This window comes from uncultured Psychrosphaera sp. (assembly GCF_947500655.1).
Classification (GTDB): Bacteria; Pseudomonadota; Gammaproteobacteria; order Enterobacterales; family Alteromonadaceae; genus Psychrosphaera.
This window is the reverse complement of sequence record NZ_CANMSK010000008.1, coordinates 57672-162944: the sequence shown is the minus strand read 5'-3', so window position 1 is coordinate 162944 and position 105273 is coordinate 57672. Positions and strand designations below refer to the sequence as shown.

Sequence of the window (105273 nt, the reverse complement as noted above, 5' to 3'; positions counted from 1 at the left end):
AACTATTATGGCTTTTGCTTTCAGCTAACCCACGATTAATTGGAGATCAGCACTTTCGTGGGGAGTCATTATGTCTAGGTGCAAATGGAATATGCAGTTGTAATTATCACTCTATTTTTAATCATCATGGTATTCGTGAAAAATGATGATAAAAAAAGAGTAGCTGAAATTGATAAAATCTTTAAGGGTAGAGAAGTATTACTACCTGATGAGTTTTATGAAAAATATTATAATGACAAAAGTATACCTAAATACATTGTGCTTGAGAGTCTAAAGTTATTGGCAGACGAATTAGATGCAGATCTGTCTCGATTAGTACCAGAGGATGATTTTTCTAAAAATTTAAGGTACTTGTTTGAATTTGATTCAATGGCTGATGTGGCTATTATCGAAGCTATGGAAAGTATATTTTCTATAAAAATTTCAGATAATGAAGCTGAGAATATTAAAACTATTAATGATTTGGTGCTTTTTGTAAGCAATAGAGTTAATTGCACCTAACAAGAGAATAAATAGTGATTCACTTTAGTTTGTCATTTTTAGTTGCAAACACCGCAATAAAACTGCCAAACTAGCTCACACATTATTCAGGCGTTAGCGGTACTCAGGAGGTTAGATGAAATCTGAAGTTTTAGAAGTATTTAATCCCGTAAGTACAACTGAAGTTATAAACCTCAATTTTGATGTCGAGCTTTTAGAAGTCACAATATCAGTTGATGGTGAGAATATTGATGTTATTTTCGAAGAACCTGCTGGTTTTAGAGTTTTAGATGAAGGTGACTTATTAGAATTTTGGCCTGATTGCTCTATGAGTGTTGGCTGGCTACATGAAATAACATCTGGTGGTTGGTTCGATTTAGAAAAAAATCGTAGTGGTTTTTTATCATCTGATAGCTCAGATATTATTGAATATCTTATAGTGGGGGTTAATTACTGTGTAAGTATACTTGCATGGGAAAAGCCAAGAGTGCAGCAAAGTACGCGCTAACAAGAGAATGAATAGTGATTCACTTTAGTTTGTCATTTTTAGTTGCAAACACCGCAATAAAACTGCCAAACTAGTTCACACATTATTCAGGCGTTAGGTATACATGAGTAATCACGAACCATTCTATGCGGCAAAATGTGTTTTTCGTCATCACCAACATGAACCAATTGGCGGTAAAAAATACATTTATGAAGATCGTATCATCCTAATTCATGCACAAAGCATGGAGGATGCGATTGAAAAAGCGGAGGTGGAAGCAAATGAATATGCTGCTTCGGGTACTGAATATCTAGAATACATAAATGTATTTCATCTTTTTGATTACATACTACATCATGGCTCTGAGGTATATTCCGAAATACGAAGTAGTAACCTTGAACCAGAAGAGTATATTGATCACTTTCATGACTCAGGTTCTGAACATTGTGGCAAGTATACCTAACAAGAGAATGAATAGTGATTCACTTTAGTTTGTCATTTTTAGTTGCAAACGACGCAATAAAACTGCCAAACTAGTTAACACATTATTCAGGCGTTAGCTTTACAGGGAAGATATGAGTTATTTTCAGGTTTTGTTAGAGGGTGAGAATTTTTTTGTAGAGTTCGAAGGCAAAGAAGAACTACTTGGCTTTGTTACAACTCGATGGGTCAAAGCAAACGATGAAGAAGAAGCAGAGTTAAAGGCTGTAGAATTAATCAAAAATGACACCCACATTCAAAATTTACTTAGGACTCCAGAAAGTGAATCGCTTTCTCCAATGATCTATTTAAGTGAAATGTGCAAAGTTAATTGGTTTAGTTATATTAGGCGTAAACCTGGTGCAGGTTACTCGTTTTACTCAATGAAGCAAGAGTAAAGCTAACAAGCGCCTAAACTCCGACAATGTTAAGTTGTTATGGTTTTGGCAAACACCGCAAAAAGCCACGCCAACACATTGCGTGTTAGGCGGGCGTTATGCATACAAGGAAGTTTCAGTGAAATTCTCAGCCGTATTATTAATTTCTGCCTTCTTGCTAAATGGTTGTATTTCTTCGTCATACTTAGCTAGCGTTGGTGCCAAAGCAACTCATGGCTCAGTCACTTTAGATAAAAATGATGATTTAGAAATCCCATTAATAGACTCTGAACGAAACGTTGGAAGTTGGGCGTTAATGCATGGGTTAATCTTTCCTTATATGAATTTATACCCTGACAAAGAAGGGAATAAAGTTGCAGATATTAACTTTAACTATCAAGACATCACTTGGACAAATCCGAACAAGACTAAAGGCAATATTCAACTTGACATCAAAGGTGAAAAATTGGAGTTTATCGTTACAAAGGAAGGCGAGAAACTAACCCTAATACATGAGTATAGGGATTGGTATGGCTATCCTATGCAAGGCCTGCTCGTTGTCACTATTCCTATAGACATTGTAATTGGTACAATTGGAGGTGTAGCGATGTTGATTGCTGCACCATTTATAGTGGACTAATATGCATAACAAGCGCATTAAGTCAGACGGCTCAATTTGTCCGATTTTTTTGCAAAGATAAACGACGCAAAAAAGCGTCCAATTAATTGACCCGCTTCTTATGCGGGCGTTACTGAACGTCCCATTCCACAAGTTTTTACTATCAATTCTAGCTTGTACGAACGACCGCAAATGGCGGCGTTCAACATCCCTAACTCGTTTCTGTCCAGAAGTGAGTTTGACCTAGCGTCCTTTCCTCGCTCTTAGCTGACTATCAGATGGAATCTAAACCTACTTATCGAAACTTTCAGACAGATACGAGCTACTAGATGTTAGGAATACCAACACCAGATACAAAAAATCTCGCGCTATGATCAATACATGATCAGAGCAACGAGATTTTTAACTATCTAGCAGTTTCCAGCTAAAAGCTTAAGCTTCTACACCTTGGCTTGCTAAGTACTCTTCGTAAGTACCTTTAAAGTCGATAATTTTATCTTTTTTGATCTCAATAACACGAGTGGCCAATGACGATACAAACTGACGGTCGTGGCTGACAAACATCAAAGTTCCGTCGTATTGTTCCAGTGCCATATTTAACGACTCGATAGATTCCATATCCATGTGGTTGGTTGGTTCATCCATCAATAAAATGTTTGGCAATGCCATCATCATTTTACCAAACAACATACGACCTTGTTCACCACCGGATAATACTTTAACTGACTTTTTAATATCGTCAGAAGAGAACAACATACGACCTAAGAAACCACGGATTGATTGCTCATCATCAGTTTCACGGCGCCATTGGCTCATCCAGTCGAATAAGTTCATGTCAGTTTCAAAGTCAGAAGCGTGATCCTGTGCATAATAGGCAATCTTGCCACCTTCCGACCATTTAACATCGCCAGAATCTGGGGTTAAATCGCCTTGTAAACAACGTAAAAATGTTGTTTTACCTGCACCATTTTCACCAATAATCGCAATACGCTCACCAACTTCAACCATAAAATCAAAGTCTTTAAATAATGGACCTTCATCAAATCCTTTAGATAAACCTTCTACGATTAATGACTGACGATATAGTTTTTTCTCTTGTTCAAAACGAATAAATGGATTTACACGGCTTGATGCTTTTACATCATCAAGTTTGATTTTTTCCATTTGTTTCTGACGAGAGGTAGCTTGACGTGCTTTTGAAGCATTCGCAGAGAAACGAGCAACAAACTGTTTAAGTTCATCAATCTGTCCTTGTTTCTTGGCATTGTCAGACAACATACGAGAACGCGCTTGTGTTGACGCCAACATATATTCGTCATAGTTACCTGGATAAACTCGAAGCTCACCATAATCAACGTCGGCCATGTGTGTACAAATACTGTTTAAGAAGTGACGGTCATGGGAAATAATTATCATGGTTGAATTACGTTGGTTTAAAACATCTTCTAACCAACGGATAGTGTCTATGTCCAAGTTATTGGTAGGTTCGTCCAGTAACAAGTAATCAGGATCTGAAAATAGTGCTTGTGCTAACAAGACTCTTAATTTCCAACCGGGAGCGATTTCACTCATTAACCCGTAATGCTGTTCGCTAGGAATACCCAAACCAAGTAATAATTCACCTGCATTTGAGTCTGCTTCATATCCGCCCATTTCAGCAAATTCAGTTTCTAAATCTGCTACTTTCATGCCGTCTTCTTCAGACATTTCAGCCATACTATAAATACGGTCACGTTCTTCTTTAACGGCCCATAATTCAGCATGTCCCATGATCACAGTATCAATAACAGAAAACTGTTCAAAACCAAATTGATCCTGTTTCAAAATACCTAAACGCTCACCGGGACCGTAACTTACGTTACCCGCAGATGGAGTTAGTTCACCGGTTAAGATTTTCATAAAAGTAGACTTACCGCAGCCATTGGCGCCGATAAGACCGTAACGATTTCCGTTACCAAATTTTACAGAAATGTTTTCGAATAATGGCTTAGCGCCAAATTGCATTGTGATGTTAGCAGTTGTGATCACTGAAATTGGTATCCCATTTTTTTTGTCAATAAAAAGACAAAATTGGTGTCAAAAAATTGGTCGGCATTTAACCAGAAAAACAACTATTTTACCAGTTATATCGTTTAAAAATGGGACGAACGGTTAATTAAATCGATATATTTAACTAAGGTTAAGGTAGCAAAGTTCAATTAGTGCATTGAGATTCATACTCTAACCAATGAATTGCATTACCAACTAATACGATAGAACCTGAAACTACAAATGACGCTGCTGGGATGAAAGAAAGTAATGCCACACAACCTAAACTAGCAGGGCCACGGCCAGCGTTTCCACAAGATACTCGCATTTGCGCATCCGACAGTTCTAAGGTTAATTTTTTTGTATGCATTTCATGGCCACATTTAGCAGCCATACCTTGATAATGAGCTTCTTTAGGGTAAAAAACGCAACCTGATAAAAAGACGAGAAGCGTACATAAAAAGACTATTTTCATTTCGTTCCTCGTTTACATAGTTAGGGGTTGTTTAAGTAAGTAGCTGTTACATAAACTAACTTACAGGCTCTTCTTCGGAGGTAATGCAGAGTTCGCAAATATTAATCCAGCCATAATAGACATAAATATAACTACAGCCTGTTGTCCCGCATGTTCTGCATAAGCAAAACCTTCACCGGCAATATAAGTATTTAAGCTAATAAATGTTTTACTACCAGGGACCAACACAATCAATCCTTGCATCGTCACGATTGCAGCAGGCGCCTTAGCGAAACGAGTAAATAAATTACCGTAAACACCAACAACAAATGCACCAACAAATGCACCTAAGCCATAATCAAAATAAGTTGAACCTAAACTACTTGCTGCATAAGCAATAAAGGCAATTAGCATAGACCAGAACATGTGCTTTCTTCTGGTTCTAAAAGCAATCATTAGTGATATAGATAAGGTTGCAACTGCCAGCCAAACTGTCCATTGAGGTAAAGGTGGTAAAGCAATATATTCTGAATGACCAAAGACGGCAAAACCAACCTCCATGCCCAAGAACGCACCAAAATACAATTTAAACAACATCATAAATGCATCCATGATCTTCACTGTACCAGAAACTAAATGCCGCGCAGATAGTTCTGCTAGACCAATAACCAGTGCTAAACCAGGGATGAATACAATGATGGAAGATAAAATGACCAAACGTATACTAATGGATGCATCAAAATATACAGCAATACCACAGGCACAAAAAGCCGATACCATAGCAACCAAAGGCTCTAACATATTGGTGACGCCTTTTGAGCGCTGCCCCCACAATACAAATATGTAAACGACTAATCCTAATAAACTAGCCCAAAGTACATCGTTTAAACTACTTCTCATTAGCGTAGCAAAAGCACCACCAGCTAAAATATAAGAAACTCCAGTAGCAAAACGACCATAACGACTCGGCATATTCTCAATTTCATCCAGCCGGTCAAGTGCTTCATCTATGGTTAATACATTTGAAATAACATCACTAACGACTTCGTCGGTACGAGATAACGACCCCATATCCAAGTCACCAGGCTCAACTCGTGCAGCGTGGGTATATTCGTCTTCATGGCCTTCTGTCCATAAAACAAACGTCATAGCGGTTGGAGAAATAATAAATGAAGAACGCAATTCTATTGCATCCGCCAGCTCCATTAAATGGGTTTCTAATCGATATGCTGGTGTGCCATATTTGTGCAACATTTTCCCTAAACGAAGAATAAACTTTCGTTTCTGTTTAAATGTTTCATTATGCTCTGCCGCTATATTTTCCAATCTACATTTTCTCTTGTTTGGTTATTTCTATTAATTTAAAAGCCACTTTGTATCATACATTTAGTATTATGTTAGTCAAAGTATCCCCAAGGTGCACTTGGCTGTTTTATCGGTTTTGTAAGATCAAAATCTACCCTAAACTCACGTCCTTCACGAGTTAAGCGATAGCTAAATTTCTCTGGGTAAATAAACATTTGCCAAGTGTTGGTTATCGACTGTGGTATACCCGCATTTACAAATAACTCTTTAGAATATTGATCCGCTGGAAATGATTGAACTTGGTTATAACCAGCACCAATTGTATGGCCTCCGTACATGGTTGAGTCATCCATAGAACCATCTTTATGGCGGTGGTCGTGTTTTAATGACAAACCAGAACCGGTCTTTTTTATAATCCATGTACGGGACGCATCATCACCTACATAAAATGGTATTTGTAACTCAGTATCACTGCATTTACGTACAAACATAACTAAAGGTTTATTAGTAAAAGCATCACCCGGTGCATTATCTACAGTTACTTTGCCAGAGTAAGCTTTTCCACAATGCGCTTTAATAGCATCAAAAAATGCATTATGTGATGGAATAGATACTAAAGGCGCAGGCTGAAAATTACTTTTACCTTTGGCATTATTCGTATCAGCTGCCACTGCAACTTGAGTCAATAAAATAAAACTACCAAGAACACATGAAAGTAACCCCAAAATGTTGCGGTTAGTCTTTTTTGCTGTATTTACTTTATATAACTTCATGCTCACTTCCTTTTATTTATTAACTTCTGATTTTATTCACTTCAAAGCGTACCTGCTCTGGAGTATCAACACTTAGGTTAACAGACTCAACTTTATCGCAAGTCATTCCCATACCAGTGAAAAATGATTGCGGCTCTGTGAATGTTAACCTCACGTTTGCATCACCACGTCCAATTTTTAATTGGTCTTGATCTTGATCCAAACTTTTCTCTGATTCACCTTGTTCGCTCTCGATTGTTTGTAACGAAGCTATCTTGTTTACATCAACAACTAAGAGCGCCCATAACGAGTCATTAATCACTAAGTGTTCATCCATCAAATACAAAGAATGGTGCCTGCTCGCTCTGTGGTTAGCAACTATCATAGTGATTGAATAACTGACAAAGGTAGCGATAACGATGGCTAGAGTTTGGCTAAAATCAAACAACAACCAATAACAAAGGTACGCTCCTCCAACTAATGCCAAAATAGCTAAAACCAAATGTATTCTATGTGCCGATAACAGTTTTATATTGGCAATGTTTTTTACATGATTGCGGCTAAAATATTTAATGGCGTAATACCAACTTGTTGGCTCATAAGCAAAAGCCAATGCTAATGCTCTTTCTTTTTCTAATTTGCTTTTCTCTTTGCTTGATAAGCCGGAATTAGCTAGTTTTTCTGCATATTTGATACATGCATGTATACGAGGATCACCAGATAAGGAACGAGCATTCCATAACGATTTAACAATTGTGTACATTAAAAACAATTCAATAATCAGCAAGACTGCCATTATTGGGTATCTTAAATACATAATAAATTCAAAGTACTGAGCTATTTGTTCAGGATATTGATAACGCGCAACAAGAGAGCTTAATGATAAAATCATGATGATTTTCCAAACTGGCTGCTCACCTGCTTTGATCACAAAAAACCAATAACATACGGGGACAAATACAAAAAATAAGCCAGTTGACGTGAATAGCTTTAACCAAAGAACATTGCCTAATACAAACCAAGGACTTTGATTATCTAGCCAAGAAATAGCGTCTGGCACAGTATCTGGCATAATAAAACTTGCAAGCCAATAAGAGGTTATGGCTACAACTAAAAATAGTAATCTAAACTTTGCTGGTTTTCTCACTGCTAATCTTCCTTGTTTTCAAGTTCTGTATCTTTTTGTTTTATGTCTACTTTTTCAGCCACAAGCTCTAGACGGTCGTATTCAACATCCGCATGTGACGCTTCTAACTGCGGCATAGATTTAGTCACGCGGTTAGACAAGTGTGAGAAACGTTCCACTTTACCCGCCAAACCTTGTTTACCAGCTAAGCCTTTTACCGTGTCATTGTATTGATTACTTACCGTCGCTAAGGTTTTACCTAGTTTTTGCAAACGTTCAGCCACGATGCAAACTTGGTTATAAATATCGCCGGCTTTTTCACTAATTTCTTTGGCTTCTGAATTACCTTGTTCAATGCGCCATAAATTCGCAACGGTTTTTAGAATAGGCATTAAAGTTGTGTGCGACACTAAAATCACATTACGGTCGTAACCATAATTAAACAGATCTTTTTTGTGTTTTAACGCTTCAATATAAGCAGGTTCAATTGGCATAAACATCAACACAAAGCTTGGGCTCTTCATGCCGACTAAGTTGCTGTAATCTTTTTTACTTAAGTCATCAATGTGATTTTTTACCGCAGTAACATGTTCATCTAGCGCTAACGCCACTTCGGTTTCAGTTTCTGCACCTATGGCTTTGTCATACGCAACTAGCGAGACTTTACTGTCGATAATGATGTGTTTGTCATCAGGTAACTTAATGATGAAGTCAGGCAAACGTCGATTGCCTTCTGTGTCCATAAACTTTTCTTGCGCGTCGTAATGATCGCCTTTTACTAATCCTGCTAATTGTAAGGTTCTTTCTAATTGAACTTCGCCCCAATTACCTGCGGTTTTCTTGTCGCCTTTAAGTGCGGTTGCTAAGTTGTTCGCTTCGCCACTCATTTGTACGCCAACGTCCAATACTTTTTTAAGTTCAGCTGCTAAACCCGCTTGACCTTTTACCGATTCTGAATGGACTTCGTTAACGCGCTTTTGGAAGCCTTCCACTTGTTCTTTAAACGGTCTTAAAATTGAATCCAATTCGCTTTTGTTAGACTGACTAAATGACTTACCTTTCTCTTCCAAAATAGTATTGGCTAAGTTAGAAAATTCAGTTTTCAATTGTTCTCTTTGTTGATCAACATCTAGTTTTTGTTGTTCAAAATGCAGTTGTTTTTCGGTTAACGAGGTTTTTAATTCGGTGAGCTCATTGCTAATGTCGTTATGCGCAGACTGCACTCTTTGTACATTGGCGGTTTGATTTTCTAACTGTTGTTTTAATTCTACTATTTGGCTGTCGCGTTCGCCTAGCCTGGTTTCAATACCTTGAATGTCGGCTTGATATTTGGCGATTTGTTGATTGGCAAGTTGCGCTTGAGTTTGAAAGTTAACAGCACTTTCTTTGGCTTCATACAAAGCACCTTGCAGCTCAGTAATTTGGCTTTGGGCGTTGCTATTAACTAGCTCAGCTTGATTGAGGTTATTTTGAGCTTGGCTCAGCTGTGATCGACTGCTAAACAATAAAAATACAAACAGGATCAATAATACAAAGACAACAATAAGACTTATTGCTAACACAGCTGGGGAGGTGATTAATTCATTCAAAACAAGCTTCACTTAATTCAATAACTTAGAATTAGTATTGTGCCTATTAGGTAACCAAAAGGGAATTAAATCACTCGAGAAAAACGCTGTTTGTTTAATTGTTTTTGTAAATACACGTCAAACGTCATACAAATATTGCGGATCAACAATTTAGCAATTGGTTTTACCCTTATTACCTCTTCATTAACGTCAATTAATTTGTCTTTTACAAAGACCGTCAAACTCGATATTTCATAAGCAAAGTATTCATCAAAGTCGATATTAAATTTTTGATTAATACTGGCTTTGTTTAATTTAAAGTTACACATTAATTGTTTGATCACTTCTGCTCTTATCACGTCGTCCTGAGTCAGTTGCAGCCCTTTTTCTATTGCGTGTGAATTGGCGTCGATGGCCTGATAATAATCATTTAAACTTTTATAATTTTGACTAAACGAACGTCCCACGGCGCTTATAGAAGAAACACCCAAGCCCAAAAGATCACAATCGCCTTGAGTAGTGTAACCTTGGAAATTACGATGCAAATGACCTTGCTGTTGCGCCATGGCTAACTCGTCATTTGGCTTAGCAAAATGATCCATACCAATAGCAATATAATCTTTGGCTCTTAATGTCTCTATGGCTCTTAACATCAAGGCTAACTTGTCACTCCCACTTGGCAGCCATTCGTCTTTTATTTTTCTTTGTGCCGCAAAACGACTCGGCATATGTGCGTAACTAAACAAAGAAATTCTATCTGGATTTAATTCAATAACAGTAGCCAAAGTGTTATCAAATAGTTCTGGGCTTTGATGAGGCAAACCGTAAATAACATCTAGATTAATCGAGTTGAAATCTAACTCTCTTGCTCTTTGCATTAACTGGGCTAAAAAGTCAGTGTCTTGTACTCGGTTTATCGCTTCTTGTACTTTTAAATTAGCATCTTGAAAACCAAAACTAAGTCGATTGAATCCTAGCTGTTTTAAATGATTTAACAGGTCTAATTCTATTTCTCTTGGGTCAATTTCGATACTCATTTCAACATCTTGTTTAAACGTGAAATGTTGTTTTATAGCTGCAATAACTCGGTCAAATTGCAGTTCAGACAAGAAGCTCGGCGTACCGCCACCAAAATGAATTTGTTGGATGTTATGGGTTTTAAACAAAGGCGCACGTGAGGCTATTTCTGTGATCAGATAATCAAGATACAAGTCCGCTTTGTGTTTATGGCGAGTAACAATTTTATTACAACCACAGTAATAGCAAAGACTATGACAAAAAGGAATGTGGATATACAAAGACAGGGAATTTGAGTCAGACTCGTTAACGGCTAGCTCAAATTCATCATTACCAAACTGCTCTGAAAATTCCAGAGCCGTTGGGTATGAAGTGTATCTAGGGCCGTTAATATTGTATTTTTTTAACAACTCAGACGTTAAATCCCTAACTTCACCTAATCGCTCTGCCACAATCACACTTCCACTTTTTTATTATCAATAGCAGAAGTATAAAGAGCCTAAGATTTAGATGCTTTGATCAAGCTCAATAAAAGTAAAATAAAGCTCGAGCGACAGATAACAACAAACACCAAGTAATAATGAATAAAGCCGAACGTTTAAATACCATCAGCATTATCAAACCAGATACAGTTACACAAACATCAAAAACAGATGAAATTCCAGAGGTTAAAATAGGGTCATAAAACGCAGCAGCTAAAATCCCAACCACAGCTGCATTTATACCTGAAATTGCGTTTGCTGCGGTTTTGTTATGAGAAACCGCTTGCCATAAAGGTAATGTAGCGGCCACTAATAACAAGCCGGGTAAAAACATAAAAATTAACGCCACAGACGCATTTACATAAAGACTATGCTCTGTAGGTATTAGCGCACCAAGATAAGCTGAAAAGGCAAACATAGGTCCCGGAACCGCTTGAGCTGCGCCATAACCAGCAATAAAGGGTTCAGTATCAACTAAACCTGTAGCAACAACGGAATCTTGTAATAGAGGTAAAACAACATATCCACCGCCAAAAACTAATGCTCCGGCATTATAAAATATTTGAGCAATTTCAAATAATCCGTCATGCCTACCAGCAAACATAAACATTGCTAACAGAAAGCTAAAAATTAGAAATAGAGTTAAACCAAATTTTTTACTGTAATTTACCTTAAGCGCATTACTGCTTTTAACATCGGGTTCTTTACAGAATAAAATTCCAAAAATAGCACCTGCTAATACGGCTAACATTTGTGCCCACGCAATATTACTAAATAAAAGCGCTCCTAATATGATTACAGCCACTGCTCGTCTGGTGTTATCAGGACAAAGCTTTATAAACATGCTTAACACAGCATCGGCAACCACAACACATGCAACCAGCTTTAAACCATGGATCACCGCAATGCCAATATCGCCGGATAAGTAGGGTAAAATAGAGGCAAATGTCATTAACAAAATGGCAGACGGTAAAGTAAAAGCGACAAAAGCAGCTATAGCGCCTAGCCAACCAGCTCTTAATAAACCTAGAGAAAATCCGACTTGGCTACTTGCAGGACCTGGAAGAAATTGGCAAATAGCTAATAGCTGTGCGTATTGATTTTCACTTACCCATTGGCGGCGTTCAACTAGCTCTTTTCTAAAATAACTAAGGTGAGCAACTGGCCCACCAAAAGATGTTGAGCCTAGTTTTAAAAAGATTTTAAAAACATCAAATACACTAGATTTTGTTTTATTTTTTATATTAACTTCTGACATTGAACACTCTAATGTGTCTTGTTTACTATTAAATAATCTTAAGTATACGACCATCAATATGCTTAATACATTACAAAATTATTACTTAACTATCTAAAACCACCGTGAAACACTCGTAATCGTTTTATTTGAAAGCTCATGCCAAATAACCATTAGCTCCATAAAACTAAAAGTGCAGCAATGGATATTAATACTAAACCGATTATTTCGTTCTTCTTCACTGGTTGTTTTAACCAGAAAATGGATAAGATAATTGTAAATAATATCTCTATCTGCCCTACCGTTTTAACATAAGCTACGTATTGCAAAGCTGCGGCACTAAACCAACCAATTGAACCAATACAGCTGGTAAAACTAATCGCTAATGTGATTTTAGGATGCTGTTTTAATTGGGTAAAAGTTTCTGGTTCACGATAAAAAATGTAACAGCCTAATAAAACCGTTTGTATACACAATACCCATATTAAAGACCAAGCCGCACTATATGGAAAAGGAATATCCAGCTCTAAGCTGGCTTCACGCACAAATAACATAGTTAACGCAAAGCAGGTTCCTGAGGCTAAACCAATTAATACGGTTTTAATATTCAGGTTACTTCTGCTAGTAAAGCCACTTAAAATAAAAACAGCGCAAGTGCCAATCGCAATACCTAGCCAACCTAAAGCGGACAACTTGCTACCAAAAAATAATACACCCAAAACGCCGGCAGCTAAGGCTTCACTTTTGGCTAATCCTGCGCCTACGGCAAAGTTTTTTTGCTTAAATAAAATCACCATTAACGCGGTTGCAAAAATCTGCACAACAGAGGCAATGACTATGTACAACACAAAAGTATTGTTAAAGTGAGGAATGGCTTGTGGCTGATAAGAATACAGTGCAAGTAGATAAATAGCCGCTATTGGAGTAGCAAACAAAAAGCGCGCTAATGTTACACCAGAGGTATTAACATGTCTGCTCAGTTTACTTTGAAAAGCGTTACGCCACGTTTGCATAAAAGCAGCAAGTACGGTGAAAAATATCCAAGTCAAAGTGTGTTCGCTTATGTGTTTTATTTGATGTAACGGTAGGTTATCGGGTTGAGGTATTAGTGCAAGGTTTTGTTTTTTACATTTTTTAAATCTGTACTATCCTGAAGACAAAATAATCTCTTGAATATCAAACAAATGTAAATTAACAATTCAATTATCTACAGGATTGTAAAGGTAATAGATATTTACTTAGCATAGGCTGGCTGAGAGACTCTAACAAAACAAATAGTGAATAAGGATTTAACGGATGAAATTATTATTAATCAGCACATTTATTGTAAGCATTTCTGTTTTTAGTTCGGTGGTAGTTGCAGAAGATCTTTGCCCAGAAGCGCCAAAAGAATCAAACAGCTTTTATTGGTCAGAGTCTGACTTTACTGAAAAATCATCAGCTGAGAGTATGAAAGCTCTGCAATCAGCTATTGCTAATAACGGAGAAATTGGTGAGTGCCATTTACCCAATGCGCTAGCGATAGTTGAAGGTTATATCCTTAAACGACAAGCGCTTTTTGCTATATCAAATGATTCACCACCGGCTATTGTTCAATATAATACGGCAGGGTTTTGTGATTTTCTTAAATATTCTAAGCCGTGTGAATAAACCCAAAACCTAATTTTGTAATTCTTGCTTCAGCCAGTCAGTAAATACGTTAATTCTTGCTATTCTCGGTGACTCTTCATCATACAATAATGAGAACTTTAAGCCTGGTTCAATTTGAATATCAAACGGTTTCACCAGCGCTCCAGATTCTATTAAATCTTGAGCCATACAACCTGAAGTTAAAAATATGCCGTGGCCGCTTAACACGGCATTAATTCCCATTTCCCATGTAGTCACTTCCATCCATTTATGATGATCTTGATTCATAGGTATACCTGCTAAATTAAACCAATCATGCCAACTAAAGCCGTTAGGGCTGTTAAAGCCATTACTGGCTTTATTACAAGTATGATCAATTGCTTCAACTAACCAACATTTATTAATGTGTTCTGGGCTTGTTAGTCCATGTTCTTCTAGCACTTTAGGAGAACAAACAGGAAAGATAGGATCTAGGATGAGAGTTTCTTGATGCACATTATCAACCTGCTTTTCACCTTGACGAATAGCTACGTCAATTTCTGAATGCCGAACATCTTCATATTGTGCAGATGCAAGAGCCCTTACTTGAATGTCAGGATACAAGCTAGAAAATTTCCACAATCTCGGTACTAACCATCTTGAGCAAAAAGACGGAGAAGCCGTTACGGTTAACACGCCATTTTCAGGTTCAATTTGAATACGATCAAACCCTAAAGATAATTCACTAAACGCTTTTGTCACCGAGTTAGACAAGGTTTTACCTTGTTTAGTCAAACGCATGGCGCGCCCTTCTCGACTAAATAGTTTTACCTGAACATGCTCTTCAAGATTACGAACTTGTTGACTTACCGCGGCTTGTGAAATTGACAGCTCTTCAGCGGCTAAACTGTAACTTTGATGTCTGGCGGCGGCATCAAAGCAGCGCAATAAGCTAATATGTCTTAAACGTTTATCCATAAGTTTTACTTATATTAGCAGTTGATTTTGATTGTTCGTATTTCGCACTTTATTAATACAGAATCTTATTAAATTCATAATCAATGTAGGGCCGGATATACGTATGAAAAGTAATGAAGATAATATACACAAGGCTAAAGAACAATCAAACCTGAAATCTAAACTTATACAAAAATTGAATGATTGGATGACTAAAATAGGGCAAGGAATAAATGCAGAACAACAGTCATATTATAAGTAAGTGTTATTGTTTGTTGATAACAAACAAATCAAAAGTGACAAGATAAAATTATTTTTACTTATTACATTATTTTCGTATATTAAGCTGTCATGCTTATTAAGGAGTTTACAGTGGTTTCAGGTTATAAAACGAGTTCAGATTTAAAAGATATGGATTTAACGGCAATACACCGCTTTATCTCTAACTCTTACTGGGCTAAAGGTATTCCATTTAATACAATGAAAAAAGCCATAAATAACTCACTTTGTTTTGGTGTTTTTACTGAATGTGGTAGACAGGTTGCGTTTGCTCGTATGATTACTGATTCTGCAACATTCGCCTACTTAGCCGATGTTTTTGTATTAAAAGAACACCGAGGTAAAGGTTTAAGTAAGTTGATCATGCAAGACATTATTAAGCATCCTGATCTGCAAGGCATTCGACGTATGGTGCTTGCTACAAGTGATGCCCATAGCCTTTATGAGCAGTTTGGTTTTAAAGCGTTAAGCTCTCCAGAATCATTTATGGAATTACATCAACCAGATATATATAAATAACCATTATCTAGTATTGATACGTTTAATCACCCAACTCAGCAACAACAAAATCAATAAAGCTTCTTACTTTGCTAGACATGTGTTTACGACTTGGGTAAACCAAGTGTATGTCTATATCAATTTGAGGGTAATCATCAAACAGTTCTACTAACTTATTTTGTGTCAGCTCATCGGTTAAATGGAATCTTGGGATCCGAGTAACGCCTTTACCTGCGATACATAATGCAAGGTTCATTTCGCCACTGTTGGTGGTGACTTGGCTATCAACATTTATTTGAATTGGTTGAGCATTTTTGTCGATATACATCCAAAGCTTCGGTTGTTTTAAATAACCGTAACTAATGGTTTGATGATGGGTTAAGTCTGTTGGTTTCTTAGGTAAACCATTTTTTTTAACATAATTAGGTGAAGCAACCGTGATCACTTCGGACTTCATAAAGCGGCGACTTATTAAACTAGAGTCTTCTTGTTGGATTGATGCTCGTATTATGACGTCATAACCTTCAGCTACCATATCTACTTTTCTATCGTTTAAATCTAGCTCTAGTTGCACGCCTTTATGTTGGCTGGTGAACTTAGCAAGAACAGGGCGCAATTTAGATAAACCAAAGTTTACTGGGCAACTTACACGTAATAAACCTTTCGGTTTTTGTTGCTGACCTGTCATCGACTGTTCTGCTTCTACAGCGTCGCTAACAATTTGCTGGCATTGTTGATAATACATCTCGCCTTCTGGTGTAAGACTTAAAGAACGGGTGGTGCGGTTAAGTAAACGCACTCCGAGTCGCTCTTCTAATTTTGTGATCTCTTTACTGATATAAGAAGTTGAATGTCCGCTTATTTCGGCGGCTTTGGTGAAGCTGCCATTGGATACGACTTCAACAAACGCAACAATGCCTTCTAAAGACTTAAAGCTGGTAGGCATAAAAACTCCGACTGGAAAATGAGATCCGAAAATATATTTGGTGAGTGTAAATACTCAGCCAATAAATGCAATTTAATTAACGACTAAATGGAAACAATAAATCAATTTTATGTGTTTAGAGTAATAGTATTAAGTCATTAACTTGTGGATAATCAGCGGCATAAATCAGTTAGTTTGTTGTCATCAGTAGGAGTTAAATGTGAAGGTTATAAGAGCAAAAGAATTTACTGGCGACAAAGCTTGGCAGGCATTAGACATTGCCAATATGCAGGGCATAACCACACGCTTACATTGGACCGATAAACCTTATAAGTGGCATATTAACGATGGCGAAGAAGTGTTTGTTGTATTAGATGGTCAAGTAAACATGTTGTACAAACAAGAAGGCGTTGAGCATTCTGTGTTGCTGGATGTTGGCGATATTTTTTACGCCGGCATTGGCACCGAACATGTTGCGCACCCACAAGGTGCCGCCAGAATTTTAGTGATAGAAAGTGAAGGCAGTGTTTAAGTGAAAATTAATAACTCAGCAAGATTAAGTTTTAGATTAATGACTGAACAAGATGCGCCGCTTTGGTTTGAACTAGATCAAGATGTTGAAGTAATGCGTTATATAAACGGCGGTAAAAAAACATCAATGGATACTATTGTTAATACGTTTGTACCAAGGGTTAATAAATTCACCAATAAACAAAAAGGTTGGGGATTGTGGCAAGTTAATATGTTGCAAACCAATCAATATATTGGCTGGATTTTAGTACGTCCAATGGGATTTTTTAGTGACGCTCTTGAATCAAAGAGCCCAGAATTTGATAATTTAGAGCTAGGCTGGCGATTTAAACAAGACAGCTGGGGTAAAGGCTACGCCACGGAAGCTGCGTTAGCTATAAAACAAGGGCTAGTTGATAATGGTTATTCAGGTAAATTCAGCGCAATTGCCGATCCAGATAATGCAGGCTCTATTAATATAATGAAAAAAATAGGCATGCAGTTTATTGGAAAAACCTTACATAAAGACCCGCTCGGTGACAGTGAGGTTGTTTATTACCAATCTGGTAATTAGATTGTATAAAGTATGTGTGTATTAATGCACAGTGATCATGTGAAAGGCCATCCAAGATAAGCACAGTATTAACATAATATAAGCAAACGATGTGTAATAATGGGGGGAGCCTGTGTCAGACGCTTGCATTGTTCGTTGCTTCTTACTTTGAAGCTCATCTTGAATTTCACTTTGCTGTAAAGACTCTTGTTTAGCATCTAGTTTTTTACGCTTTTTGTCTAATTCACGTGCTTTGGCTTTTTGGCGTTTTTTGTATTCAGCTATGCCTTTTTCTACACCTTTAGCAATTTGCTTAGTTTGCCCTTTGCTTTGATTGGGTCTTTGAGTGGCTTTGGCTATTTCTAAAGCTTGGCTTTCGGTTTGCTCTGATACTGAATTTTTAGACATAACTAACTTTTTTAATCCAAAATAGTGTGAATAGGTTTTATGCGGCCTAAGAATACGTTAACTTAACACTTTTCGCATTATTAAAATCATTCCACTTTTCATAGAGGCTGTATGTTAGAAGACGCGCTGTATTTATTTGACCCAAATCAGGACTACTTTAGCCAATTAATGGCTGTTATTTTGATTTTATCAGGCATTGTTATATTAAGATTATTCAAATCTAAATTGCTTAATCAAACATCTGGAACATTTGTTAGTGTTTGCATCAACTCCATTTATAAGCCAGCTAAATTCTTATTATTCACCAGTGCCATTTGGTCAATTATTGCTGTTTGTGATGTAATATTTTCATTAAATTTAGGTTTGGAAGAGCATTCGGTTTTACAAATAATATTAGCCGTACATATCAGTTGGTATGGATTTAGGATAGTTAACAACTATGAAAAAATAACCTTAACGGGTGATGGTAGTGGAAAGCTAGACACAACGGCTGTGATTGGTTTAGCCAAAATTGGACGTTTACTGTTAACCTTAATCTTGGTAATTGTAGCTTTTGATCTGTTGGGTTTAGACGCAACGGGATTAATTGCAATGGGAAGTGTATCGGGTGCTGCATTAGCATTTGCTTCCAAAGATTTAGTGTCAAACTGGTTTGGCGGCATCATGTTGTATTTAGATAAACCGTTTCAAGTAGGAGACTGGATCCGTTCACCCGATAGAGATATTGAAGGCACGGTAGAATACATAGGTTGGCGTATTACTAAAATCCGTGCGTTTGATAAACGTCCTTTGTATGTACCAAATTCTGCATTTAATACTATCACGGTACAAAATCCATCACGCATGACTCACAGACGAATTGAAGAAACCATTACCGTGCGTTATGACGACATGAAGCTTGTTAATAAGATTGTTGAACAAATTACTCAATACTTAAATGAGTCTGAGCTGGTGGCACAAGATCAAACTAAAATTGTTAACTTTAATGGTTACGGTGAGTCGTCATTAAATATTTTAATTTACTGCATGACCATCACCACAGATTGGGTAACTTTCCATCAACATAAACAAAAAGTATTGTTGGATATTGGGGATATTGTATTGGGCTTAGGTGGTGATTTTGCTTACCCAACTCAAAGGTTGCAAGTAGAGCAGGCTGAGTCTTAACCTACTGAAATATATTATATTAACAAGCCAAAACATACAGTTTGTATGGTCTGGCTTATTTGTTTTTGTAGTAAAATCACTCATACCTTATTCTGTTACTTTATTTTTATTTGAAATAAAAAAGTGAAAAAACCTTTCTATTAGTTATAAGTAGCTATTATTAATAAAGGTAGAAGAATAATTATGAACAAAAAAACACTGATCACCGCCGTTATCGTTGGTATTATCGCCAGTATTGCATTTATCTTAGTTCAGCCTTTATTTGGTATGGCGACACTCACTTCAAGACATGCTGGTGCGTATATTAAGCTTGGTGAATACGGAGCAACGTCGGCACTGATCATTTCTTGGTTTGTTCATATAAGTGTTTCAGTTTTTTATGCGGTTATTTCGGCTGCTATTTTTAATATAAATCGTTCAGCTTTAGTTAATATTGGTCAAGTGCTTGTTTTAGGTTGGATAACTACATTAACAGCAACGCCAGCAAATGAGTGGGTAGTGAAATTTGTAACGAGTTTGCAACTACCTGCGTTTAGTTCTTTGTCCGCAGTAAATACAGAAGTAGGACCAAAACTGTGGTTACATATTATGTTTTTTGCTTTTATTGTTGTCGGACTTATTTTTGCTAAAAGTGATCAACAGCAAGATACTTTTATTGATTAAGTAGCTCGTAAAATAGCAGGTAGGAAATATGTAAAAGAGATATAAAAAAATGGAGTTTGTGCTTCACCTGAGAAAGTGAGCTCCATTTTTATTTCTTTTAATAGATAAACTGCTCCAAGTAAAAACTTAGAAGAAGGTGATTTTAACAGTATGTACAAAAATTGATTTAATTGTTTTTACTATTAATAAATTAAACGCTCTTACGTGCAACAACTTGCACTACGGCACTTTCGCCTTGATGATATTGTCCTTCAGAGATATGTCTTTCTACTTCTTGGCCAATTACAAATTCTAAGTCAGTAAGTTCCTCTTTTAGTTCAGCAAGAGACATTAGTAGTTCTTTATTTGGTGGGCCACCAATGCCATCCATTTCAAGCTGTTTCTCAGTGTAAGCTTCTAAAATAAAAACGCCATTATCGCTTAGCGATTTCACAGTTTGAGTATGTATCTGCTTACGTAAAAAAGATGGTACATGCGCTGCAATTGACACTATGCCATCCCAACAATTTTCCCCAAGGTCGTAGTCGTTTAAGTCGGCGACTATTGTTGAAATTTTAACACCATTTTGAGCTGCAAATTTTGTGGCTTTAACTAAACCAACGGGAGATTGATCAACTGCTGTTACGTCATAGCCTTGTTTAGCTAAAAATACCGCATTTCTACCTTCACCTTCTGCCAAACAAAGAACTTTTCCGCCTTTTGGTATCTGAGCAAACTCAGACTTTAAAAAATCATTAGGTTCAGTGCCATAAGCAAATTCTTCATTGTTGTATCTTTGATCCCACATGATTGTCTCCAATTTCAATATGTTCTGATTATGTTAATAAGATAAAAGAAAACGGCAGGCAAAGCTATTAAAGACTGGCCGTAATTGACAGATAAACATAAGCAGGATGATATTCAACTTACAAAATTGAGCGTTTTAATTTAAAGTGGATGGCTATGTTATCTAGCTGTTGTCCCGTCAGCGTTTATGTAAAAAATTATTTTAAAGGATATTCTGTTATGTCAAATGACCCAAGACAACTTGTAGGATATGGAAGTGTTCCTCCTAATCCAAAGTGGCCTAACAATGCTCGTGTTGCTTTGCAGTTTGTATTGAATTATGAAGAAGGTGGCGAAAATTGTATTTTAAATGGCGATGCTGCATCGGAAGCGTTCTTGTCTGAAATTGTAGGTGCGGATGCTCGTGAAGGTGTTCGTCATATGAGCATGGAATCTATTTATGAGTATGGTAGCCGAGCAGGTGTTTGGCGAATTCTTGATCTTTTTAAAGAAATGGATATACCTCTTACTATTTTTGCTGTGGCAATGGCATTAGAAAAAAATCCAGAAGTGACTAAAGCGTTTGTGGATGCTGAACACGAAATTTGTAGTCATGGTTATCGTTGGATTGATTATCAGTATGTTGATGAAGAAACAGAACGTGAACATATGCATAAAGCCATTTCCATCATTGAAAAGCTAACAGGAAAAAGGCCGCTAGGTTGGTACACTGGCCGCACTAGTCCAAACACTCATAGATTGGTTGCTGAAGAAGGTGGCTTTTTATATAACGCGGATGATTACAGTGATGACCTGCCTTTTTGGAAAGAAGAGGCTGGCAAACCACAACTTATGATCCCTTATACGTTAGATACTAACGATATGCGCTTTGCCGCAATGCAAGGCTTTAATACCGGCGAGCATTTCTTTCAATATTTAAAAGATGCGTTTGATACGCTTTATAGAGAAGGTGAGCATTCACCAAAAATGTTGTCCATTGGTTTACATTGTCGATTGATTGGCCGCCCTGCACGTATTGCAGGCTTACGACGCTTTTTAGAATACGTAAAACAGTTTGATGATGTTTGGTATTGCCGACGTATAGATATTGCTCATCATTGGCGTGAACATTTCCCTTATTAACTCTTTTATTAATAAGGTTTTTGTACGATGTGCTTAAGGTTAAATTAGTTAGGCCTGTTGGATTTCAAAAATGATGTCTAACTAATTTTATCCTTGATTAGGCGCCAAAATTGATAAAAAAGCATATATATTCCAATACAGCTATACATGGTTATTACACTACCTAGAAGCACCAAGCTATAACCATGACTACTTCCTTTGACTCCAGTAAATAGCTTAAACGGACTTTCAATTCCCAGGTAAACAAGATAAATACCCATTAAAATCAGCACAACTACAAATACAATAGCGCCGAGTAAACACCAAATATTGTAAACGAGTTTAGTATCTATATCTTTGTATTTTTGACTAGTAAAAGGAGGAAGATATTTAAGTAAATAAAGACATAGAGCGGATATTAATAATATGATTGCATCCATTATATTTAGAGGAATACCAGTGTAATACTGAAACACCTCAAACATGATAAATGTAGAAATTATTAAGATAACGGTTTTAACTTTGTTCCACATATTTATCAACGATGTTGGTACTGTTCTACAATGCCTTCAGTATTACAATTCCTACAGGTAAGAAGCCAACCTCTGGTAAAACTAAACCAGCTCCCACTGTAATAACTAACCTCAAGCTCACCCTTACAGAGTGGGCAGACTTCACCTTGAAATGTACTGGGTATTGCAGCTTCTGCTTTTTTAGAAAAAAGTCTAAGTATACTTAAAATGTCATCATCTACAGCGTAACTCAGATCCGTCCTTAAACTTTCACAAAAGTTGAGAAATACTAATTCATTATACTTCGCCTTTTCTGCAGGTGAACTTTTGATCAAATATTGAATTCTGTCTTCAATTTCAATAAACCGCTCAGGCCAAGCATCTCTATTTATACTTTCTTTACTCTCAATCAATTCTTCAATTGTATAGGCGGAATAATTAGGTTTATTCATTTACTGATCCACGCATACCGCATCAGACTTCTCTGTGAATGGTAATTTGAGGTGACATTTTAATGGGCCGTAGCTTTTATTTAAGTCGAACATCAAACTGTTATCTGTCCATGTAAAGTTTTCAAACCATGAATTCCCATCACTGCCAATAAGATTGATGGTATCGTTATTATATTTGACGCTGCATACATGTTTAATGGACGTTAAGCCTTTGTACAGTGCATTTTTATAACTCTCTAGAGTAAAGCAAGGATTCTCCTCTGAGTTGTTTTGTATCAGTCGATAGGTTCCTTGGCCTTTTAACGCCTTAAGGCTAACTGATTTTACTGAACGTGGAATAAGCACTTCATACTCTTTAGCTTTTTGTGCAAGTTCTTTCTGTATTTCTTCTTTTGGTTTTTCTTTCTTAGGTGGATATCTTAACCCACAACTAAGTTCCATATAGCCTTCTTTTCTTGTTTGGTATAATGAAATTTCACATTTTTGCTCAGCCCAATAAGCTGCAACAAAGAAATGAAATCTGCCGGCCAAAAAATGCATTTCAAAAGGGTATATGTTTGGATCGCCAATTAGGCTGATACTGCCATGTCCGGTATTTGGTTGAATTTCACAGAATTTAGACGTCTTGTTTTTTTCAATATCTTTAATATAAATACAGGGATCATCATTTTTTATATAAGCAATAAATTCAGGCTTTTCTCCATGTTGACTGCTGTTAGTTTGATAATATCTGTATCCACTAATGTCATCAGAAATGGCGGAAACTGGCATTAATGCGAGTAAGAGTAAAGATAGCAACTGGATATAGTCTTTCATTTTATACTTCCGTTTAATCTAATTTTTAATGCATGCTTTGAAAGACTTCTACGCTGTGTCTTACTTCACCTAGTTCAGCTAATACGTTGGCGTATAAAGTGGTGTCTAGTTTGTTTTTATTGCTGTAAATAACTTGTTCTAATGCTTGCTTAGCTAATTGATTGTCTTTTTGACCTGCGGCTAAATAAGCAAATATGGTTAACAGCACTTTATCTTCAGGGTTTTTGTTAATTTGTTTTTGCACCAAGGTAAATAGTTTGTCCATATGGACTTTTTTGTTGTTTTGATAACAACGCCTTACGTTATTTAATACCCACTGGTTACCACTGTGGGACATTGAATCACATAATAAATCTTCAATATGTTGTGACACACCTTGCGATGCTATCGCTGCAATATAAGCTTCTGATACTGAGTTTATTTGTTGGTTTTGTTTTGATAGTTGTGCCCAAACTTGTTGCAATTTATTGATAGAAAATTGGCTAATGTAACTAACAAAGGCCATATTAAATGAGTTGTATAAGTGCTGTTCCCATTCGCTTTTTAATTCTTCATTAACAAGGTTGGTAGATTGTTTTAATGCTTGTTTATGAATTTTACTTAACTGTTTATTAACCTCACTCCATGCGTGATTATTAAGTTGTATAACTAACCATAATTGTTGAAATGCAGTGGTTTGTTTTAATACCGGTAAGTCTAATTTATTTAATAGCTCCAACGCTTCAGAAAACTGCTGTTGTTGTACCAAAATTAATAAACTAGCGAACTGTTGGTTGGCATCAGTTATTTCAAAATCTGCTGCTAAGCGTTTAGTAATATAGCTACTGAATTCAGGGGTATCGGCACGAGCGGCGCAAACTAGGGCAAGCTCTGCTGCTGTTTGTTTTTTTGAGATACGTTTTACTTTTAAAAACTGCTCTGCTGCACTTTGCCATTGACCAAGAGCCATGTAATCGACACCCGTTTGGAAAAAGTTTGCGTGAACTTTTGCGTATCTATTTTGCCACCACTTCGATGGTTTTATTAAAAATAAGATTAGGTATTTTACGGTTAGCCAAACAGCAATAACAATAAGTACAGTAACTGTGATGGCAATAGCAAATTGCACTACTGAGCCTTCAAAAGTCCAGTTACCTAAAGAGATTAAAATATAACCTTGTTCATACATAAGATTTGGCGCGATAAATATCACTGCGCCAAATAAAGCTAGGACAATTAAGACTTTTATAAATTTAGTCATTGTTATTTACCTTCAACCTTATCTTTGCCTTCTTCACTGTCCTGGTCTTTTTCCCTCAATGAGATTTGTTTTTTCAGGTAGTTTGCGATCAAAGGTTGAGCATTTAATTCCTCTGGTAAAATGAGGCCAATGTCTTTTTGTTTTAATTCAGATAAGGTCACAACCATTGCCATAACTCGGGCGTCAGTGGCATCAAAATATTGTGATACCCAATCTTCAATTTTTGCCAAAGCATCGTTATATAAAGCTTGGTTTTTATCTACTGTGGCATTTTGTGCCATTAACAGTTGAGTTGTTATGTTAGCTCTGACAAACCATTTTTGATCAGCTGGTAATTGCGGTTGTACTTTTGCTTCACGGTGAGTAATGGTAATAAAGTTGCCAAAAAAGCGTCTTACGCTGATAAGTAAGTTGTCGCTCCAGTCATTAACTTCTGAGCTTACTTGCAGTTCTTTTTTTGCGTTTTTATTTGGCTCTGGAATATAAACTTGAGCAAACTTAATGCTTTTTGTTTCTTCAATTAATCCAGATAATGCCAAATAAACGCTATCAGAGTCTGGCTGTTTTATGCTGTATAAAGACGCAACATCTTCACTGAGTGCTTCTCTAATGTGAAATACGCTTGGGTCTTGCATTGCAGTTAATCTTTGGTTGGCGTCTAACAATAATTGAATTGCTGTATCCGCGTCTTGTTCTATTAATAAACGGCGCTCGGCTAAATTAATTAAGTAACCGGCTTCTGCGGCGAGCCAATAATTTGGTTGGCTCTTACCTAGTTCTTTAATACGAACCGCTAAGGTTGATAATGAGTCATTAATTTGTTTGGTATCAGCTTCAGTTTGATTAAGCTTTTTCTCACTCATTACTTCTAATTGAGTTAATTTAGTTTGCAGCTGATTTAGCATCTGTTGGGTATTAACAATAGTCTGTTGTTTCAGTTGTTCTACTTGCTCTTGGTTTTTAAGCCACAATTGTGACTGCCACCAGAAAAAGCCAACAAAAGCAGATGCAGCAATACTAAAGATAAAGGCGAATATAGCTAACCAACTTCTTGGCTTTTTAGTTTTAGGTGTATTGGTTTTAGATGTGCTGACTTTTTTCTCAGGCTCTTTGGTGCTGTTAGCAGACGAAGGTGCTTCCGCCGTTTTATTGGCTTGTACTTTTGAGCTAGATGTTTCTGGTTTTTTGGGATCAGCATTTTTGGAGCCAGTCTGTTTTTCTGTAGCGCTGGCTTTTTTAATTTGAGACTCAAGTTTAACTTCTGACTCAAGCTTAGCTAATGACTCTTTAGTCGATAAACTATCATCTTGCTTTGTTGATGTTGAGTTCTTGGCATCGAGCACTTCTTTTTCGCCTTGTGGCGTTAATTCATTTGAAGTTTTTGATGTCTTGGATTTTTTATCCTGAGCCATGCTGTTATCTCACTTAGAAATTAAATTGATCGTATTGATAATAGAGGAATTATCTGATTCTTCACAGATAAAAATATGTTCTTCTTTTATCTTATTGTCTATTAAAAACTGTTTAATCCGTTCACTTAATACTACCCACTTTATTTTATCTAATAAATACGGAATATTATTGCTGTTAATTTGCTGTGATAAATTGGCAAATATACCTTTTGCAATATCGACACTGGTTGCCAATATACAATCACATTCTAACCATGAACCAACCTGTTTACTGGAGTATTGCACCATTTCTCTTTGATATAACTCTAAAGGGAAATAGTCTTTTCCGTTATTAATTAACGCATCAGCAATGACTTCACGACCGCCTTTACCTTTTACTTGCACAAAGCTTTGATACTCTGCTAATTCATTTAAGGTAAGGAAAGACTCACTATTTGATATAGTTGGCGTGATCACCTTTATATTGTCATCTTGAATAAAGCTATGCAATTCAGATTTAGTGGACTCACCAATGGCAAAAATCCCACCTTCTGGCGAAAAGCTCTCTAGGCCATATTGTTGCAATAACTGCTGGAAACACACGGCCGTTGGTCGGCTAACAAATATCCAAGCAAATGAGCTGTCTTGTAACCATTTTTTTAACGGAATATCGCTTGGTAATGAAATCGTTTGATTAGTAACAGTTGGAAAGTGGTGGCTAATAAATTTGGGCGTTAGTAACTGTTGTAATTCCTCGCCCATAGGAGATGGGCGAGTATTTAATATAGTTAACGTCTTTTTTGGTTTAGCTTGTGACATATAGATAAACGCCTCAAAGTTTGTTGGTTAACCCTTATAAACTTCTTTTAAAATGACATCAGCACCTTGTGCTAATAACTGTTCGGCTAATGTTTTTCCTAGCTTTTCGCCGTCATTTACATGACCTGAAACTTGGTCGGTAATAATATGAGTGCCGTCTAAACTGCCTACCAAACCTTTTAATAAAACTTGGTCGCCCGTTACAGTCGCGTAAGCACCAATTGGAACTTGGCAGCCACCTTCTAAAGCTCGGTTCATCGCTCGTTCTGTTAACACTCTAATGCGAGTTTCTGTGTGTTCTAATGTGGCTAAATAGCCTTGGATTATTGGGTCGTTAGTTCTGCATTCTATTCCAACAGCACCTTGGCCGTTTGCTGGTAATAACATATCAGTGTCTAAATGTTGTTTAATACGTTCTGACATTTCTAAACGGATAAGGCCAGCAGCAGCCAAAATAATAGCGTCGTATTGACCTTCGTCTAACTTACGTAAGCGAGTATTCACATTGCCTCTAAGATCTTTTATAATAAGGTCTGGACGTAATGCTTTAATTTGGCACTGACGACGCAAGCTCGAAGTTCCAACAACTGCGCCATTTGGTAAACTAGAAAAATCTTGATAGGTGTTAGACACAAATGCATCTCTTGGGTCTTCACGTTCACAAATAGTGTGTAGCATTAAACCGTCTGGAAACTCTACCGGTACGTCTTTCATTGAGTGAACAGCTATGTCGGCGCGGTCTTCTAATATTGCCACTTCTAACTCTTTTACAAATAGGGCTTTGCCACCAATTAGCGCTAAAGGTGTATCTAGTATTTGATCACCTTTGGTGGTCATTGGCACTAATACAACGGTTAATTCTGGGTGAGCAAGTTCAAGTTTGTTTTTAACATAATAGGCTTGCCACATTGCTAAAGCACTTTCACGAGTTGCGATACGGATCACTGGTTGAGTTGAACTTGTCATAAATTGAATTAATTCTTAATAATTGGATTTGGTTAATAACGGTAAGAATAACAGTTATTTGATTGGGGCTAAAGAGGACTAAAAGGTTAGCCCTCTTTTTCTTCAGCTACAGCTCGATTTTTGAGTTAGTAGCTAAAACAACTTATTCGCCGTAATTGAAATTAGCTAAAGCGATTGCATGATTTTTTTCATCAACAACTTCAACTTGCCAGCTGCCTAAGTGCATGGTTGGATCAAGCGTTTTACTTGAATTTGTTCTCCAACGATTACCACCAATTTTTAATACTACTTCAACTTCTAATTTTCCATCTAAAAACCATCTATGCGTGATCATAGTGCCAGCTTTACCAATTACTTCAGTAAATAAATATACTTTACGGACGTCGGTAGAAACAGTGGTATTGCTTAAATCAGTCGCAGGTTCTCTTTTTACAATTGAGTCCGTAATAATAGCTCGACGAATATTGTCAGATAATACCGTTTCGCTACCAGTATCCGCGCTGTAAGCGACAGAACTAACAGCTAAAAGTAGTAAAGAAAATAAAGCGTGAGTTATGGTTTTGGTCATATTCAATAATTCCTAATTTTATATACATGATGATTCAAATGTCGTTTTAACTTTATTTAAGCATTAAATCAATTATCTTGAATTTCTAAGGTTATTTTTTCACCGGCTTGTTTAGTTGCCGCTTCGCTTAATAATGCCCAAAGCTCTGAACCGCCACGATTGTCTATCCATTTTCCATCTTCATATTCAAAATGGTGACCATTGGCTTTTGTTGCTACCCAAATTTGGTGCAAAGGAGCTTGTTTGTTAACAATGATCTTGCTGGCGTTAGGAAAAATAACTTCCACCAAACCGCCTGCACTTTCATAATCTAGGTCAAATTCCACTTCATCAATGGCATCTTGTAAGTTATTTAAAAATTCGTCGGCTAATTTGTGATATTCACTGTCGTTCATAGTAGTTCCTGCTTGCAATTACGTTATACCGTGCGATTATAGGCGGCAAATTCAATAGATTCAGTAAAAACATGCATTATTCTTCTAATAAGTTATGTAAAAGAGGTTTTGTCTTCTTAACCTTAGTGATATTTACCCTACAAATAATGGGGTGTGGCCAGCGTGGACCTTTAATTTTGCCTAAAGAAAAACCCGCAGCGGAATCAACAGAATCTGTTGAAAATAATGAATTAAAATCAACAACTGACAAAATTTAACAAATTTACCGAACAGGACAGAGCCTTGGATTATTTTAGTTACCAGAATCGCAGTTTATTTGCTGAGCAAGTGGCATGTAAAGACATAGCTGAAGCTTTTAGTACACCAACTTACGTTTATTCGCGCGCGACAATAGAACGCCATTGGCATGCTTTTAATGATGCAGCTGGCGAACATCCTCATTTAATTTGTTATGCGGTAAAAGCAAACTCGAATTTAGCAGTGTTAAATGTAATGGCGCGTCTTGGTTCTGGTTTTGATATTGTATCTGGTGGCGAATTAGCCCGAGTATTAGAGGCTGGTGGCGACCCAACTAAAATTGTATTTTCTGGTGTTGGTAAAACAGAAGCTGAAATTGAATACGCTCTTGAGATTGGTATTAAATGTTTTAATGTTGAATCAGAAGCTGAGTTATATCGTATAAATGAGGTTGCTACAGAATTGGGCAAAACTGCACCAATTTCATTTCGCGTTAACCCAAATGTAGACGCAGGAACACATCCGTATATCTCCACTGGTTTAAAAGAAAATAAATTTGGCATTAATATTGATGATGCTGTTGAGCTATTCAAATGGGCAAACCAACAAGAATACTTAAACGTTCAAGGTGTTGATTGTCATATTGGCTCACAATTGACGGATCTTTCGCCATTTTTAGATGCGTTGGAAAAAGTGATGAATTTGATTGACCAATTATCTGCAGTTGGCGTAACAATAAGTCACTTAGATCTTGGCGGTGGTTTAGGCGTAACTTATAAAGATGAAACGCCACCGCATCCGTCTGAGTACATGAAAGTATTGATGGCAAAATTAAAACACAGACCAGACTTAACCATATTATTTGAACCTGGCCGTGCGATTATGGCGAATGCTGGGATTTTGTTGACTAAGGTTGAGTTTTTAAAGAAAAACGAAGATAAGAATTTCTGTATTGTTGACGCAGCAATGAATGACAATATTAGACCTGCATTATATTCTGCTTGGCAAAATATTGTTCCAGTAGAACAAAGAGATAACGATATTTTGAGCTATGATGTAGTTGGGCCTGTATGTGAAACTGGTGACTTCTTAGGAAAAGATAGAGAATTGTCAGTGGAAGCAGGCGATTATTTAGCGGTTCGTTCAAGTGGCGCGTATGGTTTTACTATGAGTTCAAACTACAACTCAAGAGCAAGAGCAGCAGAAATTATGGTTGATGGCGACACTATGCATTTAGTCAGACAAAGAGAAACGATTGAATCTCTTTGGGCTGGTGAGTCAATTTTAAAAGATTAATTTACCTTCACTATACAAGTTTAGGGAAAATTCAGAGCAAACTTAGGAAAACCGACAAAGATGTTGTTACAGTTCACAAAAATGCATGGGTTGGGTAACGATTTCATGGTGGTTGATGGTGTTACACAGAATGTGTACTTTTCGCCAGAGCAAATAAAACAACTAGCTAACAGAAATTTTGGTATTGGCTTTGACCAACTACTCGTTGTTGAGCCCCCTTATGATCCTGATTTAGACTTTCATTACAGAATATTTAATGCCGACGGCAGTGAAGTTTCTCAATGTGGAAATGGCGCACGCTGTTTTGCTCGTTTTGTGCAATTACAAGGTTTAACCAATAAGTCGGCGATTAAAGTAAGTACTAAATCTGGCAATATGGTGTTGTATCTTGAAGGTGAAAATCAAGTCACTGTTAATATGGGACGTCCTATTTTAGAGCCGAAAAAAGTGCCATTTAATGCTCAGCAACAAGAAAAAACTTACATATTAAAGTCCGGTGAAGACAATATTATATGTGGTGTGGTTTCCATGGGAAATCCGCATTGTGTCACTGTGGTTGATGATGTATTAACCGCTCCAGTTGAAGAACTTGGTGCGCGTTTAGAGCAGCACGAACGTTTTCCAGAAAAAGCCAATATCGGCTTTATGCAAATTATTAATCGTGAGCATATTAAGTTACGAGTATTCGAACGCGGCGCAGGTGAAACATTAGCCTGTGGTAGCGGAGCTTGTGCAGCTGTTGTGGTTGGACGTTTACAGAATTTATTGGACAGTAAAGTTCAAGTCGATTTACCGGGTGGGACATTACATATTCGCTGGCATGATGAGAATTCTCCAGTTAAAATGACAGGCCCTGCAGAATACGTATTTGATGGACAGATGCATATATGACAAAACTAGTGACGCCTAATTTTGAAGACCTTGAGCTGGATGCCGAGTTAGTCAAAGACTACTTAGAGCAGACTCCTTCTTTTTTTACAGACTACCCTGAGTTAGTGACACAGTTGCGTATACCTCACGCAATACATGGCACAACGTCTTTATTGGAACGTCGTCAAGAAATTCAACGTAGTAAAATTTTACAAATGGAAGAAGAACTTAACACTTTGATGGTTAACGCCAGACAAAACGAAGTTATTTTTCGTGCTGTAAGTGATATGTATCTTGGCTTAGTCGGTTGCGATTCAGTGGCTAAACTAGAGGAAACGGTAAGTGATGTTTGTAAAGAGCAACTGTTTTTAGCCCAATTTAGATTACTACAACCAGAAGATGAAGCTTATATTCATTTACAAGCCAAACTTGATGGTAACCCAAGTTATTTGGGGCGTTTATATCCAGAAATTATGGAAACGGTATTTGACGGTTTTGCACAGTCAGTCGCGTTAGTTGAATTAAACTATATGGTCGGCGAAGAAGAAATTATCTTTGGTATTGCTGCATTTGCATCTAGCTCAATTCATCATTTCCACCCACGTATGGATACCTTGTTTATTGATCAATTAGGCCAACTGTTAAGTAAACACGTTGTACACCTTACCTGTTAGTTGCACTGTAAAATGCTGAACGATATTGAGCATTTACCAGAGTCATTAAAGCCGCAAATCATGCAGTATTTATCGTATCTAAAATATGAGCGCGGCTATGCAACATTAACGCTAAAAACCTATCAAGCCACTATTCTTCATTTATGTTATTTTTGCATTGAAGCCGACTGTACTAAATGGTCAAAAATCGATGCAAATGTGTTAAAACAGTGGTTGATAAGCTTGCGGACAAAAAAATTAAAACCTCGTTCTTTACAGTTAAAACTGTCATCAGTTAAAGGTTTGTTTAAATACTTATTACACAAAAAAGTAATTCAGCTTGATCCTACCGAATTATTAACCACGCCAAAAACTGACAAGCCATTGCCTAAAAATATGGAAGTGGATGAAGTTGCTCAGCTGCTTTCGTTTACCCCAGAGCAAACCATTGAATTTAGAGACAAAGCCATAATGGAATTGTTTTATTCAAGCGGTTTACGTTTAGCTGAATTAACCTCAATCAATCGTTTAGACATAGACTTAACTAACGCAGAACTGCGCGTTACAGGTAAAGGTAGCAAACAAAGATTGGTACCTGTTGGACGTGTGGCGGTTGAAGCCATTAATCAGTGGTTAACATGCAGAGGTGAGTTTTTTAAAAGCGAAACAGACGCCTTGTTTATCAGTAAATTAGGCAACAGAATAAGTGTTAGGCAAGTGCAACAAAGGCTAACTTACTGGGCTAAACGCCAAGGGTTAAATAACACTTTGCATCCTCATAAATTACGCCACTCATTTGCGTCTCATATGTTGCAGTCGAGCAGTGATTTAAGGGCAGTACAAGAACTACTCGGTCACGCCGATTTATCTACCACTCAAGTTTATACTCACCTAGACTTTCAGCATTTAGCTAAGGTTTACGACAGCGCTCACCCAAGAGCGAAAAAGTAATACACAGCTAGAACACTCTATTTTAGTCATGCATTCTGTCGTCGTTAAGATAGCACTTGAATTTAATAATAAAACCATCATCTCTCTATTATAAACTCAAATTTTTTCTGGAGCGCCACGATGGATAAGTTAAACGACAAATCATTACTTAAACAGCACTCGTATATTAATGGTAAATGGCATAGCGGCGATGCAAAGTTTGACGTTATTAATCCAGCGACAGATGAAGTATTAACACAAGTAACTAATGCTGGTGTTGCAGAAGCTGAATTAGCCGTTAAAGCTGCCAAAGATGCACTCAAAGCTTGGTCGGGAAAATCAGCTAATGAAAGAGCTGTGTTATTAAGAAATTGGTTTAACTTATTGATGCAACACCAAGATGACTTAGGCCGTATTTTAACGCTTGAGCAAGGTAAGCCACTGGCAGAAGCTAAAGGCGAGATTGCATATGGCGCATCATTTATTGAATGGTTTGCCGAAGAAGGAAAGCGCGTTTACGGTGATACGATTCCTGCGCCATCGTCAGACAAACGCATAATAGTGATCAAGCAACCTGTTGGCGTTGTAGCATCAATCACGCCGTGGAATTTCCCTAATGCCATGATTGCTCGTAAAGCAGCTGCTGCATTAGCCGCAGGTTGTACTTTTGTCGGTCGTCCTGCTACACAAACGCCTTTATCGGCATTAGCTATGGCTGAACTGGCAGAACGCGCTGGCATTCCAGCAGGCGTGTTTAATATTGTGATAGGTGAAGACGCTAAAGGTATTGGCAAGGTGCTTACTCAGCATCCAGATGTGGCTAAATTTACTTTTACAGGCTCTACTAATGTTGGTAAGCAGCTTATCGCCCAGGGCGCGACAAGCGTTAAAAAAGTATCGATGGAACTCGGCGGCAATGCGCCATTTATTGTATTTAACGACGCTGATATTGATGCCGCTGTTGAAGGTGCTGTTTTGTCAAAATACAGAAACGCAGGACAAACTTGTGTTTGTACTAATCGTATCTTGGTTCAACAAAGAGTAGCAAAAGAGTTTACCGAAAAATTTACCGCAGCAGTCGCTAAGTTAATGACGGGGAATGGCTTAGATGATAGTGTTTTCATCGGCCCTATGATCTCAAGTTCGGCTGTGGACAATGTAGATAAGCTAGTTCAAGACTCAATTAAAGCCGGAGCAAAGTTGGAACTAGGCGGCGCTCGCGTTCAGGTGGTTGATGGTAACTTTTATCGGCCAACTATTTTAAGCCAAGTTACTAATGACATGCCTATCGCCGCCAACGAAATATTTGGCCCAGTTTCACCCATAATTAGTTTTGAAACTGAGCAAGACGCTATCAATATAGCAAACGATACTGAATACGGATTAGCGGCGTATTTCTATGCCAGAGATATAGGTACCATATGGCGAGTCGCAGAAGGTTTGGACTACGGTATGGTTGGTATAAACGAAGGGTTAATTTCCAATGCAGCTGCACCTTTTGGTGGTGTAAAGCAATCCGGTAGTGGTCGTGAAGGTTCCAAATATGGTTTAGATGATTACTTGGAGATCAAATACCTTTGCATGGGCGGTCTTAATTAAGCTGAGGGAAAAGTAGCCAGCAGCCCAAAACTAATAAAAAATAATTCATTATCTTTAAGAACAACTGCTTGTCTAAGTTATTGTTAATTTTGATACCAAGCCAATGGCCGACAAAGGCCAGTGGGATAAACATAAGTGCCGTGAGTACAAGATCTGGCGTTAAAAAACCGAGTGAAATAAACCCGATTAATTTTACTAGGTTCATAATGGCAAAAAATATCGCCGCGGTTGCCACAAACTTGGTTGGCGCTAAGCCAATAGCGGTAAAATAAATAATAAGCGGTGGGCCACCGGCATGGACTAAAGTGCTAGAAATTCCAGATAACATAGACATAATATAAGCGCCTATTTTGTTATTAATTAAGTGCAACTGAATTTGTTTGAGCAATATGTTTTTAAGGGCAAATACAATACATATTACGGCGATAATAATACGTAAATCATCAGTTTTGATAACATCAATCAGTAAATTAGCAATGATAATACCAATCAATGCGCCTGGTATTAATGATTTTAACAGTGCTGTGTCCCACTTTTTCCAAAAGCCTTTCACTGTCATTACATCAGCTATTATTAGTAATGGCAGCATTAAACCAATTGCTTCAACGGCGCTGAATTTTAACATGAGCAAAGGCACGGCAAATACACCAAGAGCCCCGGCAAATGCGGATTTGGAAATACCAATAAGCAGTACAACAATTGCAATAATAATAGCTGCCGATATTTCCACGTTTATCCTTATAAAGTGTCAGTTGTGCTAGTTTAATACAATTGGTATAAGTTATGTTAGCTCGGTAAATTAAACCAAAGCGCTTCAAGAGCATCATTGGCTTTTACTTCGTAGCTTTGCTGTGGGTCAACGGCCAAGGCATCACCTGCGCTGAATTCTTCACCATTCACTAACAAGACACCTTTCACAATATGTAAGTATCCAATGTGTTGTTCAGTATGTAAGGTAAAAGCTTCACCAGTCTTTAAAACTAAGCGAGATATACTAGCATTTTGGTTAATACTTAAGGTATCACTTGAGCCAGTTGGTGTAACTAATGGTGTAAGCTGGCCTTGTTGAGGAATACTTTTTTGTTCGTAGCTTGGTGGAATACCCATGACATTAGGTTGTATCCAAATTTGTAAAAACTTAACGACGTCAGTATTTGAGGCGTTAAATTCTGAATGCCTAACTCCGCTACCTGCGCTCATGCGTTGCACGTCACCAGCTGGGACTGTGTATTTGTTACCTGTGCTGTCTTCATGTTTTAACGCACCTTCAATCACGTAAGAGATTATCTCCATATCTCTATGGCCGTGTGTACCAAAACCTTGAGCAGGCATAACCATGTCGTCGTTTATCACTCTTAAAACCGACACACCCATATGTTTTGGATCATGATATTCTCCAAACGAAAAACTATGTTTGCTTTTTAACCAGCCTAAATCTACTTGGCCTCTGTCTTCTGCTCTTTTAATGTATTGCATAATTAACTCCAGTAACTTATTTTATGAAGCTAGTTTAGTGTTCATGTGAGGAGATTAAAATTATAAATTATAGCCTTAATCATTCGTTTAAAAAGAATGAATGTAAGTAAGGGGTATTATTTAGACAAACTTATTAATGGTTAAACATTGTTCACGCAACTCAGCTAAAAAGCACTTGGCTGCGGGGCCTAAACGGTCGGCATCTTTAAACACTAAATATAATTGGCCGGAGCGTTTACTGTTATGGCTCAATCGTAACGGTAGTAATTGCTTGGTTTTTAATTCTTGCTCAATTGATGTTTTTGGTAGCCAAGCAAAGCCCAAGCCTTTACAGATCATATCTATTGAGGTTTGGATATGGCTCACGGTCCAGCGCTGATTTGCCCCTAACCAACCTTCGTCTTTTTTATTCCCAATGGCGGAATCTCGCACCACAATCTGACGGTGACTCTTTAAGTCCTCTAACATCAGTTCTGCATCGAGTTTATGTAGTGGATGATCCGGACTGGCAACACCAATAAATTCAATATGACAGAGGCTTTCACTTAGGCCATTTGCCAAAGGTGTAGCAGCAATCGCAATGTCGACTTTGCTACTTTCTAATAATTCAGTAGCGCCATTTAATGTGGTTTCAATCAATTCAATTTGCAGTAAAGGGTATTGGGTAGAAACATTTTCTAAAACTTTGAACAACAAATATTGTGGAAAAGTTTCGTCAACGGCTATTCTGAGGCGACTTTCAGTGCCTTGTCCTAATGTATGACCCACGGCTTCCACTTTAGCTGCTTCATCCAGCAGAAAGTTTGCCCGCCTGAGGATTAAGGTTCCTGCCTCAGTTAATACGGTTTTTCTGCCTTCAATAGAAAAGAGTTTTACCCCTAACGAACTTTCTATTTTACCAACGGCATTATGGATACTGGATTGGCTTTTAAAGATATGTTGCGATGCCTGATTAAACCCGCCAAATTCGACAACCGCTCTAAACATGCGCCATTGTTCCAAGCTTATTCTTAGCATTGATGATTCCCTTTAAGTTGTAACCTTGAATGATACATTCATTCTATTTTAAAGAATAATTTGTACGTATTTTAACGATTTTATTCTTTTATAAGGAACATTAGACTTGAATGCAAGAAATAACTAAGGTATTCAAAATGAAAATAAATAACGTACTACAGATTAACTCATCTATTAATAACGAGTCAGGTAATTCATATATTCTATCTAAAGAATTCACGACTAAGCTAACGAGTGCTCAGTTAAAAAAAGGGATAAAAACTAATCTTGTTGAACGTGATCTAGTTAAAGATGAGCTGCCACATTTAACTCAGGCTGAAATGGCTGCTTGGATGACGCCTGAAACTGAACGTACAGACGAGCAATCTCAACTAGCTAATATTTCGGATACGTTAGTGGCCGAATTACAAAATATGGATACGTTAGTGATAGGTATGCCCATGTATAATTTTGGTATACCTTCTACATTCAAAGCTTGGATTGATCGTGTTGCTAGAGCTGGCATTACTTTTAAATATACAGAGCAAGGCCCTGTCGGTTTATTAGAAGGTAAAAAAGCCATTATAGTTGCAGCCCGTGGCGGTATGTATCAAGGTACGCCAAAAGACACCCAAACTCACTATCTTAAAGATGTAATGGCGTTTATTGGTATCACAGACGTACAGTTTATTTATGCTGAAGGGCTTAATATGCCAGCTAAAGAAGAACAGTTAGCACTAACGAGAGACGCAATAGATAATATTGTCGAGTCGTTAGTTTAATTTTTTTGATTTGATTTTAGGGTAAGTGATATAAATGGCATGACAAAAAACAAACAAGTTTTATTCATTTCCCATGGTGGCGGTCCAATGCCATTACTGGGAGAGCCTAGCCACATAGATTTGGTTAATTGTTTAAAAAATATTGTTGGCAAGATTAAAAAGCCGTCGGCCATTATTGTTATAAGTGCGCACTGGGAAGAGAATATAGCCACTATTACATCAAATGCCACACCAGATTTACTATATGATTATTATGGATTTCCTGAAGAGTCATACCAGATTAAATATCCTAGCGTTGGTGAACCATTATTGGCTGAGCAATTGTCTAGTTTATTTGAAGCTGCCGGCGTTGAATCAAAGTTAGACGTTAAACGTGGGTTAGATCACGGTGTTTTTGTACCACTAAAAATAATGTATCCAGATGCAGATGTTCCAGTGGTTCAGTTGTCATTACTTAACTCACTGGACCCCGCAGAGCATATAAAAATGGGCCAAGTTATTAGTGAGTTAGAGTACGAGAATCTACTGGTTCTAGGTTCAGGCTTTTCTTTTCATAATATGAAAGCTTTTTTTGCACCAGAGACTGCTAAAGGAAAATCTAACAATGAATCTTTTGAACAGTGGCTATTAAACACCTGTTCCAATGAAGACATTAATGAGGTTACAAGAGCTAAATTGTTAATTGAATGGGAAAAAGCACCAGCTGCCCGATATTGCCAACCAAGAGAAGAGCATTTATTACCACTGCACGTGTGTTACGGAGTTGCAGGGCATGCATCTACGCAAACATTTGAACTAAAAGTGCTAAACAAAAAGTCGAGCATGTACCTTTGGTAAAAACATTCCCCTAAGTAAGAATTACAATTAAGTAGAACTTGGATTAATTGATACTTCATAAGTAAACCAACTAAATTAGTAAGTTCATCGAACTTATTGATGTTTTTTACACTAAGCGGTTTACTTTTAAAATATAAAGAATAAACTACACCGTATAGTTTACTTTCAAAGTGAAACATTACAATCACTACTATAAAAATACTAATTGGAGGAACAAATGGCAGTATTAAATACATCAATTAGAACTACAGGTGAAATTTATTTACAACGCAACTCATTGTTTTGGCTTTTAGCTGGAATAATGTTTGTTTCTGAAGCTTTATATATCGTATTAAGTCCTTTTATTTTAGCTTCGCCTTGGTTGCAGTTCGGTTTATCAGTTCTATATTTCCCTTTAATTGTTATTACGGTTAAGCACACAATCAACGTAATAAAATTGATGAGCAAAATACCTGAATATAATATTTGGGATGGCTATTTTGAAGACCAACATTTTGAATATATCAATAACCAAGGCATTAAATATTCACTAGCGATATTGGTCATGTTTTTATCTGTTAATTTGTGGATTGGTATTTATTTACCTGATTTCTTCGCCAACAAATTTTCTCATGTTAGTCTAAATGAACTAAGTACTTTAGCCATTGGTTTAGTTATGCTGGGATACGGCTTAACGGTGGCTTGTTTATTAAAACGTAATACAACAAATATGTTCTTAAATATGTAAAGTGAGTTGTTCGTTTATGCAAACTGCTCTGTTAGCCAGTCAATAAAGACTCGGGTTCTTGAAGGTAAATGCCTGTTCTGAGGGTATAAAACGGATACCGGCATTGAAGGTGGTTGGTATTCGTTTAGCACCTCTATCAATTCCCCTTTTTTTAATTCGTTGGCAATTCTATATTTAGGAACTTGAATTAACCCTAGTCCAGTTAACGCTGCACTCGTGTATAGTTCGGCTCCCGCTACGGTTGCTAATGTTGGTAGCTCAATTGATTGTTGTTTTTCTCCAACCATAAAATCTAGAGTAGCCGGTTTGGATAAAACATCTAAAGAATAACCAACGGTCCAATGTTGTGATAAATCGTCAAGCACCTTTGGCTTACCATACTCTTGTATATACCTTGGACTGGCGACTGTCACCTGTGGCATAAGCGCAAGACGTTTTGCAATTAAAGAGGAGTCTTGTAAATTCCCAGCTCGTAATACACAGTCAACACCCTCTTTAACTAAATCAATTAGTCTATCATCTTCGGCTATATGAATTGTAATATCAGGGTATTGCTCTAGAAATTCATTAAGTGCTGGCATAACAAAATGTTTGGCTAAGGTGCCTTGTAAGTTAACTCGTAATATACCTTTGGGTGATGCATTTGAAAATGAATGCTCAACCTCTTCTAGTTCGGCCAATAATTTAACACAGCGGTGATAATATATTTCACCATCATGAGTCAAATTCACTTGTCTGGTGGTACGTTTAAGTAAAGTAACACCGAGCCTTATTTCCAAACGTTTAATTAAATTAGTTACGGTTGCTCTAGGAATAAATAAGTCTTCAGATGCTAAAGTAAAGCTTCTTCGTTCGGCTATTCTGACAAAAACCTGCATTTCTTTAAAGCGATCCAAGATCTTCTCCTACCAAGTTTCAATAGTATTATTGTTAATGAAAATGGAATTGTGTTACCAATAAATAGCTAATTATTAATGTTAACAAACATATCATACTCCAGCTTGTCTTATTAACAATTACTTGGAGTTGAATATGTTGTCACAAAAAGTTGCTTTAGTTACAGGTGGATCTCGCGGAATAGGCGCAAGCATAGTGAGTAAATTAGTGGATGATGGATTTGCGATTGCGGTTAATTACTCTTCAAACTCAGTAGCTGCCGATGCACTGGTTGAGGAATTAAATTTCAATGGTGTCAAAGCTTGCGCCATCAAATGTAATGTTGCAGATCCAAAAGCCGTGAAGCAGATGTTTGATACGGTAGAAAGTAAATTCGGCAGCATTGATGTTCTGATCAATAACGCTGGAGTTATGCAATTAGCGACATTAGCCGACAGTGCTGATGAGTTATTTGATACACAAGTATCGATAAACCTTAAAGGGACATTTAATACCTTACGGGAAGCAGCCAATAGACTAAACGATGGCGGCAGTATTGTTAACTTATCCACTAGTGTTGTTGGTTTAAAGCTAGAAACATACGGTGTTTATGCAGCAACAAAAGCCGCTATTGAATCTCTTACTGGTATTTTATCGAAGGAATTACGTGGTCGTTCTATTACTGTTAATGCGGTAGCGCCAGGGCCAACCGCAACGGATTTATTCTTGACTGGTAAGTCGCCAGAATTAGTTGAAAAAATGTCGAAAATGAATCCTTTAGAGCGTTTAGGTACACCGGAAGATATAGCTAATGTAGTGGCTTTTTTGGTAAGTCCAGATGGTAGTTGGATTAATGGCCAAGTTCTAAGAGCTAATGGCGGTATGGTTTAAAACAGTATTTTAAATCAATTGATTAAGGATAAATTATGTCTGAATTTACAGAAACCAAATTAGTAAATAATATTTTTTCAGCACAACACACTAAAGGCACATTAATAGCTGCGGTGGTTGCTTCATTAACGGCACTAATTTGTGCGTATTTTAGTGTAGCAACATGGTACATGTTCATTGGTTGGGTAGCTTATTTTATGAGACCTACATCTTTTGTAAACATGCTATCAACTGGACTTTGTGTATCGTTAGGGATTATTTTGGCAGTATTAGCCGCTAGCGGAATTGGATTGTTAATGCCTATATTGGGCATTTTATCTTTTTCCATTATTGTTTTTATCGTTGCTGTAATTGTTTTGACCCTTCGCTCTTTACCTATTCTTGGTAACCCGATTGCATGGTTTTTAGGTCTAATTACTTATTTTGCAGCCCATTTAGAGCCATCACTTTATAACTTAGCGCCAATGATGGCTACAATTTACCTTGGCACTTTGGCTGGATTTGTTACGTATAAAATACAAATAAAGTAGATAGTTTCTTCACATACAAAAAAGCCGACAGTGTTTGCGAAAACACGTCGGCTTTTTTATTTTTTTCGAAACTCGAAACTCGAAACTCGAAACTATTTACTATTTCTTCGCGTTTTTAAACGCATCCGCAAAGGCGTTACCCATAGCACCGCCGCCCAAAGAGTTACCGCCGCCAAAAGATTTGTTGCCGCCACCTGAGTTGTTATTAGATGAACGGTTATTAGAACCAGGCTTCTGCTCGCCTCTTGATTGATTTGAACCGCTAGGTTTACCTGATGATTTAGCTGAAGCTTGTTCATCCATGCGCATAGATAAGCTAATGCGTTTACGCGGAATATCTACTTCCATCACTTTCACTTTAACAATGTCACCGGCTTTTACAATTTCAGATGGGTCAGATATAAACTTGTCTGTCATTGATGAAATATGCACTAAGCCATCTTGGTGAACACCGATATCTACAAAGGCACCAAAGTTAGTTACGTTAGTGATAACGCCTTCTAGGATCATGTTTTCTTTTAAATCTTTTAACTCTTCAACACCATCTTTAAAGGTCGCTGTTTTAAACTCTGGACGAGGATCTCGACCTGGTTTGTCTAACTCTTTAATAATGTCTTCAACGGTTGGTAAACCAAACTTGTCGTTGGTGTAATCTTTTGCATTTATCTTAGATAAAAAGTCAGAGTTATTAATTACGTCGTTTACTGCAACACCGCTTTGTTTAATTATCTCAGTCACAACCGGATAAGCTTCAGGATGCACAGAAGAAGCATCAAGGGGGTTGTCACCATTAACAATTTTTAAGAAACCAGCACACTGTTCAAATGCTTTTGGCCCTAAACGCTCTACATTTTTTAAGTCTTTACGGCTTTTAAAGCTGCCGTTTTCATCACGGAACTTAACAATGTTAGAGGCTAAGGTTTTATTAAGGCCAGATACTCGGCTTAATAAAGGAATAGAGGCCATATTTAAGTCAACACCAACGGCATTTACACAATCTTCTACCACCGCATCTAGGCTTTTTGATAATGAGCTTTGGCTTACGTCATGCTGGTATTGACCAACACCGATTGATTTAGGCTCAATCTTAACCAGCTCAGCAAGTGGATCTTGTAATCTACGGGCGATTGAAACGGCACCACGGATAGATACGTCTAAATCTGGAAACTCCTTAGATGCAAATTCACTGGCCGAGTAAATTGAAGCGCCAGCTTCACTGACCATAACCTTACTTAGTTTCAATTCTGGGCAGGCTTTAATCACTTCAGCGGCTAATTTTTCTGACTCGCGTGAAGCCGTTCCGTTACCAATGGCAATTAATTCTACTTTATGAGTACGAGCTAAAAGCTCAATAGTACGCATTGATTTATCCCAATGATTTTGTGGCTCATGTGGATAAATTGTCGCGTTGTCTAAGAATTTACCAGTGTGATCCACAACGGCAATTTTACAACCTGTTCTAAACCCTGGGTCAATTGCAAGTGTTGCTTTTGCGCCAGCAGGTGCGGCCATTAATACGTCGTTAAGGTTTTTCGCAAATACGCGAATCGCTTCTTGTTCTGCACTTTCACGAATTTCAGATAACAATTCGTTTTCCATCGACATAGATACTTTAATTTTCCATGTCCATTGCACAACAGATTTCATCCATTTATCACCGGCTTTTTGGTTGAAGTTCAAACCAAAGTGAGTGGCAATAATGTTTTCTACTTGAGATTCTCTAATTGGTGTTTCTTGACCTGGATCAGCATTTAACACTAACTGCAAAATACCTTCGTTTCTGCCCCGCAACATAGCAAGCGCACGATGTGATGGTATTTTAACAGCTAATTCAGAATGATCAAAATAGTCACGGAATTTAGCACCTTCGTTTTCTTTACCAGCAATTACTTTAGCTTCAAGGTAAGCGTTTTGTTTTAAATAACGACGTACTTTAGTTAACAACTCTGCATCTTCAGCAAAGCGTTCCATTAATATGTACTTAGCGCCATCTAATGCGGCTTTTACATCGGCAACATCACCTGTTACGAACGCTTGGGCTTGTTGTTCTGGGTCTAAGTTCGCGTCTGCATATAGTGCATCTGCTAACGGCTCTAAACCTTGTTCTATGGCAATTTGGCCTTTAGTACGGCGCTTAGGTTTATATGGTAAATACAAATCTTCAAGACGAGTTTTGTTATCCGCAGCCCGCAGTTCTTTTTCTAATTCTGGTGTGAGTTTGTCTTGCTCGGCAATCGACTTTAAGATCACCTGACGGCGTTCTTCTAACTCGCGTAGATAAATAAGACGAGTCTCTAAGTTACGTAACTGGGTATCGTCTAACCCACCAGTAACTTCTTTACGGTAACGAGCAATAAATGGCACCGTTGAACCTTCATCTAATAAGGTAATAGCAGCGACAACTTGTTCGGTACGTGCTGAAATTTCTTCAGCTATTAACTGAGGGATTGTTTGACTAACAACAGACATAGGTACGAAGGTCCTTGAAAATAGAAATACAATGATTTTATAAAAACTAACTTACAAAAAAGCTAAGGCTGCATCATAGGTATGAATATAAAAATAATAAAGCAATATATTGAGATTAAATCTGAGTTTTAAACAATAGTGTAGAAATAAACAAACGCTAAAAGTTTGTACATTTAATTTTATTAGTTTTAAATACCACATATAAATTAAAACCAAACAGAAATAAGAAGTATTAATGGGGCGTTACAGAAAGCCAGATCCAGAGTTGTTAACCAAAACCAACTATATAACTCGTGATGGTTACGACAAGCTGGAAAAAGAGCTGACATATTTGTGGAAAGACGAACGTCCCCGCATAACTAAGTCTGTGTCAGAAGCCGCAGCTCAAGGCGATAGAAGTGAAAATGCAGAATACATTTACGGAAAAAAACGCCTTAGAGAAATAGATTGGCGTGTACGCTTTTTAACGAAACGCTTAGAAATACTAAAAGTAATTTACCCGTCAAGTGAGCAAGAGGGCAAAGTGTTCTTTGGCGCTTGGGTAGAAGTTGAAAATGATGAGGGTGAATTAACTAAAATTCGAATTGTTGGCCCAGATGAAATAGACGTATTCAAAAAATGGATCAGCATAGACGCACCAATGGCCAGAGCACTAATAGGCAAGCAAGTTGATGAAGAAGCGTTAGTGCAAACCCCAACTGGAAAGGTGTGTTATATAGTTAATTCTATTAGTTATCACCCACCGGAAGTAGTTGCCGAAAAAGAGCCAGAAGATTCAGCCAAATAAATAAAAGCATTGATAATCTGACTTTCCCGCCTACAACAAGTACAATACAGCCATTGCTACAATTTAATGGGTGACTGACTTAATTCAGACCACCCAAATTCAGAATTTTTAAATCAGGAAACAACCATGACTAACAATGACATTTTACGTCGAATCCGTTACAGCTTTGACTTTAGTGACTCTGCAATGATGAAAACGTTTGCAGCTGCAGATCAAAAAGTAACTCAAGAGCAAGTAACATCATGGTTGAAAAAAGATGATGATCCGCGTTACGCGAGCTTATCAGATCCTATGATGGCGTCTTTCTTAAACGGCTTAATTAACGAAAAACGTGGAAAGCGTGAAGGCGCACAACCTGCACCTGAGCAAAAGTTAACAAATAACATCATGCTTAATAAATTAAAAATCGCTCTTAATTTAAAAGCGGAAGACTTATTAGAGTATTTAGAACTTGCTAACTTTAACTTAAGCAAACATGAACTAAGTGCTTTTTTCAGAAAAGCTGGCCACAAACATTACCGCGAATGTAAAGACCAAGTAATGCGTAACTTCCTACAAGGTTTACAAATTAAATTACGTGGCGAAGTAGATGCTACTGAAAACAATGAAGAGGAATCTGAGGATTAATCCAATTGTTTTAGTTAACCATTAAATATATCAGTTTGAGTGATGAGGTAGAAATGGAGAAAGAAATAATAGTCTACGATAGGTTCTCTTGTAATAAGTGTGCCGATCAGGGAAGTTTAGATTTTGACTTTACTATGGCATTTCAACCTATCATCAACTGTAAAACCAAAGCAATCTTCGGCTATGAGGCTCTTGTTCGAGGCTTAAATAACGAATCTGCTTATTCTATCATTTCGAAGGTTAATGACAAAAATCGCTACTTGTTTGATCAACTATGTCGAGTAAAAGCTATCGCGTTGGCGGCAAAGCTAAAACTTGATTCGATGTTGAGTATTAATTTCCTTCCAAACGCCATATATAAGCCAGAACGTTGTATTCGTACCACGTTAGAAGCGGCTAAAAAATATGGTTTCCCTACTAAAAAAATCATGTTTGAGTTTACTGAAGTTGAAAAAATTGATGACAGTAGCTTTATTAAAGAGGTAGTTGAGTTTTATAAAAATGCAGGTTTTAGTACAGCCATTGATGATTTTGGATCTGGCTACGCTGGCTTAAGTCTACTGGCTGATTTTCAAACTAGTTTGGTTAAGCTTGATATGGAGCTTATTCGTAATATTGATCAAGATATTACTAGGCAGCACATTATTAAAAATTGTATTAATTTGTTTAAAGACCTTAATATTAAAGTGTTAGCTGAAGGAATTGAAACTAAAGAAGAAATGCTGTGGTTAAAAGCCAATGGTATAGAATTGATGCAAGGTTATTTGTTCGCTAAGCCGGGTTTCGAGTCCTTGCCTGAAGTAGACTTCACAAAATTGTAACCTTAAGTTAGCTATTGTTTTAATCTATAAACTAATAAAATCCCCAATTATTTTAAATAAACACTTGATTTAACTGTAAACGAAACTATAATCTTTCGAATCGAAACTTAATTGGTTGAATCTGTGCAAAAACGAAATACACAATCTCGTCGTCGTTCTATTGTTGAATTAGTGAATGCTCAGCAAGAAGTAACGGTTGATGCATTAAAATCTATGTTTAATACGTCGGAAGTGACTATTCGTAAAGATTTAACCGCCCTTGAGTCTAATGGTTTGTTATTGCGTAAATACGGTGGCGCCATTGCTTTACCGTCTGGGTCGTCAGAATTAGCGGGGCCTGAAGTTTCAAAACGAAAGCAAGCCATTGCAAAAGCCGCTGCTGAGCTAATCAACGATCATAACCGTATTGTCATAGACAGTGGCAGCACAACTTCTTCGGTTTTATCTCACGCTCAACATATACGTGGTTTAGTGGTGATGAGCAACTCGCTAGAAGTTGCCAATCATATTCTGGAGCTAGAGAACGAACCTACTTTGTTAATGACAGGTGGCACTTGGGATGCACAATCGCATTCATTTCAAGGTCAGTTGGCTGAGAATATGTTAAAGGCGTATAACTTTGATCAAGCTTTTTTGGGTGCTTCTGGATTAGATGTTACTCGCGGATCTACCACCTTTAATGAACTAACAAACTTAAGCCGAGTAATGGCACAAGTGTCACAACAAGTGATTGTATTGGCAGAGTCAGAAAAGTTAGAACGTAAAATACCGAATTTAGAATTGAGTTGGCAAGACATAGATGTGTTAGTAACAGACGCAGATATAGATGCCGAAAGTGAGCGCTTAATAACCGCTCAAAATGTTTTAGTAATCAAAGCGTATTAGTTATAAAAGCCTAGTATAAATTTTTAGTATTAATAAAAAAACAGGCGTATAAAAATATTTAAAAGCAGGCAAGGTTCTGTTTTTACACTTAATAAATATTGGAGAAAATTATGTGTGGAATCGTTGGTGGCGTAGCTGAACGCCATATAGTAAATATATTATTAGAAGGCCTTAAACGTCTTGAATACCGTGGATACGACTCTGCAGGTGTTGCTTTAATGGAAAGTGACGGTACGTTAAAACGTGAGCGTGAAGTTGGTAAAGTTAAGAATCTTGCGGAAGCGGTTGCCAAGTCAAAAGTAAATGGCACCACTGGTATTGCACATACTCGTTGGGCAACACATGGCGGCGTAACACAAGAAAATGCTCACCCACATTTATCAGACAATATTGCATTAGTACACAATGGCATTATTGAAAACCACGAAGCTTTACGTACAGAATTAAAAGCCAAAGGATATACATTTACTTCCGCTACCGACACCGAAGTCATGGCGCATTTGGTTAATGAAAACCGTAAAAGCACAGACACATTATTAGCCGCGGTACAAAAATCAGTTAAGCAATTAGATGGTGCTTACGGCACGGTTATTATGGAACCTGCAAATCCAGATCGTATTGTTGTCGCTCGCTCTGGTAGCCCATTAGTGATTGGTGTGGGTATTGGTGAAAACTTTGTTGCTTCTGATCAGCTAGCTTTATTACCCGTTACGCGTCAGTTCATCTTTTTAGAAGAAGGTGATGTTGCAGAAATAACGCGAGATGAAATTAATATTTTTGATGCAGACGGTAACGCAGTTGAGCGTGAAATTAACGAGTCTACGGTAACTCATGATGCGGGTGATAAAGGTGAATACCGTCACTACATGATGAAAGAAATTCATGAACAACCTGCCGCTGTGCGTAATACACTATTAAATCGTATTAATGCAGATACGGTTATTGAAGAATACTTAGGCGAAAATGCAGCAGAGATCTTAAAAGGTATTGACCATGTGCAAATTATTGCTTGTGGTACTTCTTATCATTCGGGCATGGTTGCGCGTTACTGGTTAGAGTCACTTGCTAATGTAAGTTGTAATATTGAGATTGCATCTGAATTTAGATACAGAAAGTCATTTGTGCCAGCTAACTCGTTAATCGTAACTATTTCACAGTCGGGCGAAACAGCTGATACTTTAGCTGCGCTTCGTTTAGCAAAAGAGATTGGTTATAAAGCCAGTTTAAGTGTGTGTAACGTACCAGGTTCATCATTAGTACGTGAGTCTGACTTAGCGGTTATGACCAATGCGGGTGCTGAAATTGGTGTTGCTTCAACTAAAGCATTCACTACTCAGCTGGTGGCGTTATTAATGTTAACGGTTGCCTTAGGTAAACAAAAAGGCATGACGGCTGAGTTACAAAAACAAATTGTAACTGCTCTTGCTACCTTGCCAAATAAGTTAGAAGAAACCCTAACTATGGATGAAGGTATTGAAAAATTAGCTGAAGAATTTGCAGATAAACAACATAGCTTATTCTTAGGCCGTGGCGAGCAATACCCAATAGCGATGGAAGGCGCGTTAAAACTAAAAGAAATTTCATACATACACGCAGAGGCATACGCAGCCGGTGAATTAAAACATGGCCCGTTAGCGTTAATTGACGCAGAAATGCCCATTATCGTGGTTGCGCCAAATAATGATTTATTAGAAAAACTTAAATCTAACGTGGAAGAAGTACGTGCCCGTGGCGGAATTTTATATGTATTCGCAGACAAAGACGCCCACTTTAAAGGCGACGACACAATGCGCGTAATGGAAGTACCTCACGTAGACCCAATCATAGCGCCAATTGTTTACACTCTTCCGCTACAGTTATTGAGTTACTACGTTGCTATCATTAAAGGCACTGACGTAGACCAACCAAGAAACTTAGCTAAATCGGTGACGGTTGAGTAAATAAATAGTAAATGGGTTAGCTAGTACTGCTAGCCCATTAAGTTATTACTTAATTCATTATATCTAAAGATATAAACTTAGAACGCTATTTTCTTGTTGTTCTGATTTAAAAAGTGGAATCAAAGCTGAATTTGAAAATGTTTTACAATCCATTTTCCCCCACCCATTCTTACAAATTTGTTGTTCTGCTGCATATATAATATCTGAATAATTTGGTGTGTAAGTTACTGTAATAGTTTCAAATTTTAAATCCGAAAGGTCTTCTTTGATAGTGGGTTGTTTATTGTTTGTAGTTAATGGTTTCACCTTGGTATTTATATTTTTAATTAGTGGTGCTTTTTCTATTTTATTTATGACTTCTAGATGTTTCTTAGCAATCTTAATATTATGTTTATTTGCCATAGTTAAAAGTTTTTTTGCTTTTTCTAGATTGGGTTCAAAATAAATACCGTATAAATAAAAGTAGCCTAATTGATATTGTGCACTAGGTTCATGCTTTTGTGCTGCTCTTTTGATAAACCGAACTCCTGAATCTATATTTTTGTCCGTACCTTGGCCTGTTATAAGCATTAGTCCTTGCATATATTCCGCTAATCCAGAATCTTTTTGGGCAAGACTTCTGAACCTTTGATATTCATACACACAATCAGAATCACAAAAGCTAGTATCAAAGTTGGAGCTTTTACTAGTACAATTAAATGAAATAATAAGTAGCATTACGATTGAAATCACTTTCATTTTCAAGTCCTTATGACATCATTCGATGTTTTTTTAATATTATTGTACATAAATTACACTGAGTGAGTTTGGAATACAAGCCTCACCTAATTGTTAGATAGTGATGAGTATTTATATTATTCAACTACAATTTTAAAGACTATAAAACACTTGTTTTTTAAATGTGCGAACACCATATAAAGCATAACTTTTTGTTTCTTTATTTAATTGGGAAAATACATGACTGACTTATTAAAAGATTTACAGTGGCGTTACGCTGCAAAAAAAATGGATGCGACTAAACCTGTTAGCCAAGAGAAAGTTGATTACATATTAGAATCAATCAGATTAAGTGCCAGCTCTAGTGGTTTACAGCCTTATGAAGTTTTTGTTGTAACGAATCCTGAAATACGCAAACAAATCGTACCGCATGCTTGGAACCAAGCACAAATTACTGACGGTTCTCATTTATTGGTTTTCGCTGCATGGGATAATTATACGCCTGAGCGCATTAACAATATGTTTGATTTAGTTAATGAAAAACGTGGTGGCACAAATGAAGGTTGGGAAAACTACCGTCAAATGTTACTAAACACTTATCCTCAACGTGATCCTCAAACAAACTTTGAACATGCTGCTCGCCAAGCTTATATTGGTTTGGGCACTGCACTTATTGCTGCTGCTGAACAGAAAGTAGATAGCACGCCAATGGAAGGGTTTGTACCTGACGAAGTTGATGCAATTCTTGGCCTTAAAGAAAAAGGTTTGAAATCAGTGATCTTATTGCCATTAGGTTACCGTGAAGCTGAAGGTGATTGGTTAGTTAACTTAGAAAAAGTTCGTCGTTCAACTGAAGACTTTATTACCGAAGTTAAATAAGTAGCTAACTTCATAGTTAAGAATAAATGCTTAACTTGTAAGTAACAAAATAATAAAGCTGAGCCAATAAATTGCTCAGCTTTTTTTATGTCTGATCTTAACAAGGTTAGTGATCATTTAAATGGTGTTTCAAGCTAAATAATAGCTATATTTAGGTTGCCAGTCTCCTGATAATATTTATCGTCCTAGATATAACTTAAAACATATTGCAGACTGTGAAGAGAATCAGCATCGAGTTCGGGAGTTACAGGAATAGTTAAAAGTAATGAGCCACTATGTAAAAGCTGGACTTTCCACATGAATAATTCTCAATACCCAAACCAATAAAGGTAAAGCAGATGACAAGTAACTTTCGGATTGTACAAGATAGTATGGGCGAACTTAAGGTGCCTAAAAATGCCTTGTATGGCGCACAAACTCAGCGGGCAGTTAATAATTTTCCTGTCAGTGGGCAGCGTATGCCTGAAAATGTTATTCGAGCTTTGTTACTTATAAAATCTGCTGCAGCACAAGCGAATATTGAGCTTAAACAAATTCCGAAAGAGATGGGTATCGCAATTAAACAAGCAGTAGATAAGATGTTAGTTGCCCCTGATTTGATGTCACATTTTCCGGTAGACATATTCCAAACGGGCTCTGGCACTAGTACTAACATGAATGTTAATGAAGTATTAGCAACAGTTGCGAGTGAAATATACGGTGATAAAGTGAATGCTAATGATCATATTAATTGTGGTCAAAGTAGTAATGATGTTATCCCAACGGCCATTCATGTTAGTGCAGCTATCGCACTACAACAAGAGTTAATACCAGCCTTACAGCACTTATCCTAGGGCATTAGAGACAAGGCTAGTAGTGTTCATCATCATATAAAAACGGGACGCACACATCTTATGGATGCCATGCCGGTGAGACTAAGCCAGAGTTTAAATTGCTGGGCTGATCAAATAAGTCAAAATATTCAGCGTCTAACAAGTATGCAACCCGATATTCAAAGTCTAGCACAAGGCGGAACAGCTGTAGGTACGGGCATTAATGCACATCCTAAATTTTCTAATATATTTAATAAAACATTGAGTGATATTACTGGGTTAATCTTTACACCCGCTACTAACTTTTTTACTCATATTAGTTCTCAAGATATAGCGGTCGCCCTTTCTGGACAATTAAAAACTACGGCGGTTTCTATTATAAAAATTGCTAACGACTTACGCTGGATGAACTCTGGACCTTTAGCGGGTTTAGGGGAAATAGAGTTAGAGGCATTACAGCCAGGGTCTTCTATTATGCCAGGCAAAGTTAACCCAGTTATACCTGAAGCCGCGGCTATGGTTGGTGCTCAAGTGATAGGAAACGACGCCGCTATTACAATTGCTGGACAATCCGGTAATTTTGAATTAAATGTGATGCTGCCATTGGTGGCGTATAATTTACTGTCGTCTATCGAGATACTGGCTAACGTTAGTGTGTTATTAGCGGATAAAGCAATTGCAACTTTTATAGTGAAAGAAGAAAAGTTAGCTGAGGTACTTACCAGAAACCCTATTTTAGTAACTGCATTAAACCCAATAATCGGTTATGAGAAAGCGGCTAAAATTGCCAAGCAGGCTTATGCCGATGGCCGTCCTATTATTGATGTAGCAGAAGAATATACAGATCTCAGTCGAGATGAATTAAAGCAGCTACTTGATCCACAGAAATTAACCGAAGGTGGTTTATAATTCTGTAAATAGAGGATTTGTAGGTTAAGTATCGTTTTACGAAAAAAAGTAAGCTAAGACCAGCTATTAGTTAGCTGGTTCTATGTCTCTTTCATCCACAATAGAGACTTGCAACAGAGCTTCTATAACGTCTTCTAATGCGACTATTCCTTGTACTTCACCATATTCATCTACGACTAAACAAATGTGTGCTCGTTGGGTTAATAGCTTATTGAATAGCACAGGTAAAGATAAGGTTTGAGGTACGATTAATATGGGTTTAACTAATTTTGAAATTCGATAATCAGGTTTTACTCTGCTGTTGGCTAACATGACGTCTGTTTTTAGCACGTAGCCAATAATATCGTCTGGATTTTTATCAAATACTAAAATTCTGGAATAGGAAACAGAGCCATGTAATTTACAGTAATCTTCGACTGTAGTGTCCTTATGTAATCTAAATACTTTGGCTCTAGGCGTCATTATTTCACGTAAGGTTATTTCTCTGAAATGCAGCAAGCTTTGGATGATGTCTGATTCGCCTTGTTGCAATGCGCCAGTTTGTAAACCTATCTTTGCCATTGCTTCTATTTCCGAACGCATATAATGGCTTTCATCATTGGTCCTTTTAAAAAGCTTAGTGATAAGTTCTGACATCCAAACAAAAGGTTTTAACAACCAGACTAAGTAGGTTAATACTGAAGTAACAAAAGGCGCAAATTCTCGCCAATAGTTGGCTCCCAATGTCTTGGGAATGATCTCAGAAAAAACCAAAACAAATAGGGTCATAATAGCCGAGGCTATACCAATGGATGAGTCACCGTATAAATGGGAGGCTTGTGCGCCAACACCTGCGGCTCCTGCCGTGTGTGCAATCGTGTTTAATGTCAAAATTGCTGACAATGGTTTATCCACATGTTGATTTAACATTGTCATCCGTGACGCTATTTTTTTATTTGGGTATGAAGTAATAAAAGCTGGGGTTACGCTCAATAAAACCGCTTCCATAATTGAACATATAAATGAAACTAGAATAGCGACGGTTGCAAATAAAAATAGTAAAAACACATTATCCTCTTTTACTCAGTAACTAATGGCTTACCAATATTGATTTTAGCCGTTGCTTATTCATTTATGTATATTGCCAAATTTAATATAAACAACCCTTAGGCTATTACAAATATTTATTGCCTAAAGTTTATTCAATATTGGTCGATAGCAATTTTAAAGAACCTCTAATTTTTTAATGTCTCTTTTAGCCAGGTGAATGAAATGGAATTGTTGAAACCTACCTCAGTCAATAGCACAGCTGATTATAAAGCCGGTGATAAAACCAGTTTAACTCGTGATGATTTAACGAGCGCTTCTGGTAGCCTGGAAAATGTCACAAAAGTTAAAGAATTAGACTCCAGCCATGTTGCTTTGTCCAAACCTAATGTGGAACAACTACTTGCCGATCAACTGCTTCTAGATGCCGGAAATTATGGCAGTTTATCTATTACACAGTATGAAGCGCCTCCCATTGCTGAAAAAGAAGACTCGTTTTATATTCAGCAGCAGTTTATTAAGAATGTAAATGGTAATCTAGATCGTATTAGTGACGGTAAAGATACTGCAGAGTTATTTAATACAGTTCAACATGCTCTCACCCATTCTGAATCTGCTCATAAAAATATTGCTGATATCTTTAGCAGTTTAGGTCAACTAGATAAAGATACTGAATCTTATTTGATTGCCAGTCAAAATTACATAGAAAATAATCTACAAAGTAACTTTCCAACTTTGGATAAAGAGAATGAATTTGCCAAAGGAAGCTCATTTATCGACTTCCCTGATCGTCGAGCGTCGAGAGTTAGTTATGAAGTGGAAACTCTGGAGGGTGATATTGTTACCGTCACCTACCGAACTTCAAGTAGTTTGGATGGGGACAGCGGTTTTAATGGTTTGTTATATCAGGTTGATGGTGAATTGTCAGAGGAAGAGCACGAGGCGTTAAATAAACTATTTATGGGAACCGCTGAGTATGTTGGACAAGTGGCAGGGGGCAATCGAAAGGAAGCTGGATTAGACAGTATTAATATTGCTGAAAACTTTGATATGAGTTTATTGAAAGGTTTTTCAATAGATACAAATATATTTGCCAATGAAACCCATTATGAATATGAGGTAAACCAAGAAACAAAAGAACAAACTTTGTCGATAGACATGAACATTGGACTTCAAAATTTTGACTTTGATTTAACTACGTCCTTATTAGGCAGCAAGGATGAAGAAGAATTAACTCGTTATGCTTTGGAAATGAAAGATTTACTTGAAGAATTTGGTTTTCAAAAAGGACATCATGAACTACTAAACGACTTTATTGTAGATTCATTTACTTCTCTGTTCGATGTAAATACACAAAAAAGTCAGCATGATATAGATAAGTTCGTTATTCCAACAATAGGCAAACGGGTTGGGGCTAATCAATTTACCAGTAAAATTTCATCATTGATGGACTATAAATTCTCACTTAACTTAGATGAAAATAAAAACTTTGCCGATGAAGTAGTTACCAGAATAAAAATGTCGCAAGTAAGCGAGAGTCAAAAGCATGGAAAAATGTATGAATTTACTCAACAGAAAAACTTTTCACTTTACTCTTCAGTATCAACACTATCAAATATGGAAGGCGTGAATAAAGATGTTGTTATTACAAGGCGTAAAGAGGAGTTAGAAAATAAAGTCACGCTGGATGGCATACAAAATACATTAAACTTTGCATCAAAACATAACTTAGATAACAGAGTTGAAGATAGTCGATATTTTACCGACGGATCTAGTGTGACTAATGTAACAGAAGAGTCGATTGTTGAATTGAGTGAGTTAAAATTGGTAGAAGATATATTGTCCAATATGTACACAAGCACACGCGAAACTAAAAAAGAGACAATAGAGAAAGAAGAAGCTGATGGTGCTGCTAGAGTTACCGCAAAATCTAAAGCAATAGATGTTTATATGCAATACGATGCGCTTAAACTGAGCTAATACGACTAATTATTATTTTCTAGTTTTCCTGTTTCTTGCCACCAGTTTACGGCGGTTTTTTCTTGTGTTTTCTGCAGTTGCTTAGGCGTTTGTATGTTGACGGCCTCACCAAATTTTGGCGTTAATAAAGTGACGTAATTGTCAGCAGCCAACTCGGTAATGCGTTCAAATGGTTCGTACCAATTATGCAAAGATAAGTCGAAAGTTCCATTGTGAATTGGCATCATAGCAAGTCCTTTTAGATCTATATGAGCTTGTAAACTTTGTTCTGGAAACATGTGGATATCTGGCCATAATTCATTATAAGCACCGGTTTCAATTAAGGTTAAATCAAATGGCCCTAAACGGCTTCCTATTTCTTTAAAACCACCAAAGTAACCTGAGTCACCACTAAAATATACTTTAGACTCCCACCCTTCAATAACCCAACTTGCCCATAAGGTTTCATCTTTGTCGAATAATCCTCGACCAGAAAAGTGTTGAGCGGGTGTTGCAGTAAATTTTAACGTATTAATTTCAGTAGTTTGCCACCAGGCTAGTTCAGTGATTTTAGCGTCATCAATCCCCCAACCACGTAAATGTTGTCCTACTTTTAATGGTGTGATGAAGTATTCAACTTTTTGATCCAAAGTTTTAATGGCATGTTTGTCTAAATGATCATAGTGGTCGTGACTGATGATCACCGCTTTAATATTTGGTAAATCAGCAATCGAAATAGGTGGTTGATGAAAGCGTTTTGGGCCAAACCATTGTACTGGTGAAGCACGGTCGCTAAATACAGGATCAATTAAGATAAACTCGTGGTCTATGCGTAATAAAATTGTAGAGTGTCCAAGTCTGTATACTGCATCAAATTTATCTTGTGCTAATTGTTCGGCAGTTAAGGGCTGAACGGGAATATCAAAAGATGGTGTAGCTAGTGTCCGTTTGTCATTCCAATAAGCTTTGAGCATGGCATAAAAGTCACTAAAACTAGTCTTATGTTCTATCTCTGTATTGGTAAATTTCTTCGGTTGCTTGTTGCCATCAAGGTGTTTTACGCAGCTAGAAGTCATAAGTATTAAGCCTATTAAGATTGAAATTTTTAACATTATTGATAACCAAAAAAGTAAACTACACGGTGCAGTTTAAATTAATAAATTGAAAAGTAAACTGATTAGTGTAAAAATGTTGATACCGTTATTTTGAGACATATCCATGACCGAGCAATCGATAACAGAAGCTATTACACAAGAGAAGAAGACTCGCTCTGAATTAAAGCGTGAGGCTATTATTGCTGGTGCGTTAGCCGCCTTCCAACAGTATGGGGTAGCGGACTCAAGCATGGATAAAATTGCGGAACTAGCACAAGTTTCTAAGCGTACCGTTTATAACCATTTTGAAAGTAAAGAAGTGTTAGTAGCTGAAATTATAATTAGTGAGTGGCAAAATCGTATTGTTGTCTATGACGTTATTTATAATGGTGATACGAATATAAAAGCTCAACTGGTGGCTTTAGCTGCAAATGAAGTTGATATGATGGCCGATATTAAAATGCTGGAACTAACTCGAGTTGCCATCGCTCACTTTTTGTTCGCTCCTAATGCACTACAAAGTCAAATGGCTAAAATTTTTGAACAAGAAACGGCGCTCAAACGTTGGATCAAATCAGCAATGGCTGATGGTAAATTAAAACCGTTAGATGTAAATATGGCAAGTAATCAAATAACTGGCCTATTAAAAACTGAAGCATTGTGGCCACAAATTTTACGTCAAGCAGCTCCTTTGTCAGTAGAAGAAAGGGCTCAATTAGTAGAAACATCTGTGGATATGTTTTTAAGTTATTACCAAGTGTAATTTACTTTTGTGCGAACTGAAATTATTATTCACTAGGAATTAATAATTTATATTGCTCAATGTTTTCACAAATGAATGCAGCTAAACCAGTTGCCAAATCGACTTCTTTATCTTCAAATTGTTGGCGTTTAGCCATTAACGACGTAAAGTTCACTGTACCTATGACCTTACCTTCATTATCATTTATTGGTGCGGCAAGATAACTCTCTAACTGAACTGATAAATATGCAGGGTGCTGCAGCATTGAGTCCATAGAGCCAACATTGTAGTAACGCATAACTTGATTGAACTGATAAACATCTCGGCAATATGTATCTTCAAGCGGAAAAGTCATCCCAGCTTTAAATACCCCTTCCAAATTACTATCAACAGCAATTAGCGTGTATGTATTATCGTTTATATAACTAACAATTGCAGTTTCCATATTTAACTTTTCTCGAACAACTTTAAGTTGTTTGCTTAATACATCATGGAAATTTATTTCAGCCATATACTACCTAAATTAGTTAACAAGTATGTGGAATATACGGCGCTATGAAAAGGATAACAATATTTTTTATAGGGAATTAAAGAGGCGTAAATAGTGGGATGTAAGCATTGGTACCTAGAGGAAATATATTCTTTAATAAAATTATACTGTTATATAAATTATTATGATTAATCAGTGTTTATTTACAAAAATTATTTTTTTAGTAACAGAAACGTATTCGCATTTAGTTTGAGTTTTTTTGCCCTTTAAAATAAAAAAAAGGCCATTTTTAATATTAAAAATGGCCTTTTCCACAAATCATTTTATCTAGCATTACACACTAGTGTTAATGATAGAGCTCTGATCTTCAATGTTAAACTCTTCAAAAACTTGAGCTAAAATAGACTCTTTATCTTCATCAGTTAGCTTTTCAGCTCCGCTAGTAGCAAGCGTTTCTTCCACTAATTCAGAAAGATAATCAACTAAAGTAGTGATCTCTTCACTGCTTTGTTGTGGCGGTGGAGGCGGAGGCGGTCTTTGACCTTCTTCCGATACTTGAGCTAAATCGCCAATTTCTTTTGCATCGTAGCCCAATTCTGACATTGCTTCTGCAAATTCAGCATTTGGCTGGATGCCAGCTTCTGAAAATGTTTCAACAATTGATAGCGCATCAGCTTCGGTTAAGTTATCAGGATCAAACTGTGATAACGTTTCTGACATTAGTGTTTGCTGTTCAGTTGTTAATTTTTGCGCACCTGAACTAGATGACTGCATTCCAGGCATCGACATGCCAGAGCTTACAGAATTAATCATTACTACCTCTCTTTTCTTTTTGGACGTGGTGGTTTGTGATTTTCATACTCTTCGTTGCTAATCACTCCGTTGTTGTCGACATCTATACTGACAAATACTTCTTCTGGTTCGCCGTGTGGTAATTCTAAGTTAGAAAATTCCTCAAGAGTGATTTCACCATCGGAGTTGGTGTCTATATCGGAAAATACCGGGCGAGGTTTACGATCATGCTCTGGTGGAGCTGCTTGAACTAAAGTAGTCGCACTGAATACTAAAGCGACTAGCATTTTTGAATAAATATGCATCTAATGCTCCTATCGTTATTCTTTATTAATGACTTATATAAATCACATTAAATTTAAAGTAACTACGAATATTGCAAACATTGTGCAAAAAATGAGGAAGTGTATGTTTTAAGAAGGTTTTATAAAATTAAACAAGCTTTTATAAAACTAAACGGTAGCCTGTGCCATAAACGGATTGGATCCAATCTTTACCATCACTAATACCTGCAAGTTTTTTACGTAACTTTTTAATATGACTATCGATGGTTCTGTTATTAACAATGCGATGATCGGTATACATATTTTGCATTAATTGTTCACGGGTAAAAATACGTTCAGGTTTATTAGCTAAAGGTCTTAGTAATTGAAACTCTACAGAGGTTAATGATACTTCTTGACCATGAAAGCTAGCACTTAATCTATGCTCGTCTAATTCTAGTTGCTCTGAGTTTTTCTCTACCGTCATTGTTCTTCTTAGAACTGCTTTAACTCTAGCAACGACCTCGCGGGGGCTAAAAGGTTTACAAATATAATCATCAGCACCAAGTTCTAGACCTAGTAATCGGTCAATCTCGTCTACTTTTGCAGTGATCATTAAGATTGGAACATTAGAGAATTGGCGTATTTCTTTACATATATCAATACCATTTTTCCCTGGTAGCATAATATCTAGTAAAATAACGCTAGGTTGATTTTCTTTCACCCAGTCTACAACTTCACTGCCATCATGAATTTGGTGATTGCTATATTCTGCCTGTGTAAGGTAATCAGACAATAAGCTGGCGAGCTTTATTTCGTCTTCTACGACTAATACCGGATTTAACATTTTCATCCCCTTTTTTATTAACTTAAAACGATTGGCAGTTTTACTATAATTGATAAACCACCACTTTGAGAATGTTCTGCGGTTAGCTCCCCTTGATGAGCCTTAACAATAAGGCTACAAATAGCTAAACCTAATCCCGCTCCACCTGTTTTTCTATTACGTGATTCATCAACTCGATATAAGTGTTCAAACAAATGCGTTAAATGTGCATCCTCTACACCAATTCCATTATCTGCAAATGTTAAAACAGCAAAGGTTTTTGTATTTATATTTTCAACAGACAAAGAAATTGTTAGTTCAGTAGCAGAAGAATATTTAATACAGTTATTAATAATATTCTCAAACAATTGATAAAGTCTGGTCTTATCAAGATACACATCGACTTCTTGGTCGGTAATATTGAAGTTTAACTTAATACCTGCGGTTGCTAAGTAGCTTCGATACTTCTGTTCTTCATTTAAAATTAACTGAGTTAACTCTTCATCTTGCTTACGATAGCGCATCCCACCGATATCAGCACTAGTGAGTAAATTTAAATCATCAATAAGACGTTGTAAGTGTTTTACTTCATCATTAGCTGAGGAAATATTATCTTTTGATAACGGCCTTACATTATCTATCATAGCCTCTAATTCACCCCGTAGTATTGCAACGGGCGTACGCAACTCATGAGATATATTAGCAAGCCAACGTTTTCTAGCCGTATCATTTTCAGCTAATGTCAGTGCCAATTCATTATAGTCTCTTGCCATCTGACCTAGTTCATCTTTACGCGTCAGCCGAACAGACTGTTTATAATTTCCTTGTGTTAGTTGGTGCATACTACTACTAATTAGCTTTATGGGGCCTACTAAGTTTCTTGCTAACGGCAAAGTTACTAAGGTTACAAGACACATTGCTAGTGCGGCAATGATCCAAAGAAAATTTTGTTGTTGTTCAAGAAAATCAATTTCATAGCCTCTGGTAAGGCGGTTTCGTTTAGAGATAGCTAAAAAACCGATTGTAGTACCATTGAGTTCTATTTTTGTTTTAGTGTAATCTAAATCTTCAAGGTACATACCAGCGACAAATTTTTCATCCTGATCTAATAAAGCATAGTAGGACTCAGTTTCTGACTGCGGTGGTGGAAGTCGTCTATCTGGTGGACTATCGTTTGGTTGTTTTCTAAAATTTTTTGGTGGCGGATTTTTGCTGTTTCGTCCGCCTCTACGTTCTGGTGGGCGCATACGCACTTCGTCGATAAATTCACTATCGTGCAATTGATTGGCAACTAAATGTCGAAATTTATTATTTTGACCTTCCATTGAGAGCCAATTATTTTTTTCTTTATACTCTTCACTTAATTTTATAGTCAGTGGCTGTAATACTTGCACTTCTTTGGTATTAACGTAATTAATCATACCTTTACCTATGCTCCATTGCATAAGTAATACTAATATAGTGACTAATAACAGGCTAAAGCCAAATAAAACTAAAAACAGTTTATTTTGAATTTTCATTGTGGGAGCAAAATCCTTATTTAACGTAACCTGCCATGGTTATACAGGAACATGATTTGCACAGATATATTCGATAAATAGGGAGCTAATTTGAATATTTCTGGCTAAATGAATAAAAACTTAAGGGTGATCATATTAAGCTAATGTGCAAATACAGTGCATAATTAAAAATAACGTTTATCTAGTTAATAACCAAGTAAAAATTTATAGGGATAAAGCAAAGGAGTAAAACAAAGATTAGAATTTAAAGATTAACTAATAATCGTATTACGCCCACTATTTTTAGCTCTGTATAGGTTTTCATCAGCTTTTTTTAAACATTCATCCCATGTTTTTTCTTTGTCTATTTCAGCTAACCCTATACTTAGTGTTGGAGCTAATCCGTATTCAAAATTAAACTCGGCTAATTCTTGTTGAATAGAGTGTGAAAATAGTTGGGCGTTTGTTAAGTCAGTACTAAACAATATAAATAAAAACTCCTCACCGCCTAAGCGATATAATTTATCTATACTTCTGCAACGCTTTTTTAGCAATGTAGCGATTTGAATAAGAACTTGATCACCAATGTCATGACCATGTTTATCATTAATTAATTTAAAGTGGTCTATATCTATACTAACTAATGTCATTGGCGTTAACGTTCGGCTGTGCTGATCAATTGTTAGCTTAATACTATCTTGCAGTGTTAAACGATTAAGTAAGCCAGTTAAAGGATCAGTAATAGCCAGCTGATGTAATTTTTTTTGCTGATCATTAATAATATTTACAAAGAGGCTAGCTAATCCTCCAACGGTAATTAAACAAGCGAGTACTCTTATAGCTAAAGCTGGATCAAACTGGCTCAAAATAACAGGAGTGAGGATAATAATAAGTAATATATTTGCTACCATAGCTTGGCGTTGCTGCATGATAAAATTGACCATTACAATGGTCGGAAAACACCACAAAATCCCTATTATTCCTCTATCAATGACTAACTGATATAAGATGAAATAGGCAATAGGCATGACTACAGCAAAAGCAATATTACTATTGTATGTTTTGTTTCGTCTTATTCTTATATTGATATATAGCAAATTGGCGGAAACTATTGATATAAGTACACCAATATAAACTTCCCCTTGGATAAAATTGATCAGAGAAAATGGTGCTATACAAACTAATAGGACAGTGGTTAACTTGCGGATAATTTGATGCATAGTCGCAGGCATTGATTTTTTATTATTGATGCTTCTGTCCCTTGCCTAATGTTTTCTACCCAATGTAGTAAATGTAGTAAATGTAGTTTAATTCGAGAATAATATCCTAAAAATCTACATGACTATTAATTTTTAATTATATTTAGAGTTTATATCTAATTACATTGTACTTGTTACGGATTAAGGCTGTGCAAATGGTTTTGAGCCAATTATAGTAAGGGTACGAGTATAACGATGCGGAATCGTTACATGAACAAAATAAAAAAACACCTTAGCACTATTATTCTTGGTTTAATTATTACCACTTTTTTTGTGGCCTTAGTTGACTCAAAAATTCCGGTTTTAAAAAACGCAATTGATAGAGTTGAAGGCATTATTTACGATGCACGATTAAATGCGACATTGCCTGAGACAGTACGTGATTCTGATCACAATATATTTATTGTCGACATTGATGAAAAAGCATTAAAACAATATGGCCGATTTCCTTGGAGTCGTCATACCGTAAAGCAATTAGTGACCAACTTAGTTGATGCTGGTGTTGTGGTTATTGCCTTTGATATCACCTTCACTGAGCCTGAAATAAATCCGCTAGATACTGTCTTTAATACCGCGTTAGGTAAAAAGTTAGCTGGTTTATCACCAGAGCAGTTAAGTGAATTAAGAGATGAACTTGATGCGGATAAACAATTTGCACAAGTGCTTGGCGATACAGACATAGTCTTAGGTGTGTTATTTCAACAAGAAGCTGATGTAGATGTCGGTAAATTAAAAAACTCCACCATTGAGTTATTAGATAAATCTGCTGCAGTGGAAAAAATAAAAGGGATTGAGTTCTCTGGACAACTTGCCAATGTAGATGTTTTACAAGAGGCGGTTTACGGCCAAGGATTTTTTAATTCAGCACCAGACCCAGACGGTTTTATTAGACGTGCGGCGTTAGTCATTAAACACAAAGGGCAATTTTACCCATCGCTTGCGTTAGAAGCTGCTCGGTTATTTAACTTGGCGGATAAAATTGATCTTGAAACGACAAAATTACCAGCCAACGACATTCATAATATAACCGCCGTTAAGTTTGGAAATAACCGAATACCAACCGATGAATATGGCCGTGTATTAGTGCCCTTTCGTGGCGGTCAAAAATCGTTTCCATACTATTCTGCTGCCGATATTTTAAATGGTGACATTGGTTTAGAGTTACTTGAAGGTGGTGTTGCTTTTATTGGAACCTCCGCCGTTGGTTTAGCCGATTTACGAGCTACTTCCGTTGGACTGCAATATCCAGGTGTGGAAGTACACGCCAATGTATTTGAGGGAATATTACAGCCTGAATTGTTCTCTTACCGACCAGATTGGTGGGAAGGGGCTTTATTAGTACAAATATTGTTATTAGGTCTGTTACTGTCAATTGTGTTGCCTTTATTGGGGCCGTCTCGGATGGCGTTAGTGGGGGGGATGTCTTTTGTCTTTGTGGTTGGATTTAATTTATTTATGTGGCAGCAACAAATCTCACTGCCGGTTACTCAACCTTTAGGGCTTGTGATCTTAATTAGTGGTTTTAACTTAGCGCGCGGCTTTTTTGCCGAAAACAGTAACCGACAACAAATTAAATCTATGTTCGACCAATATGTGCCACCGGCTCATATCGACAAAATGCTTAGTGATCCAAATGGCGTATCGTTAGACGGTGAACGTAAAGAGATGTCAGTTTTATTTTCTGATATTCGTAGCTTCACCAGCATCTCAGAAAAGCTATCAGCCAGTGACTTAAAAAACTTACTAAACGAATATTTCTCGCCAATCACCAAAAGCATTTTTGAACACCAAGGCACAATCGACAAATACGTTGGTGACATGGTTATGGCTTTTTGGGGCGCACCGTTAACCGACGAAAATCATGCAGAAAACTCCGTAATTGGTGGTTTTGATATGTTAAAAATCACCGCTGAATTACGTGAACAGTTTTTAGAAAAAGACTGGCCAGCTATTTATGTAGGTATTGGTATTAACACCGGTGAAATGAACGTAGGAGACATGGGATCGGAATATCGCCGTGCCTACACAGTATTAGGTGATGCGGTTAACTTAGGCGCTAGATTGGAAGGGTTAACTAAGTTTTACGGCGTAGAGTTTTTAGTCAGCGAATTCACTAAAGCGAAATGCCCAAATATTTTATTCAGACCGGTTGATAAAGTAAAAGTAAAAGGTAAAGAAGAAGCGGTCGCTATTTTTGAACCGGTTTGTGAAAGTAAAGACTCAACACCAGAGTTAGAACAAGAATTAACGCAATTAAATGCAGCTTACGGTCATTACTTAAATCAACAATGGGATGATGCCGAAAGCGCATACAACAAGTTGTTAGCTGCATACCCAACTAAAATGATTTACCAAATATACATAGAAAGAATCGCCGAATTAAGAGAGGCTGAACTTGCAGCCGATTGGGATGGGTCATTCACTCATACATCAAAATAGCAGCCAGTCTTTTTTAAACAAAAAAACCTTTAACAAAAATGGTATCCATTTAATGAAATATAGTTTTAACGTAGAAGACGCAAGCCAAGTATTTGTCGGTGCATTTGCTTTAGCTGTGCCGATTTCTTTTTCTGAAGAAGCATGGAGATTAGGTGAAACCTTACCTTTGGCAAATCTGTTTATGCTGTTTGCATTGTCAGTTTTATTTTTAGGTTTGTTTACTTATCAGAGTGTATTTCAAAAGGACATCGCATCCCGCAAAGGCGCGTTTATATTTCGTATCGTGATTGCTTATTTAATCACAGCTCTTGTTGTTGCATTAGTCTTATTTTGTTTGGATAAGTTACCACTTTTGGGTGATCCTATGACATCGTTAAATCGGATTGTCGTTATCACTATGCCAGCCTCCATGGGCGCGATTGTAGTGGATAGTTTAGACAAAGAGTAAAATAAACATTACTTCCGTTATGCTTAACCATTTTAATAAACTGGTTAAGCCCATCATTTTAGGTGCGACAATTTGTCGCATTGAGTCCTAGCTAGATAGAAATCATAATATGACCATTAAGTTAAGCTGAAAAGATAACGTATTTTCAGCGTCCAAAAACAATGAGAAGATATTATGAATCTAGCGTTTAAAACCAAATCAATTTTAGTGTCATTAGCCACCGTATTTATGTTAACTGGCTGTGATAGTAGCACTGAAAATGAAGCATCAATGGAACCATTTGAGTTAAACTTTAGCGCAATGAGTGGCACAGAAGAAGTAAGTTGTGATACTACTTCAACAGGCTTTGGCACAAATGATGAGTATTCTATCGGCTTAAAAGATTTACGCTTTTATGTAAGTAACGTTACTTTTTATGATGAATACGGCGTAGCCATTGAAACCACATTTGATGACAGTGATTTCCAATTAAATCATGAAGAAGGCTTTGTAGGGTTAATTGATTTAACCAGTAATACATCTGGTTCTTGTCTTGATGGAGGCGGAACGGAAAGAACCAACACTAAGTTAACGGGGTCTATGTTAGATACTGGCGTGAGCAAAGTAACGTTTGATATTGGCGTGCCTCAAGCTGTAATGAAAGATGTTATTAATACCTCTTCAGCAGAAGATGCACCGTCACCGTTAAACGAAATGTATTGGTCTTGGGCATCTGGCTACCGCCACTTTTTAATGAATTTTACTATTGAAAATACATCAGCATTAACCGGTGGTGGCGCACTTCATGTTGGTAGTAAAGGTTGTGGTGATGATGGCTTGTTAGCACTAGAAGATAAAGACAGCTGTGACTTTGTAAATACACCACAAGTTGAATTAACGGACTTTGATCCAAGCATTAAAACCGTAGTAATAAACTTAGACACATTATTAACAGACGTAGCGTTTTCATCAACGACTGATGGCGTAGAGACATTAGCGGTTAACTGCCATTCAAGTACTGGTGCTCAAGCAGATTGTACGCCTATTTTTAGTAACTTTGGTTTAGATACTGAGGATGGCACAGCGACGGCGAGTGATAATAGTGTCGTGATCTTTAATTAATATGAAAGTTATAAATAAAAAGAGCTTCGGCTCTTTTTTATCTTTTATTCGAGTAATACACGTTAGAGTTGCTGTCTTAACTTGCATGTTATTTATGTTGTCAGCTTGTGATTTAGAATCAAGCACTGAAATTGAAACCAGCAGTGATAACTTAACCACAAGGGAAATATTAGAACTTCCCGATCACATGCCAACCCCATACGTGCCAGATTTTAATCCGCTCACCAATGCGAAAATTCAACTCGGTCGTTTTCTATTTTATGAAACTATGCTGTCGGCTAATCAAGCTCAGTCTTGTGCGTCTTGTCACGATCAATCTCTGGCCTTTTCTGATGGTGTCGCTCAGCCTTTAGGCTCTACAGGTCATCAACTAGTGAGAAACAGCCAAAGCTTAGTTAATGTGATTTATTATTCCACGCTGACTTGGAGTAATGACACATTTTTAGAATTAGAAGATCAACTAAACGTACCAATTAGAGCTGATAACCCGGTTGAGCTTGGCGTAACAGATGACGAATTAGAAGAGGTATTACAACGTTTTGAAGACGATCATGAATATCTTGCCATGTTTACAACCGCATTTCCTGACTCAGACTCAAGCGTCACCATGAACAAAATAATATTTTCATTGGCTAGCTTTGTTAGAACCATGATCAGCGCATCAAGTCCTTATGATAAATATTTAGCTGGTGATAAAACCGCATTGACGGCTCAAGAGATAGAAGGTTATCAGTTATTTAATGGTGAAAAATTTGAGTGCTTTCATTGTCACTCAGGGATAAATTTTTCATCTTCATACCGTGATGCCAATAAAGCCACAGACGCAATAGAGTTTCCATTTTTCAATAATGGTTTATACAACGTAGGCGGTGATGGCAGTTACCCAGAAGAAGACCAAGGCTTGTACGACTTATCTCTAGATCCAGCAGATAAAGGTTTATTCCGCCCACAAAGTTTACGAAATATTGAGTTAACTGCGCCATATATGCACGACGGTAGCATAGCCACATTGCGTGAAGTTATTGAGCATTATGCTAGAGGCGGTACTTTAACGGGATCTGGTGTTAATGCCGGAGATGGTAAAAACAGTCCATTAAAGTCAGTATTAATTCCAGGTTTTGATGCAACCGATGAAGAAATTGATGCCGTTATTGCCTTTTTAGAGGCACTTACCGATGAAGAGTTTATAACCTCATCTAAATTTTCCAATCCATTTGAAGAATAATTCTATGAGCTTTTCTCCGTTATCAAAAAAATCACTTTTTAGTTTATCTGTTGTTAGCTTTGCCTTGTTTAGCAGCTTTAATGCAATGACTCACGAAGCAAGTTATATAGATATGCCATCGCAGTTGTTGATAAAAAGTGCGATAGCGGTGCAAAGCAAAGCTATTGTGGCAGATGACGAAGGCTGGTTAATTCCCGGCGTTATGTTGGGAGGCGAGGCAACGCCTCAGTATTCCGGCGCTGCGGTTAATGACTTGCAATTGTTTGCTCGACTAAATTTGGATGATGATTATTACTTAGGCAGCAAACTTGGTTTTCATCAACACCAAGGTGAAGGCGAATTAGAGCTAGATAATTATTGGTTAGGTAAATACGTTAGATTTGATAACAGCATATTAAAAATAGATGTAGGCCAAACCGCAACGGATACAACGCCAACTGCTAATTATCATGCGTCACAAGATGAATTCACCAGCAAACCATTACTAGCAGAAGTGTTTTTTGGTGGTCATCACAAAGATACTGGCATAAAAGCAAATTGGTATTGGCGTGATCTTGAATTAGGTGTTGAAGCTTGGAATGGCGATGCTTGGCCAACAAGTAGCGGCAAAGGTAATTTTGCTAGCTTTGCTCGTTATCATGGTTATATCGCGGGGATAAAAACTGACTTTGCCGTTTGGTATAGCATGGGTGAAGCTGGTCAAAGAATAGATAGTCGCTACGACACAAGTCATAGTCACTCATCTTCCACTATTACCGTGCCGGATGGTAGTTTTACTGGCGACGTTGCAATGGCTGGAAGCTATTTATTGTTATCACATCAAGTTACCGAGAGCTTTTTATGGGAAGCTCAAGGGGAGTGGATCCACAGCGAACTCGACGGTGATATTGCCGACACAACTCAAAGCGCAGTATTGGAACAAAGGTTAGACGGTTATCGTTTTATGTTTGGTGTTCATTTACAAAAACATAAGTTTTTTGTACAGCAAGAAATGTTAGTGATAAACAATAAATTTACCGACGCCACTACCACTTTTATTGAGCAACAAGGTTTATACAACGAAGGTTTTGAACCGCAAAGATTGATACTTGGTTATCATTGGCAATGGCGACCTAACTTTACCTTAAGAGTTGAGTCCGTTAGTGACCAAACCCAGTCAGATGAAGCGCAAGAATACTGGTCGGTTGGTTTAATGTGGCAACATAAGCTGTTATAAAATACTTTTATGTGTAACTAACTAATTTAGTATCTAGTTTAGGCTTAGCTGATTTAGAAACATTATAATACAATCAGCCATTATACTGATCCGCACAATAACAAGCGTGTTTAAATGCAAACCATAAAAAGTAGTCAACATATTAGGCCATTAATTACCGCGCGATTCTCGTTTATTGCGTTGCAGATCATGGCTATTTTGTTGTCGCAATATTGGGCTGAGTTGTCACTGCCCTTTTTTAACTTATACGTAATTGTCGCACTGGAAACATCATTAAACTTGATGTTTATGTATATTTATCAAACCAATAGAAATGTCAGTTCAAATGCCTACTTTATGCAAGTGGTCATGGATATTCTGTTTTTAACCGCTTTATTATATTTTAGTGGTGGCGCGTCTAATCCATTTGTCTCCTTGTTATTACTGCCAATCGCGATTGCAGCGGTAACCTTACCTAAACATTTATCGCTAGCTGTTACTATGTTAGCCATCAGTGCCTATTTCGCTTTATTGTTAATATTAAGCCCACACGACCTTCACCATATGAACATGGAACAACATTTGTTGGGCATGTGGTTTAACTTTTTATTATCCGCTGCGGTGGTGGTTTTGGTTGTTACGTCTTTAATTAAAGCGATGAATAAACAAGAGCAATTAGCGAGCAAACAAAGAGAAGAACAATTGCGCCAAGAGCAATTATTGTCTTTAGGTGCGGCGGCAGCACAATTTGCCCACAGATTAGCAACGCCTTTGGCTACTGCGCATTTAGTGTCAGAAGAGCTACAAGAAATTCAATCTTACGACGCTATGCTGATCAAGCAATTAGATGAGCAATTAAATGATTGTCGTCGTCATTTAGACGACTTTAGAACGATGGCAGAACAAGTGAAAACTAGTTCAAAACAAACTCTGTCAGTACAAGACTTGATAAGTAACTTACGAGAAGAAGTTCAACTGAGTTTCCCTAGCGCCAAAGTAGATTGGCACGTGTCCGCTGTTGAACATTTATTCTTGGTTGTAGAGCCTATATTAATCCCTGCTTTGTTAAACCTTATTCAAAATGCAGCTGTTGCTAATAGTGCTAACAGCGCCAGCGAGCTTTCAGACCAAAGGCTTGAGAGTGTAGAAGTGTTAATTACCCCACGTTTGGATAATGGTGAATTGGTTATCTCTATCCGAGATCACGGCCTTGGCTTTGCTAACGACACTTTATTGCAACTCGGTAGTGAGCTGGTGGACAGTAAACACGGCTTAGGTATGGGAGTGTTTTTATCTCATGTGACGCTGAATAAATTGGGCGGACGTTTAAAACTGTATAATCACGAGTTAGGCGGTGCGGTTGCAGAAGTTACCTTACCCGCTTTTTATCAAGAGCAAACCCAAGGTGTAATTAATGAGTGATACTCAAAATGACAGCCAAAGTAATAATAACCGCTTATTGATCATTGAAGATGACGAAAGCTTTGCTGCTATTTTAGCTCGCCGTTTAGAGCGTCATGACTATCAAGTTAGTATCGCCAACAGCACCTCACAAGGTCTTAGTTTAGCCGAAAGCGTTAACCCCAATTACGTATTGTTAGACATGAAAGTGGGTGACGACAACGGCATCCATATTTTACCGCAACTAAGACAGCTATTACCCAGCAGCCGTATTATTCTGCTAACGGGATACGCCAGTATCGCCACCGCGGTTGAGTCAATAAAATCTGGTGCGGACGACTACTTATCCAAACCAATAGATGGCGCTAGTTTATTGGCAGCGCTAAATGGCGGCTCAAATGACAGAGCGGATGGCTGCTTAAATGGTAGAACAAACCGTAGATCACAGCGTGAGTTAAAACACGGGGAAACACAGCACGACTCACTTGAAACAAGTATGTCACCAGCACGAATGGAATGGGAACATATCCAACAAGTATTAAAAATGAACCAAGGTAATATTTCAGAAACCGCTCGCCAGTTAGGCATGCATCGTAGAACCTTGCAGCGTAAGTTGGGGAAAAGGCCGCAGGCTAGTTAGCTGTATTGCCTTCGGTTGGTTTTAGTTGCGCAAAAACGTAGTTTTTTGTTTTAGGACTAAAGCAAAGACTTAAAATTTAAAGCTTAGGCCATACTTTTTAACTATTACATTGTGGAAATGGTTGGATTTATTTCGCCCCTCGGCGAGTGACCTTTTTGCAACAGCCCAAAAACGTAACCCAAAAAGGCCGCTTCCAACCAATATTCTTATCTTCTATAAAATTAAGTTTTATCCTCAAAGACGGGATGAACATTCGTCCCTGAACACCATCCCTTACTCGACGTCCTGTCTCATACTTTGGAAAACTTATTTTATCTCAGGAATATTTAGATGGAGAATAAAAGCAGAGCGAGTCAGATGGTTCATTATCTAGCATAAGTTTAACTGTGTATTCAAACAGGCTTCTTCTACTTTCTCCTATAGTCAGGAAAACGACCTAATCGCTCGTTTATCACCTAAGACCAGTTAACTTTATTTCTATTAACTTTAGAACTGGCAAGGGCTTAATTAATTTGTTATTAATAAAGTAAATATGAAAGTGAGAAACTTTTTGGTAGAAAAACGACCCAATCGCTCACTATTAAATTGTTAGGTGCTATGAGAAACCTTAAACACTTGGTTGTCTTTTTTGGGGTAGCTGTAAGCTTACTTTTGATTTGGTCATTATTTCGAAATGATACAAGTACATTCACACTTGAACTTCATGGGTTCCAAAATTATGACGTAAAAAGCGTAGCAGTTAAGGGCAACGACTTTACTACCTCATTTATTGTTGCACCAGAAGATTGGGATCCACTTGTTGGCCTAAAATTAAAAGTTCTAAGTATGAGCAAAACCGGACTAGTAGAAATTAGAGTTAACACAATAAATAATGGAGTGCTTTTTTTGGCTAATGTCGAATTTAAAGTTGGCGAAACCAACTACATCACTGAAAACCAAGGTGAATTAAAGTATGTCAAAGCACATTGGAATTAACAACGCACCTAACAAAAACATCAACCAGAAAAACACTCGCTGGCTTCGCCAAGACGCTCGTATTTTCTGGTTATATTAAGCGTTATAAGGCCAAGGAATCTAGCCGCATGAAATCAAATATCGAGTCAATGAAAGAAGAACTCTCTGAGCTTAAAGAAAGAGGTCTCAATCTTTATTTAGCAATGATTGATGAAACTCGAGGGTTACCTGATGATTTCAAAGAAGACCTCAAGGAAAAAGGTACAAAGCTTCCCAATTTCAACCGAACTTATGATTCATGGTACTCCGAAGCCTTGGTAGTAATAAAGCAGTTATTACCAGACAGAGTCGATGACTTCATTAAACAATACAAACAAGAAAAGCGTAAAGAAATAGATTTTCTAACATATGGCATTTCTGATTATTTACTAGGAGTTAGAACGACAAAAGGTCATCAACAAACAGTTGTTGCTGACAAATCATCAGCTATCGGCAAGATGGAGATGCAAAACACAATACTCGCTGCTGTTAGTAAAAGGTTCGAGAGTAAACTATTTGATATACAGGAAGTTTTACAATCTGACCTTTTTGATTCAGAGCTTGAAGCAGCTAAAGAGTTATCAAATAAAGGATTTATTCGTGGTGCAGGTGCAATAGCAGGCGTTGTATTAGAAAAACACCTTGGCCATGTATGTGAAACACACAGTTTAAAATCAAGAAAAAAACATCCATCAATTTCTGACTTTTATCAAATGCTAAAAGAAAATGAAATTATTGATACACCTAAGTGGCGGTTCGTACAACATCTAGGTGACTTAAGAAACTTGTGTGATCATCCAAAGGAAAGAGAACCAACAAAAGATGATGCTTTAGAATTAATCGAAGGCGTAGGAAAAGTTATAAAAACAGTGTTTTAATGGCCTTAAAACAGCGTTGAGGCCGTAGAATAACCCTGTTTTAAGAAAAACGGCCGGCTTTATGGGGTTCAAATTCATTGCCTAGTGTAAGAAAAGCGCTTAGCATTTGTTACAGAAACTCGGTTTTTCATCAATTTGAGTTGTTGGAGTAATTCTACAACCTCGTTATAAGCAAAGGGGAAGTTCATGCGGAATATTCTAATTTTGTTATCTTTATTAAGTTTCCCTAGCTTGGCTAGCGTAACTTCTTCCAATATCCAATTAACTCCTGAAAAGGCCTTTTGCTTGGGGTTCACTCTAGAGCGCCCCGGTGAGGAATACGTTGGTTTAAATTACCCATCAGTGATTGATAAAAAATGGGTTCCTGTATCCACGATCGTTGAATATAGCCTTAATGAAAATCCAATTTTCATAACAAGAACTGATTTTGATCAAACTAATAAGCAAAAGCAGATGGTTATTCTTGGTTTTCACGAAACTATACATTCTGGTGGTGATGCTGCGGTATCAATTACGTACCAATGTCTTGAAAAGTGCGGAGTTAATTATTTAAAAAATTATAACGTGCCGTCTATCGTTAAGTATATTCAAGCCAACGTGCAACAGTGCTTATATAAATAAAACATCAGAGCAAAATAAAATACCCGTTAATTAATATTTTAATTGCTGAAATCGACAGGCTATCTGTTTGGGGATGTTGATTTCATTCGGTTGCATTGCCATACTGCAGACTGTTTGCTGAAAGCAGCATTTAAAATAAAAGGGTAATGATGTTCCAGACTGTAATAATGCCGATACTTGTTGGTTTAGCTTGTTTTATAATGGCTGTCCTCTCTACAAACACTATCATGCCGCTAGTTCAATTAGATGACTTTTATAAAGGGATTATAACAATTGCAATTTGGGTGATGTCGTTCGTTTTGCCTATGGAGTATTTACATAAAAAAGCGAAGAGAGAAAAGCTCAAAAAGAAAAGTGCAAAGTAAGGCTTAAGTCTTCATTTTTAGCTTGTAAAACACTCGGTAAATAACAAACAGTATGCCTAATACTAATAGGTCGAAGATTAGGTAGGTGAGTAGATGCTCATATTCGTTCGGCGTACTGTCATACCCAATACCTGCATTACTTCCAATACTACTGTCACTACCTATAGCTATGCTACTCATTGTTATTAATAAAAGAATAACGATGCGTACGATATTTATTTTCTTCATAAATAAGAAATCCATTTTGTGCAACACAAGTGCTGAATGTAGAACAATAAAACCTCAAATGCAAATGATTCTCAATTGGGTGTTGTCTCAATGTTTTCTGGCAATAGCTATTATTCATAAAATAAAAACTCGTTGTTTATCTCAGTAACAGCTGATAAGTTATTGCTGTTACTGAAAAAATTTTTTGAATTAAGTAGTTCGTTTACATTTTTTAGCAATGTAAGCTAATTATTCTATAGCCTGTTATTTTGTCGTTAGGCTTTTATTCGTCCGAGTTTAATGTCTGTGTTTTTTTTAGGGCGAGGAGATGTAAAATGAAAAAATTGTTACTTATAGCACCATTCGCATTATTGTTAACGGCTTGTGGAACACCTAGTGTTGAAGACTTGGTAGAAGACCAAGAGTTATTAACTGAGGTCTCTTTAGAATGTACTAAACTGATGATGGAAGGAAAGGATACAAATACAGAAGAGTGTAAAAATGCGGCACTTGCACAAAAGAAAGTGGTTGAAAATATGACCAAAGGCCTTATGGATCAATTAGGTAACTAATAAAGCCTAGCAAGAGCTAGCGCCAATAATTAATCTTTAACTATTGGCGTTCTTCTGAATTTCCCATCTTTTCTTTTTGTTAGGTTAAAATAAGTTAAATTAAATTGTGCCAAGCGTAATCTGCTATTGTCACAGGGAAATTACATGCAAAAACTAATGTTATTCGTACTTTTAATTTATGGCTTTGCTGTGTCTGCGGAACCCAATACAACAAAAGATTTGTATATTGCTAGCTATATAAAGTCGATGACACCGTTACTGCGAAAAAATGTAATGAACAGAATGCCAGATTTATCTCTCAAGGATTTAAATCTTATTGTTACTAATACCACGGAACAAATGGCTGATTGTTCTTATTATTCTATTGCGGATTATCCAGAGCGCTATCGTAATTTATCAATAAGCACTATCTCTGAAGGTGCTAATGTATTTGAAAGTGCGGCGGAGGTTGAAGCTCTGATGCAGTCTGATATAGAGGCCGGAACTATCGCACTAGAGAAAGTCGTTAGCTTGCTAGAAGACGCAAGTGAGAAAGTGGCTTTATGTATGGAAGGCTTATAACTAATAAGTTTACAGTGATGACCAACAATATTCTTTTTTCGACGTTTATTAACTATTTTCAACAAATCAATAACCTGAATAGGGTGAGTAGCCACTTTCTTCGGCTGATCAACTTAGTTTTACGCTAACTTCAAATGTATTATAAAAATTGAAATTTTAATTGGTATTGAATGGTCTGTAACTAGAGATGCTAATTAATTCACAGAAACTTTTTATAGGAAATTTCACAATGATCCGCACTAAAACTTTTATTATGAGCTTGCTGATGTCAATAAGCTTGTTATCAGGTGAAGCACACTCACAAGACTCATCTCCAGAGACAGATGCTAAGTTAAAACCTAAGGTGATCTTCTTTGATGTTAATGAAACCTTACTTGATTTAGGTAATGTAGGAAAGTCGGTGTCTAAAGCGCTAGGTGGACGTGATGAACTTGTGCCTTATTGGTTCACAACTATGTTGCATTATTCTTTGGTGGGTAATGTAATGGGTGAATATAATAGCTTTGGTGAAATTGGTATTGCGTCGTTAGAGATGATTGCCAATCAGCAGAATATAAAGCTAACTCCAGAGCAAGCACGTACTGCTGTTTTAACACCGTTTAGAGATTTAGAACCGCATAAAGATGTGGTTGAAGGGTTAAAGAAAATCCGTGCTATGGGTTATACCATGATCACATTAACTAATTCGTCTGATGCGGGTATTGCTGCTCAGCTTAAAAACTCTGATTTAGCTCAGTATTTTGATGGGTCATTAACGGTACAAAATTTAAGTATTTTTAAACCAGATTTAAGAGTATATGAGTGGGCACAAAAAGAAATGAAAGTTGCCCCTGAAGACGCAATGTTAATTGCTGCACATGCTTGGGATATTGCTGGTGCTGATAAAGCAGGTTGGAAAACCGCGTTTATTTTACGTCCAGGTAAAGCGCTTTATCCGTTAGCTGATAAGCCAGATTTAACGGGCAAAGATCTTATTGAAATTGCTAACCAATTAGAAAGCAACCGTTAGTAAAAAACAAAAGTTAAAAATATTGATGATAAGTTGTAATGAGTATGACTATGTTGAAATAGTTTGCATGTATCGATATCCGGTTAAGATCACATTAAAAACCGGTGCGGTTATTGAGGGCATTGCCCTTGATACCCAATACAATGATGATCGTAAAGAATGCATCAAAGTAGATGTTGATGACAGTGAAACACTAATAACATTGGCTGGAATTGCCATGTTAGAGGTAGGTATCGAGAATCCGCATTTTCAACAAATCTCTTTTGTTTAGCTTTAATACTTAATACAACTAAGCCTTTAACAATAAAGGTACTGTAAAAAATAACACCAGCTGCTATTTTTTACAGTGCGCTTTAAGTCATAATATAATGTTAATTAGTGTTCACTAACGTAATTTAAATTTGGCTAATAACCTTTCTAAATCACCTGCTAATTGATTTAAATGTTGAGATTGTTCAGCTCCATTTTCCGCACTTTTCAGAAAATCTAATGATACATTTTTAATTGATTCCGTATTTTTTGCAACTTCGCCTGTCACCTGATTCTGTTCTTCGGCAGCTGTAGCAATATGCGTGGACATATCATTAATTTCTTGGATTGCGGCTTTTATTTTAACAAAACTATGATTTGTTTCTGTGGCATTATCTACACTGGATATAGCCAATTTATTGCAGTTTTCCATCGACTCAACAGCAGTCAAAATAGTACTATTAAAAGAGGTGAGCATAGAAGAAACCTCCTCCGTAGATTGATGAGTACGTTGCGATAATACTCGGACCTCATCTGCTACAACCGCAAACCCTCGACCTTGCTCACCCGCTCGGGCTGCTTCAATAGCCGCGTTTAATGCTAATAGATTTGTTTGATCTGCAATGCTACGAATAGTTTCAACAATAGAATTAACCTGTAAGCTTTGTTGATCTAACTGAGTAATAATACTTGCTGCACTATTTACTTCACTGGACAATTCATTAATTGATACTTCACAACTGGCTGCAATCTTTTGTCCTTGACTACTAATATCAACTGAATTATTAGATGTTTCCGCCGTTTTCTCTGCGTGTGCTGCAATTTCATTTGTTGCTGATGACATTTCAGTCACCGCAGTCGCCACCATAGTTATTTCATCTTGTTGTACCTTACTACTTTTTATCTGTTCAGATGCAGAGTAAGCAATGTTACTTGCTTCTTTTGTTAGTACTTTAGTAACGTCAGCGATTTCCAATAACATGCTTTGTAGGTGTTCTGAGAAGTTATTGAAATTACTCGCGAGTTGACCAATCTCATCCTTAGAATTTACCGGAATACGTCGTGTTAAATCACCATTTCCTTCTGCCGCTACTTGCAACGCATTAGATACCGTCATCAAACTAGCAAGAAATATCTTAATACCACTTAAGGCAAAAAATAGGAAAACAGCAATCAAGATAACAGCAACAATAATAAGGAAGGTCATTAAGTCACGAACAGGTTTGAATAAAACAGATTGTTGACCCGCCATTACAAGGTAAAAGTTGGTATTGTTTAGGCGTGTTTTTGAGGCGTAATAGTCGTTACCATTAAACTCCAATTCCACTATTTTATTGTTCAAGCTGGTATCTTTTAACATATCTATCGTTAGATCTGAGTCTAACTCTGTAATAGGTTTGGTATTTAGATCTGCTTGTGGGTGAGCAATAATGGTACCGTCGTCAGCGACAATAAAAGAGAAACCATCACCTGGTACATTGAGTTTTGTAATGGTGTCTGCGAGATAATCTAAATTTACATTACCACCAACAGCGCCGACAAGCTGGCCATTAGTTTCAATTTTTTTTGCGATACCTACCGCGACTTTACCAGTAGAAGCTGAAGTAAACGGTGGAGTAGTAATAACACTATTACTTGCTATCGCCATTTTGTACCAACCTCTTACTCTTGGGTCATAACCGGCGACAGTATTTAGACCTTGTATTCTATACATATCGGTATCTTCAGTACCGTAATAGGCTAACGACAATGAAGAACTTGTCATGACTGTTTTCAACATGACGGCAATTTCATCAGGATCCGATAACCCCTGAATCGCATCTGCTAATGCCGTTATTCCGTTACGTTTTACGTCCAGCCAATCAGATAAACGAGCCGCATTAATTGATCCAGTATCGATCAAATTATTGGCAATAGAAGTATGAGTTTGTTGGTTAATGTTATAAATAGCAACAGTCGTTAAAATACCAGAAAGAAGCACTAGCATTAATGACGACAATAGAAAAATCTTTTTAAAAAGTGACATGGTTTAAGACTCTTTGAATTTTATATATTAAGTAGTTATTTAACGGATAAAAATCCATTAAATAACTACGTACACGTGCCTATCCAGTTGTCATAAATTATGCGCGCTGGACTCTATTTTTCTGTTGAATTATTCTTCTTAATACTAAATGAATTTTGTGACAGAACAAAGTTATTAATAACAACAGATTAACTGACGGTTCTAAGATAGGCTCTTTAATAGTGCATTGATTATTCAATGATATAGATATAACTAATGCGAAGTATTAGTTGTGAGAAGGAATAGGATATAACGTAAATATCTACCTTGAAGTAATAAAGATAAACGCTGAAATTTAAGCTTAGGTGTAGTTTGTGAGACAAATAGTGCAGTTAACCGAAAACTAAATCGTTTATTTTAACCAATTGATATTTCATATATTATTTTTTACTTCTCATACGCTTTTAGTATTTGTATACATTTGATTGTGGAGGAATAATCGCCAGTAACATATGTGCTGTTTATAGCCCTTTTTTCATAATACAAATAGCATCCTGTAAAAAGTATTTTCTTTTGTAATTTCCTGGGTAGTAACTCCCGTATTGATTGGCGCGGTGATCATCGTTTTAATGGGGGGAACGCAAATTTTTTCAAGTTAGGTTTGTCGTAAAGCGTTAAGATAATTGGATTTAAACCTCACTAATAGTGTATATTTTTAATAGGTTTTATTTAGTTATACTTCATGTTTTTACTAGTGTAGCACTAACTAAAAACACATGAGTTTAAGAGGGCATTAACGTGATGACAATTGAACAACTAACTGAATTATTAGGCTGGGCGTCAGTGATCAATATTGGCTACCTTTTCTTGGCGACTATGTTTTTAGCATTTTTGCGAAAGCCTATATTTTACATTCACAGCAAGCTATTTGGTGTTGATGAAACCGAGCTGAATTCCACTTACTTTAATTTCTTAAGTAATTATAAAATAGCGACATGAGGGGCTGTTTGTCTTTCATTTTAGGCAACGTTGAGTGGAAAATTATTCCCAATCGCGGCATAAACATCGAGGTTTAATGGATTAAATAAGTATGTTTATAACAAAGAGTGGGGATAATTTAACCTCAACCCGAAGGGCTGGGTCTATTTGTCACCCCAACTTCGTTATCAGACACTTAAATAGAACCACTATTTGCGAGTCTTCTGCCTCGCTGGATGCAACAAATAGCCGCCAGCGTTGCAAAAAATGAAAGATAAACAGCCCCTGATTTCATGGTCGCGCCTTATTTAGCACTAAAAATCATGGGGCAATAAAGATGGGGCAATAAATAAGCGCAGCTTATGCGTTTTTATTACCCCACAAATTTATAACAAGAGCCCACTTTACAGCGGGCTTTTGTGTTTTACAGTCCATAAATGTAATAGCTCTACACCTATGGTTGCGGCTGCAAGTGCGGTTATTTCCGCGCTGTCATAAGCGGGAGCAACTTCCACTACGTCCATTCCAACTAAGTTTATTCCCGCCAATGCTCGTAGTATCTTCAATACTTTATCACTAGATAAACCGCCACACACTGGTGTGCCGGTACCTGGTGCAAACGCGGGATCTAGGCAGTCAATGTCAAAGGTTAAATAAACAGGCAAGTCACCAATGGTTTGTTTGATGGTTTGTACTATTTGCTCAACGCTGTCGTCATTGGCTTGCATGGCATCAATCACTTTAAAGCCATGGTTTTGGCTTTTGTAATTGGTTCTTATACCAATTTGGATTGAATGCTCTTTGTCTATTAAACCTTCGTTTGGTGCATGGTAAAACATAGTGCCGTGATCATATCGACTGCCGTTATTGTAGGTGTCGGTATGAGCGTCAAAATGAATTAATGCCATTTTGCCAAACTTCTTTTTGTACGCACGTAACAAAGGCAGAGTCACAAAGTGATCGCCACCTAAGGCCAATATAGTTTTGTTGGCATTAAGTAATTGTGTGGTAGCGTCTTCTACTTTTAGGGTGAATTCGTCAGCATCACCGGTTGAGTAAACTAAATCTCCAGCATCAACAACTCGTAAATGGTCAAACAAAGAAAATGTCCAAGGGTATTTCTTTGTTTCCCACGCTAAGTTCACCGACGCTTGGCGAATAGCGGTTGGCCCCATACGAGCGCCAGAGCGCCCAGACGTTGCCATATCAAAAGGTAAACCTAATACCACAACGTCGGCATCTGACATTAACGGGTCAAAGCTTAATGGCTGACGCATAAAGGTCATGGCATTTGAATAGATAGAGTTATCTACTTGGTTAAATAGGTTGTTAACAAGAGCCGTCATGTTAAAAATCTTCCAAATATGTGTAACCACGTAAGCCAGCAACTAATTCTTCTAGAATTGGTGCTCGCTCATTTTCTGGTAATTTAGTGTTAACTAAACTTTCATAAGCTTCGGTAAATACATCCACATCTAAATGCACATAACTCAGCATGTCAGCTACGCTGTCGCCTTCGTTTATTTCTTTGATATCAACTTCACCGTCGTCATCCAATAAAATAACCGCGCTGTGTGTGTCACCAAACAAGTTGTGCATGTCACCTAAAATTTCTTGGTAAGCACCCACTAAAAAGAAACCTAATAAGTATTCTTCACCTTCTTTCCAAGCCGGAACTGGTAAAGTTGTTTCTATGCCTTGGCCGTCAACGTAACTACCAATTGTGCCGTCTGAGTCACAAGTGATGTCTAACAATACCGCACGTTTTTCATGTGAACGTTGCAAATTGGTCAGTGGTAACACTGGGAATACTTGGTCAATGCCCCATGAATCTGGCAATGACTGAAATAAAGAAAAGTTAACAAAGAACTTATCTGCTAATTTTTCAGTTAAACCGTCGATAATTGGACGGTGGAAACGGTTTTTGGTGTCCATTAATTGATGCAATTCGTAACATACTCGTAGATTAACCTGTTCTGCCCAAGCGCGTTGTGGCAAGTTTAATAAGCCCATACCAAATTGAGTATGTACTTCGGCAATGTCACTTTGAGTGTCGTGATAAATTTCAATTAAGGCGCGGTCATCTATTCGCTGACTTAACTGCAACCAAGAGTTCCACATGTTTTGTAATAACAAAGGCGCAACCACTTCTGGCTCTGGCAATACTTCAGGCTGATACGATTCTGCACCAATAACGTTAGAGATTAATACCGCATGGTGTGCGGTTAAAGCACGGCCAGATTCAGAAATAATCATTGGCATAGGCTCTTCATAGGTCTTGCAAGTATCACCAATTGTGTAAACAATGTTGTTAGCGTACTCAGCTAAGCTGTAGTTCATTGAGTTATGAGATTGGCTACGAGTACCATCGTAATCAATGGCTAAACCGCCACCTACGTCCATGCATGTAATACCTGCACCAAGTTTACGTAATTCACAATAAAAACGCGCAGCTTCGCTTACGCCTAACCTAACATCACGGATGTTGGCCATTTGTGAACCTAAGTGGAAATGCACTAGGACTAATGCATCCAACATATTAATATCTTTTAATACTTTAACCACGTGTAAAACTTGTGATGCGGATAAACCAAATTTAGATTTTTCACCGCCACTGGCTTGCCACTTACCTTTACCTTGCGACGCTAAACGTACGCGAATACCTAAACGTGGTTTAACACCAAGTTTTTTAGCTTCCGATAAAATCATCTCTAGTTCAGACATTTTTTCCAAAACGATATGAACTTGATGACCAAGCTTTTCACCAATAAGTGCTAAGCGAACATATTCTTTGTCTTTGTAACCGTTACACACAATTACAGACGAGGCTTTATCCGCCAAGGCTAATACGGCTAGTAACTCAGCTTTACTGCCAGCTTCTAAACCTAGCTGTTTGTGTTCTTGATTGTGCTGACTCGCTAGAATTTCATCCACAACTTCACGCTGTTGGTTTACTTTAATCGGGTAAACCAACAAATATTTTTCTTGGTAGTTATATGACTTAATGGCGTTGTTGAACGCGTCACATAAACTATGTACACGGTGGTGAATAATTTGAGGAAAACGCACAAGAGCAGGCAAAGTTAAGCCCTTGTCTTGGATCATTTTAGCTATCGTACTTAAGTCAACGGTATGTTCTGGGCTTTCCACTTTTGGTGCCACATACACGTTACCTGAGTCGTTTATGCCAAAGTATCCTTGACTCCAATGACGTACGTTGTAACAAGCGCGTACATTCTCAAGTGTGTTCTTATTCAATGTTTTTCCTTGGTAATTTTGCTGTATTTAGTAGGTTTAAAATAAGGCGCGATTAGAATGGACTAAGCAAATAAAGTACAACAAAAAAAAGTAGGTTTATTGACTAATAATTTTTATTACCGTTTTAATTACCTATTCTCTGATGAGGATGGAGTGTGTAGTATGCATAAATATACTTTGTATAAAACGATGGAAACATCGTGCATATACAGCATTAATTAATTGGAAAGTCATAATGAAATCTACACAACTTAATTCATGGTTATTAGCTAGCGCAGTGGTTGTGCTTGGTGTGTTTGTTAGCGTCACTAATATGGAAAGTTCTAGTGAGCAGAACCCTGATACAAAGAATATTGCAGCTAGTAAAGAAACGGTACAAGGTAAGTGGATCACTGAGTTAAATGGTGGCGCTATGCTCGATCCACAAACCTCAGGATTAAAACATTGGCGTGGAAAATTATTGTCAATTTCTGATGCCAGTGCCGACAGCTCACAGCAAAAGCAGTTACACCTAATTGATCCTAATTCAGCGGCTTTAGAGCCTGAGGCTATGCAAATAACTTTGTCTGACGAACTTCAACAAGGCTGTTTTGCCGATTACTTATCTGGCGAGCCAGACTATGAAGCGCTGGCGGTGAATCCAAATAATGATAATGAAATTATTATTGTGACGGAAGATGCAACACGCGGCGCTGGTTTATCAAAAGAGTGTATGCAACGTTTTAATAATTCTGGTTCAACTGACTACCCAACTTTGTTGGTTCGTTTAGTAGTAAAAGATAACAATATGGTTGAAGCAACGCATATACGTCCATTACAGTTTGCGCCAAAATTTAACGTAGGTGATTTTCCAAATGATGGAATTGAAGGTTTAGCGTTTGGTCAAAACAATCAATTATATTTAGGATTAGAGAAAGATAGAAATAAGAATGCGAGGATTTTTTCTGTTCAGATAAATGAAGATTTTTGGAATACCGAGGACTTTGCAAAAGTGTCTGATCCTGAGTTGTCATTACCAGAACATACTTCTGGCAATCACCCAATTAATGGCATGGATTATCTTGCGGTTAATGGAGAGTCTGGTTATTTAATTGCCGCTGCTAGAAACGATAGCCAATTATGGGTTATTGATTTAGCCAAGAAACAACCTACAAAAATAATAGATTTAACTTTTTTAGCGCCGACTGATGTGAGCGACGGTTCTTGTGATGTTTGGGATAAAATGGACAATGCTTCCATAGAAGGTCTGGGAATTATTGGCGATACTATTTGGATGGTAAATGACCCTTGGAAACGTAATTATATGAAAAACGTTACTTGTCCGTCGAATGAAGCTAAGCTTAAAACTATGTCACCATTGTTGTTTTCAATGGACGTTTCTAAATTAAACATCAGTCGCCTTTAAATTAGCTACTAGAGTAATAATTTTGTACGTAATGTAACGCCATTACAGAGTTGAAAGTATTAAAAAAGGGACGCATATTTATGCGTCCCTTTTGCTTTGTATTAATTTATTCTAAATGATCTTACAGGAAAGTTACTTTCCTAAGAATGTAAATATTTTCTTGGCAATGTCAGTGTTGTCGATTTTGCCTCTGAACATTTCACTACCTGCGCCCATAGCAAATACTTGAACGTCATGACCTGTATGACCGCCCGTTGTCCAACCTGTGTTAGTACGTTGATCAATGATTGCTTTGACTACTTTATAAATTTTCTTATCAGATGATTTCTTAACTTTAGCTTGTTGCAAAAATACTAACTCTTCGTCAGTAATAGTAAAGTGAAGTAACTCTTCAACTAACGTTTTGTTAATGTCTGAATCTAGTAATATTTTGGTGATTGCACTAGGTGATTGGGTCATTGTACGTAAGTACTCTGGGTTCCATTCATATTTACCATTTGCTGCAACCGTTAAACCACCTGTGCTGTGATCGGCTGTCATTACAACTAGAGTATCAGGATGATCTTTCACATACTGCTCTAAATATTCCATGGTAATGGCTAAGTCTGTCATTTCACCCATAGCTGCTGCGATGTCATTACTATGTCCAGCCCAGTCAACTTGGCTAGCTTCAACTAACATAAAAAAGCCTTTGTCGTTTTCTAACAACCCAGTTGCCGCTTCAGTCATAACAGATAAACGGTTGTGCTTTGTGTCATCCAATGCCCAAGGTAAACCTACTTTGTCGAACAAACCGAATAAAGGTTGCTCTGGTATATCAGCTAGTTGATCGTAGTTGTCTACGTAATGAAAGCCTGCTTGCTTAAACTCTTCAACAATATTACGGTCATCACGGATAAAATATTGCCAACCGCCACCAAGATAAACGTCGGCTTTAATACCGTCATCTATATAACTGTTGGCAATGGCATCATAGTTTTTACGGCTTTCGTTATGCGCTAAATATGAGGCAGGCGTTGCATGGTTGATTTGTGAAGTAACCACAACGCCTGTTTTTTTACCGATTAATTTTGCATATTCTAAAACAGTTTCAACTGGCTTTTTATCAACATCGACACCAATTGCACCATTATAAGATTTAACACCAGCTGCTAAAGCGGTAGCTGCTGCTGCCGAGTCAGTTATATAACCAGACTCCCTTGCAGGATAAGTACTTGCAATGCCAACTAAGTGACGGTCAAATACCGTTTCTTCAATCTCGTCAGTTGTTGGGTCATCATTATAATAACGATATGCTGTGGTGTAGGAAGGTCCTGTTCCATCAGCAACAACCATAATTATATTTTTAGGTGCGGTGCTTGTACTTTCGTTGCTACAAGCACTTGTCAGTAGAGCAAGACATGCGATTAAAATTATTTTTTTCATTTTATATTCCAATATTTATACACTGAATTATTAGGGCGTTAAAGGTAATTTAGTTTGTAGATTCAATACGTAAATCTAACCAGACCAATCTATGATCCGATGATGCGCTTCTATCCTTGATTAATCTATATGTATCTTCTTGTTTGGTTGGCCAAAATACGCCACTGCCTTTTACTTCAATACCATTTTTTGACGGGAGAACGTAATCTGCTCTCATGCGCCAAAATGCAGTGTGATTCTGGGCAAACTTATTTTTTTTACTGTTAGCGCTATGTTTCTGTGCGCCGTTACTTTGTGGCATCACATCTTGGATATTTGGATGATTTAACAAATCCCCAATACCTGAATAAATAGCAGAGCCTTCCATATTTGATGCATTGAGATCTCCCAATATTACAAATGACTTATCGCCGACAAGTCCACCTTTATTACCTTGATCATCGTAAATATAAGATGCATTTTTAGGCGTTATATAATTTGTCCAAAAGCGAATTTCATCGTGGTTACGTTTGCCGTTTCTATCTTCTTTACCATCAAATACAGGTGGTGTTGGGTGACTAGCTAAAATATGTAACTCAGTTCCATTTACATTAACTGGAATATCCCAATGTGACTTTGAAGATAAACGAAGTTCATTCCAAACCTTGTCGTTATACCAAGGCTGCTTAGTATCGGGGTCAAAAGGGCGGAGTGCATTTGGCATGTCTTTCCATTTGAAATGTTGGAAGGTTCTAATTTTGTCTGTATTTATTGGGTATTTAGATAATAACGCCATGGCATAATGACCGGGGAAGTGACCAAATCCATAACCGTCAGACGGAAGCTGCCCTTTTTCACCATTATTATCTAAATCAAGATTTGAATTAACGCCGGTGTTTACAGGCCCTTGATAAAAGTATTTATAATCAATACTTTTTTGCCCATTTTGGCTTTGATTCAAATAGTCTTTAATAAAGCTTAATAAGGCAGCGTGATCATTAACATTACTGTTATTGGCATTGTCGAATTCATTCAGCAGTATAATATCTGGTTTAACGCGCTGGATAATTTCAGCAATGTTTTTAATTTGTTGATGACCTGTGGCTAAAGCATTAACCAGAGTTTGACCCGATACGTCTGATTTTTTATCTTTGGTAGCATTTGCATAGTTCGTCGCTTCCATACTGACATTAAAGGTCGCCACTCTAATTTCACCAGCATAAATTTCATTTGCATCTAATTTAGTTGTGGTCAGCATAAATAGTATCGATATTAAAAGGACGTTTTTCATAATGGTCTATTTCAACCCGCAACCACGTAAGATCATGTCGGTTAAAAATTTGATAACATTTTCTACGTCATCATCTTCGTAATCCGCTCGGTTCATTATGGTTAATATTTGAGTTTCAAAGTCAGCGTAATGCTGCGTTGAAGACCAAATAAGGAATATCAAATGTACTGGGTCAACATCCTGCATTTCGCCATTATCAATCCATTGTTGAAATAACTTAGCTTTTTCTCTAACCCACTGTCTTAAATAGGTGCGTGCAAATTCTTTTAAATGTTGTGCGCCTTGGATTATCTCCATTGCATATATTTTTGAAGATTCAGGATGATTAAAAGATAAGCGTACCTTGGCATCTATAAATTTTTCTATTGCGAGCTTTGGGCCATCGGCTGGGTCAAGATCACCAATACCTTGGTCCCACATCTCTAAGGTGTGTTCTAACACCGCTTGGTAGATGTTTTCTTTGTTTTTAAAGTAATAAAGAATATTGGCTTTAGGTAATTCGGCTCGGTCGGCAATAGATTGCACCGTCGCGCCTTTGTAGCCTTGAAGTACAAATTCAGTACTGGCTGCAATAAGGATCTTTTGTTGACTTTGAACGCGAATATTACTGCTTTTTTTAGTTTGATTTACTGCCATGTGATCATCCAAACGCTAAATTCTTCTAATTAAATACTGCATAATTTGAAAAGTTTTTTAATGCATATTTATAAATATTGACCAAGTAGTAAGTTTTTGTGCATTTACCTTTTAACAGTTAGCAAAACTTACCTCGAATATTTTAAGAGGTTACTATAAATGGTAATAGTTACATTTAAAAGACAGCTGAACGAACAAAGTGAATGTTTTATAGATTTATAGCCATATTTAATGAACGTTTTAAGGTGTTAGGTTTTTAAGGTATTGTTTATATTGGATATTATTTACTGACCAAAAGGTCAGGACTTATCTATAGGTTAAAAAATACAACCTGTAGATTAAAAATCAAACTATATATTGTTAAATTAGAGTATAAGGTGAAAAATAATTCATGTATAAACTGAACTAATTTATATTCCATCTAACCCTATGTATTTAATGAATAAAATTTATTTATTCAAGCGGTTTTGGCCGTAATTATCTCTAATTAACGACACTTTTATAAAAAGAGTCGTCAATTGTAATGAAACTTACACAAAAATCTGGTTTAATTTCGTTCGAAATGAAAAACAGAGCAAATGGTTAACTTTTTTACCGTTTGCTTTTTATAATAATAATCATTCAAAAAATTAATAACTTAAACCAAGGAAATCAGATGAAAAATCATCGTCTTTCACAAATCGCCGGAGCCGTAGTCTTAGCTCTAGGTTTATCAACAGCTGCTATGGCTAATACAACAACCTCTGCAATTAAAGGGGTAGTAAATGGACCTCAAGGAAATGCAGCGGTAGGTACTATAGTAACTGTTACTCATATTCCTTCAGGTACAAGCAAAGCTGTTACCGTAAATGAAAGTGGCGGTTTTGCTGCCAACGGCTTACGTGTTGGGGGCCCTTATAAAATAGTTGTTGATTCTGATAAATTTCAGGATCGAGTTATTGATGATGCTTTTATTAAGCTGGGTGAGCCTCTACAATTAAACTTTAAGCTAGAAAATAGCTCAATTGAAACTATTCAAATTACTGCTAGTCCTATTAGTGCAATGGAAATGGGTTCTACTAGTCCAGCGTCTAACTTTAATTTAGCAGATATCGAAAATGCAGCATCTGCTGATAGAGATATTAAAGATATAGTGCGTATTGACCCTAGAATTAACATTGAAGAAGCTAATGGTGCAGAAGCTATATTATGTGCTGGTAGCAACCCTCGTTATAGTAGCTTAACTGTTGATGGCGTTCGTATGAATGACAGCTTTGGTTTGAATAATAATGGATATCCGACTGTACGTATGCCATTTTCATTCAGTAGCTTGGACCAAATAACTGTAGAGCTTGCTCCATTTGATGTGCAATATGGTGGCTTTACTGGTTGTAATATTAATGCGGTAACTAAGTCTGGTACAAATGAAGTTACTGGTAGTTTTTTCTATGATATGTCTAGCGATGAATTACGTGGTGATAGTATTGACGGTGAAGATGTAGAAACTGGCAATTACACTGAAACTCGTTTTGGGTTCGACATAGGTTTACCTTTAATTGAAGATGAATTATTTTTATATGCTGCTTATGAAAAACTAGATAGTGTACAAATTTTTCAATATAACGGGTTCGGTGAAGATCAAATTTCTCAAGCTGACTTAGACAGAGCAATTGCTATAACTAAAGATGTGTACGATTACGATCCAGGCGGTATGCCAGCATCTTCTCCAGTAGACGATGAGAAATTATTGGTTAAGTTAGATTGGAACATTAATGATGATCATCGCGCATCATTTGTATATAACTATAATGATGGTTTCCGTATAGATCAATCAGACGATTATAATAATACTGTAACGTTATCTAACCACTTTTATAAAGTAGGTGCAGAATTAAACTCAATGGTTGCATCACTTTGGTCTGACTGGTCTGATGATTTCAGCACCGAAGTTCGTATTGGTAAAATTAAGCTAGATAATACACAACGTTCAATAGATGCTGATAGTGGCTTTGGTGAAGTACGAATTGAAGGTATTAACGGGAATTCAATATATATTGGTCCTGATGACTCTCGTCAATCAAATGAGTTGAACTGGGATAGCCAAACAGCCAAGTTCTCAGGTATATACTACATGGATAACCATACTATTTCTGGTGGTTATGAATATGAGAATTTAAGCGTATTTAACTTATTCATGCAGCATACAGTTGGTGAATATCGCTTTAATAGTTTAGATGATTATGAAGCTGGTTTAGCCGATGATATTTATTACAATAACTCTGCTGGAACAAATAACCCTGATGATGCAGCTGCTAGTTTTGAATTTGCTACTCATGCAGCTTATCTTCAAGATGAATATGTATTTGACGATATCGATTTAACAGTCGTCGTAGGTGCTCGCTATGATTGGTATACGAGTGATGATACTCCTCGTTATAATGCAATATTTGAAGAACGTTATGGTTACAGAAATGATCATACTCTAGATGGTAAGGATTTATTCCAACCACGCTTTGGATTTAATTGGAGTGTTCAAGATAACCTAGAAGTTCGAGGTGGTTTTGGTCTTTACTCAGGCGGTAATCCAAATGTTTGGCTATCAAATTCATATTCAAACGATGGTGTTACGAATATTGATACATATCTTAGAGACACATATTTATTAAATGACGACGGTACACCAATAGATGGTTTATTTAGTGGAGAAGGTCGTCCTATTTATGACGCATTACAATCTCAAGTTGATGACGTTGCAAGTAATGACCCTTCTTTAGGTAACGAACCATCAGTTAACGCCATTGATCCAAACTTTGAAATTCCATCTGAGTGGAAATATAACATCGGTTTTACGTATATAACTGAAGGTGATTATGTTATCCAAACAGACTTGTTATATTCAAAAAAACAAGACAGCGCAATAATAACAGCAGCTAGTTGGGATGATGAAAACCGTACTGAGTTATTTGATGGACGAGCGGTTTATGATTATGTTGTAGTTGGCGAAAATGATTATGGTGATGTATATCGTAATTACCTTAAAAGTGATTTGATCTTAACTAATGCTAAAGAAAATGGTAGTTCTACTACTATATCTGTAGCAGTGAAAAAAGAGTTTGATTTTGGATTAGATGCCAATATTGGTTACGCTTTCAATAAGTCAGAGGATGTATCTCCAATGACTAGTTCGGTATCGTATTCTAACTTTACAGGTTTTGCGACTTCAGATGCACAAGATCCGGGTCTTTCTACATCTAACTATGAAACACCGCATCGCTTCACGTTTAATTTACGTTACTCTAAAGAGCTAATTGAAAATTATAAAACAAGTTTTTCTTTATTTGGTTCATACACGCAAGGGCGTCCAATGTCTTATACATTTGATAGCTTAAGTGTTGGAGATACTGAGTATGCAAGTACTCGTCATTTACTATATGTTCCATTAGAAAATGATCCTAATGTAACGTATGAAAGTGATTTTGATTTAGATGCATTCAATAAGTTTATCAAAGATGAAGACTTAACTCGTGGTGAAATTATTGATCGTAACTCTCATAATGCGGATTGGAGTAGTCGCGTAGACTTCCGAATTGATCAGCAATTACCAGCGTTCACTGGTGGACATAAAGCAAGTGCTTACTTTGTTATTAAAAACTTAGGTAATATGTTGAACGACGAGTGGGGTGTTAAACGCATAGGTAACTATGTTGGCCAAAATGTAGTAGAAGCTGAAATTAATGATGCTGGAGGTTATAACTTCAAAGAATTTTATTCAGAGAATGCTGAGCAGACAACATTTGCAACGCAGTCATTATGGCAAATTAGAGTTGGTGTTAACTACAAATTCTAATCAAGCTTGATTAATTTGTAATCCTAAAAACCGCACTATTTAGTGCGGTTTTTTTATGTAAAAAATATAAATAAACATGCTTTATTTTACTTGACCAAATGGTCAACAATGCTATTGTAAGTATGAATAAATTAACTGGTTAATGAATATGAATGACTCTAAATTTGAACTTCCAGCTGAGTTAATTGAGGCTGCAAAAGATGCTTATACAAAAGCATACGCACCATATAGCAAGTTCCATGTTGGCGCAGCGGCGTTGACCAAAAGTGGCAATATAGTTAAAGGCTGTAATGTTGAAAATGCATCTTACGGTTTAACGGTTTGTGCGGAACGTAATTGCATTAGTAATGCAGTTATTAATGGTGAGCAAGAGTTTACAGTTATCGTTATCTATACAGAAATAGATGAAGTTACGCCTCCGTGTGGAGCTTGTAGACAAGTTATTTCAGAGTTTTTTGCAAGCGATGCTCCAGTCATAGCGGTTAATCACAAAAATAAACAAAAAGTATGGACAGTGTCTGAGTTATTACCAGATGCGTTTACACCAAAACAATTGTCAGAAAACTAAGGAAAAATATGCTATTACCTCAAGATATTATAAGAATAAAACGTGATGGTGGAGTATTAAAAACACAAGAAATTCAGCGTTTTGTTGATGGCTTAGTCGACGGTTCGTTTTCCGACGCCCAAGTTGGTGCTATGGCAATGGCTATTTTTCAAAACAGCTTAAATACAGAAGAGAAAGTGACGCTTACCACATCTATGATGCATTCAGGTGATGTTCTTAGTTGGGAAGGTTATGACCGCCCTATCGTAGATAAGCATTCAACTGGTGGTGTTGGTGATAAAGTTAGCTTTATGCTGGCAGCAATTGTTGCAGCATGTGGTGGTTACGTGCCAATGATCTCAGGTCGTGGCCTTGGTCATACGGGCGGCACCTCTGATAAATTAGAAAGTATTGCTGGTTTTAATGTTGAACCAACAATTCCAGAATTTAAAAGAATTGTTAAAGAGCTAGGTGTTGCAATTATTTCGCAAACTGACAATTTAGCTCCGGCAGATAAACGCCTTTATTCAATAAGAGATGTAACTTCAACGGTAGAATCTATTCCATTGATCACCGCCTCTATTTTATCTAAGAAATTAGCGGCAGGTCTTGATACGTTAGTGATGGATGTAAAGGTTGGTAATGGCGCTATGATGACGTCATTAGAAGATGCTAAAGCATTGGCCGAAAGTATCAGCAGTGTTGCCAATAATGCGGGGGTTAAAACCCAAGCCATTATTACCGATATGAATCAAGTGCTTGGTGTGACTGCAGGTAATGCGCTAGAAATGTTTGAAACTGTTCAGTACTTAAAAGGTGAATACCTTGACCCTCGTTTGCATACTGTAGTGAAGTCACTAGCGACGGCTATGCTAGTTAATTCTGGTTTGGCACTTGATGCTAACTCAGCAGAGAAACAAATTAATAACGCATTAGACTCAGGCAAAGCAGCTGAGGTGTTTGATAAAATGGTTGCAGCGCTAGGCGGTCCAAAAAATTACTTAGACAAACCTTGGGATGCTATGCAAAAAGCCAATGTGATTGTTGATATTAAAGCGACGCAAAGTGGTTATTTATCTCAAATGAATACACGTGATATTGGTATGTCAGTTGTTGGTCTTGGAGGTGGACGTACTGCACCACGCCAACCAGTTGATCATACTGTTGGGTTTGATGCTATTTTACCTTTAGGTGAAAAAGTAATAGCAGGCGATGTAATTGCACGTGTACACGCAAAAGATGAAGTTGGCGCTAAGTTAGCTGCTGAGCAATATCGTCAAGCGTTAAGCTTCTCAGATGCTAAACCAGAGCTAGCGCCAGTGATTTATAGTTATTAAATATTAACGGATAAATCGTGTTATTTAATCAGCTGACTTTCAACATTCAATGTCAGCTGATTACTTTTACCTTCAAGCCTTAAAACCTTCCAGCTTTAAACCTTAAACTTAAAGCGTACCAAATATCTTGTCACCCGCATCGCCTAATCCTGGCAGTATATATCCATTTTCATTTAGCTTTTCATCTATCATACCTATGACTAAGTCTACATCTGGATGAACATCAACCAATGCTTGAATACCTTCTGGAGCTGCAACTAAAAATAAAGCCACTATATGTTTACAGCCTGATTTTTTAAGCAAATCTATGGTTGAGACTGCCGTGCCACCAGTTGCTAGCATAGGATCAATAATGATCGCTGTTCTGCTTTCAATATCGTTAATTATGTTTTCGTAGTAAGTTTCTGGATCTAAGGTTTTTTCATCGCGGCGTAAGCCAACCACACTTATTTTTGCACAAGGTAAAATAGTTAAAGCACCATCTAACATGCCTAAACCAGCTCGTAAAATAGGCACTAAAGTTGGTTGCGGACTTGTTACCATTGGCACTTTAATATCACCTGACCAGCAAGTAAGTGGAACCTGAGTTAATTCAAAATGCTGTGTTGCCTCAACGGTAAGTAGTACAGATACTTCTTTGGCTAATTCGCGGAATGCTTTTACTGATATATCAATATCACGTAACAAACTAACTTTATGTTTTACCAGTGGGTGAGTGCTTTCAAAAATGGCCATATTTTTCCCGTTAGTGTATGAATAATACAATTGGTATAAGTGATTGTGTTTCGCTTTTTGTTAAGACATCAAGCTTCAATTAATTCCAAACCAGCTGTTTAAAGTGAGCTCGGCAAAGTGGTTCGTAACGTTCGTTACCACCAACTTCAACTTGTGCGCCATCTTTTACAGCAACGCCGTTGGCATCTTGTCTAATAACAAAGTTAGCTTTACGGCCACAATGACAAATGGTTTTTAATTCAATTAATTTATCAGCCCAGGCTAATAATGCGGCACTACCAGAAAAGGTTTGGCCTAAAAAGTCGGTACGAATACCATAAGCTAGCACTGGAATATTTAATACATCCACCACGTCAGTTAATTGTTTAACGTGTTCGGTGGTTAAAAATTGAGCTTCATCAATCAGTACACAATCTAATTTTTTATCTGTGTGCATTTGCTCAATTTCAGACAGTAAGTTTTTATTGTCATCAAATAAGAATGCATCGGCATCTATACCTAGTCTGGAAGCAACTTTACCTTGGGCGAAACGATCATCAATTTTAGCTGTATAAATTGCAGTATTTAAATTACGTTCTTGGTAATTGTACGATGACTGCAGTAAATGCGTCGACTTACCTGCATTCATTGACGAATAATAAAAGTAAAGTTGTGCCATGGTGTGCTTCTTTATTGTTTAGTTTATAAGGTACTAATTTATATTAATAACCGCTTGATGAACTAGCATCAACTTTATGGCCTAAAGTATCTAATAGGCTGGCTAACAAGCTACTGGCTCCAAATCGGAAATGCTCAGCTGTTGCCCATTCTTCACCAAGGATTTGATCCGCTAGTGATAAATATACATCAGCATCTTGTGCGTTTTTAACGCCGCCAGCTGGTTTAAAACCAACATCTATATTTTTGTTTTTAATCACTTCTAACATGATCTTTGCTGCTTCAGGCGTTGCGTTAACTGCTACTTTTCCGGTTGATGTTTTAATAAAATCAGCCCCGGCGTTAATGGCAATTTCACTTGCTCGTTTAATTAACTCAGGTGTTTTTAATTCGCCAGTTTCAATGATCACTTTTAATTTGGCTTTACCAATACAAGCTTGTTTACAAACTTTTACCATATCAAAACCAATATTCTCATTACCAGCCATTAAGGCTTTGTATGGAAATACTAAGTCGACTTCATCAGCGCCATAGGCAACAGCGGCTTTGGTTTCAGCAAGGGCTATATCTAAATCGTCATTGCCATGAGGAAAATTAGTTACAGTGGCAATTTTTACATGGGGAGTTTGTTGTGCTTTTAATACTTTTTTAGCTAACGGGATAAACCTTGGGAAAATACAAATCGCTGCCGTTTCGCCAGCTGGAGATTTTGCTTGCTGACATAGTTTAATAATATCAGCATCGGTTTCTGTATTGGTTAAACTGGTTAAATCCATTAACGATAAAGCTCGCTGTGCTACTGCTTTTAAGTCAGTCATAATAATTGTCCTAGCCTAAAGGGCGAAAAAGAAGCCAGCTATTGCGGCACTCATGAGGTTAGCTAATGTTGCGGCAATCATAGCGCGCATACCAAGTCTTGCGATATCTGGACGACGACTCGGCGCCATAGAACCAATACCACCAAGTAAAATAGCGATAGACGATAAGTTAGCAAAACCACATAACGCAAAGGTAATAATTACTTGTGTTACTGGTGATAATGCACCTTTAACATCGACAAAGTTGGTGTAGGCAAAAAATTCATTAATCACTATTTTTTGACCAATAAAACTACCCGCTTGTAACATTTCTTCAAATGGTACGCCGACGATAAAGGCAAATGGTGCAAATAGGTAACCAAGAATAAATTCGATGGTAATGCCTTCAAAACCAAACATGCTCGATATGCCGCCAACAATGGTATTAAACAAAGCAATTAAGGCAATAAAGGCTAATAACATAGCACCAACATTTACTGCTAATTTAAGGCCTGATGCCGCACCAGATGCTGCAGCGTCAATGACATTTGCTGGTTTGTTTTCGTCAAATTTTTCAATTTCGACTGATTCTTCTATTATTCTTTCAGGTTCTTTTTCAGGACAAATAATTTTCGCCATTAATAAACCACCAGGGGCTGCCATAAAAGAGGCGGCGATTAGATATTTTAGTTCAATGCCAAGTCCGGCATAACCGACCATAACTGAACCAGCAACTGAAGCTAAACCACCAACCATAATGGCAAATAATTCTGATTGGGTCATTTTGGCAATATAAGGGCGTACAACTAATGGCGCTTCCGTTTGACCAACAAAAATATTTGCAGTGGCAGAAAGTGACTCTGCTTTACTGGTTTTTAATAATTTTTGTAATCCACCGCCAATGATTTTTATTACCCATTGCATAACGCCTAAATAATAAAGAACTGCGATTAAAGATGAGAAAAAGATAATGTTAGGTAAAACACGGATAGCAAATACAAAGCCAACGCCGTTGCTGTACATGGCGTCTGTGCCTAAGCCACCAAACAAGAAGTTGATACCTTCTTTAGCGCTATCGATGACACCTTGAACGCCACCAGTAATAGACAATAAAACGTCTTTACCAAATGGCAGGTACAAAACAAAGGCACCAAGTAAAAGCTGAACCGCAAAAGCGAATCCTACAGTACGATAGTTAATTTGTTTTTTACCGTCTGATAAGGTGTAGGCGATAACGAGTAACGCTACAATCCCTACTAAACCTCTAAGCATTGATAATTCCATGAGCACCCTTTTTAATTATTTTTGTGGTGGTAGTTGTGAAATTTGACGGATTTTTGCTTTTATCACTTCAATCGCCATTCTATTTTTCCCGCCTCTTGTGACGACAATGTCAGCCCAAGCTTTGGAAGGTTCAATGTACTGATGGTACATAGGTCTTACGGTTTCTAAATATTGGTTAGTAACTGACTCAACACTACGTTGGCGTTCTACAATATCTCGTTTAATTCTACGAATTAAACAAATATCCAACGGTGTATCCATATACACTTTAATATCAAACTGCTCTCTGAGCTTTTTATTAGATAGCAATAAAATACCTTCAACCAAAATGATCTTAGTTGGAGCGAAAGCGACAGTCTCAGGGGTTCTAGTGTGTGTTTTGTAACAATATACAGGGCTTTGAATTGCTTCGTTACTCGTTAGCTTTTCTAAATGTTCAGTTAACAAGTCATGTTCAAACGCATCAGGATGATCGTAGTTGGTTTCAACACGTTCTTCCATTGAGAGGTGAGATTGATCTCTATAGTAGGCATCTTCGTATATGATGGATATGCCACCTTCACCCAACTCTTCAATTAACTCGTCATGAATTGTTTGTGCAAACAGTGTTTTGCCTGATGCAGACGGACCTGCAATTGTAATTATAGTTGGTTTCAATGTCTTGCCTGTTGGTTACGCAGGTTCATAAAATTCGGAGCATAGACTAGCAAATTAATCTAAAAAGCCAAATGATATAAGTGCAATTTAGGAAATGATTTTTCACACAGCGACAATTGTTATTGCTGTGATCTTAATATCATCGTTTACCCTAATTTCAAATGATGATAAATTAACACAAGTTGACCATGTGGTCATGTTTTTATACCTAGTTTATAGATTAATTATTTCGATTTATACATCGAATAGGGCTCAATATGTCTAAAGCAATAATATTAGTAATGGATAGTTTTGGTATTGGGTACGCACCCGACGCTGAAAGCTTTGGTGATGTTGGGGCAAATACCTTAGCAAATTTAGCTAAAGCCTATTTAGATGAAACAGGCAATGAGATAAATTTACCTAATTTAGCTGCATTAGGATTATTTGATGCATGTAAAGGTGCATCCAATATTGAAGTGCCACATAAAGGTGGCATGGCTAGTAAAGGCGCTTATGGTTACGCGCGCGAGATCAGCACAGGTAAAGACACGCCTAGTGGTCACTGGGAAATGGCAGGTGTGCCAGTATTATTTGATTGGGGTTATTTCCTTGATAAAGAAAACTCATTTCCTAGCGACTTAATTGACAAGATAAATAAAGCAACTGGCTTTGATGGTATGTTAGGTAACTGCCATGCATCCGGTACTACAATTTTAGAACGATTAGGTGAAGAGCATATCAAAACAGGCTTACCTATTTGTTACACCTCAGGCGATAGTGTTTTCCAAATTGCTGCACACGAAACCCATTTTGGTCTCGACAATTTATATAAGTATTGTGAAATTGTTAGAGAGCAGTTGGACGATTTAAATATAGGCCGTGTTATTGCCAGACCATTTATTGGTGAAACACCAGCTGAATTTGCCAGAACGGGTAATCGTCGTGATTATTCAGTATTGCCACCTGCGCCAACGGTATTAGATAAAATAGCAGATGCAGGTACTCACGTAATAAGCGTAGGTAAAATAGCGGATATATTTGCTCATCAAGGTATCAGTGAAAAGACTAAGGCTACTGGTTTAGATGCCTTGTTAGATGCCAGCATAAAGCATATAAAAACAGCCAATGACAATACGTTGATTTTTACTAACTTAGTTAACTTTGACCAAGATTTTGGCCACAGACGTAACCCAGTTGGTTATGCGAAAGAATTAGAAGCGTTTGATGCTAGATTACCAGAAGTGTATGCCGCTATGGGTGATGAGGATATTTTATTATTAACTGCCGATCATGGTTGCGATCCTACGTGGCCAGGCAGTGATCATACTCGTGAGTATGTTCCTATGTTGGCTTATCACCATAATATTGGTGATGTTGACTTAGGCGAGCGTAAAACCTTTGCAGATTTGGGACAAACAATAGCAGAATTGTTCAAAGTTGAAGATATGGATTATGGTACTAGCTTTTTAACGGAATTAAACTTTAAATAAAGCTTAAGTTAGATAACAAATTCCGAGCATTAAAAAAGGGTTAACATTTGTTAACCCTTTTGTTTATGTGTGTATAACTAACGTTATAGAATACTTTCTAACGTTAGTTCCATCATATCTTTAAACGTGGTTTCACGTTCGTCAGCAGTGGTTACTTCACCTGTTTTAATATGGTCGCTTACGGTTAATACCGTTAACGCTTTTTTACCATATTCAGCAGCAACACCGTAAAGACCTGCCGCTTCCATTTCTACTGCTAACATGCCGTATTTTTCCATTTGAGCAAACATTTCTGGATTTGGCGTATAAAACAAATCGGCAGTGAAAATGTTACCAACACGAACTGGTGTATTTAACTTTTCAGCAGTGTCGACTACTTTTTTTAATAAAGAAAAGTCAGCGCAAGCGGCAAAATCTACATTACCTAAACGTTGACGATTTACATTTGAGTCTGTACTTGCTGCCATACCAATAACAATATCGCGTACTTTAATGTCATCACGTACTGCGCCACATGAGCCAATACGAATAATTTCTTCTACGCCGTAATCTTTATAAAGTTCTGTTGCATAAATAGATACGCTAGGAATACCCATTCCAGAACCCATAACCGAGATGCGTTTACCTTTGTAAGTGCCGGTATAACCAAACATATTACGAACGCGAGTTACGCATTTAGCGTCATCTAGGAAATTTTCGGCAATAAATTTTGCTCTAAGAGGATCGCCCGGCATTAATACCGTTTCTGCGAAATCGCCCATTTGGGCTTCAATATGTGCTGTAGACATAAGAGTTAACCTTTTTGTTAAGAAGTATAACTCAGTAAGTTTCAAGCCAGACTGAGATATTACGGTCTGCTATCAAGGATTTTTTACTGACAATTTAATTAAAATTATAAGCTGTTTAAACTTGGTTTGGTTGTTTACTATAAACAAAGTAAACGATTTTAGTAAGTGGTTTAGTCAATGTATACGAGCTTTTAACTAGAAAATCGCTCAATGATCCACTGATAACCAACGCCCCCTAAATAAATCCCGAAAATACCTACGATACCCGACAAAACAGGCGGGGCAGGTAAGGGCAATTTAAATAAAGAGAATAACACTCCGACTAAAGCACCTGTTACCAGTGCTACTAATAATTCGACCATCACAATTCCTTAATTGTAGGTTTTGTTGTAATACCATTTTTGCTAAATGCTATTACATATCCAATTGAACTGAAACTGGGCAGTGGTCACTTAAGTTTCTAGATAGCTCACTGGTATATTTTTCATCAAATACTAATTGCTCAAATGAATCATCTATATACATTGTTTTTGCCATAGGACTGAACACTATATGGTCAATGTAATCTTTATAATAGCCACCCCAACATTTTGAATCTAATGTTGCAGTTGGTGTCCATAGTACTTCTTGGCCTTCATCATTTAGTGCTTGCCATAAGCCTTGGTTTTCCGCGTATTTGTGTGCAATATCTTGTGAAAATCGGCGATTAAAATCACCTAATACTAAGTATGCTTTATTTTGAGCTGCTTGATTATCTATCCATTTCTCTAAAGGTTCTATTTGTTGGCTCAGTAAAGTACATGCTTCTTTACGGCGACCTTCTTTTTCTGTTTTATCCGCCATTGCCATTACACTTTTATTATCAAGCGGGTCAGTGAAACAACCAGACTTTAAATGCACAGCTAATAGAGTGAACTCTTTATTGTTTCTAGAAAGCGTTACTTGCATACCACTACGAACACGATCTAAATTTAATGCTTTATATTCTTGAGATATTACCTTCAAACCAGATGATTTTTTTACCGCAACACCAACACGCTGAACCCAATCACGAGTTGAAAAGTAAAAGTCGTAATCATCACCAAATACTTTTTCTGCCCACTCGGCACTTTCAACTTCTTGCAAGGCAATAACATCGGCATTTAGTTTTGTTGCATAGGCTGATAACTTATCGTAATCCGCTTGTTTACGTTCATTGTATTTGTGTGAGCTTAACCAAGCAATATTCCAAGACGCTACTTTTAATGTCTTCTTGTCTGATAAATTACTTTCTAATGCATCAGCCGTCGTCTTTGCAAAAGTATTGGCCGTTATTAATAAACTTAATAAAAGTGTAAGTTGGGTTAAAACTGATTTTGTCATTATTTTACTCGCTTATTTACACAATTAGTTAGGAGGCATCTCTTGTCCTTAATGGCTTAGCCGTTAAGCGAACAGATAATAACGTCTTAGGATGTATTTTTTATTGCGCTAATAATAACTTTCTTGACCAATTGGTCAATATAAAAGTGAAACAAATAATTTTTTTCACTTAAAAAGGCAAAGAATTCAGCTTAATAAAACTCGAATGTTGTTATGTTGCACTTGCTAGATGAATTCACGGCTTGTTATTGTACTTATACAATAGTTGCAAGTGCTTGCTCTATGGTTTGGTATTTAAATTTATAACCTGAATCGAGTGCTTTTTTAGGTATCACTTTTTTACCATTTAATAATAATTCTTCGCCCATTTTCCCCATTAATAGTTTTACGATAAATGCAGGCATAGGGAAAATAGCAGGTCGATTTATGGCTTCAGCTAATGTTTTTGTGAAGGTTGAATTGGTTACAGGACCAGGTGCTGTGCAATTAATAGCGCCACTTATATTGACGTTATTTACACATAATTCAATTAAGCCAATCATATCGTCAATATGTATCCATGGCATCCATTGATTGCCCGAACCTATTTTACCACCGAGTCCTAATTTAAAAGGTGGCAGCATTTTTTTCAGCGCGCCGCCATTCTTACCTAAAACAATACCGGTGCGTAGTAAACAAGTCCTAATACCTAGTTTTTCTGCTTGTTGTGCGCTTAATTCCCATAGCTGACAGAGTTGGCTGGAGAAACTGCTATCACCACTGTTGTTTTCGTTTATCTCGTCATCCGTTGGCGTTATTCCGTAGTAACCGATAGCTGAGCCACTAATAAACACCGAAGGTTTGTTATTTGCTTGCTTGAAGAACTGGATAAGTTTTTCAGTTGTTTCTATTCGGCTGCGTAATATTTCCTGCTTTTGCTTTTTTGACCATCTTTTATCGGCAATCGGTTCGCCAGCTAAGTTAATAACAGCATCAAATTTATCCTCTGGGGTAAGTTGCTGTAATGAATTAATGGTTTTTATATTGTTATTAAGTAAAGAATTTGTGGTTCTTGTCTGCACAACAATATTGTATTCCAATGTTTGTAAATGTGTGCATAAGGCTGCGCCGATAAAGCCTGTGCCGCCAGTGATAAGAATATTCATAAGTGACCTTTATTTTTGAATCCAAGATACTAATAAGCTAGATTTAATAACGTTACAGTCTTTAATACTCTGAAAGGCGGTGAATAGATCAAAAAAGCCACTCATTAGTAAATGAATGGCTTGGTGTTTTAGTAATATTTAATCAATAATTATTAATGGAAGTAACTATTCTTGCTCTTCCAAGTAATCGGTTACTTCATCTGTTCTATCTTCAACATGTTCATTAAGCTCAGTTATCGCTTGGTAAAAACTTGTGCTGCTGCTTAAAAATGAATAACCAGATAATTCAGACGTTGCATAAGGCTCTATTAATGCAGAGTAAGTGTCGTATTTTGCCTGCATTTTACTGATCTCAAATGAGTCATTAATAACCTCTAACAAATAAGCGTCGTAAATTGCTTGGTACTCTTCATCGGCATATATCTTTGAGATAAGAGGCCAATAACTGTCATTTAAGTCTGAGAAATCAAGCTCTAAAGCGCCACCTTGCTTGCCATCTTGTAAAGCTTCGTTATTATCCCAAGGGATCCAAGTTAGCTTAGATGTATCTGGGTCGTTATAAAGATAGAAGTTATGTGGCATTACGCCGTACGTGTCCCAGTTTTGAATGGCACCATTAATCGCTAAATATTTAAGGAAACCATCTACATCAAAAACATCTTCTAGGTTACTTCTCCATGTTTCAGGATCTGTTGTTCGGCTGTCGTCATGTAGAGCGTCAAATAATGCGATTATGTCTGACCAATCTTCTTCATCTTCATTAGTTTTCTTTTCAAAGTCATCTTCATTGAAGCTACCTTCAATAAACATTGCACCATCGTCTTCTGGTTTATATAAATTACCATCATCACTGCTAAATTGAGTGTCGATAACGGTATCGTCAATTTCTTCAACTAAAGTGTATAGACCAAAATATTCAGGGCCGTCACCGTGATCTACATATACGGTATAAAATGCAGTGTTAGATACAGCAAGTCCTGCGTCTTTAAATACTTCAGAAGCTACTTTTTCACGTAATTGAGAATCATCGTCGTAGTTGTTTTTTAAACTGAATTTTTTAAAGCCATAAAAGCGTTGGTTATCTATTTGCGGGTAGTCATCTTCAAACTCGTCAAAGTCCATTTTAAAAGACAATTTAAGTATTCCAGCTTGCCAGCTTGTTTGCAGAGAAGAGTTCCCTTTAAAGCGAATACCAACTCTGTACCACTGAGTTCCTTCGTAATAAACGTCGGCTGGCATAAATACAGGATCTTCATCTGTATCGCTTAAACCAGGACCACTTGAGGATTGGCCAAATGTACCGTAAATGCTGGTCATATCGTCTAACATGGCTTGCCAGCGTTCTTCAGTGATAACAAAGTCGAATCGTTTTACTTGTGTATCATCAAACACTTCTGTGAAGTCAGGATCTGCATCTTTACTATGAGTTGCTTCTGTCCAATCTGTAGCTGTAAAATCGGCATCAGCAAATTCTTCCGTATAAACTACAGTCTCATCATCATCTGAATCACAACCTGCGATAAATAAAACTGAGCTGAAAATGCCAAGTAAAAGTAAACGTTTGTTCCAAACTAAATTGAACATATAAAAATCCTATTGTTAAGAGCTATGTCTGAGAGATAGTTATTTTGGTATTTATGACCTGAGATTAATTGGCAATAATGCAAGAAAAGTGTAAGAAAAAAGGATGTTGGTGCCAAATAGGACTGGTTTTTGCTTAAGTAAAAGTACTTAAATTAACAATTTAGCCGAACACAATTATGATCAGTACTATAAATACAACCTCAACTCCTCTTAGCCAAAATTACTCTGGTGTGACTTCAACAGAGAGTATTGATTCTGATGCCGCATCAACTACTACCGAACAAGCTTCACCGGCTAGTAACGATGACGATTTTTCATTATCAACGCGCTCACAAAAACTAAGTGCGATTGATAATGAATTCTTTAATGGTAGCGCTCTTACTAGTGACGATATTACAACGTTAGTGGAAAGGTTGTATGAATACGGGCTGATCTCTAGTGGTGAACTCACTACACTTAATGGAGAAGAAACTGATTCAGATCCCGATGAGGTTGATCCTACTTCCGCGATTATTACTCAAAGCTTATTAAGCTATATCGATGATTTAGAAGAAAGTTTAGCCGCTTTGGATGAAACTGAAATGTTTGGCACTGTGAGCTTAGATGAATTACAAACGGCCCTGGACAGTGCGAAAACAATTATTAATGATGTAGCTACAGCAAAAACAGAGTCTGACTTTAAACAAACCGTTAGTGAAAACAATCAAATACTGACACAAGCTATGGACTCAGTTGAGTTTTATGCCATGTCAGAAGCTGACCAAACAACGTTAAATGACATAGTGAAAACCTTAACTGTGATTGATAAACTAAGTGTTAATCAATTAACTAATGCTTCCGTTAGTCAATATATTGCGATATCAAAACTGTAAAATCAGTTTTTAATAGCATTACATTCACTGTATTTATTTTAAATTCCTTCCTTGTTAACAACCAACAGTATTAATTGTTGGTTGTGGTTTATTAACATCGTCTCAAAACTATATTTACTAGGTTTTAACGACTTTTCATTTATTTTTCACATCTATAGATGAAAGATGTTCTTCTGTGTATTAATTGTATGAAATTCTGCTAAGCTGACACTTGTGTCAGCTTTTATTTTTTAATATATTTAACCTATCAGAAATTGTGCATATTTATTTTACCAGTGCATGCTATGGAACCATTATGACAACCAGTACAGTTCGTTTTTTATTAAACAATGACGATGTGACAATACAGAACATCGATCCTAATTTAACGGTTCTACAATACCTGCGTGAAATTCAATTTAAATCAGGTACTAAAGAAGGTTGTGCATCCGGTGATTGTGGTGCCTGTACTGTAGTTTTGGCTGAATTAGATGCTGAAGAAAAGCAGCTTAATTATAAATCTATTAACTCATGCATTACCTTTGTTGGTAGCTTGCATGGTAAACAGTTGATCACAGTTGAAGATTTAAAAGACGGCGCTAAGTTACATCACGCTCAGCAAACTATTGTTGATAATCACGGTTCACAATGTGGTTTTTGTACGCCGGGTTTTGTTATGTCGTCTTTTTCTTTGCACAAGCATAACCAAACACCAAACCGTGCGGAAGTACTTGAAGCATTGGCAGGCAACTTATGCCGCTGTACAGGTTATCGTTCAATTATAGAAGCGGCTATTACATCAAGTGAACATACAGAACAAGACTCCTT

At 37.1% G+C, this 105273-nt stretch carries 105 protein-coding genes and 1 pseudogene (1 of these 106 cut by a window edge); 55 read left to right on the top strand and 51 right to left on the bottom strand.

Annotated elements, in window-relative coordinates; all coding sequences use genetic code 11:
* Positions 1 to 135: 135 nt before the first annotated feature.
* From Q0940_RS09210 to Q0940_RS09190, 5 genes are all read left to right on the top strand, one after another.
* Positions 136 to 501 carry a phosphopantetheine-binding protein gene (locus tag Q0940_RS09210; RefSeq protein WP_299267369.1) on the top strand — a complete coding sequence of 122 codons (366 nt, stop codon included), beginning with the start codon at positions 136 to 138 and terminating at the stop codon, positions 499 to 501.
* Positions 502 to 616: 115 nt separating this feature from the next.
* A complete protein-coding gene (locus Q0940_RS09205; protein WP_299267366.1) occupies positions 617 to 988 on the top strand; it encodes a hypothetical protein in 372 nt (123 codons plus the stop codon).
* A gap of 103 nt (positions 989 to 1091) precedes the next feature.
* Positions 1092 to 1430: a DUF4288 domain-containing protein gene (locus Q0940_RS09200; RefSeq protein WP_299267363.1), complete on the top strand. Its 339-nt coding sequence runs from the start codon at positions 1092 to 1094 to the stop codon at positions 1428 to 1430.
* Positions 1431 to 1542: 112 nt separating this feature from the next.
* Positions 1543 to 1845, top strand: coding sequence for a hypothetical protein (locus Q0940_RS09195; protein WP_299267360.1), 303 nt, complete (start codon positions 1543 to 1545; stop codon positions 1843 to 1845).
* Positions 1846 to 1963: 118 nt separating this feature from the next.
* The gene (locus Q0940_RS09190) at positions 1964 to 2464 is read left to right on the top strand and encodes a hypothetical protein (RefSeq protein ID WP_299267357.1); all 501 of its coding nucleotides are present in this window, start codon (positions 1964 to 1966) and stop codon (positions 2462 to 2464) included.
* Positions 2465 to 2875: 411 nt separating this feature from the next.
* Here Q0940_RS09190 and Q0940_RS09185 read toward each other — a convergent pair whose 3' ends face one another.
* The 9 genes from Q0940_RS09185 to Q0940_RS09145 form a co-directional block, all read right to left on the bottom strand.
* Positions 2876 to 4471 (bottom strand): ABC-F family ATPase, encoded by a 1596-nt coding sequence (locus Q0940_RS09185; protein WP_299267355.1) that lies wholly within the window; start codon positions 4469 to 4471, stop codon positions 2876 to 2878.
* A 166-nt stretch (positions 4472 to 4637) separates the two neighbouring features.
* Positions 4638 to 4946, bottom strand: a complete 309-nt coding sequence (locus Q0940_RS09180; RefSeq protein ID WP_299267353.1) for a hypothetical protein — start codon at positions 4944 to 4946, stop codon at positions 4638 to 4640.
* A 60-nt stretch (positions 4947 to 5006) separates the two neighbouring features.
* The gene (locus Q0940_RS09175; RefSeq protein WP_299267351.1) at positions 5007 to 6251 is read right to left on the bottom strand and encodes a threonine/serine exporter family protein; all 1245 of its coding nucleotides are present in this window, start codon (positions 6249 to 6251) and stop codon (positions 5007 to 5009) included.
* Positions 6252 to 6322: 71 nt separating this feature from the next.
* On the bottom strand, positions 6323 to 7003 hold the full coding sequence (locus Q0940_RS09170; RefSeq protein WP_299267348.1) for a hypothetical protein: 681 nt from the start codon (positions 7001 to 7003) through the stop codon (positions 6323 to 6325).
* A gap of 19 nt (positions 7004 to 7022) precedes the next feature.
* Positions 7023 to 8129, bottom strand: coding sequence for a hypothetical protein (locus Q0940_RS09165; protein WP_299267345.1), 1107 nt, complete (start codon positions 8127 to 8129; stop codon positions 7023 to 7025).
* Positions 8130 to 8131: 2 nt separating this feature from the next.
* Positions 8132 to 9697, bottom strand: a complete 1566-nt coding sequence (rmuC, locus tag Q0940_RS09160) for a DNA recombination protein RmuC (protein ID WP_299267342.1) — start codon at positions 9695 to 9697, stop codon at positions 8132 to 8134.
* A gap of 65 nt (positions 9698 to 9762) precedes the next feature.
* Positions 9763 to 11103, bottom strand: coding sequence for an oxygen-independent coproporphyrinogen III oxidase (gene hemN, locus Q0940_RS09155; RefSeq protein WP_299267390.1), 1341 nt, complete (start codon positions 11101 to 11103; stop codon positions 9763 to 9765).
* Between the two features lie 115 nt (positions 11104 to 11218).
* Complete coding sequence (gene chrA, locus Q0940_RS09150; RefSeq protein WP_299267339.1) at positions 11219 to 12433, bottom strand: chromate efflux transporter; 1215 nt, start codon at positions 12431 to 12433, stop codon at positions 11219 to 11221.
* Positions 12434 to 12585: 152 nt separating this feature from the next.
* Positions 12586 to 13461, bottom strand: a complete 876-nt coding sequence (locus Q0940_RS09145) for a DMT family transporter (protein WP_299267336.1) — start codon at positions 13459 to 13461, stop codon at positions 12586 to 12588.
* 247 nt (positions 13462 to 13708) lie between these two features.
* Here Q0940_RS09145 and Q0940_RS09140 point away from each other — a divergent pair, with 247 nt between their 5' ends.
* Positions 13709 to 14062 (top strand): hypothetical protein, encoded by a 354-nt coding sequence (locus tag Q0940_RS09140; RefSeq protein WP_299267333.1) that lies wholly within the window; start codon positions 13709 to 13711, stop codon positions 14060 to 14062.
* A 9-nt stretch (positions 14063 to 14071) separates the two neighbouring features.
* On the opposite strand, the gene Q0940_RS09135 is transcribed toward Q0940_RS09140, so the two are convergent.
* Positions 14072 to 14998: a LysR substrate-binding domain-containing protein gene (locus Q0940_RS09135; protein ID WP_299267330.1), complete on the bottom strand. Its 927-nt coding sequence runs from the start codon at positions 14996 to 14998 to the stop codon at positions 14072 to 14074.
* A 103-nt stretch (positions 14999 to 15101) separates the two neighbouring features.
* On the opposite strand from Q0940_RS09135, the gene Q0940_RS09130 reads away from it, so the two are divergent.
* Entirely contained in the window at positions 15102 to 15239 is a 138-nt protein-coding gene (locus tag Q0940_RS09130; protein ID WP_299267327.1) for a hypothetical protein, read from the top strand.
* A 110-nt stretch (positions 15240 to 15349) separates the two neighbouring features.
* Positions 15350 to 15775 carry a GNAT family N-acetyltransferase gene (locus tag Q0940_RS09125; RefSeq protein ID WP_299267324.1) on the top strand — a complete coding sequence of 142 codons (426 nt, stop codon included), beginning with the start codon at positions 15350 to 15352 and terminating at the stop codon, positions 15773 to 15775.
* A gap of 22 nt (positions 15776 to 15797) precedes the next feature.
* On the opposite strand, the gene Q0940_RS09120 is transcribed toward Q0940_RS09125, so the two are convergent.
* On the bottom strand, positions 15798 to 16700 hold the full coding sequence (locus tag Q0940_RS09120; RefSeq protein ID WP_299267322.1) for a LysR family transcriptional regulator: 903 nt from the start codon (positions 16698 to 16700) through the stop codon (positions 15798 to 15800).
* A gap of 199 nt (positions 16701 to 16899) precedes the next feature.
* Here Q0940_RS09120 and Q0940_RS09115 point away from each other — a divergent pair, with 199 nt between their 5' ends.
* Complete coding sequence (locus Q0940_RS09115; protein ID WP_299267320.1) at positions 16900 to 17211, top strand: cupin; 312 nt, start codon at positions 16900 to 16902, stop codon at positions 17209 to 17211.
* Positions 17212 to 17763, top strand: a complete 552-nt coding sequence (locus Q0940_RS09110; RefSeq protein ID WP_299267318.1) for a GNAT family N-acetyltransferase — start codon at positions 17212 to 17214, stop codon at positions 17761 to 17763.
* 21 nt (positions 17764 to 17784) lie between these two features.
* On the opposite strand, the gene Q0940_RS09105 is transcribed toward Q0940_RS09110, so the two are convergent.
* Positions 17785 to 18150, bottom strand: coding sequence for a DUF2956 family protein (locus Q0940_RS09105; RefSeq protein ID WP_299267315.1), 366 nt, complete (start codon positions 18148 to 18150; stop codon positions 17785 to 17787).
* A gap of 111 nt (positions 18151 to 18261) precedes the next feature.
* On the opposite strand from Q0940_RS09105, the gene Q0940_RS09100 reads away from it, so the two are divergent.
* Both Q0940_RS09100 and Q0940_RS09095 read left to right on the top strand, forming a co-directional pair.
* Complete coding sequence (locus tag Q0940_RS09100; RefSeq protein WP_299267312.1) at positions 18262 to 19317, top strand: mechanosensitive ion channel family protein; 1056 nt, start codon at positions 18262 to 18264, stop codon at positions 19315 to 19317.
* 183 nt (positions 19318 to 19500) lie between these two features.
* On the top strand, positions 19501 to 19980 hold the full coding sequence (locus Q0940_RS09095; RefSeq protein WP_299267309.1) for a hypothetical protein: 480 nt from the start codon (positions 19501 to 19503) through the stop codon (positions 19978 to 19980).
* 190 nt (positions 19981 to 20170) lie between these two features.
* Here the strand turns inward: Q0940_RS09095 and Q0940_RS09090 are convergent, their stop codons facing one another.
* A complete protein-coding gene (locus tag Q0940_RS09090; RefSeq protein WP_299267306.1) occupies positions 20171 to 20767 on the bottom strand; it encodes a methyltransferase domain-containing protein in 597 nt (198 codons plus the stop codon).
* A 218-nt stretch (positions 20768 to 20985) separates the two neighbouring features.
* On the opposite strand from Q0940_RS09090, the gene puuE reads away from it, so the two are divergent.
* Positions 20986 to 21888 carry an allantoinase PuuE gene (gene puuE, locus Q0940_RS09085; RefSeq protein WP_299267303.1) on the top strand — a complete coding sequence of 301 codons (903 nt, stop codon included), beginning with the start codon at positions 20986 to 20988 and terminating at the stop codon, positions 21886 to 21888.
* Between the two features lie 517 nt (positions 21889 to 22405).
* Here the strand turns inward: puuE and Q0940_RS09080 are convergent.
* The 8 genes from Q0940_RS09080 to cyaY form a co-directional block, all read right to left on the bottom strand.
* Positions 22406 to 22831, bottom strand: coding sequence for a hypothetical protein (locus Q0940_RS09080; protein ID WP_299267299.1), 426 nt, complete (start codon positions 22829 to 22831; stop codon positions 22406 to 22408).
* Positions 22832 to 23647: a hypothetical protein gene (locus Q0940_RS09075; RefSeq protein WP_299267297.1), complete on the bottom strand. Its 816-nt coding sequence runs from the start codon at positions 23645 to 23647 to the stop codon at positions 22832 to 22834.
* A 25-nt stretch (positions 23648 to 23672) separates the two neighbouring features.
* Positions 23673 to 24887 carry a heme biosynthesis HemY N-terminal domain-containing protein gene (locus Q0940_RS09070; RefSeq protein WP_299267294.1) on the bottom strand — a complete coding sequence of 405 codons (1215 nt, stop codon included), beginning with the start codon at positions 24885 to 24887 and terminating at the stop codon, positions 23673 to 23675.
* Positions 24888 to 24889: 2 nt separating this feature from the next.
* Entirely contained in the window at positions 24890 to 26299 is a 1410-nt protein-coding gene (locus Q0940_RS09065) for a uroporphyrinogen-III C-methyltransferase (RefSeq protein ID WP_299267291.1), read from the bottom strand.
* A 9-nt stretch (positions 26300 to 26308) separates the two neighbouring features.
* Entirely contained in the window at positions 26309 to 27097 is a 789-nt protein-coding gene (locus Q0940_RS09060) for a uroporphyrinogen-III synthase (protein WP_299267288.1), read from the bottom strand.
* Between the two features lie 27 nt (positions 27098 to 27124).
* Positions 27125 to 28063 (bottom strand): hydroxymethylbilane synthase, encoded by a 939-nt coding sequence (hemC, locus tag Q0940_RS09055; protein ID WP_299267285.1) that lies wholly within the window; start codon positions 28061 to 28063, stop codon positions 27125 to 27127.
* A 142-nt stretch (positions 28064 to 28205) separates the two neighbouring features.
* Positions 28206 to 28631: a DUF2914 domain-containing protein gene (locus tag Q0940_RS09050; RefSeq protein ID WP_299267282.1), complete on the bottom strand. Its 426-nt coding sequence runs from the start codon at positions 28629 to 28631 to the stop codon at positions 28206 to 28208.
* Positions 28632 to 28699: 68 nt separating this feature from the next.
* A complete protein-coding gene (gene cyaY, locus Q0940_RS09045; protein ID WP_299267277.1) occupies positions 28700 to 29026 on the bottom strand; it encodes an iron donor protein CyaY in 327 nt (108 codons plus the stop codon).
* Positions 29027 to 29097: 71 nt separating this feature from the next.
* On the opposite strand from cyaY, the gene Q0940_RS09040 reads away from it, so the two are divergent.
* From Q0940_RS09040 to Q0940_RS09015, 6 genes are all read left to right on the top strand, one after another.
* Entirely contained in the window at positions 29098 to 29283 is a 186-nt protein-coding gene (locus Q0940_RS09040) for a hypothetical protein (protein WP_299267274.1), read from the top strand.
* 25 nt (positions 29284 to 29308) lie between these two features.
* Positions 29309 to 30559 (top strand): diaminopimelate decarboxylase, encoded by a 1251-nt coding sequence (gene lysA / locus Q0940_RS09035; protein ID WP_299267271.1) that lies wholly within the window; start codon positions 29309 to 29311, stop codon positions 30557 to 30559.
* Between the two features lie 63 nt (positions 30560 to 30622).
* A complete protein-coding gene (gene dapF, locus Q0940_RS09030) occupies positions 30623 to 31450 on the top strand; it encodes a diaminopimelate epimerase (RefSeq protein WP_299267387.1) in 828 nt (275 codons plus the stop codon).
* Positions 31447 to 32103, top strand: a complete 657-nt coding sequence (locus Q0940_RS09025) for a DUF484 family protein (RefSeq protein WP_299267268.1) — start codon at positions 31447 to 31449, stop codon at positions 32101 to 32103. The genes dapF and Q0940_RS09025 overlap by 4 nt, the downstream gene beginning before the upstream one ends.
* Before the next feature lie 12 nt (positions 32104 to 32115).
* The gene (gene xerC, locus Q0940_RS09020) at positions 32116 to 33033 is read left to right on the top strand and encodes a tyrosine recombinase XerC (protein ID WP_299267265.1); all 918 of its coding nucleotides are present in this window, start codon (positions 32116 to 32118) and stop codon (positions 33031 to 33033) included.
* 120 nt (positions 33034 to 33153) lie between these two features.
* Positions 33154 to 34611 carry an NAD-dependent succinate-semialdehyde dehydrogenase gene (locus tag Q0940_RS09015; RefSeq protein WP_299267262.1) on the top strand — a complete coding sequence of 486 codons (1458 nt, stop codon included), beginning with the start codon at positions 33154 to 33156 and terminating at the stop codon, positions 34609 to 34611.
* On the opposite strand, the gene Q0940_RS09010 is transcribed toward Q0940_RS09015, so the two are convergent.
* From Q0940_RS09010 to Q0940_RS09000, 3 genes are all read right to left on the bottom strand, one after another.
* Positions 34604 to 35341, bottom strand: a complete 738-nt coding sequence (locus tag Q0940_RS09010) for a sulfite exporter TauE/SafE family protein (RefSeq protein WP_299267258.1) — start codon at positions 35339 to 35341, stop codon at positions 34604 to 34606. The two genes, Q0940_RS09015 and Q0940_RS09010, sit on opposite strands and share 8 nt — an antisense overlap.
* Before the next feature lie 56 nt (positions 35342 to 35397).
* Positions 35398 to 36087 (bottom strand): pirin family protein, encoded by a 690-nt coding sequence (locus tag Q0940_RS09005; protein ID WP_299267256.1) that lies wholly within the window; start codon positions 36085 to 36087, stop codon positions 35398 to 35400.
* Positions 36088 to 36207: 120 nt separating this feature from the next.
* Positions 36208 to 37104, bottom strand: coding sequence for a LysR family transcriptional regulator (locus tag Q0940_RS09000; RefSeq protein ID WP_299267252.1), 897 nt, complete (start codon positions 37102 to 37104; stop codon positions 36208 to 36210).
* 137 nt (positions 37105 to 37241) lie between these two features.
* Between Q0940_RS09000 and Q0940_RS08995 the strand changes: the two genes are divergently transcribed.
* From Q0940_RS08995 to Q0940_RS08985, 3 genes are all read left to right on the top strand, one after another.
* Positions 37242 to 37865, top strand: a complete 624-nt coding sequence (locus tag Q0940_RS08995; RefSeq protein ID WP_363323576.1) for an NAD(P)H-dependent oxidoreductase — start codon at positions 37242 to 37244, stop codon at positions 37863 to 37865.
* A 39-nt stretch (positions 37866 to 37904) separates the two neighbouring features.
* Entirely contained in the window at positions 37905 to 38702 is a 798-nt protein-coding gene (locus Q0940_RS08990; protein WP_299267249.1) for a class III extradiol ring-cleavage dioxygenase, read from the top strand.
* A 217-nt stretch (positions 38703 to 38919) separates the two neighbouring features.
* Positions 38920 to 39429, top strand: a complete 510-nt coding sequence (locus tag Q0940_RS08985) for a hypothetical protein (RefSeq protein WP_299267247.1) — start codon at positions 38920 to 38922, stop codon at positions 39427 to 39429.
* A gap of 14 nt (positions 39430 to 39443) precedes the next feature.
* On the opposite strand, the gene Q0940_RS08980 is transcribed toward Q0940_RS08985, so the two are convergent.
* The gene (locus Q0940_RS08980; RefSeq protein ID WP_299267245.1) at positions 39444 to 40325 is read right to left on the bottom strand and encodes a LysR family transcriptional regulator; all 882 of its coding nucleotides are present in this window, start codon (positions 40323 to 40325) and stop codon (positions 39444 to 39446) included.
* A gap of 136 nt (positions 40326 to 40461) precedes the next feature.
* Here Q0940_RS08980 and Q0940_RS08975 point away from each other — a divergent pair, with 136 nt between their 5' ends.
* Both Q0940_RS08975 and Q0940_RS08970 read left to right on the top strand, forming a co-directional pair.
* Positions 40462 to 41196: an SDR family oxidoreductase gene (locus Q0940_RS08975; protein ID WP_299267242.1), complete on the top strand. Its 735-nt coding sequence runs from the start codon at positions 40462 to 40464 to the stop codon at positions 41194 to 41196.
* Positions 41197 to 41231: 35 nt separating this feature from the next.
* Complete coding sequence (locus Q0940_RS08970; RefSeq protein WP_299267240.1) at positions 41232 to 41726, top strand: DUF1097 domain-containing protein; 495 nt, start codon at positions 41232 to 41234, stop codon at positions 41724 to 41726.
* 99 nt (positions 41727 to 41825) lie between these two features.
* On the opposite strand, the gene Q0940_RS08965 is transcribed toward Q0940_RS08970, so the two are convergent.
* Positions 41826 to 44195 (bottom strand): Tex family protein, encoded by a 2370-nt coding sequence (locus tag Q0940_RS08965; protein ID WP_299267238.1) that lies wholly within the window; start codon positions 44193 to 44195, stop codon positions 41826 to 41828.
* A gap of 235 nt (positions 44196 to 44430) precedes the next feature.
* Between Q0940_RS08965 and greB the strand changes: the two genes are divergently transcribed.
* From greB to glmS, 5 genes are all read left to right on the top strand, one after another.
* A complete protein-coding gene (gene greB, locus Q0940_RS08960; RefSeq protein WP_299267236.1) occupies positions 44431 to 44982 on the top strand; it encodes a transcription elongation factor GreB in 552 nt (183 codons plus the stop codon).
* A 126-nt stretch (positions 44983 to 45108) separates the two neighbouring features.
* Positions 45109 to 45609, top strand: coding sequence for a DUF1456 family protein (locus tag Q0940_RS08955; RefSeq protein ID WP_299267234.1), 501 nt, complete (start codon positions 45109 to 45111; stop codon positions 45607 to 45609).
* A gap of 53 nt (positions 45610 to 45662) precedes the next feature.
* A complete protein-coding gene (locus tag Q0940_RS08950; protein WP_299267232.1) occupies positions 45663 to 46430 on the top strand; it encodes an EAL domain-containing protein in 768 nt (255 codons plus the stop codon).
* A 123-nt stretch (positions 46431 to 46553) separates the two neighbouring features.
* Entirely contained in the window at positions 46554 to 47315 is a 762-nt protein-coding gene (locus Q0940_RS08945; protein ID WP_299267230.1) for a DeoR family transcriptional regulator, read from the top strand.
* A 110-nt stretch (positions 47316 to 47425) separates the two neighbouring features.
* Positions 47426 to 49255: a glutamine--fructose-6-phosphate transaminase (isomerizing) gene (glmS, locus tag Q0940_RS08940; protein ID WP_299267228.1), complete on the top strand. Its 1830-nt coding sequence runs from the start codon at positions 47426 to 47428 to the stop codon at positions 49253 to 49255.
* A gap of 63 nt (positions 49256 to 49318) precedes the next feature.
* Here the strand turns inward: glmS and Q0940_RS08935 are convergent, their stop codons facing one another.
* A complete protein-coding gene (locus Q0940_RS08935; RefSeq protein ID WP_299267226.1) occupies positions 49319 to 49993 on the bottom strand; it encodes a hypothetical protein in 675 nt (224 codons plus the stop codon).
* Between the two features lie 219 nt (positions 49994 to 50212).
* Between Q0940_RS08935 and Q0940_RS08930 the strand changes: the two genes are divergently transcribed.
* Positions 50213 to 50851: an NAD(P)H-dependent oxidoreductase gene (locus Q0940_RS08930; RefSeq protein ID WP_299267223.1), complete on the top strand. Its 639-nt coding sequence runs from the start codon at positions 50213 to 50215 to the stop codon at positions 50849 to 50851.
* A 338-nt stretch (positions 50852 to 51189) separates the two neighbouring features.
* Positions 51190 to 52572: pseudogene (locus Q0940_RS08925) on the top strand (class II fumarate hydratase).
* Positions 52573 to 52638: 66 nt separating this feature from the next.
* Here the strand turns inward: Q0940_RS08925 and Q0940_RS08920 are convergent.
* Positions 52639 to 53619, bottom strand: coding sequence for a hemolysin family protein (locus Q0940_RS08920; protein ID WP_299267220.1), 981 nt, complete (start codon positions 53617 to 53619; stop codon positions 52639 to 52641).
* 204 nt (positions 53620 to 53823) lie between these two features.
* Between Q0940_RS08920 and Q0940_RS08915 the strand changes: the two genes are divergently transcribed.
* Positions 53824 to 55578: a hypothetical protein gene (locus Q0940_RS08915; protein ID WP_299267218.1), complete on the top strand. Its 1755-nt coding sequence runs from the start codon at positions 53824 to 53826 to the stop codon at positions 55576 to 55578.
* A 5-nt stretch (positions 55579 to 55583) separates the two neighbouring features.
* Here Q0940_RS08915 and Q0940_RS08910 read toward each other — a convergent pair whose 3' ends face one another.
* Entirely contained in the window at positions 55584 to 56633 is a 1050-nt protein-coding gene (locus Q0940_RS08910; protein ID WP_299267216.1) for an MBL fold metallo-hydrolase, read from the bottom strand.
* Between the two features lie 142 nt (positions 56634 to 56775).
* Here Q0940_RS08910 and Q0940_RS08905 point away from each other — a divergent pair, with 142 nt between their 5' ends.
* Positions 56776 to 57414, top strand: coding sequence for a TetR/AcrR family transcriptional regulator (locus tag Q0940_RS08905; protein WP_299267211.1), 639 nt, complete (start codon positions 56776 to 56778; stop codon positions 57412 to 57414).
* A gap of 25 nt (positions 57415 to 57439) precedes the next feature.
* On the opposite strand, the gene Q0940_RS08900 is transcribed toward Q0940_RS08905, so the two are convergent.
* From Q0940_RS08900 to Q0940_RS08875, 6 genes are all read right to left on the bottom strand, one after another.
* On the bottom strand, positions 57440 to 57904 hold the full coding sequence (locus Q0940_RS08900) for a GAF domain-containing protein (protein WP_299267208.1): 465 nt from the start codon (positions 57902 to 57904) through the stop codon (positions 57440 to 57442).
* 312 nt (positions 57905 to 58216) lie between these two features.
* Positions 58217 to 58696 (bottom strand): hypothetical protein, encoded by a 480-nt coding sequence (locus Q0940_RS08895; RefSeq protein ID WP_299267205.1) that lies wholly within the window; start codon positions 58694 to 58696, stop codon positions 58217 to 58219.
* A gap of 2 nt (positions 58697 to 58698) precedes the next feature.
* Positions 58699 to 58962, bottom strand: coding sequence for an EF-hand domain-containing protein (locus tag Q0940_RS08890; RefSeq protein ID WP_299267202.1), 264 nt, complete (start codon positions 58960 to 58962; stop codon positions 58699 to 58701).
* Positions 58963 to 59119: 157 nt separating this feature from the next.
* Positions 59120 to 59785, bottom strand: a complete 666-nt coding sequence (locus Q0940_RS08885) for a response regulator (protein WP_299267200.1) — start codon at positions 59783 to 59785, stop codon at positions 59120 to 59122.
* A gap of 17 nt (positions 59786 to 59802) precedes the next feature.
* A complete protein-coding gene (locus tag Q0940_RS08880; protein ID WP_299267199.1) occupies positions 59803 to 61284 on the bottom strand; it encodes an ATP-binding protein in 1482 nt (493 codons plus the stop codon).
* A 251-nt stretch (positions 61285 to 61535) separates the two neighbouring features.
* Positions 61536 to 62495, bottom strand: a complete 960-nt coding sequence (locus Q0940_RS08875) for a GGDEF domain-containing protein (RefSeq protein WP_299267197.1) — start codon at positions 62493 to 62495, stop codon at positions 61536 to 61538.
* 237 nt (positions 62496 to 62732) lie between these two features.
* Between Q0940_RS08875 and Q0940_RS08870 the strand changes: the two genes are divergently transcribed.
* The 14 genes from Q0940_RS08870 to Q0940_RS08805 all read left to right on the top strand — a co-directional run bounded on the left by Q0940_RS08870 (position 62733) and on the right by Q0940_RS08805 (position 76448).
* Positions 62733 to 64961, top strand: coding sequence for an adenylate/guanylate cyclase domain-containing protein (locus tag Q0940_RS08870; RefSeq protein WP_299267194.1), 2229 nt, complete (start codon positions 62733 to 62735; stop codon positions 64959 to 64961).
* The gene (locus Q0940_RS08865) at positions 64933 to 65409 is read left to right on the top strand and encodes a DUF2391 family protein (RefSeq protein WP_363323575.1); all 477 of its coding nucleotides are present in this window, start codon (positions 64933 to 64935) and stop codon (positions 65407 to 65409) included. Before Q0940_RS08870 ends, Q0940_RS08865 begins: the two co-directional genes overlap by 29 nt.
* A gap of 174 nt (positions 65410 to 65583) precedes the next feature.
* Positions 65584 to 66510, top strand: coding sequence for an MbnP family copper-binding protein (locus tag Q0940_RS08860; protein ID WP_299267193.1), 927 nt, complete (start codon positions 65584 to 65586; stop codon positions 66508 to 66510).
* Between the two features lies 1 nt (position 66511).
* Complete coding sequence (locus tag Q0940_RS08855; protein WP_299267191.1) at positions 66512 to 67735, top strand: MbnH family di-heme enzyme; 1224 nt, start codon at positions 66512 to 66514, stop codon at positions 67733 to 67735.
* Between the two features lie 4 nt (positions 67736 to 67739).
* On the top strand, positions 67740 to 68951 hold the full coding sequence (locus tag Q0940_RS08850; RefSeq protein ID WP_299267188.1) for a hypothetical protein: 1212 nt from the start codon (positions 67740 to 67742) through the stop codon (positions 68949 to 68951).
* Positions 68952 to 69065: 114 nt separating this feature from the next.
* On the top strand, positions 69066 to 70352 hold the full coding sequence (locus Q0940_RS08845) for an ATP-binding protein (protein WP_299267185.1): 1287 nt from the start codon (positions 69066 to 69068) through the stop codon (positions 70350 to 70352).
* The gene (locus Q0940_RS08840) at positions 70345 to 70971 is read left to right on the top strand and encodes a response regulator transcription factor (RefSeq protein WP_299267182.1); all 627 of its coding nucleotides are present in this window, start codon (positions 70345 to 70347) and stop codon (positions 70969 to 70971) included. Before Q0940_RS08845 ends, Q0940_RS08840 begins: the two co-directional genes overlap by 8 nt.
* A 597-nt stretch (positions 70972 to 71568) precedes the next feature.
* The gene (locus tag Q0940_RS08835) at positions 71569 to 71946 is read left to right on the top strand and encodes a hypothetical protein (RefSeq protein WP_299267180.1); all 378 of its coding nucleotides are present in this window, start codon (positions 71569 to 71571) and stop codon (positions 71944 to 71946) included.
* A 107-nt stretch (positions 71947 to 72053) separates the two neighbouring features.
* Entirely contained in the window at positions 72054 to 72842 is a 789-nt protein-coding gene (locus Q0940_RS08830) for a hypothetical protein (protein ID WP_299267177.1), read from the top strand.
* Positions 72843 to 73028: 186 nt separating this feature from the next.
* Positions 73029 to 73463: a hypothetical protein gene (locus tag Q0940_RS08825; protein WP_299267174.1), complete on the top strand. Its 435-nt coding sequence runs from the start codon at positions 73029 to 73031 to the stop codon at positions 73461 to 73463.
* 907 nt (positions 73464 to 74370) lie between these two features.
* Positions 74371 to 74607, top strand: coding sequence for an EexN family lipoprotein (locus Q0940_RS08820; RefSeq protein WP_299267172.1), 237 nt, complete (start codon positions 74371 to 74373; stop codon positions 74605 to 74607).
* A 144-nt stretch (positions 74608 to 74751) separates the two neighbouring features.
* Positions 74752 to 75168: a hypothetical protein gene (locus Q0940_RS08815; RefSeq protein WP_299267169.1), complete on the top strand. Its 417-nt coding sequence runs from the start codon at positions 74752 to 74754 to the stop codon at positions 75166 to 75168.
* 229 nt (positions 75169 to 75397) lie between these two features.
* Positions 75398 to 76177: a haloacid dehalogenase type II gene (locus Q0940_RS08810; protein WP_299267166.1), complete on the top strand. Its 780-nt coding sequence runs from the start codon at positions 75398 to 75400 to the stop codon at positions 76175 to 76177.
* A 25-nt stretch (positions 76178 to 76202) separates the two neighbouring features.
* On the top strand, positions 76203 to 76448 hold the full coding sequence (locus tag Q0940_RS08805) for a Rho-binding antiterminator (protein ID WP_299267163.1): 246 nt from the start codon (positions 76203 to 76205) through the stop codon (positions 76446 to 76448).
* A 114-nt stretch (positions 76449 to 76562) separates the two neighbouring features.
* Here the strand turns inward: Q0940_RS08805 and Q0940_RS08800 are convergent, their stop codons facing one another.
* On the bottom strand, positions 76563 to 78452 hold the full coding sequence (locus tag Q0940_RS08800) for a methyl-accepting chemotaxis protein (protein WP_299267160.1): 1890 nt from the start codon (positions 78450 to 78452) through the stop codon (positions 76563 to 76565).
* 780 nt (positions 78453 to 79232) lie between these two features.
* Between Q0940_RS08800 and Q0940_RS08795 the strand changes: the two genes are divergently transcribed.
* Complete coding sequence (locus tag Q0940_RS08795) at positions 79233 to 79430, top strand: DUF6868 family protein (protein ID WP_299267157.1); 198 nt, start codon at positions 79233 to 79235, stop codon at positions 79428 to 79430.
* 383 nt (positions 79431 to 79813) lie between these two features.
* Here Q0940_RS08795 and speB read toward each other — a convergent pair whose 3' ends face one another.
* On the bottom strand, positions 79814 to 80755 hold the full coding sequence (gene speB / locus Q0940_RS08790) for an agmatinase (RefSeq protein ID WP_299267155.1): 942 nt from the start codon (positions 80753 to 80755) through the stop codon (positions 79814 to 79816).
* A 1-nt stretch (position 80756) separates the two neighbouring features.
* Positions 80757 to 82667, bottom strand: coding sequence for a biosynthetic arginine decarboxylase (speA, locus tag Q0940_RS08785; RefSeq protein WP_299267153.1), 1911 nt, complete (start codon positions 82665 to 82667; stop codon positions 80757 to 80759).
* A 235-nt stretch (positions 82668 to 82902) separates the two neighbouring features.
* Between speA and Q0940_RS08780 the strand changes: the two genes are divergently transcribed.
* Positions 82903 to 84072 carry an esterase-like activity of phytase family protein gene (locus tag Q0940_RS08780; protein ID WP_299267150.1) on the top strand — a complete coding sequence of 390 codons (1170 nt, stop codon included), beginning with the start codon at positions 82903 to 82905 and terminating at the stop codon, positions 84070 to 84072.
* Between the two features lie 132 nt (positions 84073 to 84204).
* On the opposite strand, the gene Q0940_RS08775 is transcribed toward Q0940_RS08780, so the two are convergent.
* The 3 genes from Q0940_RS08775 to Q0940_RS08765 are packed head-to-tail and all read right to left on the bottom strand — an operon-like array spanning position 84205 to position 87403.
* Positions 84205 to 85497: an alkaline phosphatase gene (locus tag Q0940_RS08775; RefSeq protein WP_299267147.1), complete on the bottom strand. Its 1293-nt coding sequence runs from the start codon at positions 85495 to 85497 to the stop codon at positions 84205 to 84207.
* Positions 85498 to 85546: 49 nt separating this feature from the next.
* Positions 85547 to 86767 carry an endonuclease/exonuclease/phosphatase family protein gene (locus Q0940_RS08770; protein WP_299267144.1) on the bottom strand — a complete coding sequence of 407 codons (1221 nt, stop codon included), beginning with the start codon at positions 86765 to 86767 and terminating at the stop codon, positions 85547 to 85549.
* Between the two features lie 6 nt (positions 86768 to 86773).
* A complete protein-coding gene (locus tag Q0940_RS08765; RefSeq protein WP_299267141.1) occupies positions 86774 to 87403 on the bottom strand; it encodes a TetR/AcrR family transcriptional regulator in 630 nt (209 codons plus the stop codon).
* Between the two features lie 655 nt (positions 87404 to 88058).
* Here Q0940_RS08765 and Q0940_RS08760 point away from each other — a divergent pair.
* From Q0940_RS08760 to deoA, 3 genes are all read left to right on the top strand, one after another.
* Positions 88059 to 91229 (top strand): TonB-dependent receptor, encoded by a 3171-nt coding sequence (locus Q0940_RS08760; protein ID WP_299267138.1) that lies wholly within the window; start codon positions 88059 to 88061, stop codon positions 91227 to 91229.
* Positions 91230 to 91377: 148 nt separating this feature from the next.
* On the top strand, positions 91378 to 91797 hold the full coding sequence (locus Q0940_RS08755; RefSeq protein WP_299267135.1) for a cytidine deaminase: 420 nt from the start codon (positions 91378 to 91380) through the stop codon (positions 91795 to 91797).
* Between the two features lie 8 nt (positions 91798 to 91805).
* Entirely contained in the window at positions 91806 to 93113 is a 1308-nt protein-coding gene (gene deoA / locus Q0940_RS08750; RefSeq protein WP_299267132.1) for a thymidine phosphorylase, read from the top strand.
* Positions 93114 to 93221: 108 nt separating this feature from the next.
* Here the strand turns inward: deoA and upp are convergent, their stop codons facing one another.
* The 5 genes from upp to udk all read right to left on the bottom strand — a co-directional run bounded on the left by upp (position 93222) and on the right by udk (position 97243).
* On the bottom strand, positions 93222 to 93848 hold the full coding sequence (upp, locus tag Q0940_RS08745) for a uracil phosphoribosyltransferase (RefSeq protein WP_299267129.1): 627 nt from the start codon (positions 93846 to 93848) through the stop codon (positions 93222 to 93224).
* A gap of 79 nt (positions 93849 to 93927) precedes the next feature.
* Positions 93928 to 94506, bottom strand: a complete 579-nt coding sequence (locus tag Q0940_RS08740) for a thymidine kinase (RefSeq protein ID WP_299267126.1) — start codon at positions 94504 to 94506, stop codon at positions 93928 to 93930.
* 43 nt (positions 94507 to 94549) lie between these two features.
* Positions 94550 to 95323, bottom strand: a complete 774-nt coding sequence (gene deoC, locus Q0940_RS08735) for a deoxyribose-phosphate aldolase (protein WP_299267123.1) — start codon at positions 95321 to 95323, stop codon at positions 94550 to 94552.
* A 15-nt stretch (positions 95324 to 95338) separates the two neighbouring features.
* Positions 95339 to 96586, bottom strand: coding sequence for a NupC/NupG family nucleoside CNT transporter (locus tag Q0940_RS08730; protein WP_299267120.1), 1248 nt, complete (start codon positions 96584 to 96586; stop codon positions 95339 to 95341).
* A 15-nt stretch (positions 96587 to 96601) separates the two neighbouring features.
* Positions 96602 to 97243 carry a uridine kinase gene (udk, locus tag Q0940_RS08725; protein WP_299267117.1) on the bottom strand — a complete coding sequence of 214 codons (642 nt, stop codon included), beginning with the start codon at positions 97241 to 97243 and terminating at the stop codon, positions 96602 to 96604.
* A gap of 257 nt (positions 97244 to 97500) precedes the next feature.
* Between udk and Q0940_RS08720 the strand changes: the two genes are divergently transcribed.
* Positions 97501 to 98715, top strand: a complete 1215-nt coding sequence (locus tag Q0940_RS08720; RefSeq protein WP_299267114.1) for a phosphopentomutase — start codon at positions 97501 to 97503, stop codon at positions 98713 to 98715.
* A gap of 83 nt (positions 98716 to 98798) precedes the next feature.
* Here Q0940_RS08720 and deoD read toward each other — a convergent pair whose 3' ends face one another.
* The 5 genes from deoD to Q0940_RS08695 all read right to left on the bottom strand — a co-directional run bounded on the left by deoD (position 98799) and on the right by Q0940_RS08695 (position 103594).
* Complete coding sequence (gene deoD / locus Q0940_RS08715; RefSeq protein WP_299267111.1) at positions 98799 to 99503, bottom strand: purine-nucleoside phosphorylase; 705 nt, start codon at positions 99501 to 99503, stop codon at positions 98799 to 98801.
* A gap of 191 nt (positions 99504 to 99694) precedes the next feature.
* Positions 99695 to 99865 carry a XapX domain-containing protein gene (locus Q0940_RS08710; RefSeq protein WP_299267379.1) on the bottom strand — a complete coding sequence of 57 codons (171 nt, stop codon included), beginning with the start codon at positions 99863 to 99865 and terminating at the stop codon, positions 99695 to 99697.
* 52 nt (positions 99866 to 99917) lie between these two features.
* Positions 99918 to 100865, bottom strand: a complete 948-nt coding sequence (locus Q0940_RS08705) for an endonuclease/exonuclease/phosphatase family protein (protein ID WP_299267108.1) — start codon at positions 100863 to 100865, stop codon at positions 99918 to 99920.
* A gap of 254 nt (positions 100866 to 101119) precedes the next feature.
* On the bottom strand, positions 101120 to 102010 hold the full coding sequence (locus tag Q0940_RS08700; RefSeq protein ID WP_299267105.1) for a TIGR01777 family oxidoreductase: 891 nt from the start codon (positions 102008 to 102010) through the stop codon (positions 101120 to 101122).
* A gap of 165 nt (positions 102011 to 102175) precedes the next feature.
* Positions 102176 to 103594 (bottom strand): CotH kinase family protein, encoded by a 1419-nt coding sequence (locus Q0940_RS08695; RefSeq protein ID WP_299267103.1) that lies wholly within the window; start codon positions 103592 to 103594, stop codon positions 102176 to 102178.
* A gap of 176 nt (positions 103595 to 103770) precedes the next feature.
* Here Q0940_RS08695 and Q0940_RS08690 point away from each other — a divergent pair, with 176 nt between their 5' ends.
* A complete protein-coding gene (locus tag Q0940_RS08690) occupies positions 103771 to 104466 on the top strand; it encodes a hypothetical protein (protein ID WP_299267100.1) in 696 nt (231 codons plus the stop codon).
* Between the two features lie 295 nt (positions 104467 to 104761).
* A protein-coding gene (gene xdhA / locus Q0940_RS08685; RefSeq protein ID WP_299267096.1) for a xanthine dehydrogenase small subunit crosses the window boundary here: on the top strand, positions 104762 to 105273 show its start. The gene runs 958 nt beyond the window's last position; 512 of the gene's 1470 nt are visible here — the first part of the coding sequence; the start codon lies at positions 104762 to 104764; the stop codon falls past the right edge of the window.

Bases quoted from the DNA above. Each gene is read 5' to 3' on its own strand.
- Q0940_RS08755 (WP_299267135.1), top strand. From the start codon at position 91,378: ATGAATGACTCTAAATTTGAACTTCCAGCTGAGTTAATTGAGGCTGCA.
- Q0940_RS08830 (WP_299267177.1), top strand. From the start codon at position 72,054: ATGAAATCAAATATCGAGTCAATGAAAGAAGAACTCTCTGAGCTTAAA.
- Q0940_RS08700 (WP_299267105.1), bottom strand. From the start codon at position 102,010: ATGAATATTCTTATCACTGGCGGCACAGGCTTTATCGGCGCAGCCTTA.
- Q0940_RS08855 (WP_299267191.1), top strand. From the start codon at position 66,512: ATGAAAGTTATAAATAAAAAGAGCTTCGGCTCTTTTTTATCTTTTATT.
- chrA (WP_299267339.1), bottom strand. From the start codon at position 12,433: ATGTCAGAAGTTAATATAAAAAATAAAACAAAATCTAGTGTATTTGAT.
- Q0940_RS08905 (WP_299267211.1), top strand. From the start codon at position 56,776: ATGACCGAGCAATCGATAACAGAAGCTATTACACAAGAGAAGAAGACT.
- Q0940_RS08740 (WP_299267126.1), bottom strand. From the start codon at position 94,506: ATGGCACAACTTTACTTTTATTATTCGTCAATGAATGCAGGTAAGTCG.
- deoC (WP_299267123.1), bottom strand. From the start codon at position 95,323: ATGACTGACTTAAAAGCAGTAGCACAGCGAGCTTTATCGTTAATGGAT.
- Q0940_RS09170 (WP_299267348.1), bottom strand. From the start codon at position 7,003: ATGAAGTTATATAAAGTAAATACAGCAAAAAAGACTAACCGCAACATT.
- Q0940_RS08985 (WP_299267247.1), top strand. From the start codon at position 38,920: ATGGCAGTATTAAATACATCAATTAGAACTACAGGTGAAATTTATTTA.
- Q0940_RS08965 (WP_299267238.1), bottom strand. From the start codon at position 44,195: ATGTCTGTTGTTAGTCAAACAATCCCTCAGTTAATAGCTGAAGAAATT.
- Q0940_RS09205 (WP_299267366.1), top strand. From the start codon at position 617: ATGAAATCTGAAGTTTTAGAAGTATTTAATCCCGTAAGTACAACTGAA.
- Q0940_RS09040 (WP_299267274.1), top strand. From the start codon at position 29,098: ATGCATTATTCTTCTAATAAGTTATGTAAAAGAGGTTTTGTCTTCTTA.
- Q0940_RS08820 (WP_299267172.1), top strand. From the start codon at position 74,371: ATGAAAAAATTGTTACTTATAGCACCATTCGCATTATTGTTAACGGCT.
- Q0940_RS08845 (WP_299267185.1), top strand. From the start codon at position 69,066: ATGCAAACCATAAAAAGTAGTCAACATATTAGGCCATTAATTACCGCG.
- Q0940_RS08895 (WP_299267205.1), bottom strand. From the start codon at position 58,696: ATGATTAATTCTGTAAGCTCTGGCATGTCGATGCCTGGAATGCAGTCA.
- Q0940_RS08970 (WP_299267240.1), top strand. From the start codon at position 41,232: ATGTCTGAATTTACAGAAACCAAATTAGTAAATAATATTTTTTCAGCA.
- puuE (WP_299267303.1), top strand. From the start codon at position 20,986: ATGTCAAATGACCCAAGACAACTTGTAGGATATGGAAGTGTTCCTCCT.
- Q0940_RS09135 (WP_299267330.1), bottom strand. From the start codon at position 14,998: ATGGATAAACGTTTAAGACATATTAGCTTATTGCGCTGCTTTGATGCC.
- Q0940_RS08955 (WP_299267234.1), top strand. From the start codon at position 45,109: ATGACTAACAATGACATTTTACGTCGAATCCGTTACAGCTTTGACTTT.
- Q0940_RS08875 (WP_299267197.1), bottom strand. From the start codon at position 62,495: ATGCCTGCGACTATGCATCAAATTATCCGCAAGTTAACCACTGTCCTA.
- Q0940_RS08795 (WP_299267157.1), top strand. From the start codon at position 79,233: ATGACAATTGAACAACTAACTGAATTATTAGGCTGGGCGTCAGTGATC.
- Q0940_RS08835 (WP_299267180.1), top strand. From the start codon at position 71,569: ATGAGAAACCTTAAACACTTGGTTGTCTTTTTTGGGGTAGCTGTAAGC.
- xerC (WP_299267265.1), top strand. From the start codon at position 32,116: ATGCTGAACGATATTGAGCATTTACCAGAGTCATTAAAGCCGCAAATC.
- Q0940_RS08990 (WP_299267249.1), top strand. From the start codon at position 37,905: ATGACAAAAAACAAACAAGTTTTATTCATTTCCCATGGTGGCGGTCCA.
- Q0940_RS08935 (WP_299267226.1), bottom strand. From the start codon at position 49,993: ATGAAAGTGATTTCAATCGTAATGCTACTTATTATTTCATTTAATTGT.
- Q0940_RS09065 (WP_299267291.1), bottom strand. From the start codon at position 26,299: ATGGCTCAGGATAAAAAATCCAAGACATCAAAAACTTCAAATGAATTA.
- Q0940_RS09050 (WP_299267282.1), bottom strand. From the start codon at position 28,631: ATGACCAAAACCATAACTCACGCTTTATTTTCTTTACTACTTTTAGCT.
- Q0940_RS08880 (WP_299267199.1), bottom strand. From the start codon at position 61,284: ATGAAAATTCAAAATAAACTGTTTTTAGTTTTATTTGGCTTTAGCCTG.
- Q0940_RS09140 (WP_299267333.1), top strand. From the start codon at position 13,709: ATGAAATTATTATTAATCAGCACATTTATTGTAAGCATTTCTGTTTTT.
- Q0940_RS08885 (WP_299267200.1), bottom strand. From the start codon at position 59,785: ATGTTAAATCCGGTATTAGTCGTAGAAGACGAAATAAAGCTCGCCAGC.
- Q0940_RS08910 (WP_299267216.1), bottom strand. From the start codon at position 56,633: ATGACTTCTAGCTGCGTAAAACACCTTGATGGCAACAAGCAACCGAAG.
- Q0940_RS08995 (WP_363323576.1), top strand. From the start codon at position 37,242: ATGAAAATAAATAACGTACTACAGATTAACTCATCTATTAATAACGAG.
- Q0940_RS08770 (WP_299267144.1), bottom strand. From the start codon at position 86,767: ATGAAAAACGTCCTTTTAATATCGATACTATTTATGCTGACCACAACT.
- Q0940_RS08870 (WP_299267194.1), top strand. From the start codon at position 62,733: ATGAACAAAATAAAAAAACACCTTAGCACTATTATTCTTGGTTTAATT.
- Q0940_RS09120 (WP_299267322.1), bottom strand. From the start codon at position 16,700: ATGCCTACCAGCTTTAAGTCTTTAGAAGGCATTGTTGCGTTTGTTGAA.
- greB (WP_299267236.1), top strand. From the start codon at position 44,431: ATGGGGCGTTACAGAAAGCCAGATCCAGAGTTGTTAACCAAAACCAAC.
- Q0940_RS08815 (WP_299267169.1), top strand. From the start codon at position 74,752: ATGCAAAAACTAATGTTATTCGTACTTTTAATTTATGGCTTTGCTGTG.
- Q0940_RS08930 (WP_299267223.1), top strand. From the start codon at position 50,213: ATGACTGACTTATTAAAAGATTTACAGTGGCGTTACGCTGCAAAAAAA.
- cyaY (WP_299267277.1), bottom strand. From the start codon at position 29,026: ATGAACGACAGTGAATATCACAAATTAGCCGACGAATTTTTAAATAAC.
- Q0940_RS09015 (WP_299267262.1), top strand. From the start codon at position 33,154: ATGGATAAGTTAAACGACAAATCATTACTTAAACAGCACTCGTATATT.
- Q0940_RS08720 (WP_299267114.1), top strand. From the start codon at position 97,501: ATGTCTAAAGCAATAATATTAGTAATGGATAGTTTTGGTATTGGGTAC.
- Q0940_RS08695 (WP_299267103.1), bottom strand. From the start codon at position 103,594: ATGTTCAATTTAGTTTGGAACAAACGTTTACTTTTACTTGGCATTTTC.
- Q0940_RS09200 (WP_299267363.1), top strand. From the start codon at position 1,092: ATGAGTAATCACGAACCATTCTATGCGGCAAAATGTGTTTTTCGTCAT.
- Q0940_RS08690 (WP_299267100.1), top strand. From the start codon at position 103,771: ATGATCAGTACTATAAATACAACCTCAACTCCTCTTAGCCAAAATTAC.
- Q0940_RS08780 (WP_299267150.1), top strand. From the start codon at position 82,903: ATGAAATCTACACAACTTAATTCATGGTTATTAGCTAGCGCAGTGGTT.
- Q0940_RS09195 (WP_299267360.1), top strand. From the start codon at position 1,543: ATGAGTTATTTTCAGGTTTTGTTAGAGGGTGAGAATTTTTTTGTAGAG.
- Q0940_RS08840 (WP_299267182.1), top strand. From the start codon at position 70,345: ATGAGTGATACTCAAAATGACAGCCAAAGTAATAATAACCGCTTATTG.
- Q0940_RS08760 (WP_299267138.1), top strand. From the start codon at position 88,059: ATGAAAAATCATCGTCTTTCACAAATCGCCGGAGCCGTAGTCTTAGCT.
- glmS (WP_299267228.1), top strand. From the start codon at position 47,426: ATGTGTGGAATCGTTGGTGGCGTAGCTGAACGCCATATAGTAAATATA.
- Q0940_RS08730 (WP_299267120.1), bottom strand. From the start codon at position 96,586: ATGGAATTATCAATGCTTAGAGGTTTAGTAGGGATTGTAGCGTTACTC.
- Q0940_RS09090 (WP_299267306.1), bottom strand. From the start codon at position 20,767: ATGTGGGATCAAAGATACAACAATGAAGAATTTGCTTATGGCACTGAA.
- Q0940_RS09095 (WP_299267309.1), top strand. From the start codon at position 19,501: ATGAACAAAAAAACACTGATCACCGCCGTTATCGTTGGTATTATCGCC.
- Q0940_RS08915 (WP_299267218.1), top strand. From the start codon at position 53,824: ATGGAATTGTTGAAACCTACCTCAGTCAATAGCACAGCTGATTATAAA.
- upp (WP_299267129.1), bottom strand. From the start codon at position 93,848: ATGGCCATTTTTGAAAGCACTCACCCACTGGTAAAACATAAAGTTAGT.
- hemC (WP_299267285.1), bottom strand. From the start codon at position 28,063: ATGACAAGTTCAACTCAACCAGTGATCCGTATCGCAACTCGTGAAAGT.
- Q0940_RS08705 (WP_299267108.1), bottom strand. From the start codon at position 100,865: ATGACAAAATCAGTTTTAACCCAACTTACACTTTTATTAAGTTTATTA.
- Q0940_RS08710 (WP_299267379.1), bottom strand. From the start codon at position 99,865: ATGGTCGAATTATTAGTAGCACTGGTAACAGGTGCTTTAGTCGGAGTG.
- Q0940_RS09100 (WP_299267312.1), top strand. From the start codon at position 18,262: ATGTTAGAAGACGCGCTGTATTTATTTGACCCAAATCAGGACTACTTT.
- deoD (WP_299267111.1), bottom strand. From the start codon at position 99,503: ATGTCTACAGCACATATTGAAGCCCAAATGGGCGATTTCGCAGAAACG.
- Q0940_RS08825 (WP_299267174.1), top strand. From the start codon at position 73,029: ATGCGGAATATTCTAATTTTGTTATCTTTATTAAGTTTCCCTAGCTTG.
- deoA (WP_299267132.1), top strand. From the start codon at position 91,806: ATGCTATTACCTCAAGATATTATAAGAATAAAACGTGATGGTGGAGTA.
- Q0940_RS09060 (WP_299267288.1), bottom strand. From the start codon at position 27,097: ATGTCACAAGCTAAACCAAAAAAGACGTTAACTATATTAAATACTCGC.
- Q0940_RS09130 (WP_299267327.1), top strand. From the start codon at position 15,102: ATGAAAAGTAATGAAGATAATATACACAAGGCTAAAGAACAATCAAAC.
- Q0940_RS09005 (WP_299267256.1), bottom strand. From the start codon at position 36,087: ATGCAATACATTAAAAGAGCAGAAGACAGAGGCCAAGTAGATTTAGGC.
- Q0940_RS09070 (WP_299267294.1), bottom strand. From the start codon at position 24,887: ATGACTAAATTTATAAAAGTCTTAATTGTCCTAGCTTTATTTGGCGCA.
- Q0940_RS09105 (WP_299267315.1), bottom strand. From the start codon at position 18,150: ATGTCTAAAAATTCAGTATCAGAGCAAACCGAAAGCCAAGCTTTAGAA.
- Q0940_RS08950 (WP_299267232.1), top strand. From the start codon at position 45,663: ATGGAGAAAGAAATAATAGTCTACGATAGGTTCTCTTGTAATAAGTGT.
- Q0940_RS08860 (WP_299267193.1), top strand. From the start codon at position 65,584: ATGAATCTAGCGTTTAAAACCAAATCAATTTTAGTGTCATTAGCCACC.
- Q0940_RS08850 (WP_299267188.1), top strand. From the start codon at position 67,740: ATGAGCTTTTCTCCGTTATCAAAAAAATCACTTTTTAGTTTATCTGTT.
- Q0940_RS09080 (WP_299267299.1), bottom strand. From the start codon at position 22,831: ATGAATAAACCTAATTATTCCGCCTATACAATTGAAGAATTGATTGAG.
- Q0940_RS08810 (WP_299267166.1), top strand. From the start codon at position 75,398: ATGATCCGCACTAAAACTTTTATTATGAGCTTGCTGATGTCAATAAGC.
- Q0940_RS08900 (WP_299267208.1), bottom strand. From the start codon at position 57,904: ATGGCTGAAATAAATTTCCATGATGTATTAAGCAAACAACTTAAAGTT.
- Q0940_RS09180 (WP_299267353.1), bottom strand. From the start codon at position 4,946: ATGAAAATAGTCTTTTTATGTACGCTTCTCGTCTTTTTATCAGGTTGC.
- Q0940_RS08890 (WP_299267202.1), bottom strand. From the start codon at position 58,962: ATGCTAGTCGCTTTAGTATTCAGTGCGACTACTTTAGTTCAAGCAGCT.
- Q0940_RS08805 (WP_299267163.1), top strand. From the start codon at position 76,203: ATGATAAGTTGTAATGAGTATGACTATGTTGAAATAGTTTGCATGTAT.
- Q0940_RS09025 (WP_299267268.1), top strand. From the start codon at position 31,447: ATGACAAAACTAGTGACGCCTAATTTTGAAGACCTTGAGCTGGATGCC.
- Q0940_RS08775 (WP_299267147.1), bottom strand. From the start codon at position 85,497: ATGAAAAAAATAATTTTAATCGCATGTCTTGCTCTACTGACAAGTGCT.
- Q0940_RS08975 (WP_299267242.1), top strand. From the start codon at position 40,462: ATGTTGTCACAAAAAGTTGCTTTAGTTACAGGTGGATCTCGCGGAATA.
- Q0940_RS09000 (WP_299267252.1), bottom strand. From the start codon at position 37,104: ATGCTAAGAATAAGCTTGGAACAATGGCGCATGTTTAGAGCGGTTGTC.
- Q0940_RS08800 (WP_299267160.1), bottom strand. From the start codon at position 78,452: ATGTCACTTTTTAAAAAGATTTTTCTATTGTCGTCATTAATGCTAGTG.
- Q0940_RS08765 (WP_299267141.1), bottom strand. From the start codon at position 87,403: ATGGCAGTAAATCAAACTAAAAAAAGCAGTAATATTCGCGTTCAAAGT.
- Q0940_RS09075 (WP_299267297.1), bottom strand. From the start codon at position 23,647: ATGAAAGACTATATCCAGTTGCTATCTTTACTCTTACTCGCATTAATG.
- speB (WP_299267155.1), bottom strand. From the start codon at position 80,755: ATGACGGCTCTTGTTAACAACCTATTTAACCAAGTAGATAACTCTATC.
- Q0940_RS08865 (WP_363323575.1), top strand. From the start codon at position 64,933: ATGGGTCATTCACTCATACATCAAAATAGCAGCCAGTCTTTTTTAAAC.